We start from the raw sequence: 100662 nt of genomic DNA on the forward strand, positions 1-100662 counted from the left end.
CATGCGGACACGGCCGATCGCCTCGCGCCGCGCGCCGCGCCCGCCAACCCGTTCGTCACGCGCTGGCGCGCCCATCTCGACACACTGCGCAGCCTCAACGCGCGCGCGCTGCCGCTGCGTGCGTGCGGGCGCCTGACGCGCGCAGCCGGCCTCGTGCTCGAAGCGGTCGGGCTGCGCGTCGCGGTCGGCGCCGAATGCATGATCGAGCTGCCCGCCGGCAGCCCGTTGCCGTATGCGCAAGCGGAAGTCGTCGGCTTCGCCGGCGAACGCCTGTTCCTGATGCCGACCACGGCGGTCACGGGCGTGCTGCCCGGTGCGCGCGTGTGGCCCCTCGAACGCGCGCCCGTCGCCGATCCGCTCGCGGGCGCGAAACGCCTGCCCGTCGGCTGGCCGATGCTCGGGCGCGTCGTCGACGCGTCAGGCCGGCCGCTCGACAATCTCGGCCCGCTCGCATCGGATCTCGATGCGCCGCTCAGCGCACCGTCGATCAACCCGCTCGAGCGCGAGCCGATCCACCGGGTGCTCGACGTCGGCGTGCGCGCGATCAACGCGCTTTTGACCGTCGGCCGCGGGCAGCGAATGGGCCTTTTCGCGGGCTCCGGCGTCGGCAAATCCGTGCTGCTCGGCACGATGGCACGCTACACGAGCGCGGAGGTGATCGTGATCGGCCTGATCGGCGAGCGCGGCCGCGAGGTGAAGGAATTCATCGAGCAGATTCTCGGCGACGACGGGCTCGCCCGCTCGGTCGTCGTCGCGGCGCCCGCCGACGTATCGCCGCTGATGCGCATGCAGGGCGCCGCGTATGCGACGACGCTCGCCGAATATTTCCGCGACCAGGGCAAGCACGTGCTGCTGCTGATGGATTCGCTGACCCGCTATGCGATGGCGCAGCGCGAGATCGCGCTGGCGATCGGCGAGCCGCCCGCGACCAAGGGCTACCCGCCGTCCGTATTCGCGAAGCTGCCCGCCCTGGTCGAGCGCACCGGCAACGGCCGCGAAGGCGGCGGCTCGATCACCGCGTTCTACACGGTGCTCACCGAAGGCGACGACCAGCAAGATCCCATCGCCGATTCGGCGCGCGCGATTCTCGACGGCCATATCGTGCTGTCGCGCTCGCTTGCCGAGGCGGGCCATTATCCGGCGATCGACATTGAGGCGTCGATCAGCCGCGCGATGACCGCGCTGATCGACGATGCGCATCTCGATCGCGTGCGCCAGTTCAAGCAAATGCTGTCGCGCTATCAGCGCAATCGCGATCTGATCGCGGTCGGCGCCTACGCGGCGGGCCGCGACGCGCAGCTCGACCGCGCGATCGCGCTGTATCCGCAGATCGAGGCGTTCCTGCAACAGGGCTTTCGCGAATGCGCGCCCTACGAGCCAAGCGTCGCGGCGCTCGCCGCGCTATTCGACTCCGAAGGAGGCTTACCGCAATGACACAGCTTGCACGCCTGCACGGCTGGCCGAAATCCGGCGCAACCTTCGTGCGTTGCCCGTGGCGGCACAGCGCGTGCGGCAAACGTCCGCCGCATTCGCATCGTTCGCCGCGAAGCGATGTGCCGCCGGCGCGATGCGCATCGGCACGCGCACGCCGGAAATTACGTGTCGCGCCCGCCTCTTCGTCTGTCACGCGGCAGCGCACCGGCGCACGCCGTTTCGTGTGGCGCTGACTGATATGACCCAACACTTTCCGTTGCAAATCCTGCTCGATCGCGCGCAGCACGAACTCGACGCCGCCACGAAGCAGCTTGGCCACGCGCAACGCGAGGGCGCCGACGCGCACGCGCAACTCGACGCGCTGCTGCGCTATCGCGACGAGTATCGCGAGCGCTTCGCCGAATCGGCGCAATCCGGCATGTCCGCTGGCAAATGGCGCAACTTCCAGGCGTTTCTCGATACGCTCGATGCGGCGATCGATCAGCAGCGGCGCGTGCTTGCCGCCGCGCAGGCGCGCATCGATACGGCGCGTCCCGATTGGCAGTTGAAGAAGCGCACGCTCGGTTCATACGAAATCCTGCAAGCGCGCGGCGCGCGGCAGCAAGCGGCGCGCGCCGCGAAGCGCGAGCAGCGCGATGCCGACGAACACGCCGCCAAGGTGCTGCGCATGCGCGCGGACGCGGTGAAATAAGCCCGCGCCTATCCCCTTCGAATGCGAGATTTCCCATGCCTTCACTTTCTTTGATCGGCGCGCTGTCCCGCGCGGCAGGCGCAGCAGCCAAATCGTCCGGCACGGACACGGCGCTGGGCGATACGGCCCGCACCGCAACATTCGCGCAGACGCTCAAGCAAAGCGTGCAGTCGCAGCAACAAGCGAATTCCGCCGCGAACGCAACCGCAACCGCCACGACGAAAGCGGGCGCGCGCAACGCGTTGACGGACGCGGCACTGAACGGGCCGAACGGATCGAATGAGCCGGGCGCCCGTCATGCCGCCAACGCCGCCGCTGCGCCGAACGCGCTTGATTCGACCGGCGGCGCAAGCACGCAAGCGGCGGGCGGCGCGCCGCGCACCAAAGGAACCGGCGCCTCCGGCGGCCACGATCAGGAAGACGACACCCCCGCCGCGCAAGGCGCTGCCGATGCGGCGTCGCTCGCGGCGGCCGCTTTGCCGCAAACGCCGCCGCCGTCCGGCGCACCCGGCTCGCAGACAAGCTCCACGAACCCCGCTGAAACCGACAGCCACGGCACGCTGGCCGCATACGCGCCGGCAGGCACGACCGACACATCGGCTCAGCAGGGCTTGGCCCGCCGCGCCGGCGCTCAACCACCGCTGAGCGCCGGCTCGAACGCCCCGGCGAACACCCATGCCGTGGGCGCCTCCGGCATCGCCCACGCCGCGCCGCTGCGCGCGGAAGCAGGCGCGCCCGTTGCGGCCGATAGCGGGCCATTCGGCATGCTGCCCGCCGGTGCGAAGCAGCCCGCTTCGCCTACCGCGGCGCTCGGCGATGCAGCGAGCCCGGCCGGTGCGATCGGCGCGGCCGGCGCAAGCGCGCCAGCCGTGCATGCCGCGCCGCAAGAGCCCGGCGTATCGCCGATCGCTCAACAGCACCCATCGGATGCCGCACAGGCGACGCTCGCGGCGTCAGCCGCGCCGGCCGCCGTGCAATCCGCCGCAGCGGCCGGCGCCGCCAGCACGCATGCGGCCGCGTCGGCCACGCCGTCGCTCGCGCCCGTCGTCGGCTCGCCCGATTGGACTGAAGCTTTGAGTCAAAAGGTCGTCTTCCTGTCGAACGCGCATCAGCAAAGCGCGGAACTCACGCTGAATCCGCCCGATCTCGGGCCGCTGCAAGTCGTGCTGCGCGTGGCGGACAATCACGCGCACGCGCTCTTCGTATCGCAGCACGCCCAGGTGCGCGATGCGCTCGAAGCCGCGCTGCCGAAGCTGCGCGAAGCGATGGAGGCAAACGGTCTCGGCCTTGGCAGCGCGAGCGTCGGCGACGGCGGCTTCGCGTTCGCTCAGCAGCACACGCCGCAACGGCAACCTGCGGACGGCGGCAGCGCGCCGCACCGCGAATTCGGCGCGTTGGCCGGGGAAGACATCGTGGAAGAAGCTACGGCCGCGTCGAGTGGCGCGCTCCGGCACAGCGTCGGAATGATCGATACGTTCGCCTGATACCCGGCATCGCCGTGCGGCATGCCCGCCGCCGCGCATCGCGGACGCGGCGCCCGCGTGCCCGTCGGTCAGCGCCCCACGGCGGCCAAATCCTCGACGGCGGGCGCGGCGCGCCCCTTGCGCGCGGCCACGATGAAATCCGCCGCGCGCTCGCCGATCATCACGGTAGGCGCATTCGTATTGCCGCCGATGAGCGTCGGCATCACCGACGCATCCACCACCCGCAACCCCTCGACGCCACGCACGCGCAGCTCGGTATCGACGACCGAGCGCGCATCGCTGCCCATCCGGCAGGTGCCGACCGGGTGATAGATCGTGTCCGCATGCGCGATGATCGCCGCGCGCAACTGCGCGTCGGTATCGTTGGGGCTCGTATAAAGCTCACGGCCACCCTGCGACGCAAGCGGCTCGGCCTCCAGGATCTTGCGCGCCGCCTTCGCGCCGCGAATCAGCGCTTCGAGATCGCGCTCGTCGCTGAAGAAACGCGGGTCGATGAGCGGCGCGACACGCGCATCGCGGCTCGCGAGCGTCACGTTGCCGCGGCTCTTCGGCCGCAGCACGCACACGTGCAACGAATAACCGAACCCCCAGTGCATGCGGCGGTTGTGATCATCGACGAGCGCCGTCGTGAAGTGCAGTTGCAGATCGGGCCGATCGAGGCCCGGCTCGCTCTTGATGAAACCGCCCGCTTCGGCAACGTTGCTCGACAACATCCCGTCGCGTTTGGCCAGATAGCGGAATAGCTGCATGCCCATCTTCGCGAAGCCTCGCACGCAGATGCCGACCAGATCCGGCGAGTTCACGCGCTTGTTGATGATGAAATCGATGTGATCGATCAGGTTCTCGCCGACCTCCGGCGCATCGTGCACGAGCGCGATGCCGTGCCGGCGCAATTGCGTTGCGGAGCCCACGCCCGAGCACATCAGAAGCTGCGGCGTATTGAACGCGCCTGCCGACAGGATCACTTCCGCACGCGCGCCGAGCGTCTCGACCCGGCCGCCGCGCGCCACCTCGACGCCGGTTGCGCGCTTGCCGTCGAACACGACGCGCAGCGCCGTCGCATCGACTATCACATGCAGGTTCGGCCGAGTGCGGCCATACACGTAAGCGCGCGCGACGCTGCAACGCGCGCCGTCGCGATGCGTGACCTGGAAGTAGCCCACGCCTTCCTGGTCCGCGCCGTTGAAATCGTCGTTGAGTGGATAGCCGGCTTCGTGCGCGGCCGCGATGAATCGTTCGGAGAACGGATTATGAAAGCGCAGATCCGACACCGTCAACGGCCCGAGCGCGCCGTGCCACTCGTTCGCACCGCGCTGATTGCCTTCCGCGCGCCGGAAATACGGCAGCACGTCGCGCCAGCCCCAGCCGGTGCAGCCGAGCTGCGCCCATTCGTCGTAATCGAGCGGATGACCGCGCGTATAGACCATTGCATTGATCGCGCTCGAGCCGCCCAGGCCGCGGCCGCGCGGCTGATAGCCGCGCCGGCCGCCGAGCCCGGGCTGCGGAACTGTCTCGTAGCCGTAATTCGTGCGTAGCTTAAAGGGAACGAGCGCGGCGATCCCGACGGGAATATTGACGAGCGGATTGCGCTCCGTGTGGCCGCCTGCCTCGATCAGCGCGATCGTCGCATCCGGGCACGCATCGGCCAGACGCCCCGCCAAGCTCGCTCCGCCGGATCCCCCGCCAACAATTATGTAGTCGTACTGCATTTGTCCGTCTCCCTTGCGCCCACCATCAGCTGATTTTGCGCCCTGCCGCAGCCATGCACTTATGATGTTTGCGCATCATTTTAGGAACGCAAATCGAATTTCGATGCGTCGATTCAAGAGCGATTACTCTAAACGCCATCGTCAACTAAATTTAAGATGTCCAGATTCGCCTCGCGCGTCGGATACGCTCGACAGAAGCCGAACCACGCGAAATGGGAGACAGGGCATGCAAGCACACCTTCTGACGGCGACTCACCAGGTGACGAACCAGGCGCCGCCGCTGCACGATTACAACGCGTTTGAAACCGACATTGCGCTCGTTCGCGCGCTCCAGCAATACGAAGCAGGTTGGTATCGAACAGCGCTCTCGCATACCGGCGCCACGCTCACGACACCCGATGCGCTCGCGCTTGCCGATCTTGCGAACCGCCATGCGCCGGAGCTGTCGACGCACAGCCCGCGCGGCGAGCGTATCGACGCGCTCGAATTTCATCCGAGCTGGCACCAATTGCTACTGTTGTTGCGCAGCGACGGTTTGCAGGCGCTGCCGTTCTCCGATCCGCAGCCGGGCGCGATGGCCGCGCGTTGCGCGAGCTATTTTTTGCACGCGCAACTCGAATCCGGCTCGCTATGCCCGATCACGATGACTTTCGCGAGCATTCCCGTGCTGCAACGCGAGCCCGCGCTGTTCGCGTCGCTGCGCGAGCGGCTTTATGCGCGCGAACACGATCCGCGCGACGCGCCGCTGCCACAAAAGCGCTCGATGATGGTCGGCATGGGCATGACCGAAAAACAGGGCGGCTCGGATGTGCGTAGCAACGAAACGCGCGCGTATGCGCTCGGCGCCGGCGGACGAGGCGAAGCGTATCGCCTCGTCGGGCACAAATGGTTTTTTTCCGCGCCGCAATGCGATGCGCACCTCGTCCTCGCGCGCACGGCCGATCATGCGGGTATTTCATGCTTCTACGTGCCGCGCTTCACGCCCGACGGCAGCAAGAACGCGGTGCACGTACAGCGTTTGAAGGACAAGCTTGGCAACCGGTCCAATGCGAGCAGCGAAGTCGAATTCCTGAACGCATATGGCGTGATGATCGGCGACGAAGGGCGCGGCGTGCCGACGATCATCGAGATGGCGAACTACACGCGGCTCGATTGCGTGATCGGCAGCGCAGCGCTGATGCGCGCCGCACTCGTGCAGGCAATCCATCATGCGCGGCACCGCTCGGCGTTCGGCCGCCTGCTCGCGCAACAGCCGCTGATGCGCAACGTGCTCGCCGATCTGGCACTCGAATCGGAAGCCGCCAGCGCGCTGTTCATGCGGCTTGCCTACGCCTTCGAGGAAGACGCCGCGGCACACTCGCCCGCGGCGCGCGGCTGGCGCCGCATCGTCACGCCGGCCGCGAAATTCTGGGTCTGCAAGCGCGCGGTCGAATTCACCGGCGAAGCAATGGAAGTCTGGGGCGGCAACGGCTATGTCGAGACCGGGCCGATGGCGCGCTTCTATCGGGAAGCGCCCGTCAATTCGATCTGGGAGGGCTCGGGCAACGTGATGTGTCTCGACGTGCTGCGCGCGATCGAACGCGAGCCCGACGCCGCCGCCGCACTGTTCGCCGAGTGGCGGGACGTCGCGGCGGCAAACGCGCCGCTTGCCACCGCGCTTGCGGAACTCGCCCGCCTGCTCGAACTCGAATCCGAGCAGCGCGAAGCATGCGCGCGCCGTATCGCACAACGCATCGCCGTCATCTCGCAGGCCACGCTGCTGCTGCGCGACGCTCCATCCGCCGTCGCCGACGCGTTCATCGCCACACGCATCGGCGGCGCCAGCACCGAAACCGGACGCGTCTACGGTACGCTGCCGGCCACCTTCGACCACGCCGCGCTCGTCGATCGAGCATTTCCGGCATGACCCGTATCGAACAGGAGACGCCATGAAAAACGATCTGCCCGGCCTGGCCACGCTCGACGCGCTGTTGCGCGACCAGCGCGCCGCCTACCTGCGCGCGCCGTATCCGACATGGGAGACGCGCGCCGGTCACTTGCGCGCGCTGCGCGCGATGCTGCTCGACAACCGCGACGCGTTGGCCGCCGCGGTCAACGCCGACTTCGCGCATCGCGCGAAAGAGGAATTCCTGTTCGCCGAAATCTTTCTGGCCAAGGAGGAAATCAACGAAGCGCTCAAGCACGGCAAGCGCTGGATGCGCCCCCAAAGCCGCGCGATGAACAAGTGGCTGCGCCCCGCGCGCGCGAAGGTGATACCGCAGCCGCTCGGCGTGGTCGGCATCGTCGTGCCGTGGAACTACCCGATTTATCTCGCCGTCGGGCCGCTGATCTGCGCGCTCGCCGCCGGCAACCGCGCGATCATCAAGATGTCCGAACTGACGCCGCGCACGTCGCAGTTGTTCGAGGAGCTGATCGCGAGAACCTTCTCGCGCGATCACGTCGCCGTCGTCAACGGCGATGCGGAAATCGGCGCCGCGTTCAGCGGACTGCCGTTCGATCATCTGCTGTTTACCGGCTCGACGCAGGTCGGCCGCCACGTGATGCGCGCGGCCGCCGAGCATCTGACGCCCATCACGCTCGAGCTGGGCGGCAAATCGCCCGTGATCGTCGGGCCGCATGCGCGCTTCGACGCGGCCGTCGATTCGATCGTCACCGGTAAAACGCTGAACGCCGGCCAGACCTGCATCGCGCCCGATTACGTGCTCGTGCCGCGTGGCAAGGAGGCCGAGTTCGTCGCGCGCGCGAAGGCGAAGATGGCCAAGCTCTATCCGAATCTGGCGGCCAACCGGGACTACACGTCGATCATCTCCGAGCGCCATTTCACGCGATTGCAGCGGCTCGCCGACGAAGCGCGCGACAGCGGCGCGCAACTGCATCCGCTCACCGACGCGGCGCCCGATCCGGTGCTGCGCCGCCTGCCGCCCGTGATCGTCACGCAAGCGCCGGACGAAGCGAAGCTGATGCAGGAAGAGATCTTCGGGCCGCTCCTGCCGCTCGTGCCATACGACACGCTCGACGAAGCGATCGCCTATGTGAACGCGCGCCCGCGGCCGCTCGCGCTCTATCTGTTCGACGACGACCGCGCGACGATCGAGCGCGTGATGCGCGACACGATCTCGGGCGGCGTGACGATCAACGACACGCTGGCGCACATCGCATGCGGCACGCTGCCGTTCGGCGGCGTCGGCCCGAGCGGGATGGGTTCGTATCACGGTTACGAAGGCTTCGTGACGTTCTCGAAGATGAAGCCAGTGTTCACGCAATCACGCCTCAATACGCGCGGCCTGATCGCGCCGCCGTATGGCAAGCGCTTCGCGGCCGTCATCAGCATGATGCTGAAGCTCTGACTGCCGAAGGCGCGACGGGCATCGGCCTTATCCGCCGCGTTGGCGCTCGTTGCGCTCATCGCGGCCGCGTCGCCTCGGCGTGCAGCCGCGATTCGCCCACCGCCTAACCGCACGCGGCCACGCTCGCGTGCCCGGGCGCCGCGCTCAGCCTCAGCCGCGACAGCGATGCGCGCTCGCCGTCCCCAGGCGGCGAGCGCCACCGCGACACCCTCGTCGCGCGCCGCGCACGCTGACGCCGCCGCACGACGCAACGCCATCCCTCATACCGGCCACAGCGGCCCTTCCTGCATCGCGCCAATCTGCTCCCTCAGTTCGAGCACCCGCTCTTCCCAATAGCGATGCGTGTTGAACCACGGAAACGCGGCTGGAAACGCCGGATCGTCCCAGCGGCGCGCGAGCCAGGCCGCGTAGTGAATCAGGCGCAGCGTGCGCAGCGCTTCGATCAGATGCAACTCGCGCGGATCGAATTCGCAGAAGTCTTCGTAGCCGGCGAGCAGATCGGCAAGCGCGCGCGACGCGCCCGGCCGGTCGCCTGGCAGCAGCAGCCACAAATCCTGTATCGCGGGCGCCATCCGGCTATCGTCGAAATCGACGAAATGCGGGCCGGCATCGGTCCACAGCACGTTGCTTGGATGGCAGTCGCCATGTGCGCGCAGCATCCGCACGTCGCCCGCGCGCGCGTATGCGTCGGCCACGCCCTCGAGTGCGAGCGTCACCGCCGCTTCATAAGCAGGACGAACGTCGCCGGGCACGAAATCGCGAGACAGCAGGAAATCGCGCGGCTCATAGCCGAAGGTTTGAATATCGAGCGCGGGCCGCTCGGCGTATGGCTGCATCGCGCCCACCGCATGAATGCGGCCGATGAAGCGGCCGAGCCATTCGAGCGTATCGCGCTGATCTAGCTCGGGCGGCCGCCCGCCGCGCCGCTCGAACAGCGCGAAACGAAAACCGTCGAATTCGTGCAGTGTGCGCCCGTCGAATTCGAGCGCGGGCACCGCGGGAATCTCCCGCACAGCCAGCTCGGCGACGAACGCGTGCTCTTCGAGAATCGCATCGCTCGACCAGCGATGCGGACGATAGAACTTCGCGACGATCGGCGGCCCGTCTTCGATGCCCGCCTGATAGACGCGGTTTTCATAACTGTTGAGTGCGAGCAGACGCCCGTCGGTGCGCGAACCGGCGGGAATCAGCACGCTGTCGAGCGCGTCCAGCACGCGCTCGGGCGTGAGGCCGGCAAAAGGCAAGCCGGCGCTCGCGCCGGCTGTCGTGGATTCAGAGGTAACGTCGTTCATGCTGCGCATTGTGCCGCGCACGAAGCCGAAAGACGAGCGTTCGATTCAGTGCAGCGCCGCGCCTGCCGGCAGCACCGATTCGCCGGTATCAATCAGATCCTCGAGAAAAAACGGCTCGGTATTGAGCTCCTTCGATTCACCCGGCACGCCCGCATACCAGGTCACCATCGCCATGTTGCCGAGAATGCGCTGGACGATCCCGCGCGCGCCCTTTGGCACCGCGATATGGGTGGTACAGACAATCGAACCGACATGCATGATGTTTCCCCGCTGTGAAGGCCGGCCGCCTACCGCCCGGCCGGAAATATCCCGATCGCGCCGCCCTTTTGCCACAGCGGCGCGCATCCCGCGGTTCACCGTCCGGAAAACCGCCGACAGCGGAACCGGCGGCAAATGCGCCGCCCATTCCCGGGATGCGCCGCCGTGCTTTCGCGATGGCGCTTCGCAGCATCATACCCCGACGATCGTTGCCGTCACGCGAATGACGCGCCAGCCGCGCGAAATGCGACGGCGTCCTCCACCACAGCGCCATAACACGCGCAACCGGCGTATCGTGGTGGTTTGTCCCGCACGGAGAACAACCGCGTGAGTGCATCGTCCGGCGCCCCGCCGCAGCCCGCGCCCCGCGCCAAGCCAACCGGAACGGCCGGCGCCGCGCCCGCCGCTTCCGGCCCCGCCTACCTCGAGCGCGGCTCGCGCAACTATTGGCGCGCAAGCATCGCGCTGCTGTTTGCCGGCTTCGCGACGTTCTCGCTGCTCTATTACGTGCAGCCGCTTCTGCCCGAATTCTCGACGACGTTCGGCGTGAGCCCCGCGCAGAGCAGCCTCGCGTTGTCGTTCTCGACCGCGGCGCTCGCGCTCGCCATCTTCGTCGCGGGCTTCGTGTCCGAAGGGCTCAGCCGCCGCGCGCTGATGACGGCGTCGCTCACCGCATCGTCGCTCTTTACGCTCGGCGCCGCGTTCGCGCCGCATTGGCCTCAGCTGCTGGCGCTGCGCGCGCTGACCGGGCTCGCGCTCGGCGGCGTGCCGGCCGTGGCGATGGCGTATCTCGCGGAGGAAGTGCATCCTGAAGGGCTCGGGCTCGCGATGGGACTCTACGTCGGCGGCACCGCGATCGGCGGCATGGCGGGACGGGTGATCACCGGCATCGTCACCGATCTGTCCACCTGGCGCATCGCCGCCGGCACGATCGGCGTGCTTGGCCTCGCGTCGATGCTCGCGTTTCGCGCGTTGCTGCCGCCGTCGCGGCATTTCACGCCGCATCGCGGCCTCAATCTCGCGCATCATCGCGCTTCGCTCGCGCATCATCTCGGCAAGCGGCGCGAGTTGCCCGTGCTGTTCCTGATGGCGTTCTTGCTGATGGGCAGCTTCGTCACGCTCTACAACTACATCGGCTATCGGCTGCTCGCGCCGCCGTATGCGATGGGGCAGGCGACGATCAGCGCGATCTTCGTCGTATATCTGGTCGGCGTCGTCGCGTCGCCGCTGTCGGGGCGCGTCGCCGATATGTTCGGGCGCGGCCGCGTGCTGGTCGCGAGCCTGGTCATCATGCTGGCCGGCGTCGCGCTGACGCTGCTGCATCCGGTCGCAGCAATCGCAACCGGCATCGCCTGCGTGACGTTCGGCTTCTTCGCCGGGCATGCGGTCGCGAGCGGATGGGTCGGGCGGCTCGCGCAACAAGGCAAGGGGCAAGCGGCGGCGCTTTATTTGCTTGCCTACTATGTCGGATCGAGCGTCGTCGGCTCGTTTGGCGGACGCTGCTGGAGCGCGCTCGGCTGGCCGGGCATCGCGGCACTGGTGGGCGCGCTGCTCGCGCTCGGCATCGTGGCCGCGGCGTGGCTGCGTGCGCGTGAGCGCATCGGCGCGGCGTGACGGACGTGACCGGATCGCCGGAATTCTCGTCGATGCGCATGCCAAGCGATTGCCAAGCGGCGCGCACCTGCGTTACCTTTGACGCCAGTTCATTTACCTCATTCGCACTCATCGCGATGAATCCGTCGTTGCCCGCCCGCGCCATTTTCCAGCCGTCGACGGCACGGCTCGCGTGCGCGCATCGTCCACCCGCCGCTCCCCCGCCCGTCGGCGCGCCGCCTTCGGTGGCGCTGCCCGGCTGAACGCCGCGCCCCTCTTTTCGCTCTCCGTTCACCGCGAACCGCATCGCGCCGCGCGCCGATATGCCGCGCAAGCGGCGCGCAAGCGCTCGCGGACGGAGCGTATCGATCCGATCGACAGGTGGATTCCAAATGGTTTCAATCAGACCCGCGCTCACCGCGCACGGGGCGACATCGCTGTTCGTCCTGCTATGGAGCAGCGGCGCGATCTTCGCCGAACTCGGCCTGCGACACGCGTGCTCAGTCGCTTTCCTGAGCGCACGCTTCGCGCTCGCGTCGCTCGTCTTGCTTGCGTTGTCGCTTGCGCGACGGCGTTGGCTGCCGCCGTCCGGCACACGCCGCGCGACAGTCGCCACCGGGCTGCTGCTCACGGGCGGTTATTCGATCCTGTATCTGCTCGCGCTCGAGCGTGGGCTCGCGCCCGGCATCCTCGCGACGATCCTCGGCGTGCAGCCGATCGTCACGCTCGCCATACTCGAGCGCAGCGCGTCCGGCGCTCGGCTCGCGGGACTCGCGCTTGCGCTCGCGGGCCTGAGCCTGGTCGTCTATCGCAGCCTCTCGGGCGGCGCGACGCTATCGGGCATCGCCTGCGCGCTCGGCGCGCTTTTCGCGATCACCGCCGGCACCCTGCTGCAAAAGCGCGTGCGCGCCGCGCCGATCGACGTGCTGCCGCTGCAAAACGCGCTCGGGCTGGGCTTGTGCCTGCTGATCGCGCCATTCGAGCCGATCCGGTTCGAAGCGAGCTGGTCGCTCGTGCTACCGCTCGCGTGGCTCGGCATTGTCATTTCGGTGGCTGCGCAATTGTTGTTCTATCGGTTGATGCAGCGCGGCGATCTCGTCAATGTGACGAGTCTCTTCTATCTGGTCCCGGTCGTGACCGCGCTGATGGACGCGGTATGGCTCGGCAACCGGCTCGCGCCGCTCGAGATCATCGGCATGATCGCGATCGTCGCGGGGCTTGCGCTGGCGTTGCGCCGCCCCGCTCACGGATGACGGCAGCATGATCGCAAGGCGTCCGCCGCGCGGCATGAGCGGGCGCCTTGCTTATTGCATCGCACCACTAAGTCGAGAAATGACGGGGACAATCGTGATGGAGATTGAACGAACCCCGACGGGCGCGGCCGTCCGAGCGACTGCCTCGTTCGGCGCGTCGACGCATTGACCCACCACAAACTGGAGAGCATCGGGAAAGACCGAACGAAAGCTTTTCGTCGGTTTGTTTGCGGCAAACCCAACAATCGGCGATTTTCCGCTCGCCCCCCCACCGGAACAACGAAAAACCGCGAGCTGTTTCCTATACTCGAAACAACCGACCGCGATCGCACGCAGGCCGGTCAGATAAAACGGGAGACGGGTATGGACACTTATTTCACGATCGGTGACTTCATTCTGCTGATTCCGATGGCGCTGGCCGGCGCGTTGTTTCTGGGCGCGGTGCCCTGCGCGACCGAGTTCCGCCATAACGTGCTACGCGTGCTCGGCGCGATGCTCGGGGTCGTGGTTGCCGTATTGCTGGTCGAAGGGCTGCCCGCGCTGATCTAGCCGCACCGCTTTCGCCGCCCGCGCTGGTTTCGAAGCCGGTGCGTCGAAACCAATGCGGCGCGCGGCACGCCGCTCGTCAGGCCCGCTACCGATCACCACCGGTCAGATCGCCTGATCGGTGGAGGGCTTTTCCCACAAATTGACCCCGCCTTCCGTCGCATAGCGGTCGATCTCCACGAGTTCCTCGTTGCTGAAAGCAAGTTGCTTGAGCGCGGCGACGTTTTCACGCACCTGCTCCGCGCGGCTGGCACCGATCAGCGCCGACGTGACGCGCGCATCGCGCAACGTCCAGGCAAGCGCCATTTGCGCGAGGCTCTGACCGCGCCGCTGCGCGATCTCGTTGAGCTTGCGCACGCGCTCGAGGTTCTGCGCGCTCAGGTGGCTTTCCTGCAACGAGCCGCCGCCCGGCTTGTTGACGCGCGCGTCGGCCGGCACGCCGCTCAGATACTTCGACGTCAGCAGCCCCTGGGCAAGCGGCGTGAACACGATGCAACCCGAACCGGTGTCGTCGAGCGCGTCGAGCAGTTTCTGCTCTTCCACCCAGCGGTTCAGCATATTGTAGGCCGGCTGGTGAATGAGCAGCGGCACCTTGTATTCGGCGAGCAGCTTCGCCATTTCACGCGTCTTCGCCGCCGAATACGACGAAATCCCGATATACAGCGCCTTGCCTTGCTGAACGGCCGACGCGAGCGCGCCCGCGGTTTCCTCGAGCGGCGTGTGCGCGTCGAAGCGGTGCGAATAGAAGATGTCGACATAATCGAGCCCCATTCGCTTGAGGCTCTGATCCAGGCTCGCCAGCACATACTTGCGCGAGCCGCCGCCACTGCCGTATGGGCCCGGCCACATGTCCCAGCCCGCCTTCGTCGAGATCAGCAGTTCGTCGCGGTACGGCTTGAAATCCTCGCGCAACAAGCGGCCAAAATTCGCTTCGGCGCTGCCGTAGGGCGGCCCGTAATTGTTCGCGAGATCGAAGTGCGTGATGCCGAGATCGAACGCGGTACGCAGAATGTCACGCTGGGTCGAGATCGGCGTCGTATCGCCGAAGTTGTGCCACAGCCCAAGCGACAGCGCCGGCAATTTGAGCCCGGATTTGCCGCTGACGCGATACTGCATGTCCGCATAACGATCGGAAGCTGCTTCGTAGCCCATCACAATTCCTGTCAAGACATTGAACAAAGCCGGACGCCGTCCGGCGATATGAAAGCGCCGAAGCCGCCATGTTAATCAACGATCGCCGGCCGTGCAGAAAACTGCGCGCGAATGGACGCCGGCGCGGCACTCCCCTACACTGCGGCGTCTTCACTATCCGTTTCAACGAGGATTTTCATGGTTCGAGCGATTTTCGTTGCGCTCATCGCGGGCGGCGTGGTTCTGCTGTATTTCGGCGGCCAGTCGTTCCATTCGATCAACGACGGCGTCGCGCGCTTTTTCACCGGCTCGCCGTCGACGAAGACGATCATGCTGATTGCGGGCGGCATCGTGGCAACGCTCGTCGGGCTGATCGGCCTGTCGACACCCAGCGGCAAGCGTTAGGCATCGCCGGCGAGCGCGGGCCGCGCCGCTTCGGCCGCCCTTACGCTCAAAGACGCACTTCCGGCTTCGACGCCGAGCGCGAGCCCGGCACCGGCGGGTTGCTGTCGCCGCGATAGGTGAACACAAGCGAGAATTTCACCTGATCGGTCCGGTTCTGCCCCGCCGAATGCAGCGTATTGCAATGGAAAAACACGACGTCGCCCGCCGCGAGAGGCGGGCACACCGCCTGCTCGATGAGCCGCCGGTTCTCAGGCACGTCGCTACGGAAGAATTTCGCGTCGTCGAAGCATTCCGGCCCGAGCGTCGTTTGATGCGAGCCGGGCACGAGCCACAACGCGCCGTTCTCGTCCGTCTCCGGGCCGAGCGCGAGCCACGCCGACACAAGATCCGCCCGCTCGAACGACCAGTAGCGCGCATCGCGATGCCAGCCGGTCAGGCTGCCGTATGCCGGATGCTTAGTCATCACGCAATTGTGATGCGCACGCGAGAGCACCGGCGTCTCGCCGAAATAGGCGCGCATCCATGCGCTAATCTCCGGCGCCGCCGCATGTTCGGCGAACGCCGCGTCGCGCGCGTAGGCGTCGAGCAGACGCCGCACCGTATGGCCGCCAGGCGCCTGCCGCGACTCGGGCGCGCCCGGATAGCGCAGATCGGCTTCGAACTCGAGCGGTTGCGCGGCATCGGCCAACTGCCGCTCGGCAATCGCTCTCAGTTGCTTGCACCGCTCGGGCGCGACGAGCGCCGGCGCCACCACGAAACCGCGTTCGCGCAGCGTCTGGATTTGCGTGTGGATCGACTCTGGGTGCAATGACGGCATGAGGCATTCACATATTTGTTATGAATCATTGATTGTAAAACGGTCACAATCGGCGTGCAGCGCAATCTGACGATCCGTTGAAAGCGAACCTCGATCGCCGCACAAAATTTGACGTGGCGCAAAGGAACTGGCGGCCTCGTTCATATCACTAACGACGAACGACGCATCGCCGAAACGCTCGCCTGGCGCGACAGGCAATGACTTTCGGGCGTCATGAAGCGTCTATAGTCTGATCATACCTGCCGCTTCTGACAGGCAGCGGAGCACCTGCGCTTTCGGTACGATCCGACCCAATCCCGTGCCGTCAACGGCCATTTTGAATGAGCGCCCCTCACGGGCACGCCAAGCAAGTCACTATTTCCGTCATGCCTTTTCGATTGCCTTCCCGTCTTCATCGCACCACCAAGGGCGCGCGGTCCGCGTCGCCCCGGATCACGCGTGCGTTGCGTCACCACAGCGCCCGGGCCAACGTGCTCGCCGAGCGCGCGCGCTGGCATCAGCCGCGGCTCGATGGTTTGCGCGCGTGGCTGCACGCATTGCTGTCGATGATGCGCGCGCAGGCAGCGGCCCGCCGCACCGCGCTGCGTTCGCTGCTGCCCAAGCCTTCGTCGCTGCGCCCAAACACGCAGCCGGCGCGCCGCGCAAGCGCGACGGCACGCCGCATCAACCGGCCGCGCCGTCTGGCGACGAGCACCGGCTGGTTCGCATTCGCCGCCCGCTGACGCGCTAACGGGACCGTGCCGCAGCATAGCGGACGATATACGCCGCGCGCATGGCCCGCGCGGGCAAGATTCGATTGCCCGCCTGCGTTCCGCCCTCCCCCCCGAAACCGGCTCGCGCGACGCAACCGATCATGTCTTTGCTGCGCCCGATCACATTGAAATAATCAAAAAAAATGCCGCCCGGCGTTCAACCGGGCGGCATTCTATCGCTCGCGCCGCAACGACGCGGCAAGCCTGCGAATCAGGCCACTTGCACCGCCGGCTCGACGCCAGCCGCTTCGGCAAGCGCGATTGCCTTGTCGGTCGCTTCCCACGAGAATTCCGGCTCCTCGCGGCCGAAGTGGCCGTAAGCGGCGGTCTTCTCGTAAATCGGGCGCAGCAGATCGAGCATCTTGATGATGCCCTTCGGGCGCAGGTCGAAATGCTCACGCACGAGTTTCGTGATCGTCTCATCGGACACGCGGCCGGTGCCGAACGTGTTGACCATCACCGACGTCGGCTCGGCCACGCCGATCGCATACGACACCTGGATCAGCGCGCGCGACGCCAAGCCCGCCGCGACGATATTCTTCGCGACATAGCGGCCCGCATACGCGGCCGAGCGGTCGACCTTCGACGGGTCCTTGCCCGAGAACGCCCCGCCGCCATGCGGCGCCGCGCCGCCGTAGGTATCGACGATGATCTTGCGGCCGGTCAGCCCGCAATCGCCTTGCGGGCCGCCGATCACGAAACGGCCGGTCGGATTCACGAGGAACTTGATGTCGCCCTTGATCAGATCAGCGGGCAGCGTCGGCTTGATGATTTCTTCGATCACGGCCTCGCGCAGCGCGGGCAGTTCGATGTCGGGCGCATGCTGCGTCGACAGCACCACGGTATCGATCGCGTGCGGCTTGCCGCCGACATAGCGAATCGTCACCTGCGACTTCGCATCCGGGCGCAGCCACGCCAGCCGGCCGTCACGGCGCAGGTTCGCCTGGCGCTCGACGAGGCGATGCGACAGGTAGATCGGCAACGGCATCAGCTCAGGCGTTTCGTCGCACGCATAGCCGAACATCAGGCCCTGGTCGCCCGCGCCTTGATCGAGATTGTCGTCGTGCGCGCGGTCGACACCCTGCGCGATGTCCGGCGATTGCTTGTCGTATGCGACGAGCACCGCGCAGCCTTTGTAGTCGATGCCGTAATCGGTGTTGTCGTAGCCGATGCGCTTGATCGTGTCGCGCGCGATCTGGATGTAGTCGATGTTGGCCGTCGTCGTGATTTCGCCCGCCAGCACGACGAGACCCGTGTTGCACAGCGTTTCGGCGGCAACACGGGAATATTTGTCTTGCGTAAGGATCGCGTCGAGGATCGCGTCGGAAATTTGGTCGGCAACCTTGTCCGGGTGGCCTTCGGAGACGGATTCAGACGTAAAGAGATAATCGTTTGCCACGGTCTCTGGCTCCTATGGTGGTTACGGTTAAAAGTTCACGTAGCCAGCTTCCAGAGGCCCGAAGCGGCGACGCTTTAGCGGATTTCCTGCGCCGTCGGCGCTTACTGCGCCAGCCGGCTTCGCCCCGCAAGTTGTCAGTTAACTCGGCGAAGCCCTTATTATAGCGGCTTTCTCAAATTCTCACAGGCCGCCGATCGTGCCGTTTCTTTCACCGTCCCGCCTCCCCGCGTGGCTGCCGCCGACCGACGGAGGCGCCGCATGCTGAGCCGCCTGGGCACCCAGCTCGCCGTCGCGCTGCTCAAATTCCTCGCGATCCTGCCATACGGCTTCACCGCGCGGCTGGGCGACGGCCTCGGCTGGCTGCTCTACCAGATCCCGAGCCGGCGCAAGCGCGTCGTCCACACCAATCTGAAGCTCTGCTTTCCGGACTGGAGCGACGCGCACCGCAACGACGTGGCCAGCCAGCACTTCCGGCATGCGATCCGCAGCTACGTCGAGCGCAGCGTCCAGTGGTTCGGCTCCGAGAAAAAGCTCGACAAGCTGATCGAAGTCGACAGCGAAATCGACCTCACCGACCCGAACCTGCCGCCGACGCTGTTTCTCGGCCTGCACTTCGTCGGCATCGAGGCGGGCTCGATCTGGCTCAATCGTTCGCTGCAACGCCGCTGCGGCTCGCTGTACCAGCCGTTCTCGAACCCGACGCTCGAGGCGGTCGCGAAAGCCGCGCGCGGGCGCTTCAACGCGGAAATGGCGGGGCGCGCCGACAGCGCGCGGATCGTGCTGCGCTGGCTGCGCGAGCGCAAGCCCGTGATGCTCGGCGCGGACATGGATTACGGGCTGCGCAACTCGACGTTCGTGCCGTTCTTCGGCGTGCCCGCGTGCACGCTGACCGCCGTCGGCCGCCTCGCAAAGACCGGCCGCGCGCAGGTGGTGCCGTTCATCGGCGAGGTGCTGCCCGGCTACAAAGGCTATCGGCTGAAGGTGTTCAAGCCGTGGGACCACTATCCGACGGGCGACGACACGCTCGACGCGCGCCGCATGAACGCGTTCCTCGAGGAGCAGATTCCACGGCTGCCCGAGCAGTATTACTGGGTGCACAAGCGCTTCAAGACGCGCCCGCCCGGCGAGCCGGGCTTCTATTGAGCGCGCCGCCGCATACGCCGCATACAATAGCGTCCATGAAACTCTCGTTCACCAAAATGCACGGCGCGGGCAACGACTTCGTCGTGCTCGACGGCTACACCCGCGCGCTGCCGCCGCTCACGGGCGCTCAGGTGCGCGCGCTCGCCGACCGCCATTTCGGGATCGGCGCCGATCAGCTCCTGCTCGTCGAACGGCCGAGCGTCGACGGTGCCGATTTCAAGTACCGGATCTTCAATTGCGACGGCGGTGAAGTCGAGCATTGCGGCAACGGCGCACGCTGCTTCGTGAAATTCGTCCGCGATCGCGGGCTCAGCAGCCAGACGAGCGTGCGCGTCGAGGTCAAGCACGGCGTGATCACGCTGACCATGCTGGACAGCGGCGAGGTCGTCGTCGACATGGGCACGCCGGCGTTCGAACCCGCGCGCGTGCCGTTCGACGCGCATGGCCTCGAAGGCCGCCGCGACGGCGCCGACACGCTGTGGCCGCTCGACGTGAACGGCGCGACCCGCTGGATCTCGGTCGTGTCGATGGGCAATCCGCACGCGGTGCAGATCGTCGACGACGTGCAAGCGTATCCGGTGGACATCGAAGGGCCGGCGATCGAGCGTCATCCGCGCTTCGCGCAGCGCGTGAACGCAGGTTTCATGCAGATCGTGTCGCGCAGCGAGGTGCGGCTGCGCGTCTATGAACGCGGCGCGGGCGAGACGCTCGCTTGCGGCACGGGCGCATGCGCGGCGGTCGCAGCGGGCATCCGGCGCGGCGTGCTCGATTCGCCGGTCGTGGTCCACACGCACGGCGGCACGCTGACAATCTCGTGGGACGGCGCGCGCGACGAAGCCGCGCCGCTCGCGATGGCCGGCCCCGCGACCACCGTCTTTGAAGGCGTGATCGAGCTGCCCGCCTGACTTTTATCTGCTGAACCTCTGCCCAAGAAGCCCATGAACGATCGCGAAGTCGCCGACTACCTGCTCGCCAACCCCGAATTCTTCACGCGGCACGCGGAACTGCTCGCGACGATCAAGCTCGCGAATCCGCACGGCAAGGCCGCGGTGTCGCTGCAGGAGCGGCAGATGGAAATGCTGCGCGACAAGAACAAGCATCTCGAGCGGCGTCTGGCCGAGCTGGTGCGCTATGGCCACGAGAACGACGGGCTTGCCGCGAAGTTCAACCGCTGGACCGCGCGCGTGATCGCCGAACGCGACCCGTATGCGCTGCCGCGCGCGATCGCGGCCGGCCTCGCCGACGTGTTCGACGTGCCGCAAACGGCGCTCAGACTTTGGGATGTCGCCGATACCTACGCGCAGGCGGATTTCGCGCGCAATGTCGGCGAGGAGGTGCGGCTTTTCACCAACAGCCTTGCAACCCCCTATTGCGGCGCCAATACCGGCTTCGAAGCCGCGCAGTGGCTCGCGCCCGTCGCGGCGGCCGCGGCGCCCGCCGACGGCGGCAGCGGAAATGCGGCAGCGGCCGGCGCGGCCGAATCGATCGCGCTGATCGCGCTGCGTGCGCCCTCGGCCGACGACACCGGAGACGCGGGCGCGTTCGGGCTGCTCGTGCTCGGCTCGCCGGACCCGCGCCGCTTTCACGACGGCATGGGCACCGATTTCCTCACGCAAATCGGCACGCTCGCGAGCGCGGCGCTCACGCGCCTGCTGCCGCATTGACGGCCGCGCCCGCAACCGCGCGCCACGCACGACGATGACCGACGATCCGATCGCCGCATACCTGTCGAACCTGCGGCACGTCAGACAGTTGTCGGATCACACGCTGCGTGCGTACACGCACGAACTCGACGAACTGAGGAAGCTCGCGAACGGCCGGCCGCTCGCGAGCCTGAGCGCCGTCGACATGCGCGGCGCCGTGGCCCGTGCGCACGCGGGCGGGCTGTCCGCGCGCTCGATCTCGCACCGGCTGTCGGCGTGGCGCGCGTTCTACCGCTGGTTCGCGCAGCGCGTAGAAATGCCTGCGAACCCGGTCGCGACGGTACGCGCGCCCAAGCGCGGTAAGACGCTGCCCAAGGCGCTGTCCGTCGACGATACGGCCACGCTGATGGATGCGCCGGTGTCCGGCACGCCGGAGAGCGTGCGCGACCATGCGATCCTCGAGCTGTTCTATTCGTCCGGCCTGCGGCTGGCCGAGTTGATCGGCCTGGATGTCGCCTACGTGAACGAAGGCGGCCACCGGTCCGACGGCTGGCTCGATCTCGCCGAGGCGGAAGTCACGGTGCGCGGCAAAGGCGGCAAGGAGCGCAAGGTGCCTGTCGGGCGCAAGGCGATCGACGCGCTGAACGCATGGCTCGCGGTGCGCGGCGAGTTCGTCAAGCACGATCCGCACCCGCTTTTTTTGTCGGTGCGCGGCAACCGGATGTCGCCGGGCGTCGTGCGCGAGCGCGTGAAGCGCGCGGCGCTCGCTGCCGGCATTCCGGCAAACGTGCATCCGCACGTGCTGCGCCATTCGTTCGCGACGCACGTGCTGCAATCGAGCGGCGACCTGCGCGCGGTGCAGGAACTGCTTGGCCACGCGAGCATTTCGGCGACGCAGGTGTATACGTCGCTCGATTTTCAGCATCTCGCGAAGATTTACGATAGCGCGCATCCGCGGGCGAAAAAACGCGATTGATACGCGCCGCGCCTGGTTTTCCGAATTCCTTTGCGCCGCGTTCAGCGCGGCCTTTTCGATTCCGACATGCATACCGTTACGCTCAAGCCGTCGAAGGACAAATCCCTGCTGCGCCGCCATCCGTGGGTCTATGCGAACGCGATCGAACGCGTCGACGGCAAGCCGGCGGCGGGCGCGACGGTCGTCGTGCGCGCGCATGACGGCCGCTTTCTCGCGCGCGCCGCGTACAGCCCGCACTCGCAGATCCGGCTGCGCGTGTGGAGTTTCGACGAAGCCGAACCGATCGACCACGCGTTCTTCAAGCGCCGCGTGCAGCGCGCGATCGCGCATCGGCGCGCGTTCGTCTCGGATACCGGCGCGGTGCGGCTCGTATTCGGCGAGGCGGACGGGCTGCCCGGGCTGATCGTCGACTATTACGTCGCCCAGCACGCCTTCGTGGACGCCGCTGCGGCGCCCGCCTCGTCGAAAGACCCGGCAAAGCCGGCTGTGCCGGAACACACGGCGGCCAGCCACGAAGCCGAACACGGCGCCCACCCGGCGCTGCCCGCCCATGCGGACGCGCCGGCAGCCGGCGCACCGCGTGGCCAGCTCGTCTGCCAATTCATGGCGGCGGGCGTCGAAGCGTGGAAGGACGCGATCGTCGCGGCGCTCGTTGCAGCGACCGGCTGCCCGAACGTCTACGAGCGCTCGGACGTATCGATCCGCGAAAAGGAAGGGCTCGCGCAGACAACCGGCGTACTCGCCGGCGACGCGCCGCCCGATACGCTGATCACGACCGAGAACGGCGTGCGCTATCACGTCGACGTTCGCCACGGCCACAAAACGGGCTTTTACGTCGACCAGCGCGACAACCGCGCGCTCGTTGCGCAATACGCGCGCGAGCGCGATGTGCTGAATTGCTTCTGCTATACCGGCGGTTTCTCGCTTGCCGCGCTCGCGGGCGGCGCGAAGCGGGTGGTATCGATCGACTCGTCGGGCGACGCGCTCGCGCTCGCGCAACGCAACGTGACGGCGAACGGGTTTGACGCCGCGCGCGCCGAATGGCTCGACGCCGACGCGTTCAAGACGCTGCGCCGCCTGGCGGACGACGGCGAGCGCTTCGACCTGATCGTGCTCGACCCGCCGAAATTCGCGCCGTCGCGCGAGCACGTCGAGCGGGCCGCGCGCGCGTACAAGGACATCAACCTGAGCGGCTTCAAGCTGCTGCGCCCGGGCGGCCTGCTGTTCACCTACTCGTGCTCCGGCGCGATCGACATGGATCTGTTCCAGAAAATCGTCGCCGGAGCGGCCGCCGACGCGCGCGTCGACGCGCGGATCCTGAAGCGCCTCGGCGCGGGCGTCGACCATCCGCTCCTCAGCGCCTTCCCCGAAGGCGAGTATCTGAAAGGGCTGCTGTTGCAAATCGCGTGAGCGCCACGATCTGTGCGGTCTGCGCAGCGCGCCCCCGCCGCCCGAACGGATAGGCGGCAGGGGCTTGACAGGTATGTTTCAATAAAGAGTTGGCACCCAGGCGCGCATCGCGCGCCGCCCCTCCCAGTTTCGACCCCGTTTCACGAACCACAGGCGACTGACATGGCCATTCCCGTCACCATCCTCACCGGCTTTCTCGGCAGCGGCAAAACGACCCTGCTCAAGCGCATCCTGAACGAGCAGCACGGCATGAAGATCGCCGTGATCGAAAACGAGTTCGGCGAAGAAAACATCGACAACGAGATTCTCGTGCAGGATTCGAACGAGCAGATCATCCAGATGAGCAACGGCTGCATCTGCTGCACGATCCGCGGCGACCTGGCCCGCGCGCTCGCCGATCTGTCCGCCAAGAAACGCGACGGCAAGCTCGATTTCGAGCGCGTCGTGATCGAAACCACCGGGCTTGCAAACCCCGGCCCCGTCGCGCAGACGTTCTTCATCGACAGCGAGATCGCCGACGATTTCCTGCTCGACGCGATCATCACGCTCGTCGACGCAAAGCATGCCGGCGCGCAGCTCGACGAGCACGAGGTCGTCCAGCGCCAAGTGGGCTTCGCCGACCGCCTGTTCATCACGAAATCGGATCTCGTCGACGATGCGACGCTCGCGGCGCTCAAGCACCGGCTGCTGCACATGAACCCGAAAGCGACGGTCAAGATGGTGAACTTCGGCGACGCCGACATCAAGGAGATCTTCGATCTGCGCGGCTTCAACCTGAACGCGAAGCTCGAAATCGACCCGGATTTCCTCGCGGAGGACGATCACGACCATGCGCACGATCATGACCACGATCACGCGCATTGCGACCACGATCACGGCCACTGCGAGCACGATCACGGCCATGGTCATGGCCATCACCACCACCACGCGCATCACGACGACAAGATCAAGTCGTTCGTCTACCGCAGCGACCGTCCGTTCGATCCGAACAAGCTCGAGGATTTCCTCGGCGGCATCCTGCAGATCTATGGCGAGCGGATGCTGCGCTACAAGGGCGTGCTCTATATGAAGGGCGTCGACCGCAAGGTGGTGTTCCAGGGCGTGCATCAGATGATGGGCAGCGATCTCGCGGCGAAGTGGCTGCCGGCCGAGAAGAAAACCAACAAAATGGTGTTCATCGGCATCGATCTGCCGCGCGATCTGATCACCGACGGGTTGGACGCCTGCCTCGCGTAAAACGCGCGTGCTTTGCGCGCGGCGCACGTGAGCCGGGCCGCGCGCTCGTCATCGCTTTTTCTCGATTTGCGGGTTATATTTTCAGGATGCCGCTTGACCGGCGGGGGATCGACCCGATACAGCAGTGGCTTGCGATTCAGTTACAATACTCGCCCGCTCGGGGCCACGGAGCAAACGATCGATCCTGGGGCCCGCCAGCGCGGCGCGGTTCACCTGCTGGTCAATGCGCAATCCGGCGCACGGGGGAATCCTGAACAAGAGGCGCGCCGGTATCCGGAGGCTTTCGGCCCCGCCGCAGCGAATGGCAAAGAATTGCAAGGGCTGTTGCGGGTAATCCCAAAGTGCGGGCAATATCTATCGTTCGCCGCACATTGAAGAAGCAAGCAGATGACGAAGAAACTCTTGACCGAAGCCGAAATCCTGAAGATGAGCGACAAGGATTATATGAATGAGGACCAGCTCGCCTTCTTCAAAAATCGGCTCGAACAATTGCAGGCAGAAATTCTCCGCAACGCGGGCCAGACGACCGAGAATCTGCGCGAAACGGTAATCGTGCCGGATCCTGCCGATCGCGCGACGATCGAGGAAGAGCACGCGCTCGAATTGCGTACACGCGACCGCGAGCGCAAGCTTCTCAAGAAGGTCCAGCAGTCGCTCGCCCGGATCGAATCGGGCGAATACGGCTGGTGTGAGGAAACGGGCGAGCCGATTGGCATTCCGCGTCTGCTCGCGCGCCCCACGGCCACGCTTTCGCTCGAGGCGCAGGAGCGTCGCGAGTTGCGGCAGAAACTGTTCGGCGACTGACCCCCGCTGCGGCGCAGGCTTGCCTTGCGCCCCCCAACACGCTTTACAGCAAAGCGCGCGGCCTGCCGCGCGCTTTTGTTTTCCCGACACGCGTCCGCGTGCCCGCCTTTTTGGCGGCTTTTCCCCATACTTTTTCGCCGCTCGGCGCGGCTCGTTCGCGTCCCGCCCTTGATATTGCGGCGCCTGCCCTAAGATGGGAGAGCAATGCGCGGTGAACCGGCCCGCGGGGCTGGTGCTTGCCGCGCGTCGCACCAAGCGGCGGCGCTGGGCGCCCCGCCTCCCCCGGCCTTTCTGAAGGAATACAGATGGAGCAATTTCACGGCACGACGATCGTTTCCGTGCGGCGCGGCGGCAAAGTTGCGCTCGGCGGCGACGGCCAGGTGACGCTCGGCAATATCGTGATGAAGGGCGGTGCGCGCAAAGTGCGCCGTATCTATAACGACCAGGTGCTCGTCGGTTTCGCGGGCGGCACCGCCGACGCGTTCTCGCTCCTCGACCGTTTCGAGGCGAAGCTCGAAAAGCATCAGGGCAACCTGACCCGTGCGGCCGTCGAGCTTGCGAAGGACTGGCGCACCGACCGGATGCTGCGCCGGCTCGAAGCGATGCTGATCACGGCCGACGCGAACACGACGCTCGTCATCACCGGCAACGGTGACGTGCTCGATCCCGAAGAGGGAATCTGCGCGATCGGCTCGGGCGGCGCCTATGCGCAAGCGGCCGCGCGCGCGCTCGTGGAGAACACCGATCTATCTCCGCGCGAGATCGTCGAAAAAGCGCTCGAAATCGCGGGCGACATGTGCATCTATACGAACCACAATCGCGTCATCGAGACCATCGAGTAAGGAGAAGCTGTGAGCACCATGACCCCTGCCGAGATCGTTTCGGAACTCGACAAGCACATCATCGGGCAAAACAAGGCGAAGCGGGCTGTCGCGGTCGCACTGCGCAATCGCTGGCGCCGCCAGCAAGTAGCCGAGCCGTTGCGCCAGGAAATCACGCCGAAGAACATTCTGATGATCGGGCCAACGGGCGTCGGCAAAACCGAGATTGCGCGCCGCCTCGCCAAGCTCGCCGACGCGCCGTTCATCAAGATCGAAGCGACCAAGTTCACCGAAGTCGGCTACGTCGGCCGCGACGTCGATAGCATCGTGCGCGACCTGATCGAGATCTCGGTCAAGCAGACCCGCGAACTCGAGATGCGCAAGGTGCGCTCGAAGGCGCAGGATCAGGCCGAGGACCGGATTCTCGACGTGCTGCTGCCGCAGCCGCGCGCGGTGGGCTTCGGCGCGAGCGCCGAGCACGCGAACGACGACAACAACGCGACCCGCCAGACGTTTCGCAAACGCCTGCGCGAAGGGCAGCTCGACGACAAGGAAATCGAACTCGACATCGAGCAGCCGACGCTCGGCATGGACATCATGGCGCCGCCGGGAATGGAAGAGATGACCGAGCAGATCCGCTCGATGTTCTCGAACCTCGGCGGCGGCAAGAAGACGCGCCGCAAGTTGAAGATCAAGGAAGCGCTGAAGCTGCTGATCGACGAAGAAGCGGCGAAGATGCTCAACGATGAGGAAGTGAAGACGAAGGCGGTGCAGAACGTCGAGCAGAACGGCATCGTATTTCTCGACGAGATCGACAAGATCACGTCGCGCAACCACGAAGGCGGTGGCGGCGAGGTTTCGCGGCAGGGCGTGCAGCGCGATCTGCTGCCGCTCGTCGAAGGCACGACGATCAACACGAAGTACGGGATGGTGAAGACCGATCACATCCTGTTCATCGCGAGCGGCGCGTTCCATCTCGCCAAGCCGAGCGACCTGATTCCCGAACTGCAAGGGCGTTTTCCGATCCGCGTCGAGCTGGATTCGCTGTCCGTGAAGGACTTCGAAGCGATTCTGGTCGCGACCGATGCAAGCCTCGTCAAGCAGTATCAGGCGCTGCTCGCCACCGAGGACGTGCAGCTCGAATTCGCCGATGACGGCATCCGGCGGCTTGCCGAGATCGCCTGCGCGGTTAACGAGAAAACCGAGAATATCGGCGCGCGGCGCCTTTATACGGTGATTGAGAAGTTGCTCGAGGAAGTGTCTTTCTCGGCCGGCAATCACGCCGGTCAGCAAGTGACGATCGATGCGGCTTATGTCGATCGCGCGCTCGGAGAGGTATCGAAGAACGAGGATCTGTCGCGCTACGTGTTGTGACGGCATGACGATCGCGGCAGCCGGCAACGCCGCGCATCAATGAAAAACGGGCAGTCCCGCCAAGGGCTGCCCGTTTTTCATTGATGCGCGCTTCGCCGAGACGCATCTCGGGGTTCGCTCGTCGCCCGAAATCGCCCATCGGATGAGCCGCCACCGAGCCGGTTATGCATCGGCGGCGGCGTTCGAGGCGGCTCGATCGCGCTGCCTCGAAAATATCCGCAATCCGTTCGTCAGCGCCTGCCAGGCGGACCGCTGCGATCGCCGCGCCCGCCAAGCGAAACATCACCGCGTCCGCCGAGCGAAACGCCAGCCACGCCGACGCGGCCGGCAGCCGCTCACTGCCGCACCGGCTTTTTCGCGAGCTTGCGTTGCAGCGTGCGCCGATGCATGTTGAGCGCACGCGCGGTCGCCGAAATGTTGTTGCCGTTCTCCGCGAGCACGCGCTGAATGTGCTCCCATTCGAGCCGATCGACCGATAGCACGACCGGATTCTCGATCGCCTCCTCGGCTTGCAGTTCGCTCGCGTTCGTCTGCAGCGCGGCGAGAATCGATTCGACGTTCGCGGGCTTCGCAAGATAATTATCCGCGCCGTCCTTCACCGCCTGCACCGCGGTTGCGATGCTCGCGTAGCCCGTCAGCACGAGAATCCGCGCGTCCGGCTGCAAATCGCACAACGGGGCGATCAAGCTCAGTCCCGAATCGTCACCGAGATGCAGATCGACGGTGATGAATTGGAATTTCTCCGCGCTGGCGAGCTTGAGCGCATCGTCCTTGCCGTGCGCCTGCCGCACCGTGTAGCCGCGGCGCTCGAGGCCGCGCGCGAGCGTGCCGGCGAATACTTCGTTATCGTCGATCACGAGAAAATTCTTGTCGCTCATTGACATTGCTCCATCTTTCCACCGGTTTGCGTTCATCATTCGGCCCGCACGCCAGGCGGCCCGCGCCATTGGGCTCGTGCGTGCTCAAGCTGCATCCGTGCCCAAGCTGCCGCCGCTCTCGCGCTCGACGGGCACGCGCAGGATCGCCCGCGTGCCGCGCCCGGAGGCGGCCTCCGCCGAACGCCCCGGCGTCGCGCCCGCCGCACGCGGCTTCGCATCGGCAAGTTCGATCGAGCCGCCCAGGCGCGCCGCGGCGCTAAACGCAAGGTACAGGCCGACGCCATGACCGCCTTGCGTGCTGTCGACCGGCATCGAGCCGAGCGCATCGCGCAGCGCGGCCGGAATGCCTGCGCCGTTGTCGCACACCTCGAATACGATTTCGTCGCGCGCGCCGTCGTGCACGGTCGCCGCCGCCAGCGTAACGCGATCGCGGCTCGCGCGGGCGGCATTGTCGAGCAGGATAGTCAGGATCTGGCCAACCGCGACCGTGTCGTCGAGCACGACGCCGCGCGGCTGCGGCCCGAGCTGCTCGAACCTCACGTGCGGATGGCGCAGCCGCCAATGCTCGACGAACGTGCCGAGCCACGCGGCAACCGACTGGCGGTTCGGCCGCTCGGATGCTCGGCTGCGCAGCCGAGCGAGCGCCGACGTGCACTGCGACATCTGCTCTTCGAGCACCTTCAGATCGGCGTCGTAGCGCGCAAGACCGGGATCGGTGCGGGCGGCCTCGCGCAATTCCTCGGTCAGCATCGCGATCGTCGACAGCGGCGTGCCCATCTCATGCGCGACGGTCGCCGCCTGCACGCCGAGCGCGACCGCCCGCTCGTCGTGCAAGAGTGCCTGCTGCGCCTCGCCGAGCGCCGCGTCACGTTGCCGCAGCGCGCTCGACATGCGCGCGACGAACCATGCGATGAGCCCGACGCTCACCATGAAGTTCACCCACATGCCCGCGCGAAAGTAGTCGAACAGATTTGCCGGATTGTCCAGATTGAGCGGCACCGAATCGAAGCCGAGCGCCAGATAGCATGCGACCGCGAACGCGGCGAGCCAGATCATCAAATGCCAGGGCAGCACCGCGGCCGCGATCGCGAGCGACGGCAAATACAGCGACACGAAAGGATTGGTGGTCCCGCCCGACAGGAACAACAGCGCCGACAACGCACCCAAGTCGACCCAGAGCTGGCCGAGCAGTTCGAAATTGGTCTCTGGGCGCGCACGCAATACGCGCACCCAGGTCAGCGCATTGAAGACGATCTCCAGCGCGATCACCATCAGCATCGCGGGAAGCGGCAGATGCACGCCGAAATAAGTCTGAACGACGGCAATCGTGACGAGTTGACCGATGATTGCGAGATTGCGCAGCCAGAACAGATGGCTCAGGTTGACGCGGCCGCTGGCGGTGGTGGTCGTGATTCTTCGTTGCATCCGCGCAGTGTAACCGCCGCTCAGCCTTCGCGTGTTGCGCCAACGCCCGACGACACGCGCGGCGCGAGCCGATCGGCAAGGCATTGCGGGCATAGACAGCGCCCGCCCGTCGCGGGCTGAGCGCCGGGCGGCAGCGCCGGCATCGACGCGCACCAGCAGGCAAACGGCTGCATGCGCGCGCCGCAGTCGAACGCGCTGCCGCAGTGCGGGCAGCGCTTGCTGACAAGATCGGATGAAGCGGCTGGCTTGGTCATCGCTAAACGGGCATCGGTCGGTCAGGCAAAAAGTGGAATAAAAAAACACGGCGAGACGCCGGCAAAATCAGCGGCAAACGCGGCGGCGGCCGGCCACGCCGAACGCCGGATACGCTCCGCCCGATGCCGCCGCCGGACCGCGTAAGCGCCACGTCATTCCCAAGCATAAGCGCCGCACACGGAAAATGCATGTGCGCCGCCTCGAAAAAACCGTTCGCGCACCGTTATCCACGCCCTCCGGCCACACGCGGGCCACCTCGGCCGAACGGCCAAAAACCGCATGTTGCACTGCGACATTCCTGTACAATTCGGCCTGTTTCGACTGCCTGCCGTTTCAACCGCTTCGCACCCAGAGTCGCCGCCATGTCCGATCCCCTCGATCTGTCGCAGATCTCGCCCACGCTGAAAGCCGAAATCCTCGCCGAAGCCCTGCCGTACATCCGCCGCTATCACGGCAAAACCGTGGTCATCAAATACGGCGGCAACGCCATGACGGAAGAGCGGCTCAAACAAGGCTTCGCGCGCGATGTGATCCTGCTGAAGCTCGTCGGCATCAATCCCGTCATCGTGCACGGCGGCGGCCCGCAAATCGACCATGCGCTGCGCAAGATCGGCAAGCAGGGCACGTTCATCCAAGGCATGCGCGTGACCGACGAGGAGACGATGGAAGTCGTCGAATGGGTGCTCGGCGGCGAGGTGCAGCAGGACATCGTGATGCTGATCAATCACTTCGGCGGCCACGCGGTCGGCCTGACGGGCAAGGACGGCGGCCTGATCCACGCGCGCAAGCTGCTGATGCCGGATCGCGACAACCCCGGTCAATACGTCGACATCGGCCAGGTCGGCGAAGTCGAGGCGATCAATCCGGCCGTCGTGAAGGCGCTGCAGGACGACGCGTTCATCCCCGTGATCTCGCCGATCGGCTTCGACGAGGAAGGCCTGTCGTACAACATCAACGCCGATCTCGTCGCGGGCAAGCTCGCGACCGTGCTGAACGCCGAGAAGCTCGTGATGATGACGAACATCCCCGGCGTCATGGACAAGCAGGGCAAGCTGCTCACCGATCTGTCCGCGCGCGAGATCGACGCGCTCTTCGAAGACGGCACGATCTCGGGCGGGATGCTGCCGAAGATCTCGTCAGCGCTCGACGCGGCGAAGAGCGGCGTGAAATCGGTCCATATCGTCGACGGCCGGATCGAGCATTCGGTGCTGCTCGAAATCCTGACGGAACAGCCGTTCGGCACGATGATCCGCTCGCATTGAACGCGCGCCGCAAGCCTGCTCACGACACGCCGCTGCCGGCCGGCGGCCTACAGGCTGCCGGCCGGCAGCGGCCGTCCGAGCGTCGCTCGCGACGCATCCGGCCGCTCGCGGGCGGCCCGGTGTGGCTGTTCGATCTCGACAACACGCTGCACCATGCGACGCACGCGATCTTCCCGGCGATCAACCGGGCGATGACGCAATATCTGGTCGACGCGCTGCAAATCGAGCATGCGCGCGCCGACCATCTGCGCAAGCATTACACGCACCGCTACGGCGCGGTGCTGATCGGCCTGGCCCGCCACCATCCGATCGATCTGACCGATTTTTTGCAAGCCGTCCACACGTTCGCCGATCTGCCGGCGATGGTGCGCGCCGAGCGCGGGCTCGCCCGGCTCGTCGCCGGGCTGCCCGGCCGCAAGATCGTGCTGACGAACGCACCCGAAACCTATGCGCGCGACGTGCTGCGCGAGCTGCGCATCGAACGGCTGTTCGAGCGCGTGATCGCGATCGAGCAAATGCGCGATCGCCGTGGCTGGCGCGCGAAACCGGACGCGGCCATGCTGCGCCGCGCGCTGCGCGACGCGCGCGCGCGCCTGTCGGACGCCATCCTCGTCGAGGACACGCGCGGCCACCTGAAACGCTACAAGCGGCTCGGCATCGGCACGGTCTGGATCACCGGACATCTGCCCGGGCACTTACCGCGCCACGGCCGGCCGCACTATATCGACCGTCGCATTGGTTCGCTAAAATCGCTGAGACTGGGCTCTCGATCGGGGCGACAAAAATGCAGCCGACTCACCCGCAAGATCCGGCAGTAACCGCAACGGCCGACGGCGAACACCCCGCGGCTTACCGCCCGCGCGCACGTCCGAAGCCGGGCGAGCGCCGCATCCATATCCTGCAGACGCTCGCGTCGATGCTCGAAGCGCCGAAGCGCGAAAAAATCACGACCGCCGCGCTCGCCGCACGCCTCGACGTCTCGGAGGCCGCGCTTTACCGCCATTTCTCGAGCAAGGCGCAGATGTTCGAAGCGCTGATCGCCTTCATCGAGGAAACATTCTTCGGGCTCATCAACCAGATCGCCGCGAACGAGCCGAACGGCGTGCTGCAGGCGCGCTCGATCGCGCTGATGCTGCTCAATTTCGCGGCGAAAAACCCCGGAATGACGCGCGTGCTGACGGGCGAGGCGCTCATCGGCGAGGACGAGCGCCTCGCCGAACGGATCGACCAAATGCTCGAGCGCATCGAGGCATCGGTCAAGCAAACCCTGCGCGTCGCGCTCGCCGAAGCCCGCACCGGCAGCGCCGCTCCCGCCACACACGCCGGCCATGCGTTGCCGCTGCCCGACGGCTACGACCCGGCGCTGCGTGCGAGCCTGCTGATCAGTTACGTGCTCGGCCGCTGGCATCGCTATGCGAAAAGCGGTTTCACGAAGGCGCCCGCCGAGCATGCCGACGCGCAATTGCAGCTCATTTTGCAGTAGCGGCAACGTGCGCGGCGGTGCACGCGCGTCACGCCTTTGTCATCCGGCAAATCCGGTCGCGCGGCGCCGAAGCGCGCAACGGGCCGGCAGCGGCACGCACGCCAGGCGCTCAGCCGAGCATTGCCGCCGCCTTTTTCCGTTATACTTGCGCGACTTGTCGTCGCCGCGCTTCTTGCAGCGACGCCCGGAAAGCGCGCCGATTTGCTGACTCGATTGCGGGCGCGCGAACCGGCAGAGGCTTTGCCTCCCGCCAGTTCACTATAAATGCGGCTAAAGAGGTCGTCAGCCGCGCTCCCTAGCCTCTCGCGCATGCCGGACACCGTTTAGCCGCCCAGTCATCAGGCGCAAAGAATGGAATCGATCGGCATCGTCACGCCACAAACCCTGCATTTCGCCGAACCGCTGCGCTTGCAAAGCGGCAACGTGCTCGGCAACTATCAGCTCGTGGTCGAAACCTACGGCACGCTCAATGCCGCACGCTCGAACGCGGTGCTCGTCTGCCATGCGCTCAACGCGTCGCACCATGTCGCGGGCGCCTACGCGGACGATCCGCGCAACATCGGCTGGTGGGACAACATGGTCGGGCCGGGCAAGCCGCTCGACACGAACCGCTTCTTCGTGATCGGCGTGAACAATCTCGGCTCGTGCTTCGGCTCCACTGGCCCGATGAGCATCGATCCGGCAACGGGCGCGCCATACGGCGCGCGCTTTCCGGTCGTCACGGTCGAGGACTGGGTGCATGCGCAAGCGCGCGTCGCCGATGCGTTCGGCATCGAACGCTTCGCCGCGGTGATGGGCGGCAGCCTCGGCGGCATGCAGGCGCTCGCGTGGAGCCTGCTGTATCCGGAGCGCGTCGCGCACTGCATCGATATCGCGTCGACGCCGAAGCTGTCCGCGCAGAACATCGCGTTCAACGAAGTCGCGCGCTCGTCGATCCTGTCGGACCCCGATTTCCACGGCGGCGATTACTACGCGCACGGCGTGAAGCCGAAGCGCGGCCTGCGCGTCGCGCGGATGATCGGCCACATCACCTATCTGTCCGACGACGACATGGCCGAAAAATTCGGCCGCGCGCTGCGCCGCGCGGACGGCGCGCTCGATGCGTACAACTTCAATTTCGACGTCGAGTTCGAGGTGGAATCGTACCTGCGCTATCAGGGCGACAAATTCGCCGACTACTTCGATGCAAATACGTATCTGCTGATCACGCGCGCGCTCGATTACTTCGATCCGGCCAAGGCGTTCGGCGGCGATCTGACTGCGGCGCTCGCACATACGACGGCGAAATATCTCGTCGTCAGCTTCACGACCGACTGGCGCTTCGCACCCGAGCGCTCGCGCGAAATCGTCAAGGCGCTGCTCGACAACCGCCGGCAGGTGTCCTACGCGGAGATCGACGCGCCGCACGGTCACGACGCGTTCCTGCTCGACGACGCGCGCTATCACAACCTGATGCGCGCCTATTACGAACGCATTGCCGACGAGGTGGGCGCATGAATCAACAAGCATTGAATACGCTGTCCGCGCGGCCGGACTTTCGCACGATCGCGCGCTGGGTCGAGCCGCGCGCGAGCGTGCTCGATCTCGGCTGCGGCGACGGATCGCTGCTGTCGCTGCTGACCGAGGAGCTGGAGGTGTCGGGCTACGGCGTCGAAATCAACGACGCGGGCGTGCTGGCGTCGATGAAAAACGGCATCAACGTGATCCAGCAGAACCTCGAGGATGGGCTGCGTCTGTTCGGAGACCATAGTTTCGATTTCGCGATCCTGTCGCAGACGCTGCAAACGATCCATCAAACGGCCGCGATCCTGCGCGAAACGGCGCGGGTCGGGCGCGAATGCATCGTGTCGTTTCCGAACTTCGGCTATTGGGCGCACCGGCTGTCGGTGTTGCGCGGACGCATGCCGGTGTCGAAATCGCTGCCTTATCAATGGCATAACACGCCGAACGTGCGGGTGCTCACCATCAAGGATTTCGAAGCGCTCGCGCCGGAGGTCGGCGTCGAGATTCTCGATCGCGCGGTGCTGCACGAAGGGCAGCCGATTCGGTGGGGAGTGAACTGGCGTGGTAGTCTTGCAGTCTACCGCGTCAAGCGGATACAACCCTAGTTCGACCATCTTTGTAGCTCGATGACCAAGCCGCCGCACGACGCGCCCGCCCTCAACGCCCATGAGGACCACCCGGGCTGGCGCGCCTATCTGAACACACACATGCTGATTTGCGTCTTTCTCGGCTTCACGTCGGGATTGCCGCTTTTCACGCTCGTCTATCTCGTGCAGGCGTGGCTGCGCTCGGAAGGCGTGAACCTGAAGGAAATCGGCCTCTTCGCGCTCATTCAGTTCCCCTACACATGGAAATTCCTGTGGGCGCCGCTGATGGACCGCTTCATTCCGCGCCTGCCGGGCTGGCGCCCGGGGCGGCGGCGCGGCTGGATGCTGGTCACGCAATTGCTGGTCGCGCTCGCGATCGCGGCGCTCGGCTTCGTGTCGCCGCGCGATTCAATCTGGACGGTGGCCGCGCTGACGACGCTCGTCGCATTCTTCGGCGCGAGCGCCGACATCGTGATCGACGCCTATCGCCGCGAGTTGCTGCGCGACACCGAGCAGGGCCTCGGCAACGCGGTGCACGTGAACGCATACAAGATCGCCGCGCTGGTGCCGGGCTCGTTGTCGCTGATCCTGTCCGACCACCTGCCGTGGAATGTCGTGTTCGCGATCACCGGCGCATTCATGCTGCCCGGCATCCTGATGACGCTCGTCGTGCGCGAGCCCGAAGTCCGCGGCACGCCGCCGAAAAGTTTGACGGATGCGGTGATCCTGCCGTTTCGCGAATTCATCAGCCGGGACGGCTGGCGCGGCGCGCTCCTCGTGCTCGGATTCATCTTCCTCTACAAGCTCGGCGACACGATGGCAACCACGCTGTCGACTTCGTTCTTCCTCGACCTCGGCTTCAATAAGACGCAAATCGGCGTGATCGCGAAAACCACCGCGCTGTGGGCAAGCCTCGCGGGCGGCATTATCGGCGGCATCTGGCTCGTGAAGATCGGCATCGCGCGCGGGCTGTGGATCTTCGGCATCGTGCAGCTCGTCTCGACGCTCGGCTTCGCGTGGCTCGCAAAGGCGGGTCCGCAGCCTGCGCTGATGGCGCTCATTTATGGCTTCGAGACGTTCTCGACGGGCCTCACGCTCGCCGCGTTCACCGCCTACATCGCAAGCACCACCGATCCGCGCTATACGGCAACGCAGTTCGCGCTGTTCACGAGTCTCGCGTCGGTGCCGCGCACGCTGGCATCGGCATCGAGCGGCTTCATCGTGTCGCAGATCGGCTGGTTCGACTACTTTCTCGTTTGCACCGCGCTCGGCATTCCCGGCATGCTGCTGCTCTTCAAAATCGCACCGTGGGGCAACGCCACCCGCGACGAGGCCGCCCGTGCCGGCTAGGCGGCACGCCGCCCGGCTCGCGCTAACGGTCGCGGGCGGGGTCGCGTTCGGCGCAATCGGGCCGGCCGGCATTCGGCCATGCGCGGCCGAAACGGCCGTCATCGCCGACGGAGCCGTCCCGGCGGCGCCTTCGGCGCCCGGCGCGCAGCCGACGGCCAGCGCGCCTGCATCGGTCGCGACGGCTGCAGCAAACGGTGCGTGGCGATATGGCCACGCCGAGCCGCAAGTGCGCTACGGCAACGCGCTCACGTTTCGCAGCCTGATTCCGTCGCCGCTCCTCGAGCAACTGACCGATACCGAGTTCCGGCAAACCATTCAAGACGCCTCCCAGCGCAACCGGCTGCTGCCGCCGAACAATCCGCGCGTGAAGCGGTTGCGCATGATCGTCACGCGGCTCGCACCTTATGCGGTCAAATGGAACGAGCGCGTGAAGGGCTGGAACTGGGAAGTCGCGGTGCTGCGTTCAGACAAGATCCGGGCGTTCTGCCTGCCGGGCGGCAAGGTGCTCGTCGACAGCGCGCTGTTCGACAAGCTGCGCCTTGCCGACGACGAACTCGGCGTGCTGTTCGCGCACGAGATCGCGCACGCGCTGCGTGAGCATGCGCGCGCGAGCCTTGGCGAGCAGCAGGCCACGCCATTCGGTGCGACGCGGCTGCCGCAGTTGTTCGGGCTGTCCGAACCGGCGCCCGAACCGATCGGCTCCATCGAGCGATTCGCGTCGGTCCGCTACGATCCGACCGATGAAACCGAGGCCGACGTGATCGGCGGCGACATCGCCGCGCGTGCGGGCTTCGATCCACGCGCGGCGCTGCCGCTGTGGGACAAGCTCGCCGCCGCGACCCGCGGCGACCCGGACAACGGCTTCATCTATGCGCACCCCTACGATGCGCGGCGCCGGAACGATCTGCGCAAGCGGCTTGCCGATCTGATGCCGCTCTACAAGAAAGCGCTCGACAAGACGAGCGCGAAGCGTGCGGACGCCGCGAAAACCGGCGCGGCGGACAATACGAAGGCACGTGAGGCGGCAGCGGGGCGCTGAAGTCGGGTGCGCGGCCGTTCGTTGCGCGCATTCGTTGCGCGCATTCGTTGTGCGCGTTCGTTGTGGTTGGAATTCCCCGCTCGCTGCCGCCCGGCGTGCGCATGCGTGCGTCACCCCGCCGCGTCGAGTCCGGCAGCCGGCTGGATCGCCGGCAGTTGCATCCAGCGGATTTCGTCACTCGGGCTGCGCCCGAACAAACGCTTGAACTCGCGACTGAACTGCGACGCGCTCGCATAACCGACACGCGCCGCCGCCGCGCCCGCGCTCAATCCGTCCTGTACCATCATCAGCCGCGCGTGATGCAGCCGCGTCGTCTTCACGTACTGCATCGGCGATGTCGCCGTCACGCTTTTGAACTGCGCATGAAACGCGGCAACGCTCATGCCTGCCTCGCTCGCGAGCGTCCCGACGTCGAGATCGCTGCTCAGATCCGCGTGAATCCGCCTCAGCGCCTTGGCAACCCGCCCAAATTGATGCTGCTGTGCAAGCGCCGCGCGAATCGCGTCGCCTTGCGCGCCCGTCAGCACGCGATAGCCGATCTCACGCATGATCGACGGCCCCAACACGCGCGTATCGAGCGGCAACGCCAGCGCTTCGAGCAAACGCAGCACCGCGTCGGCGAGCGGCATGTCGAGCGGCGTCGAATAGATGCCGCGCGGCTCGCTCACCGCCGCGTCGTGCGTTTCGTTCAGCAAAATCGCAAGCTCGGCGATCATCGCGAGATCGAGGCGGATCGAGATCGCGAGAAACGGCTCGGCGCACGTGGCGTAGGTTTCGCATTCGAACGGCATCGGCACTGACAGCACCAAGTACTGCTGCGCGTCATAAGCGAAGGTCTCCTCACCCAGATAGCCGCGCTTGCGGCCCTGACACACGACGACGATGCTCGGCTCGTACAGCACCGGCACCCTGAGCACCGGCCGATTCGCGCGAATGAAGCGCACGCCTTCGACAGCGGCATGCGTCGAGCCTTCATTGGGAGCGAGGCGGCCGAGCAACTCGACCATGCGGCGCTGCACACGCGCCCCAGCGTCGCCTAAAAGGGGTTCGAAGCTCATTGAACCAGATGCGCACACAAGAGAATCAGGCTTGCAATCTAGCATCGGAACCGCGTCGGCGCGCTGCACGCGGCGCAATTCAAGAGAAATAGGCAAGCATTGCGGACCTTCAGGTATTCCGCCGGCTTGGGCGCGTGCTTACGATGTGCACCCATGCCGCCGCATCGCCGCATGCGTGCGCTGCGCCCGTCTTTTCGGCCGGCCGGACATGATCGGTTCAGCGTGCGCAGTATCGGATCAGCGCAGAAATTCAAGCGTTTGTTCCGGCCGGCATCGCTGCCGAAGCGCCGACTTCAGCCGATTGCTTCGCCGGAACCGAGATGGCGGCGACGGAGCGGTAAAGCGCCCGCTCCCCTTGATGGCCTTTACCCAGGGCAATGGCTTCGGCCGTCGCCCGGATCGACTGACTGTTTTACCTATGACCGGAACAGGGGCCAAACCTCCTGCGCCGGTCGACACTGAGGAGCTTCTATGAGCACAACTTACGCTTATGCGGCGTCGAGCGCCACCACGCCGCTCGCACCGTTCGAATTCCAGCGCCGCGCGCTGCGCGATCTTGACGTGCAGATCGACATCCTCTATTGCGGCGTCTGCCACTCCGATCTCCATCAAGCCCGCAACGAATGGAAAAACAGTATCTACCCGGTCGTGCCGGGGCATGAGATCGTCGGCCGCGTGACGGCCGTGGGCCCGCACGTCACGCGCTTCAAGGCGGGCGAGCTGGTCGGCGTGGGCTGTCTCGTCGATTCGTGCCGCACGTGCGCAAGCTGCGCCGAAGGGCTCGAACAATATTGCGAAAACGGCTTCGTCGGCACCTATAACGGTCAGGACCGCGTGACGGGCGACGTCACGTTCGGCGGCTATTCGACGCAAATCGTCGTCGACGAGGCGTTCGTGCTGCGCGTGCCCGACACGCTCGATCCAGCCAGCGCCGCGCCGTTGCTGTGCGCGGGAATCACGACGTACTCGCCTCTGCGCCAATGGGGCGCGGGGCCGGGCAGGAAAGTCGGCATCGTCGGGCTCGGCGGCCTCGGCCATATGGGCGTGAAGCTCGCGCGCGCGATGGGTGCGCACGTCGTGCTGTTCACGACGTCGCCGTCCAAGATCGACGACGGCAAGCGGCTCGGCGCGCACGAGGTGGTGATCTCGAAGGACGCCGCGCAGATGAACGCGCACCTGAACAGCTTCGATTTCATCCTGAACACGGTTGCCGCGCAGCACGACTTGAATCCGTTCCTGCACCTGCTCAAGCGTGACGGCACGATGACGCTCGTCGGCGCGCCGGAGCACGACCATCCGTCGCCGCAGGTGTTCAACCTGATCTTCAAGCGCCGCCGCCTGGCGGGCTCGCTGATCGGCGGCATCGCCGAGACGCAGGAAATGCTCGATTTCTGCGCGCAGCACGGCATCACGTCGGATATCGAAATCATTCCGATGCAACAGATCAATGCTGCCTATGAGCGGATGCTGACGAGCGACGTCAAGTATCGCTTCGTGATCGACATTGCGTCGCTGAAACCGAAGCTCGCCGCCTGACAGCAGCCGCGGCAGGCGGCCACGGCCGCGCACCGGATACGCCCTTGGCCGATTCGTCGGCCCAAGGGCGGGTTCGGATGGGAAGCGATCGGATCTGTCGAATCCGCCAAAACATTGGCGAACTACGCAGCCGCGCATCGCTCGGACAGCGCGCGCCAAGCGCGCGGTCCGCTCACTTGTAGTCGTAGTCGACCGTCAGCGGCGCATGGTCGCTGAACTTGATGTCGCGAAAGATCGACGTCCGTTTCGCGGTGCTCGCCACGCCCGGCGTCGCGATCTGATAATCGATCCGCCACCCGACGTTGTTTGCATACGCATTGCCGCGATTGCTCCACCACGTGTATTGCTCGGGCCGAGGATCGAGCGTGCGGAACACGTCGACGTAGCCCACATCGTCGAACAGCGCGGTCAGCCACGCGCGCTCTTCGGGCAGGCATCCGGAATTCTTCTGGTTACTCTTCCAGTTCTTGATGTCGATTTCCTTGTGGACGATGTTCACGTCGCCGCACAGGATCACTTCGCGCTTTTTCTTCAGCTCGGCCAGATGCGGCATGAATTCGTTCATGAAGCGGTATTTCGCCTGCTGACGCTCGTCGCCGCTCGAGCCGGACGGCACGTACACCGACACCACCGACAGCTTGCCGAACCGCGCCTCGACGTAGCGGCCCTCCGCGTCGAATTCGCTGCTGCCGTAACCGACGATCACGTCGTCGGGCTCGCGGCGCGAATAAAGCCCCGCGCCGCTGTAGCCTTTTTTCTGAGCGTGGTGAAAGTAGCTTTTGAAGCCATGCGGCTCGACGAATTCGGCGGGCAGATCGTCCGCCGACACCTTGATTTCCTGCACGCAGACGCAATCGGCGCTCTGCTCGCCGAGCCAATCGAAGAAACCTTTTTTCGCGGCCGATCGGATGCCGTTCAGATTCGCGGTAATGACACGCAGCATGATGATGGATTCCGTCCAGTAAATGCGTTTTCCGTTGCGGCTTATTGGATCTTGACGCCCGCGAGTTCCGGCTTCGCGGGCGGATAGTCGAGCTTCATGCCGGTCAGGGCGCGCAACAGCAACTCGGCGATCATCACGTTGCGATGCGTTTTCGAATCGGCCGGGATCACGTACCACGGCGCGTGCTCGGCGGACGTCGCGGCGAGCGCGTCGCGATACGCGGCCTGGTATGCATCCCAACGCTTGCGCGCCTCGAGATCGGACACGTCGAACTTCCAATGCTTGGTCGGATCGTCGATACGCGCTTGCAGCCGGCTGCGCTGCTCGTCCTTCGAGATGTGCAGGAAGCATTTGACGATCGTCGTGCCCGATTCGACCAGCATCTCCTCGAATTGGCGAATTTGCCGGTAGCGCCGCTCGCATTCGTCCCGGTCAATCGCGCCCAGCACGCGCGGCACGAGCACGTCCTCGTAATGGCTGCGGTTGAAGATCACCAGCTCGCCCGCCGCGGGCGCCTGCGCATGCACGCGCCAAAGAAAATCGTGCGCAAGCTCGACGGGCGTCGGTGCCTTGAACGACACGACGCGCAAGCCGAGCGGATCGACTTCGCGAAACACCGCGCGCACGGTGCCGTCCTTGCCGCTCGTATCCATACCTTGCAGCACCAGCAGCATGCGCTTGCGGTTTTGCGTATGCAGACGCTCCTGCTGCGCGTCAATCTCGAGCGACACCGTCGACAGCCGCTCGCGATCAGCCTCCTTCGAGCCCGCCGAGAACGGCTTGACGGCCGGATCGAACACATCGAGCGCGAATGCGGCGGCCTCCTTTTCGCGCGTGTGGTACGGCACGCGGTAATCGTCGAGCGACGGTTGCTTGGCCATCGGCACCTCCTGAAATCGATGCGGGAATCGGCAAATCGCAGGCGCGCGGTGCCGGGCGCGCCGGCACCGCCGCGCCTGCTCAGCCGAGTTTCTTCTTCAGCAGCTCGTTGACCTGCTGCGGGTTCGCCTTGCCCTTCGTCGCCTTCATGGCCTGGCCGATGAGCGCGTTGAACGCCTTCTCCTTGCCCGCGCGGTACTCGTCGACCGATTTCGCGTTCGCGGCAAGCACCTCGTCGATGATCGCTTCGAGCGCGCCGGTGTCGGAGATCTGCTTCAGGCCCTTTGCGTCGATGATGCGGTCGGCCGCGGCTTCGTCGGTTGCCTTCTCGTCCCAGATCGTCACGAAGATTTCCTTCGCGATCTTGTTCGAGATCGTGCCGTCGGCGATCCGCTGCAACAGCAGCGCGAGTTGCGCGGCCGACACCCGGCTCGCGTCGATGTCGATGCCGTCGCGGTTGAGCTGCGACGATACGTCGCCCATCAGCCAGTTCGCGGCCGTCTTCGCCTGCGCGGCGCCGGCCTTCGCGACCACGGCCTCGAAGTAGACAGCCATTGCCTTGCTCGACGTCAGCACGCTCGCGTCATACGACGTCAGGCCGTACTGATCGACGAAGCGCTGCTGCATCGCGGCGGGCAATTCGGGCATCTCACCTTTCACGCGCTCGATCCAGTCCGCGCCGATCACGAGCGGCATCAGGTCCGGATCGGGGAAATAGCGGTAATCGTGCGCGTCTTCCTTGCTGCGCATCGAGCGCGTCTCGCGTTTGTCCGGGTCGTACAGGCGCGTTTCCTGCACGACCTCGCCGCCGTCCTCGATCAGCTCGATCTGTCGGCGCACTTCGTAGTTGATCGCCTCTTCGAGGAAGCGGAACGAATTCAGATTCTTGATTTCGGCACGCGTGCCGAACTTTTCCTGGCCGAGCGGCCGCACCGATACGTTCGCGTCGCAGCGAAACGAGCCTTCCTGCATGTTGCCGTCGCAGATGCCGAGCCATACGACGAGCGCATGCAGCGCCTTCGCATACGCGACCGCCTCGGCCGCGCTGCGCATCTCGGGCTCGGTGACGATCTCGAGCAGCGGCGTGCCCGCGCGGTTCAGATCGATGCCCGTCATTCCCGCGAAATCCTCGTGCAACGACTTGCCGGCGTCCTCCTCGAGGTGCGCGCGCGTCAGATTGATCGTCTTCGCATACGCCTGCTGGCCGGCCTTTTCATTCGCGCTCACCTGAATCGTGATCTGCCCGCCCTGGACGACGGGAATCTCGTACTGGCTGATTTGATAGCCCTTCGGCAGATCGGGGTAGAAATAATTCTTGCGCGCGAAGATGCTGCGCGGCGCGATCGTCGCACCGATCGCCAGACCGAAGCGGATCGCCCGCTCCACCGCGCCGCGGTTCGCGACAGGCAGCACGCCCGGCAGCGCGAGATCGACTGCGCACGCCTGCGTGTTGGGCGCCGCGCCGAACTGCGTCGGCGCGCCGGAGAAAATCTTCGAGACGGTCGACAGTTGCGCGTGCGTCTCCAAACCGATAACGACTTCCCATTGCGTCATGCTCATGCCTCCCGCCGAGCTGCCTCAACGGAGGCATCCGCCCCCCCGGGGGGCAACGAATCTGATGAGCGTGAAGGCTCGCCGTCCTTCCACGCCGGAATTTGCCGGTGCCAATCGGTCGCGCGCTGAAACGCGTCGGCGACCTGCAACATCCGGGCCTCGTCGAAATAGTTGCCGATGATCTGCAGGCCAACCGGACGCTGCGCGTTCGCCCCCGCGCCGAAGCCGCACGGCACGCTCATGCCGGGCAGGCCGGCGAGGCTCACGGACAGCGTGTAGATATCCGCGAGATACATCTGGACGGGATCGTCGCCCTTCGCGCCAAGATCCCACGCGACCGTCGGCGACGCCGGGCCCATGATCACGTCGCACTGCTTGAACGCTTCCTGGAAATCCTGCGCGATGATGCGGCGGATCTTCTGCGCCTGCAGGTAATACGCGTCGTAGTAGCCGTGCGACAGTACATACGTGCCGACCAGAATCCGGCGCTTGACCTCGGGGCCGAAACCCTGCGCACGCGACTTCTTGTACATGTCGAGCAGATCGCGATATTCGGCCGCGCGATGGCCATAGCGCACGCCGTCGAAACGCGACAGGTTCGACGACGCCTCAGCGGGAGCGATCACGTAATAAACCGGAATCGACAGTTCGGTCTTCGGCAGCGACACCGGCACGAGCGTCGCACCCAGCGTTTCGTAGACTTTGAGCGCCGCGTCGATCGCCGCGCGCACGTCGTCGGCGAGGCCCGCGCCGAAGTATTCGTCCGGCAGACCGATGCGCAGGCCCGCGAGCGGCTTGCCCGCGCCCGCCTGTGGGGCCCAGGGCTGGCCGAGATGGCGGGCGAAGTCCTCGTCGGCGCGCGCGAGGCTGGTCGAATCGCGCTCGTCGAAGCCCGCCATCGCGTTGAGCAGCAGCGCGCAATCGGCGGCGCTGGCCGCCATCGGGCCGCCCTGATCGAGCGACGATGCGAACGCGATCATCCCGTAACGCGACACGCGGCCGTAAGTCGGCTTGATCCCGGTCACGCCGGCGAACGACGCCGGCTGGCGGATCGAGCCGCCCGTATCGGTGCCCGTCGCGGCGGGCGCGAGGCGCGCGGCGACCGCGGCCGAGCTGCCGCCCGAGCTGCCGCCCGGCACGGCGTTCGGATCCCACGGATTCTTCACCGGGCCGAACGCCGAATTCTCGTTCGACGAGCCCATCGCGAATTCGTCCATGTTGGTCTTGCCGAGCGTGACCATGCCGGCCGCCGCCAAACGCTCGACCACCGTCGCGTCGAACGGGCTCGTATAGTTCGCGAGCATCTTCGAGCCGGCGCTGGAGCGCCAGCCGCGCGTGACGAACACGTCCTTGTGCGCGACGGGCAGGCCCGTCAGCGGGCCCGCGTCGCCGCTGGCAAGCCGCGCATCGGCGGCTCGCGCCTGCGCGAGCGTGAGTTCGGGGTCGACGTGGATGAAGGCGTTCAGATCGCGCGCGGCGTCGATCCGCGTCAAATAGTGCTGCGCGAGTTCGACGGCCGAATATTGCTTGGCGTCGAGCGCGGCGCGCAGTTCAGTCAGGCTTTTTGCGTGCATTGCGTGAATTTCATGGATTGACGATGGGGCCCGCATCGGGCGCTTACTCGATCACCTTCGGCACGAGGTACAGCCCGTCCTGGACGGCGGGCGCCGGGCGCTGATTGTCGTCGCGGTTCACCGCTTCCGTGACGACGTCGTCGCGCAGCCGCAGCGCGACTTCCTGGATCTGCTCGATCGGGTGCGCGAGCGGCGCGACGCCCGTCGTGTCGACTGCCTGCATCTGCTCCACGAGGCCGAAAAACTCGTTGAGCTGGCCGAGCGTGTGCTCGGCGTCGGCATCGGTCATTTCGAGCCGCGCGAGGTGCGCGATGCGTTTCACATCGGTCAGGGTCAAGGCCATGCGATCACCGGAAAAACAAGAGCTTGGCGCAGCGGGCGGAGCGCGCCGCGCCAGGGGGTTGGAGGGCTGGATCGAGCCCTCGAAAATCGGGGGCGAAGCGGCGAAAATACCGCCCGTTTCGGTTCAAATACTGCGAAATTATAAGGTATCATTACGCGTTCGACCCAGACCAGGACTGCCTTTGCCGCGCCGCAGCCACGCCGCGCGGGCGCCGCGTGCCGGTCCGGAGGATTTCACTCGCAGCTTCGCGCTTCCGAGCGGCCTCGTCCGCCCGATCCGAGGCTGTTATTTTTTCCGCTGCCGCCCTTCGCGCCACGTCCGCACGGGGCCGGCCTCAGAGCGAGACAGGATTCTGAATGTTCGGTTTTTTGCGCAGCTATTTCTCCAACGATCTCGCGATCGATCTCGGCACCGCAAACACCCTGATCTACATGCGCGGCAAGGGCATCGTGCTCGATGAGCCGTCCGTCGTGTCGATCCGCCAGGAAGGCGGCCCGAACGGCAAGAAAACGATCCAGGCGGTCGGCAAGGAAGCAAAGCAGATGCTCGGCAAGGTGCCCGGCAACATCGAGGCGATCCGTCCGATGAAAGACGGCGTGATCGCCGATTTCACCGTCACCGAGCAGATGATCAAGCAGTTCATCAAGCAGGCGCACGAATCGCGGATGTTCTCGCCGTCGCCGCGCATCATCATCTGCGTGCCGTGCGGCTCGACCCAGGTCGAGCGCCGCGCGATCAAGGAAGCCGCGCACGGCGCGGGCGCCTCGCAGGTCTACCTGATCGAGGAACCGATGGCGGCCGCCATCGGCGCCGGGCTGCCGGTGTCGGAAGCAACCGGCTCGATGGTCGTCGATATCGGCGGCGGCACGACGGAAGTCGGCGTGATCTCGCTCGGCGGCATCGTCTACAAGGGCTCGGTGCGCGTCGGCGGCGACAAGTTCGACGAAGCGATCGTCAACTACATCCGCCGCAATTACGGGATGCTGATCGGCGAGCAAACCGCCGAGGCGATCAAGAAGGAAATCGGCTCCGCATTCCCCGGCTCCGAAGTCAAGGAAATGGAAGTGAAGGGCCGCAATCTGTCCGAGGGCATTCCGCGCAGCTTCACGATCTCCAGCAACGAAATCCTCGAAGCGCTCACCGATCCGCTGAACCAGATCGTGTCGTCGGTGAAGATCGCGCTCGAGCAAACGCCGCCCGAACTCGGCGCGGACATCGCCGAGCGCGGAATGATGCTGACGGGCGGCGGCGCGCTGCTGCGCGACCTCGACCGCCTGCTCGCCGAGGAAACCGGTCTGCCCGTGCTCGTCGCCGAAGATCCGCTCACCTGCGTCGTGCGCGGCTCCGGCATGGCGCTCGAGCGGATGGACAAGCTCGGCAGCATCTTCTCCTACGAATAACCGTCCCATCGGCCAGCGATGTCACACGCGCGGCGCCCACGGCAAGGCTATCGCCGAACCGTCGCGCGTTTCGCGCGTCTGAGCAACATCTAACCGATCGCGCGTCCGGCGCCGACCATGGAATACAGTCCGCCGCCCCTCTTCAAGCAAGGTCCGTCCGCCCTGGTGCGGCTGATCTTCTTCGTCGTGCTCGCGATCACGCTCCTCGTATCGGATGCACGCTTCAAAACGCTCGAGATCGTCCGCGGCGTGCTCGGCACCGCTCTCTACCCACTGCAGCGCGCGGCACTGGTGCCGCGCGATCTGCTGATGGGCGCCGCCGAATTCGCGGTGACGGGCACCGCGCTGCGCAGCGAGAATCAGCAGCTGCATGCGCGCAACCTGCAGCTCTCGCTGCAGGCGAACCGGGCCAATCAGCTCGCCGCCGACAATGCGCATCTGCGCGCGGTGCTCGGGCTGCGCGAGCAGATCGCCGCGCAGGCGACGCCGGTCGAGATTCAGTACGACACGGGCGACCCATTCTCGCAAAAGATCATCATCGGCCACGGCTCGCAAACCGGCGTGCAGAACGGCGCGCCCGTCGTCAACGAGGACGGCGTGGTCGGCCAGGTCACGCGCGTATTCCCGCTGCAGGCCGAAGTCACGCTGATCACCGACCGCGATCTCGCGATTCCCGTCCAGGTGCTGCGCACCGGGCTGCGCAGCGTGATCTACGGCACGCCGAAGGGCGATTCGCTCGATCTGCGCTTCGTGCCGACGAGCGCCGACCTGCTGGCGGGCGACGAACTCGTGACGAGCGGGCTAGACGGCGTCTACCCGCCGGGGCTGCCCGTCGCGAAGGTGGTGCGCGTCGATAAGCTCGCCGATACCGCGTTCGCGCACGTCGTCTGCGAACCGATCGCCGCGGTGCGCGGCGCGCGCACCATGCTGGTGCTGCACTATCGCAACGACATCCCGCCGCGGCCCGCCCCCGACGATGCCGCAAGCGACGCGAAGCCCGCCAAGGGCAAAAAGCCCGCGAAGAGCGCCGACAAGCAGAAAACCGCCGCACCGGACGCGAACAAGAGCGCGGCGGCTGACGCCAAACCGGCCGCGCAAGCAGAATCCGGCGCGCCCGCCGGCAAGCCTGCCGATGCGGCGCTTGCCAAGCAGCCGGCGGCGCCCGCCAAGCCAGCCGCGCCGCACCGCGCCGCCGGCCCGGCCAAACCCGCCGCGCCGCCCAAGCCCGCGGCCGCGCCACCGCAAGGAGCGCAGCGATGAGCCGTCCGCAATACATCCTGCAGCCGGTCAACCCGTATTTCATCGTCTTCAGCCTCGCGGCCGCGTTCCTGCTGAATCTGATGCCGTGGGGCCGCATCCCCGGCATCCCCGATTTCGTCGCGCTCGTGGTGCTGTTCTGGAACGTCCACCAGCCGCGCAAGGTCGGCATGGGTGTCGCGTTCCTGCTCGGCATCCTGATGGACGTCCACGACGCGGGCCTGCTCGGCGAGCATGCGCTCGCCTACACGCTGCTCGCATACGGTGCGATCACGATCCACCGCCGCGTGCTGTGGCTGCCGCTCGGCGTGCAGATCTTCTATGTCGCGCCGCTGCTCGTGATCGCGCAGCTCGTGCCGTTCGTGATCCGCTTGCTGATGGGCGCCGCGTTTCCCGGCTGGAGCTATCTCGTCGACGGGTTCGTCGAGGCGGCGCTGTGGCCCGTCGCCAGTCATCTGCTATTGATGCCGCAACGCCGCCCGGTCGATCCGGACGACACGCGGCCGATCTGACGCACGGCACCCGCCAGGATGAACGCGTCGACCGTCCGCCGCCTGCCTGCCGCCCCAGCCGCTTGCCCGCCGACGTGGGAAGCGCGGGCGGGCGCGCTGCTGCGCGCCCCCCTTCATCCGTAAGCGCATGACCGAATTCAAGGACACACAGCAGCAGCTCTCGACATTCCGCCTGCGGGTCGCGGCGGCGGGCGTGTTCGTGTTCGTCTGCTTTGGCCTGCTCGCCGCGCGATTCTTTTATCTGCAAGTCTGGCAGCACGGCAAATACGCGCTGCAGGCCGAGGAAAACCGGATTTCGGTCGCGCCGATCGTCCCGAACCGCGGCATCATCACGGACCGCAACGGCGTCGTGCTCGCGAAGAACTACTCCGCGTATACGCTCGAGATCACGCCGTCCAAGCTGAACGACACGCTCGAAAACACGATCGACGCGCTGTCCGAAGTCGTGCCGATCGACGCGCGCGACCGCCGCCGCTTCAAGAAGCTGCAGGAGGATTCGAAGAATTTCGAAAGCCTGCCGATCCGCACCCGGCTGACCGACGACGAGGTCGCGCGCTTTACCGCGCAGCGCTGGCGTTTTCCGGGCGTCGACGTGCGCGCGCGGCTGTTCCGCCAATATCCGCTCGGGCCGACGGCCGCGCACGTGATCGGCTATATCGGCCGGATCTCGAAGCGCGACCAGGACCGGATCGACGCGATGAGCGACGACAACGACAGCGAATCGGAAAACTACGACCCCCGCCGCGACGCGAACAACTACAAGGGCACCGACTACATCGGCAAAACGGGCGTCGAGCAAAGCTACGAAACGGATCTGCACGGGATCACCGGCTTCGAGGAAGTCGAGGTGACGGCGGGCGGGCGGCCCGTGCGCACGCTGTCGCGCACGCAGGCCACGCCCGGCAACAACCTCGTGCTGTCAGTCGACATCGGGTTGCAGCAGGTGGCCGAGCAGGCATTCGCGGGCAAGCGCGGCGCGCTCGTCGCGATCGAGCCGAAAACGGGCGACGTGCTGGCGTTCGTGTCGTCGCCGAGCTTCGATCCGAACGCGTTCGTCGACGGCATCGACCAGCAAACCTGGGACGAGCTGAACAACTCGCCCGACAAGCCGCTGCTGAACCGGCCGCTGCACGGCACCTATCCGCCCGGCTCGACGTATAAGCCATTCATGGCGCTCGCGGGCCTCACGCTCGGCAAGCGCACGCCCGGCTGGGGCTTCCACGACCCCGGCTATTTCACGTTCGGCGGCCATACGTTCCGCAACGACGTGCGCTCGGGCCAGGGTTGGGTCGACATGAATCGCGCGATCATGGTGTCGAACGACACGTATTTCTACATGCTCGCGCGCGACCTCGGCGTCACCGCGATCGCCAATTTCATGAAGCCGTTCGGCTTCGGCCAGCTCACCGGCATCGACATTCAGGGCGAGGCGCGCGGCATCCTGCCGTCGCCCGAGTGGAAGAAGAAGACCTTCAAGAAAGCGGCGCAGCAGAAATGGTTCGACGGCGAGACGATCAGCCTCGGGATCGGGCAAGGCTACAACTCGTTCACCATCCTGCAGCTTGCGCACGCGACGGCGACGATCGCCAACGACGGCGTGATCATGAAGCCGCACCTCGTGAAGGAAATCGAGAATCCGATCTCGCGGGAGCGGCATCTGACCGTACCGAAGGAGAGCGGCACGATCCCGCTCAAGCAGGCCGACCTCGACGTCGTGAAGCGCGGGATGGAAAACGTGATCGAAAATCCGTCCGGCACCGCGTACAAAGTGTTCCGCGGCGCGCCCTACCTCGCGGCCGGCAAGACCGGCACCGCGCAGGTGTTCTCGCTGCAAGGCGGCAACTACAAAGGCCATCTGCTCGCCGAACATCTTCGCGATCACGCGCTCTTCATCGCCTATGCGCCCGTCGATCATCCGCAGATCGCGCTCGCGCTGATCGTCGAGAACGGCGGCTGGGGCGCGCAGTCGGCAGGCCCGATCGCGCGACGCGTGCTCGATTTCTATCTGGTCGAGCGCAAAAATCCGGCAACGGAGGCGGCGGCGGTCGCGGCCGCCGCCTCGGCAACCGAGCCGGTCAACGCGCCCGTGATCGGCGATGCGACCAAAGCGGTCGCGATCGCGACCGGGTTCAAGGCGCTGCCGCTGCCGACCCAGCCCGCGGCCGCGAGCAGCGCGTCCGGCGCGAACGCATCCGACGACGCGGCAAGCGAAGCGAGCGCCGCATCGAACGCGAAAGCCGCCGCCCAGGCGGACGCACGCGCGCCTGGCGGCGCGGCCGCCGGATCGCAGGACGGCACGCCGGCGGCACGCCCGGCATCGGCTGCGCCCTCCGAGGCCGGCGCAGCCGCTGCGCGCCGCCATGCGCCGCCTCGCAAACCCCGCCGCTCGCCCGCGAGCGACGCGTCGCCGCCCGCGGCCGTGCCGCGTGACGACAACCGCGGCGCGCCCGCCGCCAAGCCGGCGCAGGGCGGCATCGACGAATAACGGAGGCACGCATGCAATTCGACAAGCGCGCTTGGCTCGACAAGATCAAGCAGATGTTCGCGGGCTTCGACCGGCCGCTCGCGCTCATCGTATTCCTGCTGCTGTGTGTTGGCATCGTCACGCTGTACAGCGCAAGCATCGACATGCCCGGCCGCGTCGAGGACCAGTTGCGCAACATCATGCTGACGTTCGCGCTGATGTGGGGCATCGCCAACATCCCGCCACAGACGCTGATGCGCTTCGCGGTGCCGCTCTATACATTCGGCGTCGCGCTACTCGTCGCGGTCGCGCTATTCGGGATGACGAAGAAAGGCGCCAAGCGCTGGCTGAACGTCGGCGTCGTGATCCAGCCGTCCGAGATCCTCAAGATCGCGACGCCGCTGATGCTCGCGTGGTACTACCAGCGGCGCGAAAGCAGCCTGCGCTGGTACGACTTCGCCGTCGCGTTCGTGATCCTGCTCGTGCCTGTCGGGCTGATCGCGAAACAGCCGGACCTCGGCACGGCCGTGCTCGTGTTCGCGGCGGGGCTCTTCGTGATCTATCTCGCGGGGCTGTCGTTCAAGCTGATCGTGCCGGTGCTCGTCGCCGGGGTGGTCGCGATCGGCTCGATCGCCGTGTTCGAGGAACGCATCTGCCAGCCCGAGGTGGTCTGGCCGCTGATGCACGACTATCAGAAACACCGCGTCTGCACGCTGCTCGATCCGACTTCCGACCCGCTCGGCAAGGGCTTCCACACGATCCAGGCGGTGATCGCGATCGGCTCGGGCGGCCCGCTCGGCAAAGGCTATCTGAAAGGCACTCAAGCGCACCTGGAGTTCATTCCGGAAAAGCACACCGACTTCATCTTCGCGGTATTTTCCGAGGAATTCGGGCTCGCGGGCGGACTCGTGCTGCTCACGCTCTACATGGCGCTGATCTCGCGCGGTCTCTATATCGCCGCGCAAGGCTCGACGGTGTTCGGACGCCTGCTCGCCGGCTCGCTCACGCTCGCCTTCTTCGTCTATGCGTTCGTCAATATCGGGATGGTAAGCGGGGTCTTGCCCGTCGTCGGCGTGCCATTGCCGTTCATGAGCTACGGCGGCACCGCGTTGACGACGCTGGGCATCGCCGTCGGGCTCATCATGAGCGTCGGACGGCAGAGGCGGCTGATGAAAAGCTGAAGCGCGGCGATACGCGCGCACGTTGAACGCGCGCTCCACATCCATCTACACATCGATCCGCGCGTCGCTCCACGTTTCGGCGGGCGCAATCCAGCCCGATTCGCTTGCGCATTCGGCGCGGCGCACACCTAATGCGCCCGTCCACGCCGGCCTTCACATGCGCCGGCGCGCGCTCGCCGGCAACATCGGCTGCGGAATGGCCGGCTGCCAAGTCCGCGCATGCCGCCGGCGCAGTACGTGCCGACATCCCTCAACCGCGCGATTCGCGGTCGACTTCGGCCCAGCAATTCGGCGTCTCGTAAAGCCGCACGCGCTCGAGCCGCAAATTGACGCCGTAATGCGAATCGTAGACGTTCGCGAGTATGTCGAACGCCACCGCCGCAAGATTCTCGACGGTCGGAATCCGGTCGAGCACGACCGTCTTGTGATCCGCCATCTTCTCGAGAAACGAGCGCACGACCTCGTCACGCGCATAGACGAGAAACGCGTGGTCCCACTGGTTGACGAGGTGCTCCATCGCCAGCGCCTTCACATCGGCGAAATCCATCACCATGCCGCGATCGGGCGCGCCCTCGGTTTCGACAAGATCGCCGCGCAGCGTGATTTCGAGCACGTAACGATGCCCGTGCAGGTTCCTGCATTGGCTGCGGTGGTCGGGGATGCGGTGGCCCGCGTCGAATTCGAGTTTTCGGGTAATCAGCACGATGAATGAAGCGTCAGGCTCAAGGAATGTTCAGGTATTTATGCGTCTGCATCGACAGCCGCCATTGCGGATGGCGCTTGCACCAGTCGATCGCGAGCTTCGTGTTGAAATCGCGCGCGGGACCATCCATCGGCTGCACAAGGAAATGCTCGAAATCGAGCTGTGCGTAATCGGCCAGGCGCTGGTTGTCCTGCGGCACCACGACCTTCAGCTCGTTGCCTTTCGTGACGACGAGCGGCGCGCCGGCCTTCGGACTCACGCAGACCCAATCGATCGAATCGAGCACGGGCAGCGAGCCGTTCGTCTCGATCGCGATTTCGAAGCCAGCCGCATGCAGCGCGTCGACGAGCGGCTGATCGAGCTGCAGCATCGGCTCGCCGCCCGTGCACACGACAAAGCGATGCGCGCCGTCCGTCGGCCATAGCGACGCGACCTTTGCCGCCAAGGTCTCGGCATCGCCGAATTTGCCGCCGTTTTCACCGTCGGTGCCGACGAAATCGGTATCGCAAAAGCGGCACACGGCGCTCGCGCGGTCCGCCTCGCGCCCCGACCACAAATTGCAGCCGGCGAACCGGCAGAACACGGCCGGCCGCCCGGCGTTCGCGCCCTCGCCCTGCAACGTGTAGAAAATTTCCTTGACCGTGTACGTCATGCTCTCGCCCGGCTCGCGCCGCTCGCGTTCGTTACTTGTTGAAACCCGGCCGATACCGCCAGCTTGACCGCGCACACCGCGCCGATGCGTCAGGCCGGCGCCTGCGTCACGTGCTCGCCACACAGATACGCTTCATAGCCGCGCTTGCGCAGCTTGCACGCCGGGCACTCGCCGCAGCCGAAGCCCCAGTCGTGCAATTCCGAGCGCTCGCCGACATAGCACGTATGCGTCTCGACACGAATCAGATCGACGAGCCGCGTGCCGCCCAACTGCTCGGCGAGCCGCCACGTATCGGCCTTGTCGAGCCACATCAGCGGTGTCTCGACGACGAAACGCGTGTCCATCCCGAGATTGAGCGCGACTTGCAGCGCCTTCATCGTGTCGTCGCGGCAATCCGGATAACCGGAGAAATCGGTCTCGCACATCCCGCCGACAAGCGCACGCAGCCCGCGGCGATACGCGATCGCCGCGCCGATCGTCATGAACAGCAGATTGCGGCCCGGCACGAACGTGTTCGGCAAACCGTTCGCGGCCGTTTCGATCTGGATCGCGCGCGTCATCGCGGTATCGCTGATTGCGCCGAGCACCGACAGATCGATCATGTGATCGTCGCCAAGCCGGCCCGCCCACTGCGGGAAATCGCGCTTCAGCGCGTCGCGCACCCCTTCGCGGCATTCGAGTTCGACGCGATGCCGCTGGCCATAATCGAAGCCGAGCGTCTCGACGGTCTCGTAACGCTCGAGCGCCCATGCAACACAGGTGGCCGAATCCTGGCCGCCGGAAAACAGCACGAGCGCGCCGTCTTTAGCATCTGTCCGAATCACCTCGATACTCCGTGAATGATGAGCGCGCTCGCCGACAGCGCCAGCTTACCCAGTATAGGCAGCCGCACGGCCGGGGGCGCCGATCTCGCGCACGGCGGGCCTCGCGAACGCTTGCGGCGCACGGGCTCAGCCGTGCGCGAGCGCCGAAACGAAAAAGGATCTGCGACGGCTTCGAACGGACGGTGTCGAGCAGCCTCGCCAGATCCTAAGTCTTTGAGTCGACGAAGATTTTATCACGCCGCCCCAACCTGGCCGAAGATCGCCACACTACAAGGCAGTGCTTCCCAAACGAAAAACCCCAAGAATCTGGCGATTCTTGGGGTGGGATACTGCTGGTGGCCTGGGGCGGAATCGAACCACCGACACGCGGATTTTCAATCCGCTGCTCTACCAACTGAGCTACCGGGCCACGAAGAAAAAAGATTATAGCCAGAAGCGAAGCAGTGATCAAGCCCCTTGCACGGAAATTTTATGCCGCGCCATCGGCCGGTTTCTTGCCCAATTCCACGCCAAGCTGCTTGAGCTTGCGATACAGGTGCGTGCGCTCGAGCCCGGTCTTTTCCGCGACGCGCGTCATGCTGCCGTTCTCGCGCGCCAAGTGGTACTCGAAATAGGCACGCTCGAATGCATCGCGCGCCTCGCGCAACGGAATATCAAACGGGATCGCGGCCGTTGTGTGGCCCGCGAGCACCGCGCCCGCGTCGTCGAGCGCCGGCAACGCCGCCGCCGATGCGATCGTCGACGGCCCCGTCGCCTGCTTGGCCGCCGCATTGGCCGGCAACGGCGCCGCGCCCCGCGCGAGGCCGTGCTCGACGGATTTCAACAGCTTCTGCAAGGTAATCGGCTTCTCGAGAAAATCGAGCGCGCCGATCTTCGTCGCCTCGACGGCCGTATCGATCGTCGCGTGGCCGGACATCATGATGACGGGCATCGTGAGCTGCCCCTGACCCGCCCACTCCTTGAGCAGCGTGACGCCGTCGGTATCGGGCATCCAGATGTCGAGCAGCACGAGATCGGGCGCCTGCTGCTGCCGGTAGTCGCGCGCGGCCTGCGCGTTCTCCGCGACCTCGACGACATGCCCTTCGTCGCTGAGAATTTCCGAGAGCAATTCCCGGATGCCCATTTCATCATCCACCACCAGAATGGTCGCCATTTACGCTGCCTTTGTCTGCACAGTTGCTTTTGTCTTGGCGGGTGCGGCGCCGCCATTTGCTCCGCCCCCGGCGCCCGTCGCGTCATCGGCGAGCTGCAGGAACAGAATCGAGACCTGCGCACCTTCCACGACGTCGCCATGCATCCGGTTGCGCAGATCGATCCGCGCACCGTGCTCGTCGACGATCTTCTTCACCGTCGCGAGACCGAGTCCCGTACCCTTCGCTTTTGTCGTCACGTAGGGCTCGAATGCGCGCGTCAGGATGCGTGCCGGAAAACCCGGACCATTGTCGGAGACAGTCAGCCGTACCGCGACGCGCGCTTTGCCGTTTGCGTCGGGATCGCCATATTCTACTGTCTTGGTTTCGAGCAACACACGAGGATGCTCGACATCCGCGACTGAATCCTGCGCGTTCTGCAGCAGGTTGTGAATCACTTGCCGCAATTGCGTCGCGTCGCCGCGAATCACCGGCAGCGCCGCCTGCTCGACGACGATCATGCTCTTGCCCTCGCCGACACCGTACAGCGTCGACACTTCGCTCACCAGATCATTTAATTGGAGATTGGCGAGCATCGCGGGCGGCGTGCGCGCATATTCGCGGAAATCGTCGACCATCCGTTTCATCGCGGCGACCTGGTTGACGATCGTGGTCGCGCCGCGTTTGAGCACTTCGGCATCGGGCGGCGCGAGCTTGTCGGACAACTTCATCTGCAGGCGCTCGGCCGATAGCTGGATCGGCGTGAGCGGATTCTTGATCTCGTGCGCGAGCCGCCGCGCGACCTCGCCCCATGCAACCGAGCGCTGCGCGGAGATCACGTCGGAGATGTCGTCGAACACGACGACGTAGCCGGATGTTTGCGGATCGTCCGCGACGCCCGCCACGCTCGCCGTCGACACGAGCCGCGTGCCGCGCACGAGCAGCGTGAGCGGATCGGCTTCGCCCGGCACGTCGACGGCGAACTGCTGCTGCCAGTGGCCGCGATCGTCGCCGCCGCCCTGGCCCGCCGCCTCGCGATCGGCAAACGCCTTGCGCACCATCGCGCCGAATTCCGCGACAACGCCGATCTGATCGAGCGTCGTGCCGATCAGCGAATTGAACGGCTGCCGGAAGATACGCTCGGCGCCGCGGTTGGCGGTCGTCAGACGAAATTGCCGGTCGAGCACGAACACGCCTGCCGTCAGGTTCGCGAGAATGCTTTCGAGATAGGTCTTCGAATGCTCGAGCGCGACCCGGTTCTTCTCGACCGCGAGCCGCGCCTCCGAAAGCTGGCGCGTCATCGCGTTGAACGATTGCGTGAGAAAGCCAAGCTCGTCGCGCGTCTTGATCTCGCGCTTGGGCGTATAGTCGCCCTCCGCGACCTCCTTCGTACCCTGCGCGAGCAGGAACAACGGCCGCGCGAGCTGATTGCCGAGCGCGAGCGCGATCATCATCGCGATGAACGTCGCGAGGAAAAGCGCGAGCGTCAGCGTGCCGATGTACATCTTGCGCAAGCCGCTTCTGCCGAGCGACTTCTCCTGATATTCGCGATATGCGCGCTGCACGGCGTCGGCGTTGCGCGCGAGCACCGGCGACACCGGCTGCGTGAGCTGAAGATAGCGCTCGCCGGGCTGCAGCAGCGCCATCGACGAATCGGGAATCCGCTGAACGACGCGCAGCCTGAGCGCGCCCTTCGAGCCGTGCGCATGCGGATCGCCGTCCACCTCACCCTCGATGACCGCATAGCCGCCGTGCTCGCGCGCCTGGCTCAGCATCAGCGGCGTCGGCATGTCGTCCGGAATCAGCGTCGCGAAATTGCCCGACGCCTGCGCGACGATATGCACATCGGGCGACGCGCCCGTGCTGCGGCCCGGCTCGAGGATCGTGGCATCCTGCACGCCGAACTGGTCGCGCAGGCGCAACAGCGTCAACGTCGTGCCGTTCGTGTGCGTGTCGGCGCTCACGAGCTGCTCGGCCATCAGCTTCGCTTTCGTCTGCAGATCCGCAAGCGACGTATCGAGCATCCCGCGGCCGAGGTTCAGGCCGGCGGTAAGCGCCGTCTCGACGTTGACGTCGAACCACGACTCGATGCTGCGCGACACGAACTGATACGACACGATATAAATGATCCCGCCCGGCACGACACCGACGAGCGCGAAGAACACTGCGAGCTTCGCGAGCAGCCGCGTGCCGAACTTGCCCTTGCGCAGCCGCACGACGATCATCCCCACGAGCCCGAGCACGACGAGCAGGAATACCAGCGCGACGATGATGTTCGCGGAATAGAGCCACGAGTAGTAGCGATCGAAAAACTCGGTGTTCGCGCTCGCCGCCGCAAGCAGCACGAGCAGCAGCAACGCCGTGATCGCGACGGTCGACACGATCACGCGCACCAGAAGGCTCTTGCCGCTCGCTGCGCGGCGCACCCGTACTTTATTTAGCACGTTCGGCCACCGTAAAGGTAAAGCGCTTCCAGTCGGAGGCGAGATTCCAATCGCGGTTGTTCACCGCGTCCACCTGAAACGGTTTCGGCATCAGCGCGGTATCGAGCTGCATGCGCACCGATGCGGTATAGGTTTCGCCCGGACTCACCTGGCTCTTGTCGATCACGTGCCATGACGTGACATGCTTGACGATCGCGAGCGCCTCCTTCAACGTCGTGAAGCCGACGAGCTGCAGGCCGCCCGTGGACACGCGGTAGTCGCGCGTGAGCGGCTGGTACGACAGCCGGATCGTCTTCGATACCGAAACCGGCTGCTCGTCGAACCAATACCAGCGCGCACGGCTCAGCTCGAAATCGGTCGTGAAATAGAGCGGAACGCCCTTGTTGACCGCATCCTCAAGGCTGCTGTTCAGCTCGAAATCGAACTTCGCGTCGAGACTCCAGCCGCTGCCGTCGGACTGCAGCGACGCGCGTTGCACAGCGATCGTATCGGCATGCGCGACCGGAACGGCAGCAAGGCACAGCGTCAACGCGACCCAAAGCACGGCCGCGAGCCGAAGTGGAAAGAAGCGTTTGATCGTCACCGTTTCTGAAAGCGCGCGTAGAAAAATCCGTCGTGATCGATAGGCCGGCGCAAGCCGTCCGGCTCATCGACCGGCGCCACGCCTGACGTGCTCCGCGGCAGCAACTGCCCGGGCGCGTCCAATCGTACCGCATCTTGATAGGCGTCTCCAAACCAGCGCGCCTGCCACTCGCCTTCCTCCGGAAAGATCGAGCACGTAACGTAGAGCAGTTCGCCGCCCGGCTTCAACAGCGGCCAGAGCGCGCTGAGAATGCGGCGCTGTTCGGCGACGAGCGCCGCAATATCGGCCGCACGGCGCAACCAGCGAATATCGGGATGACGGCGCACGATGCCGGACGCGGAGCACGGCACGTCCGCGAGAATGCGATCGAACGCACGGCCGTCGTGCCATTGCGCGGGCTCGCCCGCGTCACCGATGCGCACGTCGCACCCACTGCGGCCGGCGGGCAGCGAAAGCCGCGCGAGATTCTCGCCGATGCGCTGCGCGCGCTGCGGATCGCTTTCGAGCGCGACGACTTCGACGTCGGCCAACTCGAGGATATGGCCCGTCTTGCCGCCGGGCGCCGCGCATGCGTCGAGCACGCGCATGCCGTCGCGCGCGCCGAGCCATTGAGCCGCGAACTGCGCGCCCGCATCCTGCACCGAAACAGCCCCTTGCGCGAAACCGGGAATCCGCTCGACCGGCAGCGGCGACGCGAGCCGCACCGCATGGCGGCCAATTTGCTCGGCGTCGATCTGCTCAATACGCAGTTTTTCGAGATAATCGCCGGCCGTCATGCGACGTGCGTTCACACGCAGCGTCAGCGGCCCCGGCGCGTCGCCCGCTGCGAGCACGCGCTCCCAGGCGTCGGGCCACGCGCGCGTCACCGCGTCGATCCACCATGCGTCGTAATTCCACCGCGCGCGCCGATCGGCTTGCACGCGCTCCAGCCAAACCGTCCGCTCGCGCAAGAAACGGCGCAGCACCGCGTTGACGAGCCCTTTCGCAAACGCAAACTCGCGGCGCGCGCCGCTCGCGCTCACCGCTTGATCGACCACGGTGAAGGGCGCATACGGCGCATGCGCTTCATCGTCGACGAGCAGCGCGAACGCGCAGACGAGAAGTGCCTGCACGTGCGCGGGCGGCGGCTTCGCGACGAATTGCGCGATCAGCCATTCCGCCGTGCCGCGCCGGCGCATCGCGCGATACGCGATATCCTGGATCGCGCCGCGCGAAGCCGTCTGCACGCCGGCGGTCAACTCTGCGTGGACTGCCGAAAGCGCGGCGGGCAACGCCACACCGCGCGCGACTGCGTCGACTGCCTGGGCGGCGCCATCGAGCGCGAAACCGAGCGAATCGGCACTGAGATGCAACGCCGACAGGCGCGGCGCGCGCGAACGCGCGGGCGCATCGGATGTGCGGGATCGGGGACGACGAATCTGGGTCATTGGAACTCAGTGCGCGCGGTGCGGGATACGAACTCGCGCCGAGCGAAGATAGGAAGGGATCAAGAGCCGGCTGGCGGCCCAAGCGAAGGGGGATATTGTAGCGAGATTGCCGAGTGACTCATTCAGCCCGACGGCCCACGACACGCTCACTCGCGGGCCGGCCCGAAACGATGCATCGTGCGACAGGATTCGAATGCGCGCTGGATTCCGTCATCCGGCAATCGGGCGCCATTAGAAATGGTGCAGCGCTGGTACTCTAACGTCGTCATTGCTCGACCGGCCAGCCGGCATCGACGGCGCCACACTCGCCGCCTGCGCCGTCTGTCAGTCGAAGCGCCCCGTGCGCGCCATTTCCATCAAGCGGGCAATCCGCTCCTCGGTGGCCGGGTGCGTCGAGAACAGATTCTGCAAACCGCCTCCCGACAGCGGATTCATGATCATCATCTGCGCAGTGGCCGGATGCTGTTCGGCCGCCGGAAACGGGATGCCGGACGCATAGCGATGAATTTTGTCGAGCGCCGATGCGAGCGCCTGCGGATCGCCCGAGATTTGCGCACCACCCCGATCGGCCTCGAACTCGCGCGCCCGTGAAATCGCCATCTGGATCAGCGCACCTGCGATCGGCGCGAGCAGCGCGACCGCGATGCCCGCGATCGGATTCGCAGGACGGCCGTTCTCGTCGCGCCCGCCGAAGAACATCGCGAAATTCGCGAGCGCGGAAATCGCACCTGCCATCGTCGCGGAAATCGTCGAGATCAGGATGTCGCGATGCTTGACATGCGCAAGCTCATGGGCCATCACCCCGCGCATCTCGCGCTCGGACAACGCACGCAGAATACCCGTCGTCGCGGCGACCGCCGCGTGCTCAGGGTTGCGGCCGGTGGCGAACGCATTCGGCTGATCCTCGTCGATCAGATAGACGCGCGGCATTGGCAGGTTCGCGCGCGTCGCCAGCTCACGCACCATCCGGTAGAACTGCGGCGCCGTTGTTTCGTCGACTTCCCGCGCGTTGTACATGCGCAGAACCATCTTGTCCGAGAACCAGTACGAAAAGAAATTCATGCCGAGCGCGAGCAGCAATGCGATCGTCATGCCGCGCGATCCGCCGATCATGCCGCCGATTACGATGAAAAGGGCCGTGATCGCGGCCATCAGCATCGCCGTTTTGACCCAATTAAACATATTTCCCACTCCTTATCCGTCTGCCGGGATATCGCCGCGCCGATACCGGCAACAGCGCTCGATTGTAAGCGATCTGTTAGATAAGAACTCGTCGAGAAAATTCAACCCTCAGCGCTGCGACGCCGCAAGCCTCACGCCAAGACCGATGAACGCACTGCCGATGCCCCGATCGAGCCATTTCTTCACGCGCGGCTTGCCCGCGAAGCGCTGCGTGACGCCGGCCGCCACCCAGACGACGATGCACGACCACATCGTGCCCATCACGACGAACACCGCGCCCAGCGTCAAGAACGCCAGCACCTTATGGTCGCTGTCGGCCGCGACGAATTGCGGAAAGAACGACACGAAAAAGAGCACTACTTTCGGATTCAGCACGTTCGTCAGGAAGCCTTGCATGAAAAGCTGGCGCAACGATTTATCAGTGTCCGGCCACGCAGCGCCTTCAGTGGCCTGCGGCTCGTGCTTCGCGAAGATGAGACGCACACCCAGATAGACGAGATAAGCCGCGCCCACGATCTTGATGACGGTAAACGCGGTGGCCGATGCGGCCAACACAGCTGTCAGGCCGAATGCGCACGCCAGCGCGTGGACGCAGCAGCCCGCCGAGATGCCCAGCGCGGACACGAGGCCCGCGCCGCGCCCCTGCGCGATGCTGCGGCCGACGACGTAGGCGGTGTCAGGTCCCGGCGTGATATTCAATAAAAAAACTGCCGCAACGAACAAGCCGAAATGAGTAATGCCGAACATGCGCTTCCTCCCAACGGGTTAGCAGAGAAATTTTACGTGCACGTGCCGCGCATAGCGACCTGGCCGTTCAGCCGATTGCGCCGCGCGCACGATTGCGTTGAACTCGTATCCGGCGGTGGCGCGGCTACGCAACGCCGGGAAGCTCGAAACGCTGTCCTGCCACCACGGGCGAGCCGGCGAGAAATTCGCGGGCAGGCAAGCGCTTGCCTCCGGGCTTCTGCAACTGCGTGACGCGCAGTGCCCCTTCGCCACAAGCGATCACGACACCGTCGGGACCGGCGTCGGCGATCGTGCCGGGCACCGCGTCGCCACGCGAGGCCACCGCGTCGGCGGCCCAAATTTTGAGCGCCACGCCATCGAGCATGCCCACGCCGCCCGGGAACGGGTCGAACGCCCGCACTTGGCGCGCGAGCGCCGCTGCCGGCTTGCGCCAGTCGAGCGCCGCCTCGTGTTTGGCGATCTTCTCGGCATACGTCACGCCCTCGGCGGGCTGCGGCGTCGACGCAAGCGAGCCGGCGCGCTCCAGCTCGGCAAGCGCATCGACAATAAGGCGCGCGCCGGCCGCGGCAAGCTTGTCGTGCAGCGTGGCCGTCGTATCGTCAGACAGGATCGCGACACGCGTGTCGTCAAGCATCGCGCCCGTATCGAGCCCGGCGTCCATTTGCATCAGCGTGACGCCCGTTTGCGCATCGCCCGCCTCGATTGCGCGATGAATCGGCGCGGCGCCGCGCCAGCGCGGCAGCAACGACGCATGAATATTGATGCAGCCGTGGCGCGGCAGATCGAGCACCTCCTGCGGCAACAACAAACCGTATGCGGCGACCACCATCACGTCGTGCGGCGTCGCGTGCAGCAGCTCGAGCGCGGCGGCGGCCTCGGCCGGATACTTGCCCGCGCGGCGCAGCGAAGCGGGCTGTGCAACGGCGATGCCGTGCTCGAGCGCGTAGCGCTTCACCGCGCTTGCCTGCAGCTTCATCCCGCGTCCAGCCGGGCGATCCGGCTGGGTAAACACGAGCGGCACCGGAAAACCGGCTTCATGGATCGCGGCAAGTGCCGCCGCGGCAAACTCCGGCGTACCGGCAAAAACGACCCGCAGTGAATGTGTCATGGCAAATGAATCGGGAAGCAGACAGTGCTGCGGCCGCACGCCTTACATCGCGCGCTCGAGTTTCTTCATCTTCGTCTTGATCCGGCTTTGCTTGAGCGGCGACAGATATTGAACGAATACACGCCCCATCAGGTGATCCATCTCGTGCTGCACGCACACCGCGAGGAGCCCTTCACAATCGATCTCGAACGTCTCGCCTTGTTCGTTCAGCGCGCGCACGCGCACGCGCTCGGGCCGCTCGACCTCGTCGTAGATGCCGGGCACCGACAAACAGCCCTCCTCATACACCTGCCTGCCGTCGCTCGACCAAACGATTTCCGGATTGATGAAGACGCGCAGCTCGTTCTTTTCCTCGGATACGTCGATCACGATCACGCGCTCGTGCACGTCGACCTGCGTTGCCGCCAAACCAATGCCGGGCGCGGCGTACATCGTCTCGGCCATGTCGGCGACGAGCTTGCGGATCCGGTCGTCGACCTTGTCGACCGGCTTGGCGACCTTGTGCAGCCGCTTGTCAGGGTAATGGAGGATGTTCAGCAAAGCCATGATGTTCAGGTTTCGGAGGAACGAGCGATCTGCCTGCGTTAGCCGTCCGGCAGACTGCCGCGACGCACTCGCCGACGTCAAGATGGAGCCGACGCCGCAATATGGCCCGTGCGTCGAGACGGCCGGCACAGCGCCGTGATTCCGCGCGCACGGCACTTCGTTCTTCGTTTTATTTCGGATGATGAAAATTTTATCACGGCATTACACGTGTCGCAGACCACGCATCTCGAGGACCGGCTCATGCCGCCGCTGATGCCCACGCGCACCGAACTCGCCGCGTGGGTACGGTTCGCGGCGTTATCCGGCGTGCCTTCGGCGGCACGCGCGGCGCTCATCGACGCATTTGCATCGCCGGCGGCGCTTTTCGACGCGTCCCATGCGGAGTTGGCGGCACTCGTCGGCGAAGCGGTGGCGCGCGCCGTGCTCATGCCGCCCGCCGACGATCTTGCACGCCGCGTCGACCTAACGCTCGCCTGGCTCAACGAACCAGGCAACGCGCTCGTCACCCAGCGCGACCCGGCCTATCCCGGCACGTTCGCGGCGCTACATGATCCCCCGCCGCTCCTATATATAAAAGGGCGGATCGAGTTGCTCCATGCGCGCTCGGTCGCAATCGTCGGCAGCCGGATTGCGACGCCGCAGGGGCTTGCTGACGCAACCCGCTTCGCGCGCGAGTTGTCCGACGCGGGGCTCGCGGTCGTATCGGGTCTCGCGCTGGGCATCGACGGCGCCGCACACCGCGGCGGCCTCGACGGCGCGAGCAGCACGGTCGCCGTGATCGGCACCGGCGCGGATCTCGTCTACCCGGCCCGGCACCACGCGCTTGCACACGAAATCGCCGGGCGCGGTACGCTCGTTTCCGAATGGCCGCTCGGCACGCCAGCCCGCTCTGCGCATTTCCCACAACGCAACCGGCTGATCGCCGCGTTGGCGGGCGGCGTGCTGATCGTCGAGGCAGCGTTGCGCTCCGGCTCGCTGATCACCGCGCGGCTCGCGAACGACATGGGCCGCGACGTGTTTGCGATTCCCGGCTCGATTCACGCACCGCTGTCGCAAGGGTGTCACGCGCTGATCCGCGATGGCGCGAAGCTGGTCGAGACAACCTCGGACGTGCTCGATGAATTTGGTCTCGCCCCCGCGCGGCCGGCGGCCGCGAGCCGGGCAGCGGCAGTACGAGCCGCTGCGCCCGCCGAACCCGCCGCGCCAGTCGACTCGGCCAGCTCAGCCCAGTCCGGCCCGCCGATCGGCCCCCCGGAGCCGGACGCCGGCGCCCGTCGGCTGCTCGATGCAATCGGCTATAGCCCCGTGCCGCTCGAACTGCTTGCGCAGCGCGCGGCACTGCCGGCCGATGCGCTGCATCGTCTGCTGCTGCAACTCGAGCTGGCCGGCCGCATCGCGGCGCTGCCGGGCGGCCGCTATACCCGCGTCGACGGCTCGCCGCAGCGCCCGCAAGCGTGCAAGACGAACGCCGTGCTAAATTCCGGCCAATAGCGGCGTGAGCGCGGGAGCTTCCCGCACCGCCGCCTGACCAAACAAGGAAAACCATGCCCGCGCTGAATCTCGACACCGATGAGGATCGGATTGCCGAGCGCCTCCGGAATCCGGACACGCTGCTCGTCGCCTGCCTATGCGCCGAGTGGTGCGGCACGTGCCGCGAATACCAAACCACCTTTGACACCCTGGCAGCCGCCCACCCCGAAGCCTGCTTCGCGTGGATCGACATCGAAACGCACGCCGACCGGCTCGACGAACTCGACGTCGAGAATTTTCCGACCCTTTTGATCGAAGACGCCAACGCAGTGCGCTTCTTCGGTACCGTGCTGCCCCACGCAGGCATCGTCGATCGCATGCTGTCCGACCTGACCGCGCTGCCGGGCGTGCCGCACGCGCTCAAGCTTCGCAATTTGTTCGAATAAAATTGTCAGGCCCTCAAAAAATGAGCATCGAAGAAATTTTTCCGCCTGTTTACACCGGGTGCACGCGCCAGGCTTGCCGCCGTCCTTGCCCCCACTTATGATGACCCGCTTTTTGCGGTACTGGCTCCCAATGCGGCGCCGTGTGCTATAAAGCCGTCGTAAAAGAGCCTGTAACCGGGTTCGCCCGGTCCACCCATATACATTGTCATGTCGAAAGCACTCATCATTGCGGAAAAGCCTTCTGTCGCGAACGACATCGCGCGAGCCTTGGGCGGCTTTACCAAGCATGACGAATATTACGAAAGCGACGAGTACGTGCTGTCGTCGGCGGTCGGCCACCTGCTCGAAATCGCCGCGCCCGAAGAATGCGAAGTCAAGCGAGGCAAATGGAGCTTCGCGCACCTGCCGGTCATTCCGCCGCACTTCGATCTGAATCCGATCGCGAAAAGCGAGTCGCGCCTGAAGGTACTGACCAAGCTGATCAAGCGCAAGGACATCGACCGTCTGATCAACGCCTGCGACGCGGGGCGCGAGGGCGAGCTGATCTTCCGCCTGATCGCGCAACACGCCAAAGCGAAACAACCGGTTCAGCGGCTGTGGCTGCAATCGATGACGCCTGCGGCGATCCGCGACGGCTTCGCCCATCTGCGCAGCGACGGCGAAATGCAGCCGCTCGCCGACGCCGCGCGCTGCCGCTCGGAGGCCGACTGGCTCGTCGGCATCAACGGCACGCGCGCGATGACCGCGTTCAACAGCAAGGGAGGCGGCTTCTTCCTGACGACGGTTGGCCGCGTGCAAACACCGACGCTGTCGATCGTCGTCGAGCGCGAGGAAAAGATCCGCCGCTTCGTGCCGCGCGACTACTGGGAAGTGCGAGCCGAGTTCGTCTGCGCGGGCGGCTTCTACGAAGGCCGCTGGTTCGATCCGAAGTTCAAGAAAGACGAGTTCGATCCCGAGAAGCGCGACTCGCGCCTCTGGAGCCTGCCCGCCGCCGAGACGATCGTCGCCGCATGCCGCGATCAGCTCGGCGTCGTCAGCGAGGAATCAAAGCCGTCGACGCAGCTCTCGCCGCTCTTGTACGACTTGACGAGCCTGCAGCGCGAAGCGAACAGCCGTTTCGGCTTCTCCGCGAAGAACACGCTCGGGCTCGCGCAGGCGCTATATGAAAAGCACAAGGTGCTCACCTACCCGCGTACCGATGCGCGCGCGCTGCCCGAGGACTACCTCGGCACCGTAAAGAGCACGCTCGAGATGCTCAAGGAAAGCAACAACTACCTGCCGCACGCAAAACAAGTGCTCGACAAGGGCTGGGTGAAGCCGAACAAGCGGATCTTCGACAATTCGAAGATCAGCGACCACTTCGCGATCATCCCGACGCTGCAAGCGCCGAAATCGCTGTCGGAACCCGAGCAGAAACTTTACGACCTCGTGGTCAAACGTTTTCTGGCGGTGTTCTTCCCGGCCGCCGAATACAGGGTCACGACACGGATCACCGAAGTGGCCGGCCATCACTTCAAGACGGAAGGCAAGGTGCTGATCGAGCCGGGCTGGCTGCAAGTGTATGGCCGCGACGCCGAGGGCGCGGACGCGAACCTCGTACCGGTGCAGAAGGACGAGAAGGTCAAGACCGACAAGATTGCCGCACACAGCCTGACGACGAAACCGCCCGCGCGCTATTCGGAAGCGACGCTGCTGTCGGCGATGGAAGGCGCGGGCAAGCTCGTCGAGGACGACGAATTGCGCGAGGCGATGGCGGCAAAGGGGCTCGGCACGCCGGCCACGCGCGCGGCGATCATCGAAGGGTTGCTCGGCGAAAAGTATCTCGTTCGCGAGGGCCGCGAACTCATTCCGACCGCGAAGGCATTCCAGCTCATGACGCTGCTGCGTGGCCTGGACGTAAAGGAGTTGACTGCGCCCGAGCTCACCGGCGAATGGGAATACAAGCTCGCGCAAATGGAGCGCGGCAACCTGCAACGCGACGCGTTCATGCAGGAAATCGCACGGATGACGCAGACAATCGTCAAGCGGGCGAAGGAATACGACTCCGATACGATCCCCGGCGATTACGCCACGCTCGAAACGCCTTGCCCGAATTGCGGCGGTCAGGTGAAGGAAAACTACCGGCGTTTCGCATGCACGAAGTGCGAGTTTTCGATTTCCAAGATTCCGGGCAGCCGCCAGTTCGAGATTGCCGAGGTTGAGGAACTGTTGCAGAAGAAGGAAATCGGTCCGTTGTCCGGCTTTCGCAGCAAGATGGGGCGGCCGTTCTCGGCCATCCTCAAACTCACGTTCGACGACGAGACGAACAACTACAAGCTCGAGTTCGATTTCGGCCAGGAACAGGGCAGCGAAGACGGCGAAGCGCCCGACTTCTCCGCGCAGGAACCCGTCGGCGCGTGTCCGAAGTGCAAGGCCCGCGTGTTCGAGCACGGGATGAGCTATGTCTGCGAGCATTCGGTCGCGAATCCGAAGACTTGCGATTTCCGCTCAGGCAAGGTGATCCTGCAGCAAGAAATCACCCGCGAGCAAATGGCGAAGCTGCTCGAAGAAGGCCGCACCGATCTGCTGCCGAACTTCAAATCGTCGCGCACGGGGCGTAACTTCAAGGCTTATCTCGTCAAACAGCCGGATGGCAAGATCGGCTTCGAGTTCGAGAAAAAGGAACCGAAAGCCGCTGCGGCGAAAAAGAGCGCGGCTGGATCGGCGCCGTCCGGCGACGCACCGCAGGAAGCGGAGCAAAGCGGCAAGAAAGCCGCACCGGCCCGCAAGAGCGCAGCCCGCAAGACCCCGGCGCGTAAAACGGGCTCTTGATCCACACCGCATCGGGAGCGCCCGGCTCGGCACCTGGCCTCGCCGGGTTCGCGCCCAACTGACCAAGGCCGGTTCGCCGGCCTCGACTCATCGCAGGCCTGCCGGGCATTGCGCGACAACGGAATGTCACGTGGCACGTGCAGCGATACACCGCACACGCCGCGTCGGCATAGTCACAAAAAAAGCGCGGCGCTCAATGAGCCCGCGCTTTTTCCTTCAATCGCGTTCAATGCGAAGTAGTAACAAGCTGCTCGCCAACCAATGAGCGTGGTGGCGCGTTGCAATCGCGCCAAACAAACCGCCGCTGCGTAACGTGTTCCTGAGCGCTATTTACTGCGTATTACAGCGGCGAAGGCACGACGACGCGCGGGCGCGGCGAGCGCTGCAACCGCGGCGCGAGCGTCGGCCCGTTGTTGGCGTCCGAGTGCTCGGCGTGCGTTTCGACGTGCACGTCGACAGGCTGCCCCAGGCCGCCCTGCGAAGCCCATTGCTCGCCCAGCGTCGTGTCGGGCGACTGACTGAAGTACTCGACGAGATGATCGATGAACGTGCGGACCTTCGCAGGCAAGTGACGGCGGCTCGGATACGCGATGTTGATCTCGACCTGCGGCAACCGGTAATCGCTCAACAGGCGCACGAGCTTGCCGCGCGCAATGTCGCTGCCGATCAGGTAGCTCGGCAGGATCGCGATACCCATGCCGAGCATTGCGAACTGGCGCAGCATTTCGGTGTTGTTCGCGACGATGATGTTCGCCGGCCGCACGCGCACTTCGCCATCCGGCCCGGTGAATACCCGCTCGTCGCCCCAGTATTCGGCCGGCAGACTTAACGACGGATGCTCGCTCAGGTGATCCGGATGGGTCGGCACGCCGTGCTTCTCCAGATAGCTGGGCGTCGCGCAAACCACCATGCAGCCTGTCGTCAACCGGCGCGTGACGATGCTTGCGCTGCGCATCTGGCGCGTGATCACGACCCCGACGTCGAAGCCTTCTTCGACGAGATCGACTTGACGGTCGACAAGGGTCAAATCAGGCACGACTTTCGGATAGCGCTGCGTATATGACTGCAGCACCGGCGCAAGGTTGTGCAGGCCGAAAACGACGGGCGCGACAATCCGTAGCGTGCCCACCGGCTCATGGTTACGCGCGACCACCATTTGCTCGACGTCTTCCAACTCATCGAGAATCTGGCGCGCCCGTTCCAGATAAACCTGGCCGGACTCGGTCAGCGAGAGACTGCGGGTAGTGCGGTTCAGAAGGCGGGTGCCAAGTCGGCTCTCGAGGTCGGCGACGTGACGCGTCGCGACGGCGTTCGAAATATCCATCGCGCTTGCGGCTCGCGCAAAGCTGCCGAGATCCGCCACCTTCACGAACACTCGCATCGACTGCAAATGATCCATACTCCACTCCTACCGCTGTTACAGCTTCAAAAATGTGAAGCAAATGGGTAATTTTCCTACGACAGCGAAAAAAATGCAGAGTTGCTCAATTCCTGACGAAATTTCTGAAAAAACCTTCAAACTTGTTGAACTCAGCCCTCAGGATAGGCTAATTGTTCTGACAAAAGAGATAATTTAGTCTGCATGGCGAGCAAGTCCGTCAATTGAGGCGCGCAAAAACCGTGATCTGGCTGATATAAAAAAGGAGCGAAGCATCCCGAGTGCCGCCCATGTGCGACAACTTGTCGCGTTACGTAACAAGCTGTTAAAAAGAGATACACCTGTTCCCGCGCCGTCATAGGATCATGACGACCCCAAACCGGGCCGGATCCGGGCATGCCGACGCCAGACGGCCGCCCCTTCCCCAAGCCGCGCGAACCCTGAAACACGCCATGAAAATTGCCATCCTCGACGACTACCAGGACGCGGTCCGCAAACTCGATTGCTTCGACATGCTCGCCGACCATGAGGTCAAGGTCTTCAACAATACGGTGCGCGGCCTCGGACAGCTCGCAAGCCGCTTGGCCGAAGTCGAGGCACTCGTGCTAATCCGGGAGCGCTCGCACATCACATCGCAGTTGCTCGGCAAGCTGCCGCAATTGCGGATGATCAGCCAAACGGGGCGTATCTCGTCGCACATCGATCTCGACGCCTGCACCGAGCGCGGCATCGCCGTGCTGGAAGGCACCGGTTCGCCGATCGCGCCCGCCGAGCTGACTTGGGCGCTCATCATGGCCGCGCAACGCCGCATTCCGCAGTACGTCGCGAACCTGAAACAGGGCGCATGGCAGCAATCGGGGCTCAAAACCTCGGCAATGCCGCCCAACTTCGGGCTCGGCCAAGTGCTGCGCGGGCAAACACTCGGCATTTGGGGCTATGGCAAGATCGGCCGGCTCGTCGCCGGCTACGGCAAAGCGTTCGGGATGAACGTGATGATCTGGGGCCGCGAGCACTCGCTCGAAGCCGCGCGCGCGGACGGCCATGCGGTCGCACCAAGCCGCGAGGCGTTCTTCGAGCAAGTCGACGTGCTGTCGCTGCACCTGCGCCTACACGACGACACACGCGGCATCGTCAAGCTGGACGATTTACTGCGGATGAAACCGACATCGCTTTTCGTCAACACGAGCCGCGCCGAGCTGCTCGAGGAAAACGCGCTCGTCAACGCGCTCGCGCGCAACCATCCGGGAATGGTCGCCATCGACGTCTACGAAAGCGAGCCGATTCTGCAAGGCTACAGCCTGCTGCGGATGGAAAACGTGATCTGCACGCCGCACATCGGCTATGTCGAGCGCGAGAGCTATGAGCTTTACTTCAGCGCCGCGTTCAAGAACATTCTCGCGTTCGACGCCGGCGACATCTCGAGCGTCGTCAATCCGGACGCGCTGACGCCGGGGCGCTCGCGCCGGTAGCCTGGGCCCGGCGGCCTGAGCCGCCAACGGGTGACGCTATCGCGATATGCGCGCGCGGCAATGGCGACGCGGAAGCGGCGGCCGGAATCGATCCGTCGATCCGTCGATCCGTCGATCCGTCGATCCGTCGATCCGTCGATCCGTCGATCCGTCGATCCGTCGATCCGTCGATCCGTCGATCAAAATTTTAGGTCGCCCACCGTTGGGCCCGTGCGCGTTTTCCGATCTGCGTAGACCGACGTGCGTGTCGACGCTCGCGCCCTCCCCTTGAAAGCGGGCCCGCCCGGCTCAGCGGCTTTGCGTGGCAGCCCCACCGACGACGCGCGCTGCCGCCGTCACAAAACGCTCGCCATCGCGCCGCCCAAGATCGTAAGCGTGCTGCATCTGGTGCGGACTCGTATAGTCCCAGCTCGAGATCGGCACCTTCTTCGACGGCTGCACATAGACGCGCCGCTGGCCGCCGTGATCGACCGCGAACATCTGCGGCCGTGGATAGCGGCGCGTGACCATCACGAGCACCGGCCCTGGCGATGCATCGAGCGCGCCGACGGGCACATTGTCGACCATGCCGCCGTCGAGCACCGGCCGGCCATTGCGGCGCAGGACCGGCGTAAATGGCGGCGTGCACGACGATTGCAGGATCAAGTCGGCAAGTTCGTCGACTCCTGCGCAATCCTGCGCGCGCACGAACTCCGGCCGAAAACCCAGCGAACGGCCAAACGTTGGATGCAGCGTCTTGCGCACGTATTTCTCGATGTTGTACGCGATCAGTCCTGCCGCCACCGCGCTACGCGCCCCAAGCCAGCGCGGCAGATGAGACACGCCGACGCGAATCTCGGGTGCGGCGGCAAGCCTCGCAAACGGCTCGCCGTAAATGTCGAGAAGCGCCTGCCGGTAGATCCGGTAATGCGGAAATACCGGCTCGGCGCGCAGCAGGTTGCCCCAATAGGCATTCTTCCGATTGTGCTTGAGCGCCGCCTCGTAATAGCGCATCACCCATTGCGAATCGCGCAGGTGGAGCATGCAAGCCGTGGCGGCTCCCGCCGAGATCCCGGCGATCACGCGCGGCGACAAGTCGAGCGCGGGACGCACGACATCCCAGAACCCTGCCTGCCACCAGCAGCGATTGCCGCCTCCCGCAAAAACGATCTGCTCGAACATCGAATCAGCGCCCTTGTGTCCGCGAAGCGCGCTCAGGAAACGAGCGCATAGGTCGAGGTCGCGTGGACAGCCATCTTGCCGTCCTCGTCGAACAGCTCGATCTCGCCGAACACGAGATTGCGGCCCATTCGCAGCACGCGAGCCGTGACGAGCACGTCCCCCTTGCGCACCGGGCGCATGAAATGCGTGTTCAACGCCACCGTAGTCATCGGCCGGAATTCGCCCAGCGCGGCAGAGATCGCGACAACCATCGCGGTATCGGCGGCCGCCATGAACACTTGACCGCAGATGACGCCTCCCGAATGGCGAAGCTCGCCCGAAAACGGCAAGCGGAGCGTGACGCCCTCCTCCGAGATCGTCACGGGAGTCAGGCAAAGGGAACGGACCCACGGCGCGAGGAGCCGGTCCAGCAAATCGCGGACAGTATTTTCGTCCATCATCGTAAGCCCAGAAAAAGCCGCGCGACCGCCGCGCGACAAGGATTCGGCGTCATCATACCGGGAGCGCGCGCAGTGCGACGCGCCGTCAGGAATCGGACAGGCGCGGCGGAAGGCTCAAAAAAAATTTTGCCGAAAATACGGAAAAGGGCTAGACAATCCCGAAAAGTTTGCGCATAATCTCGCTTCTGTTGGGGCGTTAGCTCAGTTGGTAGAGCAGCGGACTCTTAATCCGTAGGTCGAGTGTTCGAGTCACTCACGCCCCACCACCGAATTTTGTAGTAGAAAATCAAGCACTTGCGCGAAAGCGTCGGTGCTTTTTTTTCGTCTATAGCCCGCGTGGGTAGGCGTCAAAAACTGGCCTTTGCCGGAAATCTGCCGGAACGGAAAAATCCAGACCAAGCGATCTCAACCTTTCGCATGGAGTCTGGAATGGCATACATCAGTCAGCGCGGCGAGTACTGGCGGGCCGAAGTCCGTCGGCGCGGATACAAGCCGGTCTATCGATCATTCGACACCAAGCAGCAAGCCCAGCAATGGGCTCGACGCGTGGAGTCCGAAATGGATAGCGGCGCATACGTCGATCGCACCGAAGCCGAGCGCACTACGCTCCGTGAGGCACTGGAGCGGTACCGTCGCGAGATCGTCCCGGAAAAGCGCCACCCCTATCAGGAAAATCGGCGCATCGAGCGCTGGATCGACAACCCTCTGTCGTATCGAACTCTCGCCAACTTGCGTGGCGCAGATTTCGCCAAGTACCGAGACGAACGCCGGGCAGCCGGGCGCGCAGAAAATACCATTCGGCTCGAACTCCAGCTCGTCAGCCACCTCTTTGAGATTGCCCGGAAGGAATGGGGGCTGGAAAGCCTCCCAAATCCGCTTAAGAACATCCGGAAGCCGTCAGGCAGCCGCGCCCGCGACCGGCGCTTGAACCCGGGGGAATTCGAGGCGTTATACGCGCAACTTGCCGCATCAAACAACGCATGGGCCGCGCCGGCCTTCGAGCTGGCAATCGAAACCAGCTTGAGGCAGGGAACGTTGTTCAGCCTTCAGTGGCCGTGGATCGACCTCAAATCCCGTCTCATTACATTCCCTGCAGAGGCTCGGGGAAGCGACAACAAGGGCGTTCCGAGTGTTCTGCCCCTTTCAAGTCGGGCAGTGACGGTACTGCGCCATCTCGCCGCGCTCGCCGAAGCACCCATGCGACTTGAAGATCCTCGCGTCAATTTCGGTCCAGTGAATGTCGATCCGAGCAGGCTCAAAGGGCCGGTCTTTCAGACCACGGCGAATGCCGTGCTCTGCGTCTGGAAGCGAAGCCTTCAGAAAGTGAGCAAGTCCGTTCCCAACGTCAAAGAGCTTCGATGGCATGACTTACGTCACGAGGCAACGTCCAGATTGTTTGAGAAGGGCCTGCACCCCATGGAAGTCGCGAGCATCACGGGACACAAGAGCATGCAGATGCTCAAGCGCTATACGCATCTGCGGCCGGAAAGCCTCCTCGAAAGACTCGGCTGACCCATATCAGGCATCCCTCGAACCACGGCGACGTTCGATTCTAATTTCTAAGTAGTTCTAATTTATAGGCGTTAGGAAATGGAAAGAATTCTGACTCTCGGTCCCCTGCTTATCGCGATCGCTCTGACTGGCTGCGGCAAGAGTGATGAACGCAGGCTTTCTGATGCAGTGACGGCGGACATGGCAGCAAAAGCCGACGCGATCCAGAAAGACAAAGAGCGGTCGACGCGACGTGCACACATTGCGGAACGCCTGAAACCGCTCGTCTACGACCCGAAGGCAGGCAAGTACGTCGAGCAGAAGTAGCAGCAAAGCGGCCCGACGTGGTGCTACCAACACCGCGCCAGGCCTAACCACAACCCACCTATATGAGAGGTGAATCATGGCTGAGATCAATTCTAACGAAGCTAAACCAGCGTCCATAGGAAAGGACGGCGTACTCGCACTCCGTGACTGGATCGACGACCTGCAGCTGACGCACGACGGCATGAAGATGCTGCTCAGTCTCGAGACCAGCCTGAACCAGCAAGGCGTTCTGCTGAACACGGTCAAGCTGCTGGCGGCAACGATCGATAGGAAACTCGATGACGGCCGCCGCCTTCTGCCTTCTGCCGACTGACCGAACCTTGAACTAATGAATTGAGGAATACAACATGGCAGACATCTACACCTACGTCGGAACCTCCATAGACAACGCTACGGCTACGTGGGTTACGAGCGTTTCTTCGCGCCTTGTCGGCGGCATAACGCCGATTGTGCTTCTTGTTTTAACGATTTGGATCATGTGGTACGGCTACCGAGTGATGACCGGACTTGCCGAATCGCCCGTGATGAACTTCTTGATGTCAGCCATCAAAATCAGCCTAGTACTCGGTGTAGCACTCGGTGTCGGCAACTATCAATCGATGATTGTCGACGGCGTCCAAGGCTTCATCAATGGCATGGCTCAGATTTTCTGGCCCAGTTCTGCATCGCTCTATAGCGCCCTGGACACCTTCAACCAAACGGGAGCGAATCTTGGCATGGCCCTCTGGGATCGTGGCAGCCAGTCCTTACCTTGGGGTGGCTGGAGCGATGTGTTTGCAGGAAGTGTCGTATTGATTTCCGGCGGGCTCGTAGCAGTGTTCACGCTGGTTGTTATGCTCGTCGCCAAAATGGCGTTGGTGTTTCTGCTCGCTATCGGACCTGCGTTCATTGCGTGCCTGGCGTTTCCCACGGTCGCGCCTTACTTCGACAAGTGGGTTTCGAAGGTACTCAACTATGCGTTCCTACAAGCCATGCTCGTAGGCGCCTGTGGCCTGTTCATGCAAATCGCTCAGTACTTCACCGACCACATGTCGACCAGCATGACGAGCGGCAACACAAGCCAGTTGGGTGATGCTTTTGACCTGCTGGCCGTCTGCGCCGTACTCGCGGTGGTTATCTGGCAACTGCCTCATATCACCTCGGGCTTGGTAGGCGGCATGGCGCTTGATCACGGCCTCGGCATGGCTCGCCAGGCGATGGGAAACTGGAGCGCTGGCATTCCACAAGTACAACCCAGCGAGCAGTCGTCATCGGGTGTTGACCGCGGCGGTGCAGTCGTCGGAAGCAATTCTTCGTCTGACAGTTCCGGAGGAGTGCCGGCCTTCCGGCGCGCGAGCACTTTGGCACATCAAGGCACCGATCGAACGACGAGCGCCGCTTCGACAGGGAGCAGCCAGTCGTCGGCGTATCGCCGCAAACCCGGCAGTAACGCCTAGCGCTCCTTGCCATTCTGACCAGATCGACGCGGGCCCTGGGTCGTTCTCTCGGACTGCTCGTCGCCCTTCGACTGGCCCACTTGCCGGGCCAGTCGCTCATTAAAGGCCGCACGCAGCTTTTCCTGATCCGCCGGCGACTTGTTCGCTATCCTCCGCTCAAATGCATCTCGTTGGAGGGCTGCGACACGTTGATCGAATATCTGGCGCGCCATATCCTGCACCGCCGCAGATTGCCCACCGATATGCTCTTCAAACTGCTCTCGTCGCATTTTCGCCGTCGCTGACGGCGCCTCCGCCTTGCTTCTTCGCTGCGCTCGCTCGGTTTCCAGATCGATTACTTCGGCACGCACATTCGGCACCAGTGCACTCAGCTCTCGTCGCGCTTGCCGCACATCCGCGCGTGCCGCTCGTAGCTCAAGAACCTTCGCACGACCGTCGCCGCGCCACTGACTGGGTAGCTGCTTAGCTTCCGGCTCCATCGCTAGCCCGCGCTCGGCATAGCTGCGCATGTCGATCCGCGCATCGTGTCCGGCGCGATGCAGGTGAGCATTTGCCGTTTCCTGCCAGCGGCCACGTAGTGCCTTGAGGTCGGCGGCCCGCTCACCGCGCGTCAAAGTCTGCCCTGCATGCGGACCATAGCCTTTGCGCGCCCCGCCCTTCTCCGGAGCCTTGGCGTTGTAGCGTTTGAAGTATTGATCCGGATCGCGCTCGATCCCGTCACGCTGGCGCTCACTGAACATCAGATGCACATGAGGCTGCTCTTTGCCGTCCGCAGCGGTTGGAGAGTGAATCGCCCACTGATATGCGTGACGATCGCCAATCTCTTGTCGCACGAACTCACGCACAAGGTCGACGCGCTGAGCTGGCGTCAACTCGCGCGGCAGCGCGATCTCCATTTCGCGGTACGTTGTACCGTTGGACCGTTCGTTTGCGTCTGCGGCGAGCCAAAACTGCTGCGGGTCGTGCTCGGCCCAGGCGGGCATATTGCCTGCCTCGGCCGCTTCGAGCACCTCGCCACGCTCAAGCCGGTTCGCATACTGACCCACCCGTGAGATGTAGGCAGCATGAGGCGAAGCCTTGCCCGCCTTTCCCACTTTCATACTCAGACGACCTATCGCCACGAAGACACCCTTTCCGAAAGCACCGCGCCCCAGAAGAAGCCAAACGGCACATCGATGGAATAAAACAGGAACATCAACGGAACACTATAGGAACACATAGGGAACATCAGTGGAACATTGATGGAACCTCGATAGCAGTTTCCATTTTCGCGTACGCGAAAATCCGCCCGGAGGGCCGCGCGTTTCTCGGCTTGCCGAGAAACAACTAAGCGCGCCTTCTGCTCTGCAGAAGGATACGCCGGCGCGTCATGTTGCACCATATAATTAGGATTACGGTATATAGAGGAGTGACCATGACCACCAAATGGATTGAGCATCGAGTCGCCTATATTCGCGGCTTGAAAAAGCCGACCGATCGACAACGCATGCTGTTACTGCTGACCGAGAAGCAGTTTCGCTCCGCAGACGATCAACGAAAGTTGGATACGCTTATCGCGGCAGAAAAAGCAGAAGAGCGTGCGCAGAAGGCTCGTGCCAAAGCAGCACGTGTCGTGACGGCCGTGAAGCAGGCGGAACGCAAAGCACGGAATCACGAACTGTATAAGGCAGCTGGCCTGCTGATACTTGCGGGGCTCGTCGATGGCGCCACTGGTAAGCCGCTACGTGATCGTGGCGAGCTTCTGGGCGCACTACTCGACATGGCGGAGAGGAAACGCGATGAGAAAACTGTCAGGGAGTGGAAGCGCACCGGCGACGCTCGGCTCGACGAGCGCGCAGTGAGCGAAAAGGCAGCGACGATGCTTTATGTTGACGCCGCGTTCGAGCAGTTCGGGCGCATACTCAGTGAGCAAACCGACCACGTAAAGAGGGCCAAGACAGCGTGAAGAACACCCATGTCAGCCGGACCGACCGTGAACCCTTGGCGTCAGCAGGCGTCGCACCGCGTCCGTGCACAGATTCACCGACTACCCGAAACGACTTGCTCGTTCTACCCAGCTCTCGCATGTCCCTCCCGGTCACGCTCGACCTGGTGAACGAACTGCGAGACGAAACCTCTATATCATTCGCTTGTGCGACATCGACACGTTGATCACGCCGCCCGCCGAAACGCGTGTCCAGCGAGGCCGGTCAGTCAGCTTCGTCGATTCTCATAGCTTCCATGATAGGAATGCCGTTCGCAGACATGTGAACGAACAGTGGCCCAAGCTTTTCCATCATGTACTCAGCAAATTTTGTAGCCTGCGCAGGCGGAATAGCCTCGCCATATGAGATTCCCAGTTTCGATGCGGCGTACTCGGCCGCCCCTTCGAACGCCTTTTTGTACTGACGTCGCACACTTCGGAAATACACGATCCCGAACGATGAGTTGGCGACTGCCGAGTATTGCTCGTCGGTATACGCCTCGTTCATTTTGATCCGCTCAATCTCCTCATCAGAAAAAGAGAGGTCTACGCGGATGTCGAGCTCTTTACCGTTGGCGGGATTGAAAGCATAGGTCGATGAGAAAGCCTCACCTTCATATCGATCGCTCAGAGGAACAACGATCCGCGCTAGCCCGAAGTACTCTACATACCCCCACAGATAGCCGCTGCTCGAATCTCCACGCACACTAACAATCTGAGGCGTATAGCCTGCAGGACGGCGCCTCACCAGATCGCGTAGATAGAAAAGCCCATAGGGTGGATCCTCGTTCTCGCTGAGAAGATAGGGGAGCGCCCGATCGCATGCTGATGGCCTGACTCCTGCGTTCAATGCCATTGCTACCGCAGTTTTCACCATCGAGCGGCCGCCTAGAGGACCGCCAAAGCCGACACCGAACGTGAGCGGTGAATCAAGAAACTCCGAGTTTGATTGCACCTGCGATAGAACCTCCTGAACGTCGAGTTCGGGATACTTGGCGGCCATGCTCTTCACCATCTTTTCCGCCTCGTCCATCGTACGCACGGCCGCACTGATGCGAAAGCCTTGGCCTTGAGGATTGGGCACCTTCTCAAAACTGATCCGCTGAGGCGTCAAGTTTCCATTGGGTAACAGCTTCAATTGCCTCCCCGACGCCGTCTTCACCGGAACAGCAGGAACGTCACCACGCTCGCGTTCTACACCGTGCATCAATGCGACATGGCAAAACTGTCGCCAAATTTCAGCGTCCCACGTCTCACCGGTGCGGCTGTTGCAGTTCACACAGATGAAGGACCGAATTTTTCGCCGGCCTCCGATCGAATTTGGAACGATATGCTCATCCGAGTTGCCGACGTGGGTGAACGGTCTATCACACAGTGTGCAGTTGAATGTAGTAATCGCTTCGTCCATGACACTTCCTATGGATAGGCCGGGCGCGGCTGGCAAAAGATATCACGGACCAGCATAATCAGATCGCGGCGAGTCGCCGAATGGAGTGAATCGTGAAATTTTCGGGTTGGTCGAAAAAGGAATCAATCTTCTCGAAAAGCCGTCGAAAACCATAGATACGAGGCGTCCAGATGCGAGACCCAGTGAAAGTCCTTTATTACCCGGACATGATCCCCGAAGACACTGCCCTAAAGAAAGCCGTGCTGTTCTTCGATGAAATTCACTTCATGGATCGGCCCTCTTTCATGTTTGAAGGTGGGTTAGGAACCATCGGCACCCAATCGCGACTCCGCAGCTTCGAAGAACTATTCCGCCGAGACGGTGTACCACTCTTCGTCCATGAAGCTCCCGGAGGTCCAGTACAGGGAGACTTCCTAGCGATGGTCGCCGCAGATGTCAATGATCTTAATTTTCTTCGCGACTTCCAAGCCGGCCTACGTAGCTCTCCCACCTTCTCACAACACGTCGTTCAAGAAGGAAAATATCCGGACATCGACACAAAAGAGCTACATACGGCGGAAACTCTGCGCGATGAATTTTCCAAGGTTGATCTGAGCAACGTACTTACTCAGTTTGAAAACCCGATGTCGCTGCTAACGGACAAAAGCGTACGACCATTTGGATTAACCAAACCCGAAAGCATTGCGAAAACACTAATCTTTCAGGCCGCCGTCCTATCAACACATCTCAATCACGCACTCACCGTGGGGGCCAATGAAGGATTTATTCCATTTGCCGACGCCGCACCTTATGGCAATCTATTCCGAACAAAGTACTTTCGCGCTATGTTGGCGCTTGATTTGAAGGAAAACCGAATCCCTCTCACCGATCTTAGCTTCGAGATTTTCGACGCCCTTGTTGACAATTCCTTGCTTGCGAAGATGGAGATGAAAGACGTTGTTCGGTATCGCCGGGAAAGCGCGTCCGCACGTGAAGCCTTTCTTGAATATGTGAGTATTCTCCAAGCGAAGGCAGCGTCGATCGGCCCCGATCAAACTTACTCTGAAGTAGTTGACAGGCTTGTTCTTACGGAAATCATGCCAGCAGCACGTCAATTCAGCAATAAACTCCAAGCCGTCTTCGAGAACACTCTCGGCGCCCTCGGCAAAGGCGTAGTCGGAGCGATTGGCGGTGCGGGCGTCATCGAGCTATTGGGAGATCTCTCTCTCGCGAAAATAATATCCCTTGGAAGTGTGGCTTCCGCATACGTCACCAAAGCACTCATCGACGCGTATATCTCGGAGCGCGCAACAAGAAGGGAATGCTCGCTTAATTACATACTCTCGATCGATTGACGCAAGCGACGGTTATATCTTAAATTTACATCAATACGCATGTTGAAAAAACGCTGTACTCTGGCGCCGGCTATGAAACCATAGCATATATCACCCTAACGAACTCAACCTCATCAATTACGAGAATAGCATGGCCAACAATTTCATGTACGTTTTTGAATGCGATTACGGGGCACGGACAAAAGAAAGAGGTTTCGTAAAAGATATTCTTCGAAACTTTGACAAAGATTACGCCACAATGGTTGGCGCCATGGTCAACAACAATCCATATAGTCTAGAATTTTACATCGCCGTAAATCTACAAGACGATCCGACAAAATTCGAAAACTGGGTGAGAGATAAATATCCAGAAAAACTCAAAAGACACAATGTCTTCCTAAATTCACTGATGTCATTCAACTTAATGACTTTCATCGATGAACCGATGATCGACTTGGCATTCATTGACGAGGGAAATGGGCCATTATTTCATTGGATCGAAAGAGACCTTTTAGAATCAAAACACCCGCAGTACAAGCCGATGAAACCTGCACAATCACGAGTCTTCATTAGTCACTCATCAAAGGACAAAGAGTTTATCGTCAACCCAATTAATGCTTATTTGCAAGCCCAGGGGATTGCAACATGGCTAGACAGCTATGAAATTGATTATGGCGACAACATCTACGTCAAAGTTAATGAGGGAATCGAGAAATCCGAAGTCGGAATCTTTGTTTTAACAAATAATTTCTTTGACAGCTCAAGCGGATGGCCGATCACTGAATTCTCGACGTTTTTCATGGAACTAATGAAAGGAAGCAAAAAGGTGATCATGCTGAATGCTGGAGTTGATCCCGAAAAAATTCACTCCATGATGAAAGCCTATCGTTATCTCGACTGGAATGATGGGAAAGGACTCCCCGAGCTGGGGAACGCAATTAAGCGGAAACTGAGTCCGTAACAGGAATCCTTCGGCTACGAAGCAATGCGGGAGCCATCTTCTGGCAAAACGTATCGGGCGATCGCAGATCGAAGACATCACTCCGCGTGCTGCTGTCCCGAAGCCCTGAGCTGCCCATGGGTAGCTCAGGGGGCGGCGGTAGGGGCCGGGTCGGTAGACCTCGGCCGGCTTTGGCCGGCCGACCCCGTATCCCGCCGCAGGACAGCACGCGGGCAGAGGGATCTGGCACGCGATTGGTTTTGAACAACGTGCAGGCGTTTACGCGATGCATGTCCCGAACCATTTCGCTTTGGTGAGATTGGAAGCCACCATATCCGGAAGCGTATCTGACAAATTTCGGGGTAGTCTGACAGCTTTCGGGGGGACATCCTCCGGGCAGCATTGCTACTGCTCCGCCTTCTTTAAGATAAAAGCTCTCTCTATTTAGTAGCTCACGGGCGAGCCACTTCCCCTTGAATACAGCTCACGCGTGAACCCTTTTGCGCTCAACACAGCTCACTCCTGATCCCGACCATCCATGATCTGTGTATAACTTTGCGCCGGCGCCTCCCTCGGTAGATTGACGCGCTTGACCAAGAGCGCATTGAGCGCGTTACGCAAAGCCGGATCGTTTATTTTCTCCACGCTCTCAGCTGGCTTCCCTTCCTGGACGTTGATCACAACGGCACCGGGGGCGACGTGGTTGATGTTGACTTGCAGACGTTCGATGTGAACATCTGGCGGCAAGCGTCCAACCAGCAGCGCCGCACGCAGTTCATCCGCCGTCGGCTTCACCAATGAGGGCACGTATTCCCATGACGCGATGGCAGTCTGTCGCCCGTCTTTGTCCTGGACTCGCCACTTCTCCTTGAAGCGATACTCGTGCGAACGCCCGCGCGGCGACTTCGACAAATATCCGAGCGATTCGAGTTCTTTGATCGCGCGCTTAACAGACGACTGGTGCAAGCCGGACTTCGACGCGATCGTTTTGTGCCCGATTGGGCCGGCGATCCCGGTTTCGATATTCGTGTGGGTCTTGATGACCAGGTACACCTTCAGGGTCGCTCCATCCATATTCGCCAACGCTCCACTGTCGACAAATGACCTGAAGACGTGAAACCAGCCAGTCTCAGCTTTGAAAAGTTCACCTTGTACCGGTAGTTGGTCAGCCATCACTCACCCGTTGCATGTCGCGGGCGACCGACGCGTGGCCGAGGCATGTCCGCATTCGTGTCATCACGCGCAGGCGGATTACAGCTTGATCTCCGCGCGGCAACGTCGTTCAACCACTCCCGGATATCTGCAGCGAACCAACATGCCCGTCGTTTATCCGGAAAGGCAGTCTGCGGCAGTTCGCCCCTGTAGGTCATTTGCGCGATCGCGCCGACGGTGGTTGCCAACAGCGCAGCAAGCTCATCGCGCGTAACGATTGCTTGCGGTGCCATCCGTGCGAATGTCTGTCGGAAATCAGTGTCTGCCTTCTTCATTTGCGATCACCAGTAACTGGCAGTGAACATGTCGATAGCCTAGAATCCGTCTGATATCCGAACTAGGGCCAGTTTTTGAACTGGTAATAGATGGCGAACGTTGGCCCCAACCAAGGACGACGGCTCAAAGCCGCAATCAGCCGTTTCACTGCGATGCTGATCAGGGAGGCTCGCGACCTTACCGGGCTCAGCTATGAGAAGCTTGACGAGGCACTTGGACTGACGCCCGGGAACAGTTACCGCTACTCCCTAGACCCCTCTCGTCCTAAATCACGGGCGGTACAGATTGGCGGAATACAGTCGCTCGAGAACCGAGTCGCGAGACTGTTGCGGCGCCCAGCCCATCTGATTGCCGTTGTCGAGACTCGTGAACTCGACGCCCTCGCAATGCTGTATCGCATGCCAGTGGCAAACCTTGGGCTACCGCGACATGTCGGCGCGGATGACATCGAACTCATCTACGACAACTACTGGCCAACGTATGCCGACTTGTCGAGAGACGGACGATTCGATATCGAGTGCCCCTGGGCCGATCAACCGGAGCTATTCGGCGCGTTTGGATGGCAATGGGGTTGCTTGTGGGATCAAGCGCCGGATGAGCATCGGCAGAGGTGGTGTAGCCAGTTCAGGCAGCTTCCCCGCCATTGGCTTTCGCACTGGTGCGAACAAGTCGGCATATCCGAGGATCTGGCGACTGAAGTTTTGCTACCGTTGATCGTACAAAAGATGAGCGAGCATCCCGGCTTGATCGATCGATGGACGGAAACACGGACTATGCACCTTCGGGAGCGTGTCCTATCCACCACAACCAACGACCTGGTCGGCCCTCCCGGATGGGGAAGCGTCGCAGAAACGTTTGTCGACATCTTCCTGGAGGAAACAGAGCTTCCGGACCACCCTCTGCCGGAAATCTGCCGGAGCAGTGGTGTAACGGCGAATCAACTGTAGCGACCGCGAGTCAACAAATTCCTTGTAAACTCAGGGAATTAGCTGTAACCTACAAGCAGCTTGGTTTAGCTCTTAATCCGTAGGTCGAGTGTTCGAGTCACTCACGCCCCACCAAAGAATTCAAGGGCTTAGCAGCGATGCTAAGCCCTTTTTCATTTCCGTCTCCGTGCCAATATCAGACGGCGTCAAATATTACGCAGTCACGAGCCAGCACCGGCAGCGCAACTTGATTTCACGCCGCTCCGAACACGTGCGCGGCGGCGTCTGTCATACCGAACCCGCTCGAGTTGTCATTCACGATGCCGAATCATTGCGAGGGCACGCAATGCGCCGCGAGCAAATATCGCGCATCACGCTTTCACCGGTGACGAATTCGTCGTTCGTAGCGGTTTCCGACACCGGAATGCGCCGAATGCTGTCCTTCGCCCCGTTCGGCGTGTACACGACGAACACGCCGCGGAAATGGCTCGGTCCGTCGCGTACTTCAGCGCCTCCCGCTTCCTCAATACCACCGGCACGACATCCACGCCTCAGCGCGCCTGCCTCTCAGGCACCTCAGTTCACACACATCTCGCGGCTCGCCGACTTGAGTTGTTCAAGTGCATTCGTGTCGATCAATCTCACCAACGTGACAGCATGACAAGCTGGGCTCGTCCTCGCACCCGACCCGGCCCAACCGGCTCTGCGCGCGCAGCGACCGGAAACGTCTCCGCGCCGGCAAACGGGTCGCACGCAACGCCGCCGGCCGAGGCTAAACGCACGCCTGCGCGCACCAACTCGAACGGCTTTCGATGCCCAACAAACGACCCGCACGGGCGGCGCGCCAAGCGCGCAAGGCCAGCCGCCGCCCGTCAGCCATCCTTTATCCCCGCGCCATCAAACGCTGAACCGATTCAGCGTATAAGCGCGATACGCGGCGACGAACGCATCGAACGATCCCGCATTCTTTCCTTCGAGTTCCGTCTGTTCATCGAGCGAGCGCTGCGCGAGCCGCTGCGCTTGCTGCATCGCCTCATCGTCGAGCAGCCGGGCGCGAAAATACGATGCATGCGCTTCGCTCTGCGCGCGCGCGAATTCGATGAACGACTGGCCCCGCTCGCGCATCGTGCGCAACACGCGCGCCGACGGGGTGAGTTCCGGATTGTCGAGCTTCGCGCGCTGCGCGGCAATCGCGCGCGCGTGCGCATCATCGCCGCGAATCCCATCCAGCACGGCGCCTGCGGCATCGATCTTCGAGAGCATTTCGTCGGCCCACACGCGCATCGGCACGCTCACGCCGTCGCGCATCAACTCGAGCCCCGGCCGGCGCCCGTCCAGCGTGACGCGGCCGAAATTCGCATCCGATTCCCGATACGTGTCGCATGTGAGCGGCGGGCTCGCATCGAGCGCGCAAACGAGCAAATACGCATCGAGAAAGCGCGCGGTTTCGAGCGAAATGCCGACCGGCTCGAACGGATCGATGTCGAGACACCGCACTTCGATGTACTGCACGCCGCGCGAGGCCAGCGCATGCAGGGGCCGCTCGCCCGAATAGGTGACGCGCTTTGGCCGAATCGTCGAGTAAAACTCGTTCTCGATTTGCAGCACATTCGTGTTGATCTGAATCCATTCGCCGTCGCGATGCGTGCCGATCGCCTCGTATGGCGGATAGGGATCGCTGACCGCCTTCGACAGCGCGTCGAGATAGCCCTGCAGCGTGTTGTAGTCCGCTTCGAGCGCGGCCTGCGCGGTCGTATTCGAGTAGCCGAGATCGCTCATGCGCAAGCTGGTTGCATACGGGCGATACAACGTCGTGGCGTCGAATGCATCGAGCTTGTGCGCGCGTCCGCGCAAAAAACCCAAATCGAGCGCGGGCGACGCGCCGAACAAGTACATCAGCAGCCAGCTCGTGCGGCGGAAGTTGCGAATCAGCGCGAGATAGCGCTCGGATTGATAGTCGACCAGATTCGCGGTGGAGCCGTCTTCCTCATGTAACCGCCGCCACACTTCTTCGTTCAACGAATAGTTGTAGTGGATGCCCGCGATGCACTGCATCGTGCGCCCGTAGCGATATGCGAGACCGCGCCGGTAAACCGTTTTCAGACGGCCGATGTTCGACACGCCGTAATTCGCGATTGGGATTTCATCGTCGGCGGGCAGCAGGCCGGGCATCGAATTCGTCCACAGCATCTCGTCACCGATCAATGCATAGACATAGCGATGCAATTCGTCGAGCCGCGCGAGCGTCGTCGCGGCGTCGCGTTCGGCGGGCGTGATCAGCTCGAGCAGCGCTTCCGAGTAGTCGGTCGTGATCGACGGATGCGTCAGCGCCGAGCCGAGCACGCGCGGATGCGGCGTGAACGCGATCATCCCGTCGCGCGTCACGCGCAGGCTCTCCTTTTCGATGCCGCGCAGCCCGTTAGGCAGTTGCTCGCGTGTCGGGTTCGTGCTCAGCACGGCGAGGCGTTGCAGCAGCCGGTCAGTCTGGCGGGGAGTCATGTTGTTCAGCATCGATGCGCAAGGATGGCTCAATGTCGCGCGGCATGCGCGGGTCAGTTGTGGGAATGAAATGGTAGCGGGCACTTTAACATCTCGCCGCGCCGCTCGCTTGACCCGCCCTCGGCACCGCCCGCCCGGTTGTGCATGCGCGGGCCGACCGTCCGCCATCCGTTGCTTATGCCACTATCCGCCGCGCGCCGCGCCCGCCCGGTCGGCGATCTCGTTCCATAAATGCATCGCCGCATAAGCGCGCCACGGCCGCCACGGCTCGGTACGCAGACGCTGGCTGGCCGGCCGGTCGAGCGCAGGATCGCGCGCGGCGATTGCCTGCATCAGCACGAGGTCGGTCGCCGGCCACGCGTCGGCGTCGCGCCAGGCACGCATCGCGACATATTCGACCGTCCACGGTCCAATGCCCGGCAGCGCCAGCAGTGCGGCGCGCACGCCGGCCGGGTCGTCGGCATACGCGTCGATCGGCACGTCACCCGCCGCGACGGCGCGCGCGACGCCCTGCAATGCGGCAACGCGCTTGCCCGGCATCCCGACGTTCGACAAGTCGCACGCGGCAAGCTCGGCCGGCTCCGGAAAACGCCAACCGGTTGCCGCATGCGGCGCCTTGTCGGCAAGCGGCTCGCCCGCACGCTCGACCAGCCGCCCGACGATCGTCGTCGCCGCCTTCACGCTCACTTGCTGGCCGACGATCGCGCGCACGATCAGCTCGAAGCTCGACCAGGCGCCCGGCACGCGCAAGCCCGGCGCAGCGCTGACAAGAGGCGCAAGCCATGCGTCGCGCGCGAGATGCGCATCGATCACGGCAGGATTGGCGTGCAGATCGAACATCGTCGCCAGACGCACGGCGAGCGCGTCATCCGCGCAACACGCCGCCTCGCCTTCGACGAGCGCGACAAGACAGCGCTTGCGCGGATGCTTACGCACCATGAGCACGCCCGTCGCGCCGCAATATTCGATCGTGCGCCGGTACGCGCCGCCCTCGACTGCCTCGACGCGGGGAATCGCGCGTCCCGCCAAAAAGCGCAGCACGCGCGGCCAATCGTATGGAGATTTGAAGGGCAACTCGAACGTGACGCCGCCCGGCTGCGCGGCGGGCAATGCGGCGGCCGCGGTTTGTGCGGCGGCGCTCAAGTCGCGTCGTCCACGGCGAGCGCGGCGGCAAACTCGCCACCCGCGCGTTGCGCCTCGGCATCGATCAGCGCTGCCTTACGCGGCAGCCCCCACCGATAGCCGGCGAGCGAGCCGCTTTTTTGCACGACGCGATGACACGGAATCGCCAACGCGACCGGATTCGACGCGCAAGCGCTCGCGACCGCACGCACTGCGCGTGGCGCGCCAAGCGCCTCGGCAATCTCCGTATAGCTGCGTGTCTGGCCGTATGGAATCCGACACAACGCGTCCCATACGCGTTGCTGAAACGCGGTTGCGGCGATATCGAGCGGCAGATCGAAGCGCTCGCGCGTGCCGTTCAGATAAGCGTTGATTTGCTCGACGAACGGCGCAATCCGCTCAGGCGATTCAACCAGCGCCGCATTCGCAAAGGACGCCCTCAGTTCGTCGACGAGCGGCTCGGCTGCGTCGCCGAACGCAATCTTGCAAATTCCCTTGCCGGTAGCCGCGACGAGCACCATACCGAGCGGGGTATCGGCCGTCGCATACGCGATCGTCAACCCCGCGCCCTTGCGGCGAAACGCCGACGGCAGCATGCCAAGCTCACGCGGCACCGATTCGTAGAGCCTCGACGACGAATTGAAGCCCGCGTCGACAGCTGCCCGCGTGACAGCCGCGCCGCTTTGCAGCGCCTCGCGCAACGCCGCGCCCCGCCGCGCGGCCTGATACTGGCGCGGCGACACGCCGACTACGCGCTTGAACAGCCGTTGCAAGTGAAATGGACTCACGTGAACGGCGTCGCTCAGTTGCGCGAGCGTGAAACGATCCTGGCGGTGCGCGTCAAGCACCGCGCACGCGCGATTGACGATCTCATGCTCGCGCGGCAGCCCTTCGGGCCGGCAGCGCTTGCACGGACGATAACCCGCCGCGCGCGCCGCGGCCGTATCGGCAAAAAACGCGACATTTTCGCGCAGCGGCAGCCGCGACGCGCATGACGGACGACAAAACACTCCCGTCGTCCTGACTGCATAGCAAAACGCGCCATCGGCGCGAGCGTCGCGCGCAATGAGCGCGGCCCAGCGCGCATCGTCAGTCGAATAATCCGACTTTTTCATCATGACCTCGCAAAAGCGGAACGGATGCGTGCCACTGTAGACGCCATCGCATCCGGCCACGCGCTGAATCTTGCGCTCTCATTCGCCTCATAGTTTCCACAATCGATACAGATCGCCAGTCGCCGGTCGCCTCACGGCCGCGCGCCTTCATATCGGCATTGGCCCCATTTTGGCGCAGTGCGAATGCGACAGATTGCTGTCCTGATGTTTTTTTGCACATCGAATATTGCATTGCACCATCCGGATGTGTATAGTAGGAACCGTCTCCTCCATGTCTCCTCCTGATATGGATTAAGCCCGTTCAAATGCGAACGGGCTTTTTTTCGTCCATCGATTTTGCGCCGGCCCTCCGCCGCCCGCACCAACCGTCTACACTCGGTAAGACTCCCCGGACAGGAGACGCTTTCGATGAAACCCCATATCCGCGAGATCGATCACGTCGTACTGCGCGTGACCGATCTGGATGCCATGACGCGCTTTTATTGCGACGCGCTCGGCTGCCACGTCGAGAAAGTGCAGCAGGACTTGGGGCTCGTTCAGTTGCGCGCCGGCAAATCGCTGATCGACCTATTGGCGCGCGGCACGCCCGAACAGAGCCACAACATGGATCATCTATGCTTGCGCATCGAACCGTTCGACGCTGTCGCGTTGCGCGCTCACCTTGACGCGCACGGTGCGCGGCCGGGTGACGCCGAGCGGCGCTACGGCGCAGACGGCTACGGGCCGTCGATCTATCTATACGACCCCGAAGGCAATATGGTTGAACTCAAGGGGCTGCCGCAAGCCGCCGCGCACTGATGCGAAAGCGGCGGGTGCTTCAGTGCATGGCGCAGCTTCCGGCCTTATTCTGGAGCACGGAAATTGCGACGCACGCCGTAACATGCTCACTCGTCGTCCCGCGCCTTCAGCACGGTCCATTCGATCGCCACCGGGTCATGCGTTGCGCTCGACAGCCACGCCGCGCCGTCCTGCACCGTGCATTGCAGGCGCATCGTCCGCTGTGCAAGCCCGCCCAGCGCGGCGGCCACGCCGTCCGTCAGTGACACCACCCGCACATTGCGCAGCCGCTCCACCTTCGCGCGCGCGCCTTGCCACCAGATATCGGACGCGCGGCCGCCATACGCAATCACGTCCACCCGCCCGGCGCGCCCGCTCGCTTTCGCGATGCGCCGCTCGTCCGGCTGGCCGACGTCGATCCACGCATCGATCGCGCCCGTCAGATCTTTTTGCCAGAGATCGGGCTCGTCGGTATCCGAAAGCCCCTTGCAGAATTCGAGCCGTTCATCCGCGAAAAGCGCGAACGCGGCAATGCGCACCATCATCCGTTCGTCCGTCTCGGACGGATGACGTGCGACGGTGAGTGAATGATCGGCATAGTAATGCCGGTCCATGTCGGCGATTTGCAGTTCCGCCTTGTAGATCGTCGATTTGAGCGCCATTCCAGCATCGTGCCCCATACAGGCCGTTGATTCGAGTCGGGGCATGATGATACAGAATGCGCGATACGCACACGGCAGGCGTAAAACGACCTGATGGCCGGGCTAAACGCAACGCGGCCCGGGCACCGCCCAGGCCATACACAAACCACGCCTCCCCGGCCGACACCCGCGCGCCGCCGCAAGACGGCCGCGCGGTAGCCCTGCCGTTACTGCTTGATGAAGCGTGCGTCCGTCCAGAGACCTTGCTGGTCGCTATTCTCGGCGCTCACGAACTGCACGTCGCCCTTGTCGACGCTGACCACCCGGAAGCGTTGACCTTCCGGCACCGACAGGCAGCGGAAGTCGTCGAAATACTGTTGCCGCGCTTGCGAGCGGCCGTCGCGCTCATGGCTCAGTACGGAGTCCAAATTGTCTTTCGACAGACATCCCCACGCATTCTTGGTGAGCTGGATTTCCTGTTGAGGCTTGAGCGACGCATCGCCGCCTGCCTGCGCAACCGAAAACGCAGCGATGCCGCTTATCAACGCAAGCAAAAGACCAGTTCGTTTCATGTCGTGTCTCCCATACTCGCGCGCCGATACGCTCATTAGCTATGTATTTAAAGGCATGCGTCGGCCCGCACTTGTTCATGCTAGGAGAACCGACGGTGACCGCAAGCACAATCGTTGTGCGATTGCAATAGTGACGTATTGCCGCACCCCGTCACCCCCCCTGCATACCGGTTCCAGTATGGCGCGCCATTTCGGGGGAAAATACGCACTCCGGATTTTTCTAATCCGCCAAAGTCTTATTTGGCAAGACTTTCCGTTCCATAGGCACGACGCAAATGAACGAGTTGGATAATTCAATTCGCGTCGCCGATCTATTTGATGCGCCGCACATAAAGTCGTCAAGAAATTTCGCAGTGCCGCACCAAGTTTTTCTGATATGCGGAATACAAAAAAAATGCCAGCGGCTTATGCCGCCGGCACTCTGTCACCGATTGCGCACGCCGACATATACGCCAGCCGGCTTCATTCACAACCGCGCAATTCGTCGGCGCGCTACTGAGCCGCGAAATAATCTCGCTGAAATATGCACATCCGCAATGCGTTGTGATATTGGCCGTTACCAAAAAACTCTTCGATCAGCTCGGCTTCATGCCTGAAACCGCATTTCTCGTACACATGAATCGCCGCGACATTCGATTTGTCGACGATCAAATACAGCTTGCGCAGGTTCAGCACCTTGAACGCATAAGCCACCGCCAGCCGCGTCGCGTGCGTCGCGTAACCGCGGCCTTGCTGGTTTGGCGCGATGATGATCTGGAACTCGCCGCGCCGGTGGATATAGTCGAGTTCGATCAGCTCGACGAGGCCGACAAGCTCGCCCTCCGTGTCCGCCACGACGAAACGGCGCTCGCGCTGGTCGTGCACGTGCTGATCGTACAGTTGCGACAGTTCCGCGAAGGTTTCGTATGGCTCCTCGAACCAGTAACGCATGATTTTTGCGTCGTTGTTGAGTTCGTGAACGAAACGCAGATCTTGGCGCTCGAGCGGCCTCAACGCGAGCGTGTGCTGTTCATTCTGAATTTGCATGAATGTCCTTGAGTCATTTGATTAGCTGCGCACGGGCGGCATGGACGCCGGTGCGCCGGAGATGCCGGAAAATTCGTCAACTGAAAATGACTGTGGGCTCCAATACAGAGCCTAAAATGAATCAAGGGTTCCCGCCGCACGACGGAGGTGATCGTGATCGAGCAACTGATATTGGGCGTTTTTCTCGTGTTGCCGCTGCTCATCGTGGCGGTGCTGTATTCCGACGAACTATGGCAGGAACACCGCCTGAAGCGTCCGCGCGATGAACACGCGGCACCCGCGCATGCCGACTGGCGTCATCCATGGCGTCTGCTGCGGCGGCATTGAGCATCGCATTCCCACGAACTGATGCGCCGCGCTCCGACAGTGGTTTCATCGTGTCATGCACGCGTCGCGCCGCATCGCGTGTACTCGGTGTAGACGCCGACGCTCGGCCGCCGGCCGGTGATGTCACTTAACCCGTCGAGTGCCTGATCGGTATGCGCGTCGCATTCCTTGTTTCCCGCCCCAAAGGGCCGGAGGCATACATAAACCACGTCGCAAAACGCTGCGATCGTCCAACGCTCGCGCCGGACTCCGGTGCAGCAATGCGCCTGCCGCCCCGACGGCCGGTAAAAATTCACGGCAATGGTCGCTTCGGCTGCCTGCAAGGCTTTAGGATAAGACGAAGCGCCCCCGCTGCGGGTGCCCATTAGCTGTCTCGAGCTGAACGGTCTTGCCGCACCCAAAAACGCCGGCCACGGCGCGATCCGGTACGCCCATGCAATCGCCGGAACGGCAAGGACGGCGGCAGCCGCGACTGTCTGTCCGCACCCGATAGCCGCAGCGGCTGCAAGCTGGACACCGCGATGTCGGGCGTTATTCGTCGATCTTCGAGATCGCGCGCCTGCCGATCGCGCCACCCCGCTTCCGTTCAACTGCCGAAAACGACGAAAAGCTCGCCTTGCGGCGCCTTTGATCCGTTCGGCACGACCGAGCGCAGCGGAAATCCCAGCGTGCCGCGCACGCTGACAAAGCGTGCGGCCTGCAACCGAAAGCCCGCACCGATGCTCGCCAGCGACGCGCTGTTGATATCGACCGGCTGCGGCGTGCGGTTCCACACGCGGCCGGCATCGAAGAACAAGAACGGCTGTAGCGCGACGGCGCCCAGGCCGAACGAAGGCGAACGCAACTCCGATTGAATATTCCAGCCGCGATCCCCTTGTGCCGAATAAGGCTCGTAGCCACGCACCGTCGCATCGCCGCCCAGGCCGAGTTTTTCGCTCGGCAGCAGCGTGCTGTTCGTCCATTGCACCTGCGCACGCATCGACCAGATGAATTTCGACGCGCCGAGCGGCGTGTCGCGTTGCGCGGACAGTTGAAGATACTGGTAGCGCGCCTTTGCGCCAAGCTGCGCCGCATCGAACGCGTCGTCGCGGTTGTTGCCGTCGAAACCGCCGGGGCTCAGCATCAGCGACGCGTTGACGCGCGTGTCGCCGGATGCGTCGCTCTTCGACGCGTCATACTCGAGCACGAATTGATGAACGTGCGTGTTCGCGTTGAATACTTGAAAGCCGCCGAATTCCAGATCGTTGTTCGAACGCTTGAAGTCATAGCCGAACCGTGCGCGCTGCTGCCAGCCGGCCAATGACGGCAGCCGGCGGCCGTAGCGAAAGCTGATCTGCGAACTGATCCCGTCTTGTCGATAGCTGTCCGGCAGCCTCGGCGTGCTGCGCGCGAACACGCCGAATAGCTCGATGCTGTCGAAGGGCGTCAGCGGCACAACGAAATTCATCGCATGCGCGATGAAGCGCGGGCGGTTCGGACGGCCCTCGATCGCCGGATTGCCAGTCAACAAATCGTTGCTCGCGGTCATTTGGTATCCGAAACGAATGTCGGCACCGAACAAGTTACCGTAATCGAGGCCTGCGAGCACACGGTCGCGGCCGAGCTGCCGGACGCCGTCGTTGTTGTAGCCGCCGTAGATGCGCAGCGGCAGACGATCGTCGACGTTCAACACGACGTCGGTCGTGCCGGGTGCGGCGCCCGGCGCGTAGACAGCATCAACGCGACGGTACGGATTCTCGTTCAGCAACGCGAGCCCGGCATCGACGTCGTCTGCCCGAATCGGTTTGCCGGTCGACAGCGGCATCTCGCGTTCGAGCAGCGCCGTCGAGAAATGGCGGTTGCCTTGCAACGATACGTTGCCGAGCCGGAATTCAGCAACCGCGATCGTCACCTCGCCACCGCTCACGTCTTGTTCAGGCACGTAAACATCGACGAGCGGCCGCCCGGCGTCGCGATACGCCTGCACGACCATGCGCCGGATGTCGGCCAGACGAGCGAATGTAAGCGGCTTGCCGATATCGGCCGCGAGACGGCCGAGAAACGCTGCGTTCAGCAACGGCAGGCCGGTCTCGCGCACGTTGCCGTCAGCGCTCGATGCACCGCTATGCGCGTCGCCTTCAGCCGATGAAACGCCCCCACGCACAAACGCGATGCCGCGCAGTTGCGTAATCGCGACGGCCGTCGAACGGTCGTCGGGCTCGGCGGGCAATGCAGGAGACGAGTATTTGGCGGCGGCAGGCGGCGGCAACGGCGCAACGTCACGGTAGGACTGCGCGTGAGCGTAACGCGTACCGGATAACACCATCACGCCTAGCAACACGCAGTGCGCGGCAACTGCCGCTCGTGACACGAATTGACGAACGATCATGCGGAAAATCACGGAACGCGGCTAACGAATCGCAGCGTTTGCCGCGCGAGTGGAGATAGCGCGCGCGGCAAATCGCTGGGCCTCTGGATACGACAGCGCGCGGCGACGATATGCGAAAGCCATGATTTCCCCACGCAATGGTCAGGATGGCGTTGAACGGGCCAGCGAAGGAGTTCCGAATATGGCGCGCGAATGCTTTTACTTCTTGCGTCGGCTTGGCGGAAATATCGGCTTATCGCAACGTATTCGTCGAATCGGAACGGGCGCACAGCGCGCGCCGGCGCCACACTGAAGCGCGAGCGTAATAAATCGCATCAATACCGAATGTACGATTCCCTACATTCCTATGAGACTTTTTGTCCGATTCACCGCCATTGCCCGGGCGAGCGTCGCATTCGAGCCGAATGAAAAGGCCGAATCCGTTGCGGTACCGGATTCGGCCATCGTGCGCCGGCCTTGGCTTCAACCAGCTGATAGAGGGGAGAGAACGAGACAGTTGCGTCGGCCGGCGAAACCTTTATCGATTCCGGCAATTGCCTTTCCTCGCTTGCATTCGATCGGTCATTTCCCGATGCAAAACCGGCTGAAAATCACGCCCAACAAATCATCGGAACTGAATTCTCCGGTAATCGAATTCAACTGTTCTTGCGCAAGGCGTAATTCCTCGGCAAAGAGATCCAGCGCGTGAGCATTCTGTTCGGCATGTTCCGTCGCCTGCGCGAGATGCTCCTGCGCTGCGCGCAGCGCGATCAAATGCCGCTCGCGCGCAAGATAAACACTCTCCGCGCCCGCCTGCCAGCCCGCAATCCGCAGCAACTCGCCGCGCAATAAATCGATTCCGTCGCCGCGCTTTGCCGACAACCGCACTTCGCACAGATCCGAGCCGCCCGGGCGCGCGGCAAAGCGTTCGACCGCCGCTGGCGCGCCGGTCAAATCCGTCTTGTTCAGAACGCGCACGACCGGCACGTTCGCCGGAAAACGCTCCGCGATCGCCTCGTCGTCGGCCCCCAGGCCGCTTCTCGCATCGAGCAGATGCAGCACGACATCGGCACGCTCGATCTCGCCCCACGTGCGCGCAATGCCGATTTGCTCCACCTCGTCCTGCGTTTCGCGCAGCCCCGCTGTGTCGATGATATGCAGCGCAATGCCTTCGATCTGAATCGTCTGGGCGACTTTGTCGCGCGTCGTGCCGGCGATCGGCGTGACAATCGCCAGCTCCGCGCCTGCAAGCGCATTCAACAGCGACGATTTGCCGACGTTCGGCTGCCCCGCGAGCACGACCGACAGCCCCTCGCGCAGCAGCGCGCCCTGCCGCGCGTCGCCCAGCACTTGCGCAAGCCGCTCGCGGATACGCGCGAGTTTGCCGCGCGCATCCGCGGCTTCGAGGAAATCGATCTCCTCTTCCGGGAAATCGAGCGTCGCCTCGACGAGCATCCGCAGCGAGATCACGTCATCGACGAGCGCATGAATATCGCGGGAAAATGCGCCGTCCAGCGAGCGGCCGGCCGATCGGGCGGCCGCCTCGGTGCTCGCCTCGATCAGATCGGCCACCGCCTCGGCCTGCGCGAGATCGAGCTTGTCGTTCAAGAATGCGCGACGTGTGAATTCACCCGGCTCGGCAAGCCGCAAGCCATAGGGGCGGCCGGCATCGATGCAGCGCTGCAACACGAGTTGCAGCACGATCGGGCCGCCATGCCCCTGCAATTCGAGCACGTGCTCGCCGGTGTACGAATGCGGCGCGGGAAAATAGAGCGCGATGCCACGATCGAGCGGCTTGCCGTCGCCGTCGAGAAACGGCACATAGCTCGCGTGCCTCGGCGTAAGCCGCGTACCGCACAACGTTTCGCTGAGCGCCAACGCCGCCGCTTCGCCCGCGCGCCCGAACGACAAGCGCACGACACCGATCCCTCCCCGCCCGGACGCAGTGGCAATGGCGACAATCGGATCGGAATCGGTGGCGAGCATGGCGGTCAATCGGCGATAAATGAACGGAAATCAGTAAACGGCAAATAGGTTCGTATGTCGAATTGTAGCTTGGCGGCGCTATACTACCTCGCCGGACCGGAATCGAAAGACGGCTTTTCGTCTGCCCACACTTATCTTAGCTGAGCTAATTAATTTGTCCGACAAATACGCGATCCGGCATCGAAAAACAGCCGCTGATCGCCGTGTGAAAAGCATGGTTCCCACCGATGAACTCGTTACACCCCGCGCCTGCCGGTTAAACAATCGCTCAGTTAAGCTAAATATAGCTCATTCAGTTGTCTTCTTGGCGGTGGTCGAACTGCACAATCTGGCCATGCCGACACTCGAAGAAAAAGCGGCGTTCACCGAACGTCTCAAATTCGCCCTGTTGCGCAGCCCAGAAAAAGTAACCGGCGCGACGGAACTCGCTTTGCATTTCAATTTGCGCCATCGCGGCGAGCATCCGGTGTCTCCGCAAACCGCGCACAAATGGCTAACGGGCCGCACAATTCCGACGCAGGACAAATTGCAAACGCTTGCCGAATGGCTGCGCGTCGATCTACATTGGCTGCACTACGGTCCGCCGCCGAGCACCGCGCGCGTAACACCGCAGCCGCTGCCGCGCGACGAGAAATATCCGCCGACGCCCGAGACGATCGAACTCGCGTCGAAAATCGAAGCGCTGTCGCCGCATCATCGTTATCTGGTGCAGGAACTAATCGAGCAGTTCTACGGCGGCGAAACACCCAAGCGCTGATTGCACGGCCATCGGTCCGATCGAACGGTTTCCATAAAAAAACCGCCCGGCGCCAACCGGGCGGTTTTTTTACATCGTCCGACAAGACGCCGCGGCGGGCGGGTGCGCTCGCCGCGCCGCGCGCACCCGCGTCAGCTCGTCTTTTTCTTCGGTGCGTTGCCGATGGTGCGCGTAATGTAATACTGCTGCGCGATCGACAGCACGTTGTTGACCACGTAGTACAGCACGAGGCCCGACGGGAAGAAGAAGAACATTACCGAGAATGCAAGCGGCATGAACATCATCATCTTCGCTTGAACAGGGTCGGCGGGCGTCGGGTTCAGCTTCGTCTGCACGAACATCGATACGGCCATCAGCACCGGCAAGATGAAGTACGGGTCGCGTTGCGACAGATCGTGAATCCACAGAATCCACGGCGCACCGCGCATCTCGACCGATGCGAGCAGCACCCAGTACAGTGAAATGAACACCGGAATTTGGATCACGACCGGCAAACAGCCGCCGAACGGATTGACCTTTTCGGTCTTGTAAAGCTCCATCAGCGCCGCATTCATCTTCTGCGGATCGTTCTTGAAGCGCTCGCGCAACGCCTGCATCCGCGGCGTGATTTCCTTCATCCGCGCCATCGACTTGTAGCTCGCGGCCGACAGCGGGAAAAACACGGCCTTGATCAGCAGCGTGAGCAGCACGATCGCCCAGCCCCAGTTGCCGACGTAGCCATGAATCTTCTCGAGCAACCAGAAAAGCGGCTTCGCGATGATCGTCACCCAGCCGTAATCCTTCACAAGCTCGAGCCCCGGCGCGACGCCCTCGAGCATGCGCTCCTCCTCCGGACCAGCGAACAGGCGCGCGGACACATCCGCCGACTGCCCCGGCGCGATCGCCGCAACCGGCTGCTTCACGCCGACGCGATACAGCGACGGATCGATCTTGCCGACATAAATGTCGCGCTTCGCCCCTTGCTGCGGAATCCACGCGGACGCGAAATAGTGCTGAACCATCGCGACCCAGCCGTTGTCGGCGGACGGGACGTACTCGGCCTTGTTCTTGTCGATGTCGCTGAACGTGATCTTCTGGAAATGCTTCTGATCGGAGTAGACCGCCGGCCCGAGGAACGTGTGCGAGAACATCGGCGTCTCGACCGACGAGTTGTCGCGCACGAGTTCCATATACACGGTCGGCGTGACGGGCGCGGTGCCGACGTTGTCGATCTTTGTGTCGACGCCGATCACGTAGCTGCCGCGCGTGAACGTGTAGGTCTTCACCACCTTCACGCCACCCTTGACCGGCGATTCGAACGACAGTTTCAGCGTGTTCTGATCGCCCGGCAGTGCCGTCGGGCCCGCGACCTGCGTGAACACGTCGTTGTGGTTCGGGAAATCGCCGCCCAGCAGGCCGGTGCGCGCAAGATACGTATGGTTCGCGGTATGGTCGAACAGCGTGACGAACAGATCGGGCTGCTTGCCGTCGCCCTCCTTCTTCAGCGTCAGCTTCGCGAGCGTGCCGCCGCGCGTGTCGATCTCGCCGTCGTAGACGTCGGTCGAAAAGCGCACGAGCTGCGCCTGCGCGGCGGGCGCCGTGGAACCGGGCGCCTCGCCGGCCGCGGCCGGCAACGACGCCGCCGCACTGCTTGCGCCGCTCGCGGCCGGCGCGCCATCAGCCGCGTTCGCCGCGGTATGCGTCTGCGCGACGTTCGGGAAGAACATCGACGGGCGCCCGTGGGATCGCTGCCAGTTGTCGAACAGCATGACAGCCGACATGAAGAAGATCACCCATAGGACGGTGCGTTTGATATCCATGCGTAGTCTCAGAATCGATGGGACGACGCGTCAGCTTCGCGGGGCGCGCTGCGTGCGTCGGAATTGGGCGGCGGCGGAACGAGGTCGATGCCGCCCGCGGAGAAAGGGTGGCATCGGCACAGCCGCCTGGCGGCGAGATAAGTGCCACGCGCGGCGCCATGATACTGGATTGCCTCGCGCGCGTAATCCGAACAGGAAGGATAAAAACGGCATCGGCTGCCGAGCAGCGGACTCACGGCAAGCTTGTAGAAGCGCAGCAACGCGAACAATACCGTTTGCATAGCAATGGCGGCGCCGATGCGCCGCATTCGAGCCGACCACCTGATTGCCCTGCTCTGCCCGCTCGAGCCTGGCTGAGCGGACAGGGCCGATCGCGCCGGCAAAGTCCGACCACTTCGGCTGCCCCGGCTATCCGATCCGGCCGCCGTGAACAACGCACGCATCCAAGCCGGCACATTCGTCAATCTGACGCGGCCGCAGCCGCATTGCGACGCGCGACCTCCCGCGCCGCCCGATCGAGCAACTCGCGGATCTCGCCCGCGCATAGCGCCGCAAGCGGCGCGGATGCCGCACTCGGCATCGTTTTCGTATCGAAGCGCGCATGCAAGCGCAGCAGAATGTCCCAGCCCGCGAACTCGGCGCGCCGCACGCGAAACGCTTCGCGCGCGAGCCGCTTGACCAAGTTGCGCGTCACCGCACGCGGTGCATGCTTTTTGCCGACCACGAGCCCAAGGCGCGCGTCGCGCCCCGTCGGCTTGCCGTAGATCACGAAATGCGCGGTGCGCCGCCACGGACGCAAACGAAAAACGGATGAGAATTCATCCGTTTTCAGAAGTCGCGCAGCTTTGGGAAAAACGGCGGACGCTGGCAACGGAATCGAACCCGCAATAGCGGCAGCCTTGCCCGCATCGCTGCGGACGGCGGACACAGCGCGCGGCCCGCCCTTAGATGGCGAGGCGCTTGCGGCCCTTCGCACGACGGGCGTTGATGACCTTGCGGCCGCCCGCCGTCTTCATGCGCACGCGGAAACCATGGGTGCGCTTGCGGCGCGTCACGGAAGGTTGGTAGGTACGTTTCATGTTGCTCTCACTGAAGTTCGAGAATGTCGGGAATACGGGACCGCGCGCCCTCTCTTTCGAGGCAACCGGGCGAACGCAATCGCCGGAAAAAGGATTGGTTTTCGCGGAACCCGCTATTTAAACCGTTTTTCTCTTGGCGGTCAATACTTTAGACGCCCGGACGGGCCGCGACGGCGTCAGCGCCCCGCGGTTTCGCCGGCCGCCGCGATGTGCGCCACCCGTCACCTGGCCCTGTGGATAACTCCCGCTCGCGACGCGTTTGGCGGTAGAATCTCGCCTTATCTCCATCCATCCGACACACCGCCTCGGCCCGCGTTCGCGCTCAAACCCTTGCTGCGCAAGCCTCCGGGGCATATCCGCACGGCCGCGCCGGTCCGCTTGCGCATGTTGCGCATCCGCGACAAGGGCTGCGGCGCCTGTGCGTGCAACCGAAAAAACGACAGCTTCTTCGATGAACGATTTTTGGCAACACTGTTCCGCCCTGCTGGAGCGCGAATTGACGCCCCAGCAGTACGTGACGTGGATCAAACCCCTGGCCCCGATCGCATTCGATGCCGCCGCGAACACGCTGTCGATCGCCGCGCCGAACCGCTTCAAGCTCGACTGGGTCAAGAGCCAGTTTTCAGGCCGCATTGCCGATCTGGCCCGGGATTTCTGGAACGCGCCGATCGAAATCCAGTTCGTCCTCGATCCGAAAGCGGGCCAGCGCGCCGCCGGCCCGGCCGCGGCGGCGCCCGCCCCCCGCGCGCCGCTTACAGCGGCGATGCAGCCCGCGTCGCCGCCGAGCGCAGCCGATACGAG

The 100662-nt window shown here is 63.9% G+C and carries 92 protein-coding genes, 3 tRNA genes and 2 pseudogenes; 51 read left to right on the forward strand and 46 right to left on the reverse strand.

The annotated features are described in order from the left end of the window. The 3 genes from fliI to BSIN_RS05500 form a co-directional block, all read left to right on the forward strand. Positions 1-1434 (forward strand): flagellar protein export ATPase FliI (gene fliI / locus BSIN_RS05490; RefSeq protein ID WP_143757349.1); only part of this gene is annotated, 1434 nt, incomplete at its 5' end. Between the two features lie 238 nt (positions 1435-1672). Next, positions 1673-2125, forward strand: a complete 453-nt coding sequence (gene fliJ / locus BSIN_RS05495) for a flagellar export protein FliJ (protein WP_059517947.1) — start codon at positions 1673-1675, stop codon at positions 2123-2125. A gap of 35 nt (positions 2126-2160) precedes the next feature. Further along, on the forward strand, positions 2161-3609 hold the full coding sequence (locus BSIN_RS05500) for a flagellar hook-length control protein FliK (RefSeq protein ID WP_089339763.1): 1449 nt from the start codon (positions 2161-2163) through the stop codon (positions 3607-3609). A gap of 68 nt (positions 3610-3677) precedes the next feature. On the opposite strand, the gene BSIN_RS05505 is transcribed toward BSIN_RS05500, so the two are convergent. Continuing rightward, a complete protein-coding gene (locus BSIN_RS05505) occupies positions 3678-5318 on the reverse strand; it encodes a GMC family oxidoreductase (RefSeq protein WP_069233495.1) in 1641 nt (546 codons plus the stop codon). A 226-nt stretch (positions 5319-5544) separates the two neighbouring features. Here BSIN_RS05505 and BSIN_RS05510 point away from each other — a divergent pair, with 226 nt between their 5' ends. Both BSIN_RS05510 and BSIN_RS05515 read left to right on the forward strand, forming a co-directional pair. Then, positions 5545-7224, forward strand: a complete 1680-nt coding sequence (locus BSIN_RS05510; protein ID WP_089339764.1) for an isovaleryl-CoA dehydrogenase — start codon at positions 5545-5547, stop codon at positions 7222-7224. Between the two features lie 22 nt (positions 7225-7246). Further along, a complete protein-coding gene (locus BSIN_RS05515) occupies positions 7247-8665 on the forward strand; it encodes a coniferyl aldehyde dehydrogenase (protein ID WP_089339765.1) in 1419 nt (472 codons plus the stop codon). A gap of 260 nt (positions 8666-8925) precedes the next feature. Here BSIN_RS05515 and BSIN_RS05520 read toward each other — a convergent pair whose 3' ends face one another. Continuing rightward, positions 8926-9957, reverse strand: coding sequence for a serine/threonine protein kinase (locus BSIN_RS05520; protein ID WP_089339810.1), 1032 nt, complete (start codon positions 9955-9957; stop codon positions 8926-8928). 45 nt (positions 9958-10002) lie between these two features. Then, positions 10003-10215 carry a hypothetical protein gene (locus BSIN_RS05525; RefSeq protein ID WP_059517290.1) on the reverse strand — a complete coding sequence of 71 codons (213 nt, stop codon included), beginning with the start codon at positions 10213-10215 and terminating at the stop codon, positions 10003-10005. A 327-nt stretch (positions 10216-10542) separates the two neighbouring features. Between BSIN_RS05525 and BSIN_RS05530 the strand changes: the two genes are divergently transcribed. The 3 genes from BSIN_RS05530 to BSIN_RS05545 all read left to right on the forward strand — a co-directional run bounded on the left by BSIN_RS05530 (position 10543) and on the right by BSIN_RS05545 (position 13610). Further along, positions 10543-11829 (forward strand): MFS transporter, encoded by a 1287-nt coding sequence (locus tag BSIN_RS05530; protein ID WP_089339811.1) that lies wholly within the window; start codon positions 10543-10545, stop codon positions 11827-11829. A gap of 371 nt (positions 11830-12200) precedes the next feature. Next, positions 12201-13061 (forward strand): DMT family transporter, encoded by an 861-nt coding sequence (locus BSIN_RS05540; RefSeq protein ID WP_089339766.1) that lies wholly within the window; start codon positions 12201-12203, stop codon positions 13059-13061. Between the two features lie 363 nt (positions 13062-13424). Next, a complete protein-coding gene (locus tag BSIN_RS05545) occupies positions 13425-13610 on the forward strand; it encodes a hypothetical protein (protein ID WP_059517286.1) in 186 nt (61 codons plus the stop codon). Positions 13611-13712: 102 nt separating this feature from the next. Here BSIN_RS05545 and mgrA read toward each other — a convergent pair whose 3' ends face one another. After that, positions 13713-14759 carry an L-glyceraldehyde 3-phosphate reductase gene (mgrA, locus tag BSIN_RS05550; RefSeq protein ID WP_059517284.1) on the reverse strand — a complete coding sequence of 349 codons (1047 nt, stop codon included), beginning with the start codon at positions 14757-14759 and terminating at the stop codon, positions 13713-13715. Between the two features lie 177 nt (positions 14760-14936). Here mgrA and BSIN_RS05555 point away from each other — a divergent pair, with 177 nt between their 5' ends. Further along, complete coding sequence (locus BSIN_RS05555) at positions 14937-15143, forward strand: DUF3185 family protein (RefSeq protein ID WP_059517282.1); 207 nt, start codon at positions 14937-14939, stop codon at positions 15141-15143. A 46-nt stretch (positions 15144-15189) separates the two neighbouring features. Here the strand turns inward: BSIN_RS05555 and BSIN_RS05560 are convergent, their stop codons facing one another. After that, positions 15190-15960 carry a phytanoyl-CoA dioxygenase family protein gene (locus tag BSIN_RS05560; protein ID WP_089339767.1) on the reverse strand — a complete coding sequence of 257 codons (771 nt, stop codon included), beginning with the start codon at positions 15958-15960 and terminating at the stop codon, positions 15190-15192. Positions 15961-16325: 365 nt separating this feature from the next. Here BSIN_RS05560 and BSIN_RS05565 point away from each other — a divergent pair, with 365 nt between their 5' ends. Next, complete coding sequence (locus tag BSIN_RS05565; RefSeq protein WP_089339768.1) at positions 16326-16682, forward strand: hypothetical protein; 357 nt, start codon at positions 16326-16328, stop codon at positions 16680-16682. 241 nt (positions 16683-16923) lie between these two features. Here BSIN_RS05565 and metK read toward each other — a convergent pair whose 3' ends face one another. After that, positions 16924-18111, reverse strand: coding sequence for a methionine adenosyltransferase (gene metK / locus BSIN_RS05570; RefSeq protein WP_059517276.1), 1188 nt, complete (start codon positions 18109-18111; stop codon positions 16924-16926). Positions 18112-18369: 258 nt separating this feature from the next. Here metK and BSIN_RS05575 point away from each other — a divergent pair, with 258 nt between their 5' ends. The 10 genes and pseudogenes from BSIN_RS05575 to hslU all read left to right on the forward strand — a co-directional run bounded on the left by BSIN_RS05575 (position 18370) and on the right by hslU (position 27518). Then, positions 18370-19254: a lipid A biosynthesis lauroyl acyltransferase gene (locus BSIN_RS05575; protein ID WP_059517274.1), complete on the forward strand. Its 885-nt coding sequence runs from the start codon at positions 18370-18372 to the stop codon at positions 19252-19254. Positions 19255-19289: 35 nt separating this feature from the next. After that, positions 19290-20159, forward strand: coding sequence for a diaminopimelate epimerase (gene dapF, locus BSIN_RS05580; RefSeq protein ID WP_089339812.1), 870 nt, complete (start codon positions 19290-19292; stop codon positions 20157-20159). 33 nt (positions 20160-20192) lie between these two features. Beyond that, the gene (locus BSIN_RS05585; RefSeq protein WP_089339769.1) at positions 20193-20918 is read left to right on the forward strand and encodes a DUF484 family protein; all 726 of its coding nucleotides are present in this window, start codon (positions 20193-20195) and stop codon (positions 20916-20918) included. Between the two features lie 34 nt (positions 20919-20952). Further along, on the forward strand, positions 20953-21873 hold the full coding sequence (gene xerC, locus BSIN_RS05590) for a tyrosine recombinase XerC (RefSeq protein WP_059517268.1): 921 nt from the start codon (positions 20953-20955) through the stop codon (positions 21871-21873). Positions 21874-21939: 66 nt separating this feature from the next. Then, a complete protein-coding gene (locus BSIN_RS05595) occupies positions 21940-23283 on the forward strand; it encodes a class I SAM-dependent rRNA methyltransferase (protein WP_089339813.1) in 1344 nt (447 codons plus the stop codon). Positions 23284-23445: 162 nt separating this feature from the next. Continuing rightward, entirely contained in the window at positions 23446-24519 is a 1074-nt protein-coding gene (locus BSIN_RS05600) for a CobW family GTP-binding protein (protein WP_059517266.1), read from the forward strand. A gap of 12 nt (positions 24520-24531) precedes the next feature. Continuing rightward, positions 24532-24853: pseudogene (locus BSIN_RS26730) on the forward strand (hypothetical protein). A gap of 53 nt (positions 24854-24906) precedes the next feature. Continuing rightward, complete coding sequence (dksA, locus tag BSIN_RS05610; RefSeq protein WP_006024133.1) at positions 24907-25323, forward strand: RNA polymerase-binding protein DksA; 417 nt, start codon at positions 24907-24909, stop codon at positions 25321-25323. 305 nt (positions 25324-25628) lie between these two features. Then, on the forward strand, positions 25629-26165 hold the full coding sequence (gene hslV / locus BSIN_RS05615) for an ATP-dependent protease subunit HslV (RefSeq protein ID WP_059517264.1): 537 nt from the start codon (positions 25629-25631) through the stop codon (positions 26163-26165). Positions 26166-26174: 9 nt separating this feature from the next. Further along, positions 26175-27518 carry an ATP-dependent protease ATPase subunit HslU gene (gene hslU, locus BSIN_RS05620; protein ID WP_059517262.1) on the forward strand — a complete coding sequence of 448 codons (1344 nt, stop codon included), beginning with the start codon at positions 26175-26177 and terminating at the stop codon, positions 27516-27518. A 335-nt stretch (positions 27519-27853) separates the two neighbouring features. On the opposite strand, the gene BSIN_RS05625 is transcribed toward hslU, so the two are convergent. The 3 genes from BSIN_RS05625 to BSIN_RS05635 all read right to left on the reverse strand — a co-directional run bounded on the left by BSIN_RS05625 (position 27854) and on the right by BSIN_RS05635 (position 30075). Beyond that, on the reverse strand, positions 27854-28396 hold the full coding sequence (locus BSIN_RS05625) for a response regulator transcription factor (RefSeq protein WP_059517258.1): 543 nt from the start codon (positions 28394-28396) through the stop codon (positions 27854-27856). Positions 28397-28480: 84 nt separating this feature from the next. Then, on the reverse strand, positions 28481-29821 hold the full coding sequence (locus BSIN_RS05630) for an ATP-binding protein (protein ID WP_089339770.1): 1341 nt from the start codon (positions 29819-29821) through the stop codon (positions 28481-28483). A 20-nt stretch (positions 29822-29841) separates the two neighbouring features. Then, the gene (locus tag BSIN_RS05635; RefSeq protein ID WP_059517253.1) at positions 29842-30075 is read right to left on the reverse strand and encodes a cysteine-rich CWC family protein; all 234 of its coding nucleotides are present in this window, start codon (positions 30073-30075) and stop codon (positions 29842-29844) included. Between the two features lie 363 nt (positions 30076-30438). Between BSIN_RS05635 and argB the strand changes: the two genes are divergently transcribed. From argB to BSIN_RS05670, 7 genes are all read left to right on the forward strand, one after another. After that, on the forward strand, positions 30439-31338 hold the full coding sequence (argB, locus tag BSIN_RS05640) for an acetylglutamate kinase (protein WP_059517251.1): 900 nt from the start codon (positions 30439-30441) through the stop codon (positions 31336-31338). Then, entirely contained in the window at positions 31335-32156 is an 822-nt protein-coding gene (locus tag BSIN_RS05645) for an HAD-IA family hydrolase (RefSeq protein WP_369828142.1), read from the forward strand. The genes argB and BSIN_RS05645 overlap by 4 nt, the downstream gene beginning before the upstream one ends. Then, positions 32123-32821, forward strand: a complete 699-nt coding sequence (gene slmA, locus BSIN_RS05650; protein ID WP_089339771.1) for a nucleoid occlusion factor SlmA — start codon at positions 32123-32125, stop codon at positions 32819-32821. Before BSIN_RS05645 ends, slmA begins: the two co-directional genes overlap by 34 nt. 351 nt (positions 32822-33172) lie before the next feature. Beyond that, entirely contained in the window at positions 33173-34318 is a 1146-nt protein-coding gene (gene metX, locus BSIN_RS05655) for a homoserine O-succinyltransferase MetX (protein WP_089339772.1), read from the forward strand. Continuing rightward, positions 34315-34929 (forward strand): methionine biosynthesis protein MetW, encoded by a 615-nt coding sequence (gene metW / locus BSIN_RS05660; RefSeq protein ID WP_059517245.1) that lies wholly within the window; start codon positions 34315-34317, stop codon positions 34927-34929. Before metX ends, metW begins: the two co-directional genes overlap by 4 nt. A gap of 21 nt (positions 34930-34950) precedes the next feature. Next, positions 34951-36261 carry an AmpG family muropeptide MFS transporter gene (locus tag BSIN_RS05665; protein ID WP_059517243.1) on the forward strand — a complete coding sequence of 437 codons (1311 nt, stop codon included), beginning with the start codon at positions 34951-34953 and terminating at the stop codon, positions 36259-36261. Next, positions 36251-37300 (forward strand): M48 family metallopeptidase, encoded by a 1050-nt coding sequence (locus BSIN_RS05670; RefSeq protein WP_089339773.1) that lies wholly within the window; start codon positions 36251-36253, stop codon positions 37298-37300. The genes BSIN_RS05665 and BSIN_RS05670 overlap by 11 nt, the downstream gene beginning before the upstream one ends. A gap of 110 nt (positions 37301-37410) precedes the next feature. Here BSIN_RS05670 and BSIN_RS05675 read toward each other — a convergent pair whose 3' ends face one another. Then, positions 37411-38358, reverse strand: a complete 948-nt coding sequence (locus tag BSIN_RS05675; protein ID WP_089339774.1) for an AraC family transcriptional regulator — start codon at positions 38356-38358, stop codon at positions 37411-37413. 471 nt (positions 38359-38829) lie between these two features. On the opposite strand from BSIN_RS05675, the gene BSIN_RS05680 reads away from it, so the two are divergent. Next, the gene (locus BSIN_RS05680) at positions 38830-39894 is read left to right on the forward strand and encodes an NAD(P)-dependent alcohol dehydrogenase (RefSeq protein WP_089339775.1); all 1065 of its coding nucleotides are present in this window, start codon (positions 38830-38832) and stop codon (positions 39892-39894) included. Positions 39895-40066: 172 nt separating this feature from the next. On the opposite strand, the gene BSIN_RS05685 is transcribed toward BSIN_RS05680, so the two are convergent. From BSIN_RS05685 to gatC, 5 genes and pseudogenes are all read right to left on the reverse strand, one after another. Then, positions 40067-40837 carry an exodeoxyribonuclease III gene (locus tag BSIN_RS05685; protein ID WP_089339776.1) on the reverse strand — a complete coding sequence of 257 codons (771 nt, stop codon included), beginning with the start codon at positions 40835-40837 and terminating at the stop codon, positions 40067-40069. Between the two features lie 41 nt (positions 40838-40878). Beyond that, on the reverse strand, positions 40879-41718 hold the full coding sequence (locus BSIN_RS05690) for a polyphosphate kinase 2 family protein (protein ID WP_089339777.1): 840 nt from the start codon (positions 41716-41718) through the stop codon (positions 40879-40881). Between the two features lie 79 nt (positions 41719-41797). Beyond that, on the reverse strand, positions 41798-43270 hold the full coding sequence (gene gatB, locus BSIN_RS05695; RefSeq protein WP_089339778.1) for an Asp-tRNA(Asn)/Glu-tRNA(Gln) amidotransferase subunit GatB: 1473 nt from the start codon (positions 43268-43270) through the stop codon (positions 41798-41800). 92 nt (positions 43271-43362) lie between these two features. Continuing rightward, positions 43363-44844, reverse strand: a pseudogene (gene gatA / locus BSIN_RS05700) (Asp-tRNA(Asn)/Glu-tRNA(Gln) amidotransferase subunit GatA); the annotation flags it as partial. Positions 44845-44887: 43 nt separating this feature from the next. Further along, complete coding sequence (gene gatC, locus BSIN_RS05705; protein WP_059517228.1) at positions 44888-45187, reverse strand: Asp-tRNA(Asn)/Glu-tRNA(Gln) amidotransferase subunit GatC; 300 nt, start codon at positions 45185-45187, stop codon at positions 44888-44890. 356 nt (positions 45188-45543) lie between these two features. On the opposite strand from gatC, the gene BSIN_RS05710 reads away from it, so the two are divergent. From BSIN_RS05710 to rodA, 5 genes are all read left to right on the forward strand, one after another. Continuing rightward, positions 45544-46587 carry a rod shape-determining protein gene (locus tag BSIN_RS05710; RefSeq protein WP_059517226.1) on the forward strand — a complete coding sequence of 348 codons (1044 nt, stop codon included), beginning with the start codon at positions 45544-45546 and terminating at the stop codon, positions 46585-46587. Positions 46588-46704: 117 nt separating this feature from the next. Then, positions 46705-47847: a rod shape-determining protein MreC gene (gene mreC / locus BSIN_RS05715; RefSeq protein ID WP_059517224.1), complete on the forward strand. Its 1143-nt coding sequence runs from the start codon at positions 46705-46707 to the stop codon at positions 47845-47847. Next, complete coding sequence (gene mreD / locus BSIN_RS05720) at positions 47844-48356, forward strand: rod shape-determining protein MreD (protein ID WP_059517222.1); 513 nt, start codon at positions 47844-47846, stop codon at positions 48354-48356. The genes mreC and mreD overlap by 4 nt, the downstream gene beginning before the upstream one ends. Before the next feature lie 127 nt (positions 48357-48483). Further along, complete coding sequence (gene mrdA / locus BSIN_RS05725) at positions 48484-50841, forward strand: penicillin-binding protein 2 (protein ID WP_089339780.1); 2358 nt, start codon at positions 48484-48486, stop codon at positions 50839-50841. 11 nt (positions 50842-50852) lie between these two features. Then, the gene (rodA, locus tag BSIN_RS05730; RefSeq protein ID WP_089339781.1) at positions 50853-52001 is read left to right on the forward strand and encodes a rod shape-determining protein RodA; all 1149 of its coding nucleotides are present in this window, start codon (positions 50853-50855) and stop codon (positions 51999-52001) included. A 250-nt stretch (positions 52002-52251) separates the two neighbouring features. Here the strand turns inward: rodA and queD are convergent, their stop codons facing one another. From queD to def, 12 genes are all read right to left on the reverse strand, one after another. Beyond that, complete coding sequence (gene queD / locus BSIN_RS05735) at positions 52252-52704, reverse strand: 6-carboxytetrahydropterin synthase QueD (RefSeq protein ID WP_059517216.1); 453 nt, start codon at positions 52702-52704, stop codon at positions 52252-52254. A gap of 19 nt (positions 52705-52723) precedes the next feature. After that, entirely contained in the window at positions 52724-53356 is a 633-nt protein-coding gene (queE, locus tag BSIN_RS05740) for a 7-carboxy-7-deazaguanine synthase (protein ID WP_089339815.1), read from the reverse strand. An 89-nt stretch (positions 53357-53445) separates the two neighbouring features. Next, positions 53446-54180, reverse strand: a complete 735-nt coding sequence (gene queC, locus BSIN_RS05745; protein WP_089339782.1) for a 7-cyano-7-deazaguanine synthase QueC — start codon at positions 54178-54180, stop codon at positions 53446-53448. A gap of 333 nt (positions 54181-54513) precedes the next feature. Then, positions 54514-54589, reverse strand: a tRNA-Phe gene (locus tag BSIN_RS05750). Positions 54590-54649: 60 nt separating this feature from the next. After that, positions 54650-55333: a response regulator transcription factor EsaR gene (esaR, locus tag BSIN_RS05755; protein WP_089339783.1), complete on the reverse strand. Its 684-nt coding sequence runs from the start codon at positions 55331-55333 to the stop codon at positions 54650-54652. Then, complete coding sequence (gene esaS, locus BSIN_RS05760) at positions 55334-57754, reverse strand: sensor histidine kinase EsaS (RefSeq protein ID WP_089339784.1); 2421 nt, start codon at positions 57752-57754, stop codon at positions 55334-55336. Next, entirely contained in the window at positions 57744-58337 is a 594-nt protein-coding gene (locus BSIN_RS05765; protein WP_059517930.1) for a DUF4390 domain-containing protein, read from the reverse strand. The genes esaS and BSIN_RS05765 overlap by 11 nt, the downstream gene beginning before the upstream one ends. Further along, a complete protein-coding gene (gene rsmB / locus BSIN_RS05770) occupies positions 58334-59764 on the reverse strand; it encodes a 16S rRNA (cytosine(967)-C(5))-methyltransferase RsmB (protein WP_089339785.1) in 1431 nt (476 codons plus the stop codon). Before rsmB ends, BSIN_RS05765 begins: the two co-directional genes overlap by 4 nt. A 324-nt stretch (positions 59765-60088) precedes the next feature. After that, positions 60089-60946 carry a zinc metalloprotease HtpX gene (gene htpX / locus BSIN_RS05775; protein WP_089339786.1) on the reverse strand — a complete coding sequence of 286 codons (858 nt, stop codon included), beginning with the start codon at positions 60944-60946 and terminating at the stop codon, positions 60089-60091. Between the two features lie 108 nt (positions 60947-61054). Further along, positions 61055-61693: a LysE family translocator gene (locus BSIN_RS05780; protein WP_089339787.1), complete on the reverse strand. Its 639-nt coding sequence runs from the start codon at positions 61691-61693 to the stop codon at positions 61055-61057. Between the two features lie 124 nt (positions 61694-61817). After that, positions 61818-62801 carry a methionyl-tRNA formyltransferase gene (gene fmt, locus BSIN_RS05785; protein WP_089339788.1) on the reverse strand — a complete coding sequence of 328 codons (984 nt, stop codon included), beginning with the start codon at positions 62799-62801 and terminating at the stop codon, positions 61818-61820. A gap of 42 nt (positions 62802-62843) precedes the next feature. Next, positions 62844-63347: a peptide deformylase gene (gene def, locus BSIN_RS05790; protein WP_059517201.1), complete on the reverse strand. Its 504-nt coding sequence runs from the start codon at positions 63345-63347 to the stop codon at positions 62844-62846. Between the two features lie 240 nt (positions 63348-63587). Here def and dprA point away from each other — a divergent pair, with 240 nt between their 5' ends. The 3 genes from dprA (at position 63588) to BSIN_RS05805 (ending at position 68074) form a co-directional block, all read left to right on the forward strand. Continuing rightward, positions 63588-64838, forward strand: coding sequence for a DNA-processing protein DprA (gene dprA, locus BSIN_RS05795; protein ID WP_089339816.1), 1251 nt, complete (start codon positions 63588-63590; stop codon positions 64836-64838). 53 nt (positions 64839-64891) lie between these two features. Continuing rightward, positions 64892-65263: a thioredoxin family protein gene (locus BSIN_RS05800; protein ID WP_089339789.1), complete on the forward strand. Its 372-nt coding sequence runs from the start codon at positions 64892-64894 to the stop codon at positions 65261-65263. Positions 65264-65470: 207 nt separating this feature from the next. After that, positions 65471-68074, forward strand: a complete 2604-nt coding sequence (locus BSIN_RS05805; RefSeq protein ID WP_089339790.1) for a DNA topoisomerase III — start codon at positions 65471-65473, stop codon at positions 68072-68074. Between the two features lie 340 nt (positions 68075-68414). Here the strand turns inward: BSIN_RS05805 and BSIN_RS05810 are convergent, their stop codons facing one another. Next, complete coding sequence (locus BSIN_RS05810) at positions 68415-69473, reverse strand: LysR family transcriptional regulator (protein WP_089339791.1); 1059 nt, start codon at positions 69471-69473, stop codon at positions 68415-68417. 431 nt (positions 69474-69904) lie between these two features. Between BSIN_RS05810 and BSIN_RS05815 the strand changes: the two genes are divergently transcribed. After that, complete coding sequence (locus tag BSIN_RS05815; RefSeq protein WP_089339792.1) at positions 69905-70921, forward strand: D-2-hydroxyacid dehydrogenase family protein; 1017 nt, start codon at positions 69905-69907, stop codon at positions 70919-70921. A gap of 288 nt (positions 70922-71209) precedes the next feature. Here the strand turns inward: BSIN_RS05815 and BSIN_RS05820 are convergent, their stop codons facing one another. Both BSIN_RS05820 and BSIN_RS05825 read right to left on the reverse strand, forming a co-directional pair. Next, the gene (locus tag BSIN_RS05820) at positions 71210-72082 is read right to left on the reverse strand and encodes a patatin-like phospholipase family protein (protein ID WP_089339793.1); all 873 of its coding nucleotides are present in this window, start codon (positions 72080-72082) and stop codon (positions 71210-71212) included. A 32-nt stretch (positions 72083-72114) separates the two neighbouring features. Beyond that, positions 72115-72519 carry a PaaI family thioesterase gene (locus tag BSIN_RS05825; protein WP_059517187.1) on the reverse strand — a complete coding sequence of 135 codons (405 nt, stop codon included), beginning with the start codon at positions 72517-72519 and terminating at the stop codon, positions 72115-72117. A 193-nt stretch (positions 72520-72712) separates the two neighbouring features. Here BSIN_RS05825 and BSIN_RS05830 point away from each other — a divergent pair. The 5 genes from BSIN_RS05830 (at position 72713) to BSIN_RS05850 (ending at position 75776) form a co-directional block, all read left to right on the forward strand. Continuing rightward, a tRNA-Lys gene (locus BSIN_RS05830) sits at positions 72713-72788 on the forward strand. Positions 72789-72951: 163 nt separating this feature from the next. After that, positions 72952-74034 (forward strand): tyrosine-type recombinase/integrase, encoded by a 1083-nt coding sequence (locus BSIN_RS05835; protein ID WP_089339817.1) that lies wholly within the window; start codon positions 72952-72954, stop codon positions 74032-74034. Positions 74035-74112: 78 nt separating this feature from the next. Next, the gene (locus tag BSIN_RS05840; RefSeq protein ID WP_089339794.1) at positions 74113-74340 is read left to right on the forward strand and encodes a hypothetical protein; all 228 of its coding nucleotides are present in this window, start codon (positions 74113-74115) and stop codon (positions 74338-74340) included. Positions 74341-74416: 76 nt separating this feature from the next. Next, positions 74417-74653 carry a hypothetical protein gene (locus tag BSIN_RS05845; RefSeq protein ID WP_089339795.1) on the forward strand — a complete coding sequence of 79 codons (237 nt, stop codon included), beginning with the start codon at positions 74417-74419 and terminating at the stop codon, positions 74651-74653. A gap of 34 nt (positions 74654-74687) precedes the next feature. Next, positions 74688-75776: a TrbL/VirB6 family protein gene (locus BSIN_RS05850; RefSeq protein ID WP_089339796.1), complete on the forward strand. Its 1089-nt coding sequence runs from the start codon at positions 74688-74690 to the stop codon at positions 75774-75776. On the opposite strand, the gene BSIN_RS05855 is transcribed toward BSIN_RS05850, so the two are convergent. Then, positions 75773-76876 (reverse strand): MobA/MobL family protein, encoded by a 1104-nt coding sequence (locus BSIN_RS05855; protein WP_218192398.1) that lies wholly within the window; start codon positions 76874-76876, stop codon positions 75773-75775. The genes BSIN_RS05850 and BSIN_RS05855 overlap by 4 nt on opposite strands. Before the next feature lie 314 nt (positions 76877-77190). Between BSIN_RS05855 and BSIN_RS05860 the strand changes: the two genes are divergently transcribed. Then, the gene (locus tag BSIN_RS05860; RefSeq protein ID WP_089339818.1) at positions 77191-77721 is read left to right on the forward strand and encodes a conjugal transfer protein TraD; all 531 of its coding nucleotides are present in this window, start codon (positions 77191-77193) and stop codon (positions 77719-77721) included. Between the two features lie 244 nt (positions 77722-77965). Here BSIN_RS05860 and BSIN_RS05865 read toward each other — a convergent pair whose 3' ends face one another. Beyond that, positions 77966-79147 carry an HNH endonuclease gene (locus BSIN_RS05865; protein WP_089339798.1) on the reverse strand — a complete coding sequence of 394 codons (1182 nt, stop codon included), beginning with the start codon at positions 79145-79147 and terminating at the stop codon, positions 77966-77968. Positions 79148-79317: 170 nt separating this feature from the next. On the opposite strand from BSIN_RS05865, the gene BSIN_RS26095 reads away from it, so the two are divergent. Together BSIN_RS26095 and BSIN_RS05875 are read left to right on the forward strand one after the other, a co-directional pair. Continuing rightward, positions 79318-80481 carry a hypothetical protein gene (locus BSIN_RS26095; RefSeq protein ID WP_175581862.1) on the forward strand — a complete coding sequence of 388 codons (1164 nt, stop codon included), beginning with the start codon at positions 79318-79320 and terminating at the stop codon, positions 80479-80481. 130 nt (positions 80482-80611) lie between these two features. Further along, the gene (locus BSIN_RS05875) at positions 80612-81421 is read left to right on the forward strand and encodes a toll/interleukin-1 receptor domain-containing protein (protein WP_089339799.1); all 810 of its coding nucleotides are present in this window, start codon (positions 80612-80614) and stop codon (positions 81419-81421) included. Between the two features lie 495 nt (positions 81422-81916). On the opposite strand, the gene BSIN_RS05880 is transcribed toward BSIN_RS05875, so the two are convergent. Next, entirely contained in the window at positions 81917-82573 is a 657-nt protein-coding gene (locus BSIN_RS05880) for a helix-turn-helix domain-containing protein (protein ID WP_089339800.1), read from the reverse strand. 404 nt (positions 82574-82977) lie between these two features. Between BSIN_RS05880 and BSIN_RS05885 the strand changes: the two genes are divergently transcribed. Together BSIN_RS05885 and BSIN_RS25765 are read left to right on the forward strand one after the other, a co-directional pair. After that, on the forward strand, positions 82978-83835 hold the full coding sequence (locus tag BSIN_RS05885; protein WP_143757353.1) for a hypothetical protein: 858 nt from the start codon (positions 82978-82980) through the stop codon (positions 83833-83835). A 33-nt stretch (positions 83836-83868) separates the two neighbouring features. Further along, positions 83869-83949: transfer RNA gene (locus tag BSIN_RS25765), tRNA-OTHER, on the forward strand. 762 nt (positions 83950-84711) lie between these two features. On the opposite strand, the gene gshA is transcribed toward BSIN_RS25765, so the two are convergent. The 3 genes from gshA to ada all read right to left on the reverse strand — a co-directional run bounded on the left by gshA (position 84712) and on the right by ada (position 88550). Then, on the reverse strand, positions 84712-86325 hold the full coding sequence (gene gshA / locus BSIN_RS05890; RefSeq protein WP_173678634.1) for a glutamate--cysteine ligase: 1614 nt from the start codon (positions 86323-86325) through the stop codon (positions 84712-84714). A gap of 171 nt (positions 86326-86496) precedes the next feature. Next, positions 86497-87456 (reverse strand): DNA-3-methyladenine glycosylase family protein, encoded by a 960-nt coding sequence (locus tag BSIN_RS05895; RefSeq protein WP_089339802.1) that lies wholly within the window; start codon positions 87454-87456, stop codon positions 86497-86499. Then, positions 87453-88550: a bifunctional DNA-binding transcriptional regulator/O6-methylguanine-DNA methyltransferase Ada gene (gene ada / locus BSIN_RS05900; RefSeq protein ID WP_089339820.1), complete on the reverse strand. Its 1098-nt coding sequence runs from the start codon at positions 88548-88550 to the stop codon at positions 87453-87455. Before ada ends, BSIN_RS05895 begins: the two co-directional genes overlap by 4 nt. 408 nt (positions 88551-88958) lie before the next feature. On the opposite strand from ada, the gene BSIN_RS05910 reads away from it, so the two are divergent. Next, a complete protein-coding gene (locus tag BSIN_RS05910; protein WP_089339803.1) occupies positions 88959-89348 on the forward strand; it encodes a VOC family protein in 390 nt (129 codons plus the stop codon). Between the two features lie 86 nt (positions 89349-89434). On the opposite strand, the gene BSIN_RS05915 is transcribed toward BSIN_RS05910, so the two are convergent. The 3 genes from BSIN_RS05915 to speG form a co-directional block, all read right to left on the reverse strand. Then, entirely contained in the window at positions 89435-89989 is a 555-nt protein-coding gene (locus tag BSIN_RS05915) for a YaeQ family protein (protein WP_089339804.1), read from the reverse strand. A gap of 206 nt (positions 89990-90195) precedes the next feature. After that, the gene (gene sap1 / locus BSIN_RS05920; protein WP_059517177.1) at positions 90196-90540 is read right to left on the reverse strand and encodes a surface attachment protein Sap1; all 345 of its coding nucleotides are present in this window, start codon (positions 90538-90540) and stop codon (positions 90196-90198) included. 492 nt (positions 90541-91032) lie between these two features. Beyond that, on the reverse strand, positions 91033-91566 hold the full coding sequence (gene speG, locus BSIN_RS05925; RefSeq protein WP_089339805.1) for a spermidine N1-acetyltransferase: 534 nt from the start codon (positions 91564-91566) through the stop codon (positions 91033-91035). Between the two features lie 147 nt (positions 91567-91713). On the opposite strand from speG, the gene BSIN_RS25770 reads away from it, so the two are divergent. Then, complete coding sequence (locus BSIN_RS25770; RefSeq protein WP_089339806.1) at positions 91714-91893, forward strand: hypothetical protein; 180 nt, start codon at positions 91714-91716, stop codon at positions 91891-91893. Between the two features lie 53 nt (positions 91894-91946). Here the strand turns inward: BSIN_RS25770 and BSIN_RS05935 are convergent, their stop codons facing one another. From BSIN_RS05935 to mnmE, 3 genes are all read right to left on the reverse strand, one after another. Then, on the reverse strand, positions 91947-92258 hold the full coding sequence (locus BSIN_RS05935) for a hypothetical protein (protein ID WP_143757355.1): 312 nt from the start codon (positions 92256-92258) through the stop codon (positions 91947-91949). A 221-nt stretch (positions 92259-92479) separates the two neighbouring features. Then, the gene (locus BSIN_RS05940) at positions 92480-94261 is read right to left on the reverse strand and encodes a ShlB/FhaC/HecB family hemolysin secretion/activation protein (RefSeq protein ID WP_369828146.1); all 1782 of its coding nucleotides are present in this window, start codon (positions 94259-94261) and stop codon (positions 92480-92482) included. Between the two features lie 561 nt (positions 94262-94822). After that, positions 94823-96226, reverse strand: coding sequence for a tRNA uridine-5-carboxymethylaminomethyl(34) synthesis GTPase MnmE (gene mnmE / locus BSIN_RS05945; protein ID WP_089339808.1), 1404 nt, complete (start codon positions 96224-96226; stop codon positions 94823-94825). Between the two features lie 334 nt (positions 96227-96560). On the opposite strand from mnmE, the gene BSIN_RS05950 reads away from it, so the two are divergent. Then, positions 96561-96983 carry a transcriptional regulator gene (locus BSIN_RS05950; protein WP_059517923.1) on the forward strand — a complete coding sequence of 141 codons (423 nt, stop codon included), beginning with the start codon at positions 96561-96563 and terminating at the stop codon, positions 96981-96983. 131 nt (positions 96984-97114) lie between these two features. Here the strand turns inward: BSIN_RS05950 and yidC are convergent, their stop codons facing one another. The 4 genes from yidC to rpmH all read right to left on the reverse strand — a co-directional run bounded on the left by yidC (position 97115) and on the right by rpmH (position 99861). Next, entirely contained in the window at positions 97115-98782 is a 1668-nt protein-coding gene (gene yidC / locus BSIN_RS05955) for a membrane protein insertase YidC (RefSeq protein ID WP_089339809.1), read from the reverse strand. 8 nt (positions 98783-98790) lie between these two features. Then, positions 98791-99063, reverse strand: a complete 273-nt coding sequence (gene yidD / locus BSIN_RS05960) for a membrane protein insertion efficiency factor YidD (RefSeq protein WP_059517169.1) — start codon at positions 99061-99063, stop codon at positions 98791-98793. 179 nt (positions 99064-99242) lie between these two features. Beyond that, a complete protein-coding gene (gene rnpA / locus BSIN_RS05965; RefSeq protein ID WP_089339822.1) occupies positions 99243-99653 on the reverse strand; it encodes a ribonuclease P protein component in 411 nt (136 codons plus the stop codon). 73 nt (positions 99654-99726) lie between these two features. Continuing rightward, on the reverse strand, positions 99727-99861 hold the full coding sequence (gene rpmH, locus BSIN_RS05970) for a 50S ribosomal protein L34 (RefSeq protein ID WP_004198824.1): 135 nt from the start codon (positions 99859-99861) through the stop codon (positions 99727-99729). Positions 99862-100312: 451 nt separating this feature from the next. On the opposite strand from rpmH, the gene BSIN_RS05975 reads away from it, so the two are divergent. Further along, a partial coding sequence (locus tag BSIN_RS05975; RefSeq protein WP_305883046.1) for a DnaA N-terminal domain-containing protein occupies positions 100313-100662 on the forward strand: 350 nt, incomplete at its 3' end.

Source organism: Burkholderia singularis (assembly GCF_900176645.1).
In the GTDB taxonomy this organism is placed as follows: Bacteria; Pseudomonadota; Gammaproteobacteria; order Burkholderiales; family Burkholderiaceae; genus Burkholderia; species Burkholderia singularis.

Excerpts from the sequence above, each read along its gene's own strand:
- fliJ (WP_059517947.1), top strand. The coding sequence starts at position 1,673 with ATGACCCAACACTTTCCGTTGCAAATCCTGCTCGATCGCGCGCAGCAC.
- BSIN_RS05500 (WP_089339763.1), top strand. The coding sequence starts at position 2,161 with ATGCCTTCACTTTCTTTGATCGGCGCGCTGTCCCGCGCGGCAGGCGCA.
- BSIN_RS05505 (WP_069233495.1), bottom strand. The coding sequence starts at position 5,318 with ATGCAGTACGACTACATAATTGTTGGCGGGGGATCCGGCGGAGCGAGC.
- BSIN_RS05510 (WP_089339764.1), top strand. The coding sequence starts at position 5,545 with ATGCAAGCACACCTTCTGACGGCGACTCACCAGGTGACGAACCAGGCG.
- BSIN_RS05515 (WP_089339765.1), top strand. The coding sequence starts at position 7,247 with ATGAAAAACGATCTGCCCGGCCTGGCCACGCTCGACGCGCTGTTGCGC.
- BSIN_RS05520 (WP_089339810.1), bottom strand. The coding sequence starts at position 9,957 with ATGAACGACGTTACCTCTGAATCCACGACAGCCGGCGCGAGCGCCGGC.
- BSIN_RS05525 (WP_059517290.1), bottom strand. The coding sequence starts at position 10,215 with ATGCATGTCGGTTCGATTGTCTGTACCACCCATATCGCGGTGCCAAAG.
- BSIN_RS05540 (WP_089339766.1), top strand. The coding sequence starts at position 12,201 with ATGGTTTCAATCAGACCCGCGCTCACCGCGCACGGGGCGACATCGCTG.
- BSIN_RS05545 (WP_059517286.1), top strand. The coding sequence starts at position 13,425 with ATGGACACTTATTTCACGATCGGTGACTTCATTCTGCTGATTCCGATG.
- mgrA (WP_059517284.1), bottom strand. The coding sequence starts at position 14,759 with ATGGGCTACGAAGCAGCTTCCGATCGTTATGCGGACATGCAGTATCGC.
- BSIN_RS05555 (WP_059517282.1), top strand. The coding sequence starts at position 14,937 with ATGGTTCGAGCGATTTTCGTTGCGCTCATCGCGGGCGGCGTGGTTCTG.
- BSIN_RS05560 (WP_089339767.1), bottom strand. The coding sequence starts at position 15,960 with ATGCCGTCATTGCACCCAGAGTCGATCCACACGCAAATCCAGACGCTG.
- BSIN_RS05565 (WP_089339768.1), top strand. The coding sequence starts at position 16,326 with ATGCCTTTTCGATTGCCTTCCCGTCTTCATCGCACCACCAAGGGCGCG.
- BSIN_RS05575 (WP_059517274.1), top strand. The coding sequence starts at position 18,370 with ATGCTGAGCCGCCTGGGCACCCAGCTCGCCGTCGCGCTGCTCAAATTC.
- dapF (WP_089339812.1), top strand. The coding sequence starts at position 19,290 with ATGAAACTCTCGTTCACCAAAATGCACGGCGCGGGCAACGACTTCGTC.
- BSIN_RS05585 (WP_089339769.1), top strand. The coding sequence starts at position 20,193 with ATGAACGATCGCGAAGTCGCCGACTACCTGCTCGCCAACCCCGAATTC.
- xerC (WP_059517268.1), top strand. The coding sequence starts at position 20,953 with ATGACCGACGATCCGATCGCCGCATACCTGTCGAACCTGCGGCACGTC.
- BSIN_RS05595 (WP_089339813.1), top strand. The coding sequence starts at position 21,940 with ATGCATACCGTTACGCTCAAGCCGTCGAAGGACAAATCCCTGCTGCGC.
- BSIN_RS05600 (WP_059517266.1), top strand. The coding sequence starts at position 23,446 with ATGGCCATTCCCGTCACCATCCTCACCGGCTTTCTCGGCAGCGGCAAA.
- dksA (WP_006024133.1), top strand. The coding sequence starts at position 24,907 with ATGACGAAGAAACTCTTGACCGAAGCCGAAATCCTGAAGATGAGCGAC.
- hslV (WP_059517264.1), top strand. The coding sequence starts at position 25,629 with ATGGAGCAATTTCACGGCACGACGATCGTTTCCGTGCGGCGCGGCGGC.
- BSIN_RS05625 (WP_059517258.1), bottom strand. The coding sequence starts at position 28,396 with ATGAGCGACAAGAATTTTCTCGTGATCGACGATAACGAAGTATTCGCC.
- BSIN_RS05630 (WP_089339770.1), bottom strand. The coding sequence starts at position 29,821 with ATGCAACGAAGAATCACGACCACCACCGCCAGCGGCCGCGTCAACCTG.
- BSIN_RS05635 (WP_059517253.1), bottom strand. The coding sequence starts at position 30,075 with ATGACCAAGCCAGCCGCTTCATCCGATCTTGTCAGCAAGCGCTGCCCG.
- argB (WP_059517251.1), top strand. The coding sequence starts at position 30,439 with ATGTCCGATCCCCTCGATCTGTCGCAGATCTCGCCCACGCTGAAAGCC.
- slmA (WP_089339771.1), top strand. The coding sequence starts at position 32,123 with ATGCAGCCGACTCACCCGCAAGATCCGGCAGTAACCGCAACGGCCGAC.
- metX (WP_089339772.1), top strand. The coding sequence starts at position 33,173 with ATGGAATCGATCGGCATCGTCACGCCACAAACCCTGCATTTCGCCGAA.
- metW (WP_059517245.1), top strand. The coding sequence starts at position 34,315 with ATGAATCAACAAGCATTGAATACGCTGTCCGCGCGGCCGGACTTTCGC.
- BSIN_RS05665 (WP_059517243.1), top strand. The coding sequence starts at position 34,951 with ATGACCAAGCCGCCGCACGACGCGCCCGCCCTCAACGCCCATGAGGAC.
- BSIN_RS05675 (WP_089339774.1), bottom strand. The coding sequence starts at position 38,358 with ATGAGCTTCGAACCCCTTTTAGGCGACGCTGGGGCGCGTGTGCAGCGC.
- BSIN_RS05680 (WP_089339775.1), top strand. The coding sequence starts at position 38,830 with ATGAGCACAACTTACGCTTATGCGGCGTCGAGCGCCACCACGCCGCTC.
- BSIN_RS05685 (WP_089339776.1), bottom strand. The coding sequence starts at position 40,837 with ATGCTGCGTGTCATTACCGCGAATCTGAACGGCATCCGATCGGCCGCG.
- BSIN_RS05690 (WP_089339777.1), bottom strand. The coding sequence starts at position 41,718 with ATGGCCAAGCAACCGTCGCTCGACGATTACCGCGTGCCGTACCACACG.
- gatB (WP_089339778.1), bottom strand. The coding sequence starts at position 43,270 with ATGACGCAATGGGAAGTCGTTATCGGTTTGGAGACGCACGCGCAACTG.
- gatC (WP_059517228.1), bottom strand. The coding sequence starts at position 45,187 with ATGGCCTTGACCCTGACCGATGTGAAACGCATCGCGCACCTCGCGCGG.
- BSIN_RS05710 (WP_059517226.1), top strand. The coding sequence starts at position 45,544 with ATGTTCGGTTTTTTGCGCAGCTATTTCTCCAACGATCTCGCGATCGAT.
- mreC (WP_059517224.1), top strand. The coding sequence starts at position 46,705 with ATGGAATACAGTCCGCCGCCCCTCTTCAAGCAAGGTCCGTCCGCCCTG.
- mreD (WP_059517222.1), top strand. The coding sequence starts at position 47,844 with ATGAGCCGTCCGCAATACATCCTGCAGCCGGTCAACCCGTATTTCATC.
- mrdA (WP_089339780.1), top strand. The coding sequence starts at position 48,484 with ATGACCGAATTCAAGGACACACAGCAGCAGCTCTCGACATTCCGCCTG.
- rodA (WP_089339781.1), top strand. The coding sequence starts at position 50,853 with ATGCAATTCGACAAGCGCGCTTGGCTCGACAAGATCAAGCAGATGTTC.
- queE (WP_089339815.1), bottom strand. The coding sequence starts at position 53,356 with ATGACGTACACGGTCAAGGAAATTTTCTACACGTTGCAGGGCGAGGGC.
- esaR (WP_089339783.1), bottom strand. The coding sequence starts at position 55,333 with ATGGCGACCATTCTGGTGGTGGATGATGAAATGGGCATCCGGGAATTG.
- rsmB (WP_089339785.1), bottom strand. The coding sequence starts at position 59,764 with ATGACCCAGATTCGTCGTCCCCGATCCCGCACATCCGATGCGCCCGCG.
- htpX (WP_089339786.1), bottom strand. The coding sequence starts at position 60,946 with ATGTTTAATTGGGTCAAAACGGCGATGCTGATGGCCGCGATCACGGCC.
- BSIN_RS05780 (WP_089339787.1), bottom strand. The coding sequence starts at position 61,693 with ATGTTCGGCATTACTCATTTCGGCTTGTTCGTTGCGGCAGTTTTTTTA.
- fmt (WP_089339788.1), bottom strand. The coding sequence starts at position 62,801 with ATGACACATTCACTGCGGGTCGTTTTTGCCGGTACGCCGGAGTTTGCC.
- def (WP_059517201.1), bottom strand. The coding sequence starts at position 63,347 with ATGGCTTTGCTGAACATCCTCCATTACCCTGACAAGCGGCTGCACAAG.
- dprA (WP_089339816.1), top strand. The coding sequence starts at position 63,588 with ATGCCGCCGCTGATGCCCACGCGCACCGAACTCGCCGCGTGGGTACGG.
- BSIN_RS05800 (WP_089339789.1), top strand. The coding sequence starts at position 64,892 with ATGCCCGCGCTGAATCTCGACACCGATGAGGATCGGATTGCCGAGCGC.
- BSIN_RS05805 (WP_089339790.1), top strand. The coding sequence starts at position 65,471 with ATGTCGAAAGCACTCATCATTGCGGAAAAGCCTTCTGTCGCGAACGAC.
- BSIN_RS05810 (WP_089339791.1), bottom strand. The coding sequence starts at position 69,473 with ATGGATCATTTGCAGTCGATGCGAGTGTTCGTGAAGGTGGCGGATCTC.
- BSIN_RS05815 (WP_089339792.1), top strand. The coding sequence starts at position 69,905 with ATGAAAATTGCCATCCTCGACGACTACCAGGACGCGGTCCGCAAACTC.
- BSIN_RS05820 (WP_089339793.1), bottom strand. The coding sequence starts at position 72,082 with ATGTTCGAGCAGATCGTTTTTGCGGGAGGCGGCAATCGCTGCTGGTGG.
- BSIN_RS05825 (WP_059517187.1), bottom strand. The coding sequence starts at position 72,519 with ATGGACGAAAATACTGTCCGCGATTTGCTGGACCGGCTCCTCGCGCCG.
- BSIN_RS05835 (WP_089339817.1), top strand. The coding sequence starts at position 72,952 with ATGGCATACATCAGTCAGCGCGGCGAGTACTGGCGGGCCGAAGTCCGT.
- BSIN_RS05840 (WP_089339794.1), top strand. The coding sequence starts at position 74,113 with ATGGAAAGAATTCTGACTCTCGGTCCCCTGCTTATCGCGATCGCTCTG.
- BSIN_RS05845 (WP_089339795.1), top strand. The coding sequence starts at position 74,417 with ATGGCTGAGATCAATTCTAACGAAGCTAAACCAGCGTCCATAGGAAAG.
- BSIN_RS05850 (WP_089339796.1), top strand. The coding sequence starts at position 74,688 with ATGGCAGACATCTACACCTACGTCGGAACCTCCATAGACAACGCTACG.
- BSIN_RS05855 (WP_218192398.1), bottom strand. The coding sequence starts at position 76,876 with ATGAAAGTGGGAAAGGCGGGCAAGGCTTCGCCTCATGCTGCCTACATC.
- BSIN_RS05860 (WP_089339818.1), top strand. The coding sequence starts at position 77,191 with ATGACCACCAAATGGATTGAGCATCGAGTCGCCTATATTCGCGGCTTG.
- BSIN_RS05865 (WP_089339798.1), bottom strand. The coding sequence starts at position 79,147 with ATGGACGAAGCGATTACTACATTCAACTGCACACTGTGTGATAGACCG.
- BSIN_RS26095 (WP_175581862.1), top strand. The coding sequence starts at position 79,318 with ATGCGAGACCCAGTGAAAGTCCTTTATTACCCGGACATGATCCCCGAA.
- BSIN_RS05875 (WP_089339799.1), top strand. The coding sequence starts at position 80,612 with ATGGCCAACAATTTCATGTACGTTTTTGAATGCGATTACGGGGCACGG.
- BSIN_RS05880 (WP_089339800.1), bottom strand. The coding sequence starts at position 82,573 with ATGGCTGACCAACTACCGGTACAAGGTGAACTTTTCAAAGCTGAGACT.
- BSIN_RS05885 (WP_143757353.1), top strand. The coding sequence starts at position 82,978 with ATGGCGAACGTTGGCCCCAACCAAGGACGACGGCTCAAAGCCGCAATC.
- gshA (WP_173678634.1), bottom strand. The coding sequence starts at position 86,325 with ATGCTGAACAACATGACTCCCCGCCAGACTGACCGGCTGCTGCAACGC.
- ada (WP_089339820.1), bottom strand. The coding sequence starts at position 88,550 with ATGAAAAAGTCGGATTATTCGACTGACGATGCGCGCTGGGCCGCGCTC.
- BSIN_RS05910 (WP_089339803.1), top strand. The coding sequence starts at position 88,959 with ATGAAACCCCATATCCGCGAGATCGATCACGTCGTACTGCGCGTGACC.
- BSIN_RS05915 (WP_089339804.1), bottom strand. The coding sequence starts at position 89,989 with ATGGCGCTCAAATCGACGATCTACAAGGCGGAACTGCAAATCGCCGAC.
- sap1 (WP_059517177.1), bottom strand. The coding sequence starts at position 90,540 with ATGAAACGAACTGGTCTTTTGCTTGCGTTGATAAGCGGCATCGCTGCG.
- speG (WP_089339805.1), bottom strand. The coding sequence starts at position 91,566 with ATGCAAATTCAGAATGAACAGCACACGCTCGCGTTGAGGCCGCTCGAG.
- BSIN_RS05935 (WP_143757355.1), bottom strand. The coding sequence starts at position 92,258 with ATGGGCACCCGCAGCGGGGGCGCTTCGTCTTATCCTAAAGCCTTGCAG.
- BSIN_RS05940 (WP_369828146.1), bottom strand. The coding sequence starts at position 94,261 with ATGATCGTTCGTCAATTCGTGTCACGAGCGGCAGTTGCCGCGCACTGC.
- mnmE (WP_089339808.1), bottom strand. The coding sequence starts at position 96,226 with ATGCTCGCCACCGATTCCGATCCGATTGTCGCCATTGCCACTGCGTCC.
- BSIN_RS05950 (WP_059517923.1), top strand. The coding sequence starts at position 96,561 with ATGCCGACACTCGAAGAAAAAGCGGCGTTCACCGAACGTCTCAAATTC.
- yidC (WP_089339809.1), bottom strand. The coding sequence starts at position 98,782 with ATGGATATCAAACGCACCGTCCTATGGGTGATCTTCTTCATGTCGGCT.
- yidD (WP_059517169.1), bottom strand. The coding sequence starts at position 99,063 with ATGCAAACGGTATTGTTCGCGTTGCTGCGCTTCTACAAGCTTGCCGTG.
- rpmH (WP_004198824.1), bottom strand. The coding sequence starts at position 99,861 with ATGAAACGTACCTACCAACCTTCCGTGACGCGCCGCAAGCGCACCCAT.